This is a genomic window from Rhodococcus sp. NPDC127593 (genome assembly GCF_042671975.1).
GTDB lineage: Bacteria > Actinomycetota > Actinomycetes > Mycobacteriales > Mycobacteriaceae > Rhodococcus_F.
On sequence record NZ_JBHXWI010000008.1, the window covers coordinates 1 to 115,343 of the forward strand.

Here is a 115,343-nt window from a genome sequence, read left to right on the forward strand (position 1 = left end):
AGGACAACCTCGCCTACGACCCGGACAAACACGGCGCCCTCCAACGACTGATCGCCCACCAACAACCGGCGGCTTGACACAGGGCAACTCATGCCCGCACCTCGACTCGTCGGGGTGCCGTCCGCAGCAGGTACACGAGGTCGGGGCGCGCCTTTGCCACGGCCGTCACGGTGACGGCGATGATGAGGCCCTCGCCGATGCCGATCAGCACGTGCGCCCCGAGCATGTAGGCCGCCACCGCGCCCAGCGAAGTCGAGTCTCCGGATGTCGCATGACCGCCGATCGCGTACTCGAGCACGAAGCCCGTCGACGCCGCCACCGTTCCGCACAGGGCCGCGGTGAACGCGAGCCCGCCGAGGCCGCGAAAACGCAGTCGCTCGGGCCGCACGACGAGCGGACGCAGGGTCACCGCGACGCCGTAGCCGACCACCACCCCGATGATCGCCATGTTGGTGATGTTCGCTCCCAGCGCTGTCAGCCCACCGTCGGCGAACAGCAGGGCCTGCACGATCAGCACGATCGAGACGCAGAGCATGCCGGTGTAGGGGCCGACGAGGATGGCGGCCAGCGCGCCACCGAGGAGGTGCCCGCTCACCCCGGGAAGGATCGGGAAGTTGACCATCTGGACCGCGAAGATGAAGGCCGCCACGAGACCGGCCATCGGGGCGGTGCGTTCGTCGAGTTCCGAGCGCGCGCGCCATACGGCGATCGACAGTCCCACCACCGCGACGACGACGAACAGCAGTGAGGTCGGCGCATTGATCAGGCCGTCGCTCATGTGCATTGCCACGGGTTCCACGGCGTCTCCTCCGGCCGGCAGCTGATCCTTCGAAGTCTAGTTTCTCGTATGAACACTTGAACAGGTGTTCATGGGTACTGGAAAGCGTGCGGTGTCTCCGCGGATCCCGGGTCAGTGCCAGGTGTGGTCGACGAGCGCCGTGCGGGGCCCGAACTTGGGTTTGACCGCCTGTCCGCTCACCTCCAGCAGTCGCACGGCGCGATGGCGGTGTGGCTGGAGCGGGGCCAGATACTCCACCATCTCGGCGTCGTCGAGGGGCTTGCCGAGCAGCGACCACCCCACCATCGCGGCCAGGTGATAGTCGCCGACCGACAGGGCGTCGGGGTCGCCGAGCGCACGCTGCGATACCTCGGCCGCCGTCCAGATCCCGACGCCGGGGACGGACATCAGCCGTCGATTCGCCTCCTCGCGGGGGAGGTCGACGATCTTCTCGAGCCGGTCGGCGACCTGCGCGCAGCGGACGATCGTGCGGGACCGGTTGGGGTCGACATTGGCCCGGTGGAATTCCCAGGACGGAACTCGCCGCCACACGTCCGCGGTCGGGGGCAGCCGCATCCCGTCCGGGGCGGGACCGGGCGCGGGATCGCCGAACTTCCACACGAGACGCCGCCACGCCGCGAACGCGGCGAGGCCGTGCACACGCTGCTCGAGGATCGCGGGAACGAGGGCCTCCATCACCCGGTCGGTGCGGCCGAGGCGCAGGTGCGGGAATCGGCGGTGGGCCTCGACGAGGATCGGATGGTCGGGAGCGAAGTCCACGCAGTCGTCGTGGTCGCCGACGAGGCGGCCCAGTCCGGCGGAAAGCTCGTGGGCACCCGCACCCCACGCCTGACAGCGCACCGAGTGGCGGTCGATCTGGGTGAGGCGATACGTGACCGGGCCCGACCTCTGCACCGACGTCCGCCAGATCGAGCCGTCGGCCGTCCGGCGGTGGCAGGGGTCGCCCTTACCGCGTTGCAGCGGCTGCAACGACATGGCGACGTCCAGGGGACGCCGCGCGGTCACGGTGGTCTCGACCACCTCCAGCGAAACCGTCATCGAATGCAGCGTATCCACTCCGAAGGCGACCGCTACCGGCGGCTGTCGGAGCGCGCACGTAAAGTCCCAGCCATGATCATCGTGAGCACCGACGGATCCTGCCTCCGCAACCCCGGTGGGGCGATCGGCTGGGCATGGGTCAATCACGAGGGTCCCAGCCAATCGGGTGGCGAACCCTCCGGGACAAATCAGATCGCTGAGCTGCGGGCCCTGCTCGAAGCGATCACCGCGCATCCCGGGGCCGATCCGCTGCTGATCGAGTCCGATTCCCAGTACGCCATCAAGTGCGCGTCGGAGTGGCTGCCCGGTTGGAAGCGCAAGGGCTGGAAGACGGCGGGTGGCGCTCCCGTCAAGAACCTCGCGCTGGTGCAGTCCATCGACCGGGCCATCAGCGAACGCCCCGGGCCCGTGCGTTTCCGCTGGGTTCGTGGCCACGTCGGCAACCACTACAACGAGATGGCCGACGTCCTCGCCGGCGAAGCGGCTCGTGCCGTCGCCTCCGGTGCGCTCGCGCCGGCGCCGGTCTCTGCCCCTGCCCCCGCGCCTGCACCGGCAGCAGTCGCGCCGTCCACCCCCGAGGCCGAGGACGCGTTCACGCTGTTCTGAGCGGCCCCTGTTCTGATCAGCCGGGGTTCTGCGTCCGGCACTGCGTCGAGGAGAAGACTGTTGTCCGAGGATCTGCGGGTGCAGGAGTTCTGGCGTGCGCTGGGGCTGCCCGGCATCATCGACGTCCACACCCACTTCATGCCCGCAAACGTGATGGAGAAGGTGTGGGGATACTTCGACGCAGTCGGTCCCCTCACCGGACGTGAGTGGCCCATCCACTACCGGCACGAAGAGGATGTCCGCGTCGAACACCTCCGCGGGTTCGGTGTCAGGCGGTTCACGTCGATGATCTATCCGCACAAGCCGGAGATGGCCGCGTGGCTGAACCAGTGGTCGGTCGAGTTCGCCGAACAGACCCCCGACTGTCTGCGGACGTCCACGTTCTACCCGGAGGAGTCCGCGGCCACGTATGTCGCGGAGGCGGTCGAGTCGGGCACGCGCGTCTTCAAGTCCCACATTCAGGTGGGCGATTACTCGCCGAACGATCCGCTCCTCGACCCCGTGTGGGGTGTGCTGCAGGAGTCCGGTGTCCCGGTGGTCATCCATTGTGGGTCGGGGCCGGCGCCCGGCACCTACACGGGCCCCGGCCCGATCGCCGAGTTGCTGTCGCGATACCCGAGGCTGCACCTGATCATCGCCCACATGGGTCTGCCGGAATACCGGGAATTCCTGGACTTGGCCGATCAGTACAGCAACGTGTATCTCGACACCACGATGACGTTCACGGACTACACCGAAGCGGCCACACCGTTTCCGCGCGACCAGGTGCACCGGTTGTCGGATCTGCAGGAACGCATCGTGTTCGGCAGCGACTTCCCCAACATCCCGTATCCCTACCTCGACGCACTCGAGGGACTCACCCGATTCGACCTGGGCGAGCCGTGGCTGCGAGCGGTGTGCCACGACAACGCGGCGCGGCTCTTCGCGATCGACTGACGACCGGGTACGGTGTCGCGTCGATCCGGTTCCGTGTCACCGTCATTCGCCCGCCGACCAGTCGGCGCCGCTCTCGCCCGGACGCAGGGTGCCGAACGTCCACTCGAAGCCCTCCAGGTCGAGGACCCGGCAGCGGTAATTACCCCATTCGGTGCTCGAGGGCTCCCAGACCGAGGTCGCGCCGGCCTCGACGGCTGCGGCGTAGACCTCGTCGACCTCGCTGTCGGTGCTGACGCTGAGATACGTGCCGTGCCCGACGGTCTCGCCCCGGAGCACCGGCCGGGCGGTTCTCTGTAGCGGTCATGGGGCGACGATACGAACTATCGAGGTCAGCCACGGTCCGCAATGTCCGTAGCCCCGGAATGTCGGTCGGCGCAGACCCCGCTGACCGAGCTACCTTGCGCTAGAAAGGATTCCACCAGTTGATGAACGCGATGTACAGATTGGTCGGGAAGAAGAACTCCCAGTCCAACCCCATGTGCGGCAGGTCGGGCAGTATGCCGATCATGATCCCGTCCCGTTGTTCGTCAGGGCGGCCAACAGGTGCAGCAGGTTGGCAATCGGTGGTGGGAGAATATCGATGTCCACCCAGTTCATGAGACGTCTCCTCGGTTCGTCCCGACCTGCCTGGCGTATCGACCGCGGCGTGATTTGCGTTACCTCAGTCGTGCCGCACGGACAGTGGGCGGTAGAGGTCCTTGCAGCCAGGCGAGTGTCACGATCTCTTGAGGCTTCGTCGCCTACGGTTTCCCGCTCACGCGTTATGGGCGTTGCATGAGCTCCTCGACGAGCCAACCGTTCCGATTCCCAGACGGATTCGCACCGTTCGCACTATCTCATTGAGCAGCATGGGGATCGGGTCGAATGTTACGACGAGCACGATCGCGTCTTTCGGACCGAGGGTGGCTCGCATCCAGTCGTCGACGGAGTCTTGATGTGATGTGGGCCGTTCGGCCCAAAGCCCGTTCTTCGTGTGTTCGTAGGCATTCTTGATGATCAGAGTGGCCGGGTCGAGTCGATCGAGCTGGCCAAGATATCCCGCTGTGTCCGTCGCGATGCGCAGGACACGGTGTGGGATCACGGAGGAGGTGGGCGAGGGAAAGGCCTTACCGGGTCCACCCGCGCCCGCCGACCACGCGCCGTAAACGAGCGGATTGGCGGTCCGCATGACCGCGTACAGCCTCCGCGGCGCCGATTCCACGATGGCGCTCCGCAACAGTTCCCGCCAGATTGCGCTCGAGAGCCCGGACCCCTGGTAGTCCGGGTGTACTCCCGCCGAGTTGGCATAGAGGCAATCCCGGCCACCGAACTGTCGTTGATTGGACGCGACCCAGGCCGCGGGGGTTCCATTCGAGTCGAGCACGACGACCAGTCCATGTAGGTCGTCGAGCTTCGCATCGGAGAGCCAGTCGTTCCAGAACTCCGGGGTGGTTCCGGTGTAGGTTTCGACCGCTACCGGGACGAAGTTTCTGCGAAGGAATTCCCGGCCGCCCGGCGACAGACGCTGAGCCACGTTCGTCCAGAGTAGGCCCGTAAAGCCGGGCCGAACCGCGAATCTCTTTGCCCCGGAAGCCAACTCCGGAGGGCACCGCGGGGTGATGGAATCGGTAGTGGCCATAGATGATCCTTCTCTCGCGCTGGGCATGAGTCGACAGTGAACGGTCACAGGTCGATGGTGAGTTGGGCGGAGTTCGCGCGGTCGGTGCAGATGAGCATTGTGTCTGGTTCATCGAGGAACGCCGATCGTCCGCGGCGGTCGACGTCACCGGAGACGACCCGCACTCGGCATGTGCCGCAGAATCCTTGCCGGCACGAGTACGGCACATCGGGCATCGCATCTCGCACGGCGGCGAGGGCCGATGTGTCCGCGGAGACGTGGACAGATTCTGCGGTGCGCGCCAGACGAATCTCGAACGGCTGACCACCGACGACCGGTTCGGGGCTGAACCTCTCGAAATGCAGTCCGGCCGCACCAGTGTGGTCGAACTCGGTCCGAATATCGGCAAGGAGCCCGGGCGGTCCGCAGAAATAGACCGACGTGCGCGGACCGGCCTGTGCCAGCAGCTCGGCAGCCGTGCGGCGTGGACCGGTAAGGATCCGGACCCGATCGGAGTCGAGTTCGCCGATCTCGTCGAGAAATGCCATGGTCGCGGTGTCACGGCCGAGATAGGTCAGGTGCCAATCGACACCCGATGCCGCCGCCGCGCGCATCATCGGCAGAATCGCGGTGATACCAATGCCTGCGGCGACGAACACCACACGGGAGATGTCGGCTCGGGCCAGGTGCGGGTATGCGAAGGGGAAGGCGTTACGGGGACCACCCGCGGTGACCTGGGCGCTGATGGGGAGCCGGTCGTGGATCTCGATCGATGCGCCGCCACCGTCGGGGATGCGACGGATCGCGATCCGGTAGCTTCGCCGATCGATGTGATCGCCGCACAGCGAGTACTGACGGACCTTCCCCGAGGGCAGTGTCAGGTCGATATGTGCGCCCGGATGCCACTGCGGAAGTGCCGACCCGTCCGCGGATTCCAGACGCAGGCTGAGCACCCCGTCGGCCTCGAGGCGCGTGTCAGCCACGACGAGGCGCAGCACCCGATCGACCGGAGTGGGTTCGATGATCCGCACTCGGCTGGACACGGCGGCGTAACCACGGACCACGAACCGTAGGCCGGACATCAGCCGGTCGGGTTTGTTCGGTCGGCGCAGCGACGGGGGGACCGGTGGGGGACGGAATTGGGTCATGAGCGGACTCCAGATCGGGCGAGGTGCTGATCAGGCTGCGGCACGGGCCGCAGGTGAGGAGGCGAGGTAGGCGACTGCCTGGCTGGTCGAGCCGTACCGGGACGGGTGGTAGCCGGGTCGGAAGTACTCGACGAACATCCGTGCCAGGCTCCAAGGGCTCGGAAACAGACCCTTCCGCCAGGCCCGCCGAACATCACGAAACCGGATACGCCGGTCGCCCTCGTCGAGGTCGGGATCAACGGACATCAGGAATCGGAGGCCCCGGCCCAACAGGATCGCAAATGTCGGCGCGGCGATCAGCCACGTACGTGCCCTGCGCAGGTAGCCGCCGTCGAGGTGGGTGAAGAGGTCGAACGCGACATGGCGATGTTCGACCTCCTCGGCCAGGTGCCAGCGGAGCAGGTCGAGCACCCGCGGGTCGAGGGCATCGTCCCAGGCATGGGCGTTGAGTCCCCAGTCCCCGAGGTAGGAGGTGAAGTGTTCGAGGGCGGCGACGATGGCAACCCGTTCGAGGAGCCAGGAATGGGCTTTGCGCCCGGTAAGGTCACGGTCGCTGAGGAGGCGGCGGAACATCCACCGGATCTGCGCTACGTACGAATCTGTGTGCAGTCCTTGGGTATTCAGATGATCGAGCAGCGACTGGTGCGACGACGAGTGAGTGGCTTCCTGGCCGATGAACCCGATCACGTCCGCACGGACGGCGTCGTCCTTGATCAGCGGCAGTGCCTGCTGGAAGACGTCGACGAAGAACACCTCGCCTTCGGGCAGGAGCATGTTCATCCCGTTCACGACGTGCGTGGCGACGGGGTCGGCGTCGAGGTAGTGCATCGGCAGCCCGGTCCAGTCCCAGGACACGTTTCGGGCGGCGATGGCGACCTTGTCGGAGTCGGTGTGTGCGGTCATCGTGGTTCTCCGTTCGAGTTGGTGGTCTCCGGTTCGTGCTCGCCGACGAAGGACCGCACGAGATCGGCGATCGCAGTCGGGTTGAACAGGGGTATCCAGTGCCCGCCGTCGACTGAATGAACTCGTGAATCAACTGCCCAGCGACCGATGTCGACTTGGCTCGCCGGGGTGATGAAGATGTCCCGCCGTGGAGCCAGAACCTGAACGGGCACATCGGTAGTGCGCTCTTGCGGGCGTAACAGGCGCGGCAGCAAGTTTGCGGTGTAAATCCTCAGCGCGCCGCGATTGTCGTGGGCGCGGTGTGCCGAGACATCAGCGGGACGGACTCCGGTTTCGAAGTGCGAGGCCAGAGCAATCGTGCTGTCGACCAAGCCCAGCCGGCACGCCAGCGGTGCGACCCAGGGGATCTGGAAGAACCCCATGTACAGCGGCGACTTCCACTGCCCCAAAAGGTCTTTCCAGCCCCGGGGGCCCGCTGCAAGCCGGGACCGAATCCAGTAGGGCACGTGATCGAGACACGGCCCGGAGATCGAGGTCAGCGACGCGATGCGATGGCGCTGCGCCGGATCGGTGGCGGCATGCCAGGCCTGCACCGAGCCCCAATCGTGCCCGGCAAGATGCACCGGCCGCCCCGGCGAGACCGCGTCGACGACCCGGCCGATGTCGTCTGCCAGCTGGTCGAGGCGATAGTCGCTGATTCGTCTCGGGCGCCCGGACGCTCCCGAACCCCGCACGTCGAATGTCACCACGCGCAACGTCGACGCGAGTTCGCCCGCCACCCCGTCCCAGACCCGGTGATCATCGGGAAACCCGTGCACGCACAACACCGTCGGCGCGTCCGGGTTCCCCCGCTCGTGTACCGCCAGCTGCACCCCGTCCGAGGCGTCGACGAACCGGGTCGTCAGGACGCCCTCGCCGTCACCCGCGGGTGTTCCTCTCGACAGCCGAGGTTTCGTAGGGTGCACGGCGCGATGAGACGACCGATTCAATGGTGTCATGCGAAGCCCTTCATGGATGTGGCGGCGGTGGACCCGGGTGAGCATCGGTCCGTGTGGTCAGCGGCCGGTGAAGACGGCGTCGCGTCGGTCGATCAACGATTGGATGCCTTCGGCACCGTCGGCGGAACCGAACAGGCGGGCGACGTCGGGTCCGAGTTGGGAGATAGCGGCGTCGTCGCCGAGCCGGCGGGCGCGGTGCGCGCTGGCGAGGACGGCGCCTACTCCGAGAGGCGCGGCCTTGCCGGCGATGGTGTGCGCGATCTGGCGTGCCCGGTCGACGGGGTTGTCGGCGATCTCTTGGATGAGGCCGATGCGGTGGGCTTCGGCGGCGTCGAATTCGTCGCCGGTGAGCATCCAGCGCATGGCGTTGCCCCAGCCGGTTTCGCGGGGGAAGCGCAGGGTGGCGCCGCCGAACGGGTAGATGCCACGGCGGACCTCGAGTTGACTGAACCGGGTACCGGCCGCAGCGACACGAATGTCAGCGGCGAGCAGTAGTTCGATGCCCAGGGTCATGACCCAGCCGTGGGCTGCAGCGACGATCGGTGTCGTCCAGTCGCCGTCCAGTCGCCAGGGGTCGCGTCCATCGGCGGGGTACGGAGTTTCACCGGCCGCGATGGCAGGGGCGACGTCGACGAGGTCGAGCCCGCCGGTGAAGTGCTCACCGTGGGCGAACAGGACGCCGCAGCGCAGTTCGGGGTCGGATTCGAGCAGGGCATACGCACGGGACAGATCGCCGAGCATGGCGCGGTTGAACGCGTTGCGTTTGTTGGGCCGGTCCAATCCGATCAGCAGGACGTGTCCGTCGCGTTCGAGCGTGATCGTGTCGGGTTGCGCGGTGTCGGTCATCGGGATCCTTGTCGTTCGTCGGCGAGGTTGCGATTGAACGTGATTCGGACAGAAATCGGTGCGCTCTGCAACGCGCGGAAGGTAGCGGCAGTCAACGCGGCGAAAGCGGGATGGGACGCGAAGGTGCGTGTGCGGGCTTCGATATCGTCGCCGGGCTCCAATCGCGCGGTACCGGTGCGCCAGCGGGCGCCGTGCCGGATCCACACATTCGGGTCGGCGGTGATGTTTGCCGCCCATCCGGATCGCGTGCCGTGTTGCGAGATCAACCAGGCACCGGTGTCGTCAAAGGCTGCGGCGACCGGGACACGACGGAATTGGCCGGTCTTGCGTCCGATCGTTTCGAGTTCGGTGGCGAGCGTGGTGCCGATCCCGATGCGATTGAGCGCACGCACGGTGGGGTTGGCGACGTAGCGTCCCACCAGGCGCTCGACACGGAACTTGCGGCGGGCCCGCTCCTCGGGGGGTGGCGTCATCGTGTCTTCCTCTCGAAGTTTCCGGGAGTCAGCCGTGTTTTTTGCGGGAGACGCGCATGGTGATGCACGTGCGTACTGCGACGGTGCCGTCGGTCGTGAGTACCTCCACCGGGACTTCCAGGTCGACCGGATCGTCACCGAATGCGGGAACCGCATCTATCACCGCGACGGCGCGCATGTCGGTGACCGCTTTCGCCAGATATTCGACGGTCATGCCCACAGGGATCCATCGGTGCGTCGCCGGAACAGTGACGTCAGTCATCATGCCCGCCGCCAGTTCGGCCATGTTGCACGAAGCGATGGCATGGAATGTTCCGAGATGGTTGCGTGAGCCGCGTCGATTCGGGGCCCGCACTTCGCAGCGCGCCGGCTCGAGGATTGCGATTTCGGGATGAATCGTCCCGAAGTAGGGGGCCTTGAAGCAGACACCCGCGGTGAAGAGCTGCTTGCCCAGAGGCAGCTGCCGCATCGTGTTCCATAGTCTGAGATTCGCGCTCGTCGTCGAACCAGTCGAATGTCCTTGTACCGTTGGGTTATTCATTGATACAACCTGTTCTCTCTGTTCGCTTTGCCGAGTCGGGCATGTCTTGGCCGGACCTGTGGGAGATCCGCGAGTTCGGAGCAGTCGGGCCATCCAGAATTCATCCGGCCCAGTTCATGACTGCCTACGGATTGCATGACGCCTCACGACACGGCGCCGGGTGGGCGAGTGCACCGTCGGAAAGTAGGTGTGAATCCTAGTTACGTGTTTCAGGTAACCATAGTAGAATGATCGTGCTACTGCAAGGATTGTTCGCTCAACGCAAGGATGGATGCCCATGACGCCGAGTCCACGCGAACGCCTCATCGCCGGCACGATCGCGCTCGTGCGGGAGCGCGGCGTCGCCGGCACCGGAATCACCGATCTGCTGGCGCGTAGCGACACGGCGCGGCGGTCCATCTATCAGAACTTCCCCCGCGGGAAGGCGGAACTCATCGAGGAATCCACCCGGGTGGCCGGCCAGCTGATGAGTTCGATCATCGCCGAGTTCACCGCGTCCGACAGTCCCACCGACAGCCTCGTTGCCTTCATCCACATGTGGAAAGACACGCTGGAGGCCAGCGACTTCACCGCCGGATGCCCGATCGTCGCTGCGGCCCTCGGCGGCCCCGAGGCGCCGTTGGCGCCCGCCGTTGCTGCCCAGGTATTCGACAACTGGGCGAATCTGCTCGCCGAGCAACTCGAGCGCGCGGGGGTTGGTGAGTCTGCCGCCAGGTCGCTTGCTACCACCGCAGTGTGCGCGATCGAGGGCGCCGCCATCCTCGCCATCTCGTCGCGGTCGGTGCGCCCGCTCGACCAGGTCGGCGTACACCTCGCCGAGATCGTGTCCCTTCATCTGGGCGACAGTCGCCCGTAGCGGCGGTCCGGGCTCCACTTCGCTGTACGCACGTGGAGATCATCGGGAACAACAGTTCGAGTGGACTTGCAACGAATCCGGAATTTGCTGGTAATCGGCATCTTTGACATATCGCGCCCCGTGCCGTGTGTGCCCTCGGCAGGATTCGAACCTGCGACCTACCCTTTAGGAGAGGGTTGCTCTATCCCCTGAGCTACGAAGGCGCGGTGCACGCGCGGGGCGCACACCGAGGTGAGTGTAGCGGGAATGGTGGTGCGCTCGCGATGGGGAGGGCATGGTTGTCGCAGATGTTCTGGAAGTGACGACGGAACGGGAGACGCACATGTCCGAGATCGACTTGACCGACCTCGCTGCGCGGCACGACGGTTCGCTGAACTTGCACGGTTATCTGGCGAGGCCGTCCGGTGAGGGTCCGTGGCCGGGTGTGGTGATGGTGCACGAAGCGTTCGGCTTGGACGATGTAATGCGTCGGCAGGCCGACAGGCTGGCGACGGCAGGGTTTCTGACTCTGGCGCCGGATTTGTTCAGTGCGGGCGGTGCGCGACGCTGTCTGGTGTCGACGATCCGGGCGATGCTCTCGGGGAAGGGGCGGGCGTACGGCGACATCGAGGCGGCCCGTCAGTGGTTGTCCGGTTCGTCGGACTGCACGGGGAAGCTCGGTGTCATCGGGTTCTGCATGGGCGGCGGGTTCGCGCTGATGGCCCTGCGCACGGGGTTCGACGCGGCGGCCCCGAACTACGGGGTCCTGCCGCGCGACCTCGAGGCGGCGGTGGCGGGTGCGTGCCCGGTGGTCGCCAGTTACGGCGGGAAGGACTTCGCTCTGCGGAACGCGGCGGCCAAGTTGGAGGCGGCGCTGACGAAGGCCGGCGTGGCTCACGATGTGAAGGAGTACCCCACCGCGGGTCACGCGTTCTTGAACGACGAACTGGCCGGACCGAAGGTGCTGCGCCCCCTGGTGAAGGTCACGGGGATGGTGCCCGACCCGGAAGCCGCCGCCGACGCGTGGAAGCGGATCGACGGTTTCTTCGGGGAGCACCTGCGTTGATCAATTGATGTACTGGCGGGCGCTCGAGGTGGCGCGTCGGTAGTCGAGTCCGCATGCCCGGACGACCTGCCCGAGACTGAGGTAGCCCTCGATGCTGGTGGCTTTCGCGAATTTGCCGTCGGCCCGCACCGTGACCGTGACGCTGGACGCGACCGAATCGACCCGGGCGAGCTCGTACTCGTCGACGCCGTCGGCGGCCTGAGCCACGCAGGTGACTGCGCCCTGGGCGTACGCGATCTCGATCAGGTCCTCGATCATGTGCAGGCTCCTCGCCTCGAAGTAACGAACTGAGGTTAGCCTTAGCTACTCGGCTCCTGTCAAGTTCCGCGACGCGGAATACCGTCCTCGACCGCCGTCCGCGAGCGGTCCCGGCGTAACGTGACCCACGCTTTCGGACGGTGACAGCAAGGACTGAGAAGGGTTGCAGGTGTTCCATGGCTGACCGCACTTCCTCGACGGGCTCGATCGGATCGGAACCGGGTGATGGCTCAGGGGCGGGACCGGCCGGCGAGCCGCATCTCTCCAGGCAGCTCGCCAACCGGCACATCCAGCTGATCGCGATCGGCGGAGCAATCGGCACGGGCCTCTTCATGGGGTCCGGGAAGACGATCTCGCTGGCCGGACCGTCGGTGATCTTCGTCTACATGATCATCGGTTTCATGCTGTTCTTCGTGATGCGGGCGATGGGTGAGCTGCTGCTCTCCAACCTGCATTACAAGTCGTTCTCCGACTTCACCGCCGACCTGCTCGGCCCCTGGGCCGGGTTCTTCACAGGGTGGACGTACTGGTTCTGCTGGATCGTCACCGGCATCGCCGACATCATCGCGATCTCCGGTTACGTGCAGTACTGGTGGCCCGACCTCCAGTTGTGGATCCCGGCGGTAGTCGCCATCGCGGCGCTGCTGCTGCTGAACCTGCCGACCGTGCGGGCGTTCGGTGAGACCGAGTTCTGGTTCGCGCTGATCAAGATCATCGCCATCGTCAGCCTCATCGTCGTCGGACTCGTGATGGTGTTCGCCCACTTCACGTCGCCCAACGGGTCGGAGGCCGGCTTCGACAACCTGTGGAACGACGGCGGCATGTTCCCGACCGGGGCGATGGGCTTCGTGGCCGGATTCCAGATCGCGGTCTTCGCGTTCGTCGGTATCGAGCTCGTCGGCACCACGGCGGCCGAGGCGAAGGACCCGGAGAAGAACCTGCCCAAGGCCATCAACTCCATCCCGATCCGCATCCTGTTGTTCTACGTGGTCTCGCTGATCGTGATCATCTCGGTCACGCCGTGGCGTGAGGTCGTTCCCGGCGAGAGCCCGTTCACGGCGATGTTCACCCTCGCCGGTCTGGGGATCGCGGCGGGAGTCATCCAGTTCGTGGTGCTGACGTCGGCGGCGTCCTCGGCGAACTCGGGAATCTATTCGACGTCCCGGATGGTCTACGGCCTCGCGCAGGAGGGTGACGCACCGGCCGGGCTCGGCAGGCTCTCCTCCCGCAAGGTCCCGGCCAACGCGCTGATGTTCTCGTGCGCCTTCCTGCTGTCGGCGATCGCGCTGCTGTTCTCCGGTGACTCCGTCATCGAGGCCTTCACGACTGTGACGACAATCTCATCGGTGCTGTTCATGTTCGTGTGGACGATGATCCTGGCCAGCTACATCGTGTATCGGAAGCGTCGGCCCGAATTGCACGAGGCGTCGAAGTTCAAGATGCCCGGTGGTGTGGTGATGTGCTGGGTCGTCCTGGCGTTCTTCGTGTTCCTCATCTGGGCGTTGACCCAGGAGGCCGACACCCTCGAGGCTCTCCTCGTCACACCGGTATGGTTCGTCGTGCTCGGGATCGCATGGGCGGTGATTCGCCGGCGCGCCCCGCACCGCGCTCGGTACGCCGCGTTCAAGGCCGAGCTCGAGGAGCGCCGAACATAAACGTTCGGTAACGGTGGCGCGGACCTATATCGTTTTGTTACATTCTTCGCCAGACAGAGGAGCCCACCCCGGATGGGGAGAGCTGCAATCCGACGACTGACGAGGTATTTACTGTGGGTTCCCACCACCGGGCGAACGGGTCTTCCATTCGCTTCGAGATCGATCCGGACGCGGCGCGCGGACGCCATCGCAACCAGCAGGCCGGAGCGGGCGTGGGCATCAAGGCCGCGACTATTGCGGCCGCCACCGGAGCCATCGTGGTCGGTGCAGCCCAGCTGGGCGCCGGGAACGCTGCTGCCGCCCCCGTCGACTCCCACGAGACGAGCGGCGCTCAGACCCTGCCGGGTCTGCCGTTCGAGATCCCGGCCGGTGTCCTTCCCGCCGGCTTCGAACTGCCCGCAGACCTCGGTGCCGCCGCCCAGAACCTCGGCGGCCCGGACCTCGGCGCTCAGGCGCAGCAGTGGCTGTCGTCCGTCAACCCGGTCAAGCCCCACGCGGTTCAGCCGGTGTCGGGCAAGCTGACCTCGAACTTCGGTTCCCGCTGGGGAGCACACCACGGCGGCATCGACATCGCGGCGCCCATCGGCACCTCGGTGCTCGCGGCGGCCGACGGCCAGGTCATCGACGCCGGCGCGGCGTCCGGTTTCGGACTGTGGGTCCGTCTGCTGCACGACGACGGCACCGTCACCGTCTACGGACACGTCAACGACTACACCGTGAGCGTGGGGCAGCGCGTCACCGCCGGGCAGGAAATCGCCCACGTCGGTAACCGCGGCGAGTCCACCGGACCGCACCTGCACTTCGAGGTACACGACGCGAGCGGAAACAAGATCGATCCGGGACGCTGGCTGCAGGACCGCGGCGTGGCCGTCACCTGGGGCAACGCAGGCGCCAACGCGTAAGGGCCTATTCCGGCTCGAGATCGTCGTCGTTGCGGAACACGAGTGGTCCGCTGTCGAGGGCGATCGCCCAGCGTCGTGAGACGGCCCAGTCCCGGCCGTACGAATCGTTGCTGATGTCCTGGACGCCGGCGAAATCGTCGACGATGACGCCGGCCTCCAGGGGCCACTTCTTCTCGGCCAGTTCGTGATCGGCCGAATGCCGCGTTTTCACGCGCGTGCCCACTGAGAACTCTGGCTTCTTCTTGGAGTCGGTATCAGGCGTCATCTCAGATCCTTCCGCTCACCAGCGTCTGGTTCGAGGTTAGCCCGCCATCCCGCATTCGCGTGGGATGAACGGATATGCTCCCCCGTGAGCGCAGTTCGACGCGCAGTTGGGGAGTGGTATGGGTCGCGAAGTGACGTCTCGGACATTCACCCGAGCAGACCGGCGCCTGTTCCGGCAGAAGGTGCTCATGTGCGTCGACGCGCTCGAGAGGATGCTGCGGGAGGGAGCGTTCGCCGACGACGTCGACCCGCCGAGTCCCATGCTGGGCATGGAGATCGAGTTCAATCTCGTCCACGCCGACATGACGCCCGCGATGTCCAATCTCGCCGTCCTCGAGTCGATCGACGACGACGCCGTGTTCCAGACCGAACTCGGTCAGTTCAACGTCGAGATGAATGTCCGGCCGGGTCCCCTGACCGGTGAGGGGACGTTCGAGCTCGAACGCACCCTGCGGGCGTCGCTGCACGTCGCCGACGCGCGGATCCACGGGCACGACGCCCAGCTGGTGATGGTGGGCATGCTGCCGACGCTGCAACTCGAGCACCTCGGCCGGGAGTGGATCACCGCGAATCCCCGCTACGAGCAGCTCAACGATCAGATCTTCGCCGCGCGCGGGGAGGACATCGAACTCGACCTCGAGGGTGTGCCGCTCGAGGGTCGGCTCGCCGAACAGCTGAAGGTGGACGCCAATTCGGTGCTCCCGGAAGCTGCGTGCACGTCGCTGCAGCTGCACCTGCGCGTCGCGCCGGACGAATTCGCCGCACACTGGAACGCCGCGCAGTGCCTCGCCGGTGCCCAGGTGGCGCTCGCCGCGAACGCGCCGTTCATGGCCGGCAAGGCGTTGTGGCACGAATCCCGCATCCCGATCTTCGAGCAGGCCACCGACACGCGTCCGCTGGAACTGAAGAACCAGGGTGTGCGGCCCCGCGTGTGGTTCGGCGAGCGGTGGATCACGTCGGTCTTCGACCTGTTCGAGGAGAATTCCCGATACTTCCCGGCGCTGCTGCCGGAGGTGTCCGACGTCGACCCGTCGGCCGAACTCGACGCGGGCCGGGTGCCGGACCTCAGCGAACTGCAGATGCACAACGGCACCATCTACCGGTGGAACCGCCCGGTGTACGACAGCGACGACGGCAAGCCGCACCTGCGGATCGAGAACCGGGTGCTGCCCGCGGGCCCGACCGTGCTCGACACGATGGCGAACGCCGCGTTCTATTACGGCGGGCTGCGCGGGCTCGTCGAATCCGATCGGCCGGTCTGGTCGCAGATGTCGTTCAACGCGGCCGAGGAGAACCTGCACGCGGGCGCGAAGTACGGCATGGACGCCGAGTTGTACTGGCCCGGTGTCGGGTTCGCGGGCGCCGACGAGCTCGTCCTGCGGCGGCTGCTGCCGATCGCCGACGAGGGGCTCGCCGCGTTCGGGCTGTCCGCGAAGGCCCGCGACCGCTACCTCAGCGTCATCGAGGGCCGGTGCGTCACCCGGCAGACGGGGGCGTCGTGGCAGCGCGCGCAGGTGGTCCGGCACGAGAACGCCGGTCTGAGCCGCCCGGAAGCCCTCGCCGCCATGTTGCGTCAGTACGTGGAGAACATGCGTGAGGGCAGCCCCGTCCACACCTGGCCGGTGTGAACGGCGCCGCGGCGGCTCTCACACCGTGGCCGACCAGCTGTCGGGGCCGAACACCTCGTAGTGGATGTTCTCGGCGGGCACGTCCTTCGCGAGGAGCGCCTCCCGCATTCCGAGCATGAACGGCAACGGACCGCACAGGTAGGCGCGGGTGCCGGGCGCGATCGTGACCTCGCCGAGGTCGGCGCGTCCCTCCTGCAGGCTGCTCTCGGGCCGCCGGGCGCCCAGGTCTTCGTACCAACGGTGCATCACGGCGAACGGCAGGCGCTCCACGAGTTCGGTCAGCTCCGCGCGGTGCGCGTGACTGCTGGCGGACCGGTCGGCGTGGAGCACCGAGACCGGTCGGCTGTCCTCGGTGTCGGCGAGATGGCTGAGCATCCCGATCATCGGCGTGCACCCGATGCCCGCGGACACGAGAAGCAGCGGTGCGTCGTCGTCCTGCAGGACGAGATCGCCGAACGGCGTCGACACCGTCAGGACGTCGTCTTCGAAGGTGTTGTGGTACAAAAAGTTCGACACCTCGCCCGCTCGTTTCACCGAGATCCTCCAGTCGCCGAGCGACGGGGCCGACGACAGGCTGTACTGGCGGATCTGGCGCGCGCCGTCCGGCAGGTGAACCGCCACGGACAGGTACTGCCCCGGAGCGAACGCCGGAAGCGGCGAGCCGTCGAGTGAAGTGAGCACGAACGACACCGTGTCGGCGGACTCGTGGCGGCGCTCGCGGACCCGCACGTCCCGCCACACGTCGCCGACCGCCACTCCCGCCGAGGCGTACAGGCCGGCCTCCATTGCGATCAGGGTCTCCGCCATCAGCCAGTACACCTCGTCCCAGGCCGCAGCGACGTCGGGAGTGACGGCGTCACCGAGGACCTCGACGATGGCCGCGAACAGGTGCGTGTGCACGATCGCGTACTGCGAGGGCTCGATCCCCAGTGAGGCGTGCTTGTTCGCGATCCTCGACAGGATGAGGTCGACGCGCGCCTGATCGGGCTCGAGTTGGAGGGCGGCGAACGCGGCGATGGCCCCGGCCAGCGCTTTCTGCTGTTCGCCCTGCTTCTGATTTCCGCGGTTGAACAGGTCTCGTTCGAGTTCGGGGTGCGCGTCGAACATCCTGCGGTAGAACAGCGTCGTGATGTCCGAGATCGCGGCGCCGACCACGGGCAGGGTGGCGCGGATGACGTCCGTCGAGGTGGGCGAGAGCATGTCATTCTCCGATCGTTCGAGAAATCTGGGAAGTTGTGGTGGCGACCCTCGGGAGGGCGAGCAGCACGGTTCCGGTGGGGGACCGAATGAGGTCTTCGATGGTGAGGGCGTCCAGCGACTCGAAGAACGCATTCTGCGCGCGTCGCAGCGCCGACCGCAGCAGGCAACCCGTTCGCAGCGGGCACGGTTGGGCGCCGTCGCAGTCGACGACCTCCGAATTGCCTTCGAGTCGGCGGGCGAGCCAGCCGACGGACGCGGTGCGCCCGAGTTCGGTGATGGCCAGACCGCCCGCGCGTCCCCGGCGAGCGTCGACGATGCCGAGCTCACCCAGCCGGGTAATCACCTTGGCGGCGTGGGTGTACGACACCGACAGTTCCTCGGCGATCGCCCGGCTCCCCGGTCGTTCGCCGTCCCCGGCGACGGCCAGTCGCATGACCACCCGCAGTCCGAGGTCGGTGAACTGTGTGAGTTGCATGACCCGAACGTACTTTAATTCTCATCTCGGATTCCAAATTTGTGACGGACGTCGCTCGGGTGAAGTTGGAGCGGAAAGTGCAGTGTCCCAGTTGTATTCGATTTGGGCACGCGACCCCATCTTCTCATCATCGCCGAAACCGGCCGTCGCGGCTACGGGCGGAGAGCCCGAGTTCATGAGGACTTAAGTCCCTCGTCGAAAGACGAAGGGCGGCAGACGCGAAGCGGAGGCCGGGGATAGTGTGAAGCCATGAGCACACGGGACCGCAACAGCGTCGTCGTCGGTGTCGACGGATCGGACACCTCGAAGTCCGCTGTTCGGGTGGCTGCAGAACTGGCCACCGAACGTGGACTGAACCTGAAGATCATCCACGCACTCGACTTCGCTCCGTACGGGTTCGGCGGCCCCTACATGGATTCGGGCGGCGTGTACGAGTGGGTCGAAGCGAGCGGCAAGGCGATTCTCCACGAGGCGCAGGAGCAGGCGTTCGCGGTCAATCCCATCATCGACGTCTACACCGAACTGTCGATCGGCAGCAGCGCTCAGTGGCTCGTCGACCTGTCCGAGAACGCCCGGATCGTAGTGGTCGGCGCGTCCGGATCCGGGGCGGCCGCCACCGCACTGCTCGGGAACACGGCGATCAACGTCACCAGCCACGCGCACTGCCCGGTCGTCGTGGTTCGCGGTGACGCCCACGCCGGCGGGCCCGTCGTGGTCGGCGTCGACGGCAGCCCCACCAGTGAGCGGGCGATCTCGGTGGCCTTCCAGGAGGCGTCGCTGCGAAACGCGCCGTTGGTGGCCGTCCACGTCTGGAGCGACCTCGGACCGAAAGCGTTCGAGGACCCGCGGGCCGCGGCCCTGGTGCCGCAGGGACTCGAGGAGGACGAACACGCCGTTCTCGCCGAGAGCCTCGCCGGCTGGCAGGAGAAGTACCCCGACGTGCAGGTCACCCGGGAGGTGTACATCGACAATCCGCGGGCGCGATTGCTCGAGTGGTCGAAGAAGGCGCAACTGCTGGTGGTCGGCAGCCGGGGGCGCGGAGGATTCAAGGGGATGCTGCTCGGATCTACCAGTAACAGCCTGGTCGGTGGTGCACATTGCCCGGTTGTCGTCGTGAGGCCTGCACGCCCGTGACGCGATTGCTCGCAGTAGTGTCTGGGTTGAAGCAGGAACAGGTTGCAGATAACGCCAGGATTGGGGAACGACGTGCGCATAGGTATGGGCTTGAACTACAGCGGCGGTTTCGCCGAGACGGTCGACGAGGTCGCCGACCTGGAGAAAGCCGGGCTCGACATCGCGTTCGTGCCCGAGGCCTACTCGTTCGACGCGGTGAGCCAGATCGGCTACCTCGCCGCCAAGACCACGACACTCGAACTCGCGTCGGGCATCTTCCAGATCTACACCCGCACGCCCAGCCTGACCGCCATGACGGCCGCCGGCCTCGACTTCGTGTCCGACGGACGCTTCGTGATGGGTCTCGGCGCCTCCGGCCCGCAGGTGATCGAGGGCTTTCACGGCGTCAAGTACGACGCCCCGCTCGGGCGCACCCGCGAGGTCGTCGAGATCTGCCGCAAGGTGTGGCGCCGCGAGAAGGTCGAGTTCCAGGGCAAGTACTACCAGATTCCGCTGCCCGCCGAGAAGGGCACCGGGCTGGGCAAGCCGCTGAAGATCATCAACCACCCTGTGCGTGATCGCATCCCGATCGTCATCGCCTCGCTGGGGCCGAAGAACGTGGAGCTGACCGCCGAGATCGCCGAAGGCTGGGAACCCATCTTCTACCACCCGGAGAAGGCCGCGAGCGTGTGGGGCGAGCCCCTGGCCAAGGGTAAGGCGAAGCGCGATCCGAGCCTCGGCGAACTGCAGGTCTTCGCGTCGCCAGCCCTCGCCATCGGCGACGACGTCGAGCACATGCTCGACTGGGTCCGCCCCGGACTGGCGCTGTACATCGGCGGCATGGGCGCGAAGGGCAAGAATTTCTACAACGACCTCGCGGTCCGGTACGGCTACGAGAAGGAAGCCGAGACCATCCAGGATCTCTACCTGTCGGGCAAGAAGGACGAGGCCGCCGCCGCGGTGCCGGACGAGCTGGTGCGGGCCGTGTCGCTGATCGGTCCGGAGAGCTACGTCGCGGAGCGGGTGGCCGCCTTCGCCGAGTCCGGGGTCACCACACTCACCGTCACTCCGCTCGCCGCGGATCGTGCGGGACGCGTCGCGTTGGTCGAGAAGCTCCGCAAGATCTGCGGGTAGCCCCGCAAACCCAAGCAGTGCCCAGCCGGAAGAATCAGGAAGGTGACCATGACCGGAATCAAGCCGATCGTCGTGGGTGTGGACGGATCCGAGTCGGCCTCGGCCGCGGTGGCGTGGGCCGCTCGCGCCGCCGCCGCACTGTCGCTCCCGCTGCACATCGTGACAGTGGTGCACATTCCTGCCTTCTATTACACCGAGCCCTATCTGGCCGAGAGCTTCAAGGAAGAACTCGAGGACACGGCGAAGGCCCGCCTGGGCAGTGCGCGGGTGCACGCCAAGCAGACGGTGGACGAGTCGCTCGACATCACCACCGAACAGCACGAGGGCAAGGTGAGCCAGACACTCATCGAGCTCTCCGCGAACGCGCACACGGTGGTGCTCGGTTCGCGCGGGCACGGTGAGTTCACCGGTCTGCTGGTCGGTTCCACCACCTCCGCGGTCGCCGCGCACGGCCATTGCCCGCTGGTGGTCGTCCGGGGGCGGACCATGGACGGGCAGCCGCCGACGGAGGGGCCGATCGTGGTCGGCGTCGACGGTTCGGAAAGCAGCAAGGCGGCGGTGGAAGTGGCGTTCGAGCAGGCCGCCGCCCGCGGTGCGAGCCTGGTCACGGTCAATGTGTGGAGCGATGTCAGTGTGCAGCCGTCGCTCGGCGCAAGTCCGGAGGACCCGCTGTGGAGCAGCATCCAGACGGGTGAAGAAGTGGTGCTGTCGGAGCGCCTGGCAGGATACCAGGAGCGGTATCCCGACGTGACGGTCGAACGCGTCGTCGCGCGGGACCGTCCGGTGCGGGTGCTCAGCGAGTTCGCCGAGAAGGCGCAGCTGATCGTCGTGGGCAGCCGCGGCCGGGGTGGCTTCAAGGGAATGCTGCTGGGCTCCACCAGCAATGCGTTGCTCCACACCGCGGACTGCCCGGTGATGATCGTCAGGCCGGAAAGCTAGACGCCCCGACGGGATCGGCCGGCGTCAGCGGGCCGCGACAGTTTCGCCGCGGCGGGCTTCGCGGGCGAGCGCCCGATCCCGGGACTCTTCGAACCGGACGGCCTTGACTTCGAGGCTCTGCAGGAACACCGCCAGTTCCTCGCGGCAGCGTTCACCGTCCGGTCCGAAATCGTTACCTTCGAACATGTTCCACTTCCGGAGTACGGGCAGGACGACGTCGTCGAGGTGCTGCCGCAGGTCGTAGATGCCGCCCTTCGCGATCAGGACCGCGTTGCGGCCGAAGTTGTGCATGCGGCGCCGGTCCATCCGAGCGTGCTCGAGCGCTACCGGGTCGACCCCTCGCGTCACGACCAGATAGTGCAGCAGTTCGCGGTCCGTGAGTACGCGGCTCACAGCACTCCGTTTCTGTTCTATCAGTAACCGATTCGCAGGATCAGCTGTGGATGGCCCGGCACGTCGAGTCGATATGCGAGCCGACGCGCCGAATCGTCGACGCGAAGCGGGTGGGAGAGGATGGAGGCGCCCAGCCGGGCGTCGACGGCGGTCAGCCACGCACGTTCGACCGCGATTCCGGTGCGGACCAGGTCGATCGACTCCTCCGTGTCCGATACGAACACGAGGACGGTCTCGCTCTCGATGGCCGCGGCGAGTCGTGCCGAATCGGGGACGCCACGGGTGACGACGGTACGGATCGCGTCGAGCGACTCGTGACCGCCCTGCGGGAGCCAGTGCGACGTCCACGGGAAGAGGTCGCACTGGTGGCCGGGATCCTGCCGGACCCGGTCGGCGGAATAGAGGAGCACGTCGGCGAGCGCAGGCGCCTCGTCCGCGGTGAGCAGCCGAGCACGGACGCCCTCCGTCTCCGCCGCGGAGGCGATGTCGGCGATCATTGCCGCGGGAACCAGTATGTCGGCGAACGCTTCTCGATGACTCCGGCGGCGGGCCATGGCGGAGAAGAGTCTCAGATCGGTGCTCGACGGGGGCGCGGTGCCCACGGCCCGAACGGTCGCGACGAGGTCGGGTCGACGCGGATCGGGCAACAGGTCGGTCTCGATCTTCTTGCCGAGCGCCCGCAACGCGAGCTCCACGTTCGCGACACCTGCACCGCACGAGATCACGCGGTCGGCGCGCGGCGTGTCCGTGAAACCGCGACGCTCGCTGATCTCCGCGCACATGCCGTCGAGCTGCAGATCCCACGGCTGCGTGTCGTGGACCGACGGAGCCGAGACGATGGCGCGGGAGACCACCTCGATGTCACTGAGCGACCAGCTGTTCATCGCGACCTCCACTTGTGGTGTCCGGGTGTTCACCCGCAACCACAGCTTTCCGCGCACCGCGGCGGGTGCGCTTGGGTCGAAGGTCCCGAATGCGTGAGGGAGAGGTCCCGGAGGGGTGGGCAGAGTTCGCCGGCGCGGTACGGTGCGAGGAGTAGACGGTGGAGGTGCAGACATGACCACGCGGGTGTTCCTGGTCGACGACCACGAGATCGTGCGACGAGGCCTGGTCGATCTACTCGGCAGCGTTCCCGACCTCGAGGTGGTTGGGGAGGCCTCGTCTGTCGGCGAGGCGCTGGCGCGGATACCGGGCAGCGGCGCGGACGTCGCCGTGCTCGACGTCCGGTTGCCCGACGGCAACGGCGTCGAACTGTGCCGGGACCTGCGCGCGGCCCTGCCCGAACTGCGGTGCCTGATGCTCACGTCGTACTCCGACGACGAGGCGCTGTTCGACGCCATCATGGCCGGCGCGTCCGGATTCGTCCTCAAACAAATCCTCGGCACCGACCTGGTCGCGGCCGTGAGGACGGTGGGGGAGGGCGGTTCGCTGCTCGACAGCAGGGCGACGTCGGCGCTGATGAACCGGATCAGGTCCGCGCGCCGGGAAGACCCGCTGGCGGAACTGTCCGAGCAGGAACGCGCCGTGTTCGAGTTGATCGGCGAGGGGCTCACCAACCGGGAGATCGCCGAGCGGCTCTTCCTCGCCGAGAAGACGATCAAGAACTACGTGTCGCGGCTGTTGTCCAAACTCGGGATGCAGCGACGCACGCAAGCGGCCGTGCTGGCCACTGAACTACGCAACCAGCGCTGAATTTTTCTTCACGTCAACGGAACCCGCCAGGTGACGACGGTTCCACCGCCGCCGCCGGCGGCGTCGACGCTGCAGGTGCCGCCACAGTGCTCGGCGCGCCGATCGAGGTTGTCCAGACCGCTGCGCCGGGCGCCGTCGGCGATCCCGATGCCGTCGTCCGCGACCGTCACGGTGAGGTCGTCCCCGGCGGCCACCGAGATGTCGATGGTGGTAGCCCGCGCGTGCCGCAGCGCATTGCTCAGGGCTTCCCGCAGCACCGCCTCCGCGTGCTGGTGGATGCGGGTGGGCACGAGAGTGTCGATGGCGCCGGAGAACTGGACGTTCGGCGCGATCGGTGACTGGGAGGTGAGGTCGCCGATCACGTCGAGGAGGCGACGGCGCAGACTGGTCGCGGACGCGATGCCGGTGGCCTGCAGATCGAAGATGGTGGTGCGGATCTCGCGCACCGTACGATCGAGTTGTTCGACCGCGGTGGCCACGATGGAGCGCACGCCGTCCGGAATGTCCCCGACCGCGTGGGTGCTCTGCAGGCTCATGCCGGTGGCGAACAATCGCTGAATGACGTTGTCGTGCAGGTCGCGCGCGATCCGGTCGCGGTCGGCGAGCACCGACAGAAGACGCTGCTTGCTCTGCTGATCGGAGAATTCCACCGCGACGGCAGCCAAGTCGGCCACCGATTCGAGTCGGGCGACCTCGTCCGGATCCCACGCAGTGTTGCCACGCGCCGTGACCACCAGGACCCCGCCGACCCCCGACGCCGTCGACAACGGCAGCACCGCGGCCCGGCCTGCTTCGGCGGAGAACGGTGCGAGACCGTCGAGACCCGTCAGCAGTGCGGGAGTGCGGGAGCGCAGCACTTCGGCGAACGGCTCGGCCTGGGTGGCGACTCGGAAAGTGTTGCGCAGCGGCCGCAGCGTGCTGTCCGCCCCGACCACGGCGCCCTCGCCGAGCGTGACGACGATGAAGACCTCGTCGCCGCTGGACAGTTCGCGTACCTCGGCGGCGAGCGTGTGGAGCGTTTCGTCGAGTGATCCGCCGACCATCAGCCGGGACGTGATCGTCGCGACGGCCGTCAACCACCGCTCCCGCGTCCGCGATTCCTCGAACAACCGGGAATTCTCCACCGCCACGCCTGCAGACGTCGCGAGCGCGCGCAGGATCACCTCGTCCTCGTCGGTGAACTCGGGTCCGCTGAGTTTCTCGGTGAGATAGATGCTTCCGAAAACTTTGCCCCGCATCATGATCGGCATGCCCAGAAAGCTCTTCATCGGCGGATGATTGGGCGGGAAGCCGATCGACCCCGGGTGATCGGCCAGGTTGGCGAGGCGGACCGGGCGGGGGTCGTGGATCAGCAGTCCCAGCAGCCCTAGGCCTTCGGGCAGATGGCCCATGTGCGCACGCTCTTCGGGCGTGATGCCCTCGTAGACGAACTCCGACAGGCCCCCGTCGGGTGCGTGGACACCGAGTGCGCCGTATCGGGCGCCGAGGAGGGACGTGGCCGAAGCGACGATGCGCTGCAGGGTGGAATCCAGCTCCAGCCCCGACCCGACCACGAGGACCGCCTCGAACAGGCGTTGCAGACTTCGGCGGGTGGGGACCACGTCGGCGAGCCCCTCCCGAAACTCGCTGATCCTCGCCTCGTGCCCACCGTTCGATCCCATGTCTGCAGCATAGGTCCGGGGGCGGCGTAACGCCGTGAACCGCGGCGTCGATAAGGGCTCGAGTGTTTACTCATTCAAACTAATGCTTACCCATTTGATGTGACGAGGGAGAAGAAGAATGAATCGACGGCACTTCGGACGACGGGTCGCGGCAGGTCTGACCGCTGCAGTGGCAGCGACGATGATGTTCACCGGTGTCGTGTCGGCGCAGCCAGCAGATTCCGCTCCCGTCGTCGATCCCGCGACCGCGATCGCGAAGCTGCGCACCGTCGCCGCCGGAAACCCCGAGGCCGAGGCCGCCATCGAGCGACTCGCCGCGTCGCCGACCGACACCGCGGCAACGAACATCGCCCTCCCGGGCCAGATCTTCCAGGTCCCCGCGTACTCCGACACCGGGCAGGGCGGTCCGGTCCTCGGACAACTGTACGGAGCGGGCGTGGCGACCAACATGAGCAATCAGTTCCGCTTCGGATTCTTCGGCGGACCGGGCGTCATCGCGACCGACCAGACCGGCGCCGAACTGGACGTCGTCTACTACAGCTTCGCCACCGGTGCCAGCGGCATCGTGAAGCTCGATCAGAACAACGTCGCGGTTCCCACGGTCGTCTCCACGCCGCCGGTCGCCGGGCTCGGCAGCGGTCTGGTCGTGGCGGCCGTGTACGGCTCGCTGAACCACCAGGTGGGACCGGACGTCGTCAAGAGCACGATCTGGTGGCCCACGCTGGGCACCGTGCTCGCCTGACCGTTCGAGAACTCAGGTGGCAGGTTCGGCTCCCGGGCGGGCCTGCCACCACTGTGTCCAGCGCTCTTCGAGTTCGGCCCACTCCTCATCGTCGAGGTCGTAGGCCGCCAGCAGGATCTGCGCACCGCCGTTCGGGCGTGCCGCGTTGACGGGCTGCTCGCCGAACTGCAACAGTCCCGGGCCGAGGTCGTCGACGCTCACCGCGGTCTGGTGCTCGCCGACGAAACACACCACCCCGTGCAACAGATCGCCCGTCTCGGCGACGACGGTGAAATGATCGCCGACCGTCATGCCCTCGAGCTTGTCGAGGCCGAGCAGGTGCCGCGCCGAATCACCGTCCGCGACCGGACCTTCGAGGAACAGAGTGCGACGCTCGTCGAGTGCGTGCCGCTCGATGCCGAACTTGAGGAACTGCAGGAACGTGGTCCAGCCCTCGGTGACGTCGTCGTACCAGTCGTCCGCTGCGGGGTCGCCGCTGCGGGGCGGACGGGTGATCCGCACCAGCGTAGTGCCCTCGTGCTCGTGAAGGCTGAAACGATCGGCGCCGTTCAGGGCGAGGGTGAAGGCGGCGGCGTCCTCGGTCACGTCGTCGAAGTAGATTTCCCTGATCTCGTCGGCCAGGCCGGCGTAGTCCCAGCCGTGCCAGCGCCGGATCAGCTCCGGGTCGCGCAGGGCCGACCACACCACCGAGGGCGCGGCAGCGACGGACACCTCGATCACGGGCTGGGATTCGGTCATGCGTTCTCCTGCGTCTCCACTGTTGCCGGTCCGACATGCACCACCGACCGCCAGAGATTCACCACCATGGCGACGAACGCCACGCACCACACGGTGAATGCACACCACAGTTCGGCACCACCGACGATACCCACGTCGCGAACGCCCAGAAGACCACCGCGAGTCCGCCGATGAGTCCGCGCGTGGCATTCATCATCGGCGCATCCTCCATCTCGACGACGGCCAGCAACCGGCGAGCGCTGTCGTAGACGGGTTCGAGGGTCGCTGCGGCGACGGCCACCGACTGGGCGGCGACCACCCAGATGAACCGCGGATGACGATCGCGAAATAGCCCGGGTTCAGGCTCCGAACGGAAGCTTCGACACGATCGAGCACCACCGTCACATAGCGACGGTGAGCAGGAACGCGACGTCCTCGATCGCCTCGACGCTGTGCCGATGGGTCGGGAGGACCAGCAGATCGCCGGTGGAACCCTTCCAGGAGTCCTCGCCGGACACGAGGTTCAGTTTGCCGCTGAGAATGAACAGGGTGGCCTCGCCGGGGCTCTCGTGTTCGGCCATCTTCTGACCCGCGGCCAAGGCGATGACGGTCTGTCGGAGGCTGCGCCGATGCCCGCCGTACACGGTCTGCGAACTGCGGCCGCTGGACGTCCCGCCTGCCAACTTCAGTTGCTGACGGGCAAGGGCGGTCAGTGACTTCTTGTCCATGAGGTGAGTATGAACCACTGCGCGCACCGTCACCCGTCGAATGGGGTAACGGTGCGGCGGCAAAGGGGGTCGCGATCAGCGCCGGGTGAGGGCCCAACCCTGGGCTGCGGCGAACGCGCCGACCACCACGGCCTGCAGCAGCACCCAGACGACCCCGACGGTGGTGAGGTGCTGCCACTCCGTCAGAACCAGGGCCACGCTCGCGCCCACCCAGACGACGTTCGCGAGGACGACGCCGTCCACCGCGGCCGGTGCGGGACGGTCCGGCACGCTCACCGCCCACACCCCGGCGGTGAAGACGAGCAGGAAGACTCCGATGGCACGAAGGAATCCGGCTGTCGGGCCGAGGACGTCGTCGAGCACGGTGGCGGCGGCGAGGTAGGCGACGCCGTTGGCGCCGGTGACGACGGCGTCGATGCGGAGCGCGAGGCGCAGTGGGGAGAGAGCGGTGCGGGTTTCGAGTGCGGCGATCATGTCGGCGGTCCTCACGTGAGACGAGTGAACGGGTACGTCACTCAGACTCGCGCCGAAGCCGAATGCTCTCAATTACCTCGCAGGTAATGCCCGCGTGTAGGTGATCCACCGATACCGGGTGCCGTTCTTCGCCGACGTGAGCCACTCACTGGTGTCCTGCGCGTGCCAGGAGTCGTCGATCGGGGGTGCCCAGGCGTCGCCGTCGATCGTGACGTCGATCTCGGAGACCAGCAGGTGTGTGGCGAACGGCATTGCCGCCGTGTAGATCTGGGCGCCGCCGATGACACAGACGTCCTCGTCGGTGAGCGCGAGCGCGGAGTCGAGCCCGTCGGCGGAGTCGGCGCCCTCCGCAGTCCAGTCGGGCTGACGGCTGATCACGATGTTGCGCCGCCCGGGCAGGGGCCGGAACCTCGGGGGCAGCGAGTCCCACGTCCTGCGGCCCATGATCACCGGGTGGCCCTGCGTCACCTTCTTGAAGTACGCCATGTCCTCGGGGACGTGCCACGGGATCGTGTTGTCGAGGCCGATGACGCCGCCCACGCCCTGGGCCCAGACCAGTTTGACCTGCCGCGCCACCACTAGACGGCCACCGGCGCCTTGATGGCGGGATGGTGCCGGTAGTCGACGATCTCCACGTCCTCGAAGGTGTAGTCGAAGATCGACTCCCGCTTGTTCAGTTTCAGCGTGGGGTACGGCAACGGCTCCCGGCTCAACTGCTCGGTGACCTGGTCGACGTGATTGTCATAGATGTGGCAGTCGCCGCCCGTCCAGATGAAGTCGCCCGGTTCGAGCCCGGCCTGCTGCGCCACCATATGCGTGAGGAGCGCGTAGCTCGCGATGTTGAACGGCACGCCCAGGAACAGGTCGGCGCTGCGCTGGTACAGCTGGCACGACAGCTTGCCGTCCGCGACGTAGAACTGGAAGAACGCGTGGCACGGTGCCAGCGCCATCTGCGGGATGTCACCGACGTTCCACGCCGACACGATGATGCGACGCGAGTCCGGATTCGACTTCAGCGTCTCGATGGTCTGGGTGATCTGGTCGATGTGCTCGCCCGACGGGGTCGGCCAGCTGCGCCACTGCACGCCGTACACCGGGCCCAGTTCGCCGTCCGCGTCCGCCCACTCGTCCCAGATGGTGACGCCGTTGTCCTGGAGCCACTTCACGTTGGAATCGCCGCGCAGGAACCACAGCAGTTCGTAGACGATCGACTTGAGGTGCACCCTCTTCGTGGTGATCAGCGGAAACCCGTCCGCGAGGTTCCAGCGCATCTGGTGACCGAAGACGCTCTTCGTGCCCGTCCCGGTGCGGTCTGCCTTCGGGGTGCCCGTGTCCATGACGAGTCGGAGCAGGTCTTCGTACGGGGTCGGCACAGTCACGGCGTCCAGTTTAGGCGGCTCCGCCGCCCGTGCGCCTTTCTGGTAGCTGGAGCAACCAGAAAGGCGCACGAGCGATAGCCTGCCGCCATGCGTGAACTCTTCGTGATCGGCATCGGCGCCGGCGACCCCGACCAGGTGACGGTCCAGGCGATCAAGGCGATGAACAAGGCAGATGTGTTCTTCGTCATCGGCAAGGGCGACGAGAAGCAGGACCTCGTCGATCTCCGCACCACGATCCTCGAGGAGCACGTCGCCGGCCCGTACCGCGTCGTGGACATCGTCGATCCGCCCCGCGACCGCACCCCGTCCGACTACGAGGGCGTGGTGGACGACTGGCACGAGCGCCGGGCGGCACTGTTCGAGGCCGAGTTCGCGTCCGAGCCGGGGGTCGGGGCGATCCTCGTGTGGGGTGACCCGTCCCTCTACGACAGCACGCTGCGGATCGTCGAGCGGGTGCTTGCCCGGGGCAACGTGTCGTTCGACTACTCGGTGATCCCGGGCGTCACCAGCGTGCAGTCGCTGGCCGCGCAGCACCGGATCGTGCTCAACCGGATCGGCGAACCCGTGCACATCACCACCGGCAGGCGACTGGCCGAGGGTCTGCCGGACGGCGTCGACAACGCGGTGGTCATGCTCGACGCCCATTGCACGTTCACCCAGGTCGTCGGCGACGACGTCCAGATCTGGTGGGGCGCCTACCTCGGCACACCCGACGAAGTGCTGATCTCCGGTCGACTGCGCGACGTCGAGGACGAGATCCAGCGGGTGCGCGCCGAATTGCGCGAACGCAAGGGTTGGATCATGGACACCTATCTCCTCCGCAGGTGAGTGAGAAAGCGTGGAGGAGCACACTTCGGCGCTCACGTACCGTTAGCCTGGGACCATGCCCGAGCTGCCCGAGGTGGAGGCGTTAGCCGAGTTCCTGCGGAAACACGCCGTGGGAGCGGTCGTCGGCCGAGTGGACGTGGCGGCCCTGAGCGTGCTGAAGACGTTCGACCCCCCGATCACCGACCTGCAGGGTCGCGACGTGACGGGTGCGGCCCGGTTCGGCAAGCACCTCGCACTCGACTGCTCCGGGTTGTGGCTCGTCACCCACCTCTCGCGTGGGGGCTGGTTGCGCTGGACCGACAACCCGTCGGCGGCGCCGCCGAAACCGGGGAAGGGCCCGCTGGCGTTGCGGGTGCACTTCTTCACCCCCGAGGGCGCGACACCGGCGTTCGACCTGACCGAAGCGGGCACCAAGAAGCGGCTCGCGGTGTGGGTGGTGCACGACCCTCAGGAGGTGGAGGGGGTTGCCCGGCTCGGGCCCGACGCCCTCGCCGTCACGGAACCCGAGTTCGCCGCGCTGCTGTCCACCACGTCGGCGCGCATCAAGAATGCGCTCGTCGACCAGTCGCTGCTCGCCGGCGTCGGCAACGCCTATTCCGACGAAATCCTGCACACCGCAAAGGTTTCCCCGTTCGCCACGTCGCGCACCCTGCCGGAAGACCAGGTGCACGTGCTGTACGACGCGATGCGGTCCGTGCTCAGCGACGCCGTCCAGAGGTCTCTCGGCCAGGATGCGGCGCGGCTGAAGGGGGAGAAGCGATCCGGGATGCGAGTGCACGCCCGGACCGGCCTCCCCTGTCCCGTCTGCGGCGACACCGTCCGGGAAGTGTCGTTCGCGGAGAAGTCTTTTCAGTACTGCGCGACGTGTCAGACCGGAGGCAAGGTGCTCGCCGACCGTCGGATGTCGCGGCTGCTGAAGTAGCCGCCGGCGCGAAACCGTGCCCGCATATAGTTGTGACCATGCGTGAACAGGCACCCGTACGGTTCGGTACACCTCTGACGGCAGGCGCGACACGCGTGATGCTGCTCGGGTCGGGTGAGCTGGGCAAGGAAGTGATCATCGCCCTCCAACGGCTGGGGGTCGAGGTGATCGCCGTCGACCGCTACGACAACGCGCCGGGCCACCAGGTGGCGCACCGCGCGCACACGATCGACATGAGCGACCCGGAGGCGCTGCTGCGTCTCGTCGAGGAGGAACGACCCCACTTCGTGGTCCCCGAGATCGAGGCGATCGCCACCGATGCGCTGGCCACGGTCGAGGAGCGCGGCACCGCGGTGGTCATCCCCACCGCGCGGGCGACGCAGCTGACCATGAACCGCGAGGGGATCCGGCGCCTCGCGGCGGAGGAACTGGGGCTGCCGACGTCGCCGTACGAGTTCGCCGAATCGCTCGAGGAGGTCCGGGCGGCCACCGAACGCATCGGCTTTCCCTGCGTGATCAAGCCGGTGATGTCGTCGTCCGGCAAGGGACAGTCCACGGTGCGCGACGCCGGCGACGTCGAGACGGCCTGGGACTACGCGCTCGCGGGCGGCCGCATCAATCACGGCCGTGTCATCGTGGAAGGGTTCGTCGACTTCGACTACGAGATCACCCAGCTCACTGTCCGGGCGATCGGTGCCGACGGCGAGGTGGGCACCTTCTTCTGCGAGCCCATCGGGCACCTGCAGGACTCGGGCGATTACGTGGAGTCGTGGCAGCCGCAACCGATGAGCGACACGGCACTCGCCCGGTCGCGGGAGGTGGCCGAGAGGGTGACCACGGCGCTCGGCGGCCGCGGGATCTTCGGTGTGGAACTGTTCGTGTGGGGCGACGACGTCTACTTCTCGGAGGTCAGCCCGCGCCCGCACGACACGGGGCTGGTCACCCTTCGGACACAACGACTCTCGGAATTCGAACTGCATGCCCGCGCCATCCTCGGCCTGCCCGTCGACACCACCCTCACGACCCCCGGTGCGTCCGCGGTGATCTACGGCGGTGTCGACGCCACCGGTATCGGCTTCGAGGGCGTCGCCGACGCGATGGCGGTCCCCGAGACGGACCTGCGGCTGTTCGGCAAGCCCGAGAGCTTCGTGCGCAGGCGGATGGGTGTCGCCGTGTCCACGGGACCGGACGTCGAGACCGCGCGGAGCCGCGCGCGTGAGGCGGCGTCCCGCGTCGAGCCCGTCGCGTGAGTCCGGTCGCGGAACTCCTCGTCGGCCTGGCCGTCGTCATCGGGCTCGTCGGAATCGTCATCCCGATCCTGCCCGGCACGATCCTCATCTTCGCGGCAATCCTGGTGTGGGCCATCATGACCGGCGGAGCGACGGCGTGGACGGTGTTCGCGGTCGCAACGCTGTTCCTCGTGATCAGCGGCGTCGTCAAATACACCTGGCCCGGCAGGCGGATGCGCACGGCCGGGGTTCCCAACATGTCGCTGATCGTCGGCGGACTGGCCGGGATCGTGGGATTCTTCGTCGTTCCCGTGGTGGGGTTGTTCCTCGGTTTCATCGCGGGAACGTATGTGGCCGAGCTCTACCGGTTGCGTGCGCACAACCGGGCGTGGGCGTCGACGTGGCACGCCTGCAAGGCCGTCGGACTGTCGATGCTGATCGAACTGCTCGGCGCCCTGATCGCCTCGGGTGTGTGGCTGGCTGCGGTGGTCGCGACGTAGGGCGTTCGAAATCGTCGCCGAGGGGTATCCAGAAGCGTCCTCCACCTGCGATGATGAAATGCGGATGTTGATCTTCCCGGCTAGCGGAGGAATTCGCCGTGAACAAGAAGACGACCTGGATCCTGGCGCCCCTCGCTGCCGTGGCCCTCTCGCTGAGCGGCTGCGGCGACGACTCGTCCGACTCGGCCGCGCCGAGCACGACCAGCGCCGCCGCCACGAGCAGCGGCGAAGCGGCGCCCGCGTCGAACATGATGGAGAAGATTCCGTCACCCTTCGTGATGACCCCACAGATGGAGCCGACCTACGTCGGTTCGGTCGACGGTTCCGACGCGTACATCGCGCTGGCCAGGTCCGGGAACGACATGATCGCCTTCCTGTGCGACGGAGACCAGATGTGGACGTGGATGACCGGGACGATGGACGGCGACAAGGCGACGTTGTCTTCGCCGGACGGAGCGACACTCACCGCGTCGATGAGTGACGGCACCGTGACGGGGCAGGTCAGCGCGCCGGGCATGCCCGACAAGGCGTTCGTGGCCCACCCGGCCGCCGCCGACGAGGGCATGTTCCGGGCAACCACCAACCGTGACGGTGCCGACTACACCCTTGGCTGGATCATGACCAGCGACGGTGTCCGGGGGCTCGAACGGCAGGCCAACGGGTCGACCACCGGTAACATCGCCGTCGACCGGAATGAAGACCAGATGGACGATCGGCAGCGCGAGCGGCGGGCTGAACGACGCGAACAGCTGGACTGCGATCAGATGAACAACTACAACATGTGGCTGGTGGCGCAGCCGCAGACGCCGCCGGTGGCCGAGATGGTGTCGATGAACGGCGTACAGATGGAAGGCTGCTGACGGTCCTGCGTGCTAGCAGGGTCCTGCGGGAGTGTCGCAGCGATACCAGGCGCGGGCGTTGCCGCCCATGACGGCGTCGAAGTCGTCACCCACCGCCTCCGCGACGATGTCGATGTCGCTGTCCTGGAACACTCTTCGGGAACGGCTGCCCGGAAGGTCGGTGCCGAACATCAGCGCCTCCGGGTTGACGGCGTGGATCTTGCGCAGCACGTCGCCGACGTTCTCGATGGTCGTCCGCCCGAACCCGGTGGCCTTCACCCGAACTCCTCGATCGACCAGATCCAGCAGGTACGGCAGGCCCCGTGTCGACATCCCCAGGTGGTCGATGCACACGGCGGGCAGCTTGGCGAACACCGGCTCGAGTGACAGCAGCAGCGTGGCGTCCACATAGAACTCGGCGTGCCAGCCGGCCAGCTCGTACGCCCGGAGCGCCTGCTTGGTGAGGAGCTTCACGTCGGTCGCGCTGCGCCGGAGGTTGAATCGGACGGCCCGGACACCGGCACGGTCGAGTTCGAGGATGCTCTCGTCGGTGGCGTCGGGCTCCATCTGGGTGACGCCCACCCAGCTGGGGCCGAGCTCCTCGAGCGCCGCCTTGAGGTAGTTCTGATCGGTGCCCTGATACGAGGCCGTGACGACGGCGCCACCGTCCACACCGAAGCCCTCCGTGCGTGCCCGGTAATCGGCGATGGTGAACGGCTCCGGGAGGTAGCCGTGGTTCTCGACCACCGGGAACCGGGGGTCGATGATGTGAACATGGGCGTCAAACACGACTTATATCCTGCCTTGTGCGGGGGACACGCTGCGTGGCGGAGCCGTCCGCGAGTGCTGGTACAAGCGTCCTACACATACGTCTCAGACTCCTTAGGGTGAGGTCATGGGAAATCGCGAAGACCTGATCGACGGCGCCACGCGCAGCCTGTACGAAAAGGGATACTCGCGGACGACGGCCCGGGACATCGCCTCGGCCTCCGGGGTGAGCCTCGCGGCGATCGGCTATCACTTCGGCACCAAGGAGGCGCTGCTCCACGCCGCCCTGTACCGGGAAATGGAGCGCTGGGGCGACGACCTCGCGACGGCCGCCGCGAAGAAGATCGAACCCGGTATGAATCCGACGGAACGGTTCGAGGCCATCTGGACCGGTGTCATCGAGTCGTTCACCGCCCATCGTCGGTTGTGGATGCTGCAGTTCGAACTGCTCGGGCACCTGGACTCCCTGCCGGAATTGAGAAAGAACCTGGTGGCGTCGACCGCCGATGCCCGCGAGGGGCTGGTCGAACTCTTCGGTGACGCGGGCATCGAACCGGGCCGGGCACACACGCTGGGCGCTCTCTACCAGGCGCTGCTGCTCGGCGTCGCGGAGCAGTACCTGGTGGATCCCGACCACGCGATGTCGGCCGAGGAACTGCTCACGGCGTTGCGGGCGCTGTCGTCACACCTGGTCTGAGACGACGGAAGGGAACCTCCCGCAGGAGGTTCCCTTCGCACCGGTTTCGGAAGATCAGGCCTTGTCGGGCTCGCTGGCCTTGAGCATGTCTTCGCGCTCGACGACCTTGATCCGCTCGCGGCCCTCGGGCTCGCCCAGGCTGCGCTCGTGCGCGTCGAGGCGGTACCAGCCCTGCCAGGTGGTGTACGGGACCTGCTTGCCCTCGAGGAAGTCGATGATCGCGTCCTCGCCCGGGTTGGCGGGCTCGGCGAAGCCGGTCCGGTCCTCGAGCAGGTTCGCGACGGTCTCGTTCGCGTCACCCTTGGTGTGGCCGATCAGACCGACGGGGCCGCGCTTGATCCAGCCGGTGACGTAGGTGGCGGGCATGAACCGGTCGTTGCCCTCGGCGGAGTCGTCGGCGATGACGCGTCCGGCCTCGTTCGGGACGGTGCCTGCCTGCTCGTCGAACGGGAGCTTCGCGATGTTCTGCGACAGGTAGCCCACGGCCCGGTACACGGCCTGCACGTCCCAGTCGTTGAACTTGCCGGTGCCCTTGACGTTGCCGGTGCCGTCGAGCTGGGTGCGCTCGGTGCGCAGACCGACGACCTTGCCGTCCTCGCCGAGCACCTCGGTGGGCGATTCGAAGAAGTGCAGGAACAGCTTGTGCGGGCGGTTGCCCACGTCGCGGATGGCCCAGTCCTGCAGGGTGTTGGCGACCATGTCGACCTGCTTGGAGTTGCGGCGCGCCTGCTCGGAGCCCTCGTCGTAGTCGATGTCCTCGGGATCGACGATGACCTCGATCGTCGGCGAGTGGTCGAGTTCACGCAGCTCGAGGGGGGTGAACTTGGCCTGCGCCGGTCCGCGGCGACCGAACACGTGGACCTCGACGGCCTTGTTGCCCTTGAGTCCCTCGTAGACGTTGGCGGGGATCTCGGTCGGCAGCAGCTCGTCACCGGTCTTGGCGAGGACCCGGGCGATGTCGAGGGCGACGTTGCCGACACCGAGGACGGCGACCTTCTCGGCCTCGAGCGGCCAGGTGCGCGGAACGTCGGGGTGGCCGTCGTACCAGGAGACGAAGTCGGCGGCGCCGTAGCTGCCGTCGAGTTCGATGCCGGGGATCTTGAGGGCGCGGTCGGCGTTGGCGCCGGTGGAGAAGATCACCGCGTCGTAGAAGTTGTGCAGGTCTTCGAGGGTGATGTCGCTGCCGTAGTCGATGTTGCCCAGCAGGCGCACCGACGGCTTGTCGAGCACCTTGTGCAGGGCGGTGATGATGCCCTTGATGCGCGGGTGGTCGGGTGCGACGCCGTACCGGATCAGACCGAAGGGGGCAGGCATCCGCTCGAAGAGGTCGATGCTGATCCCGCCGTCAGACGCGGCATCGGATTTCATGAGAGCGTCGGCTGCGTAGATACCGGCGGGGCCGGCACCCACGATCGCAACGCGCAACGGACGTGTCTGATCAGTCATCTGGAGCGAACTACCTTCTGATGGGCGGACAACGAAACCTCAGCTTAAATTAAGCCCAGCCTAAACGGGTGGCCGAGGTGCAGCAGACAGGGCAAAGCCCATTCTCGGGACTCACGCCTGTAGAGGGTAGTCGCCTTCGTGTTGGGGGGTCACAAACACGATTTGTAGGGGCTGCTCGATACACTCGTGGCCACGCCGAGATCGAAGGGAAGTCATGTCCGGTTCGAGCGAATCGCCCCAGCGCGACGCGGGAGGCACCGAAGATCCGGTGGATCCCCGGCGCACCACGGCGGTGCCGTTCATCGCCGCCGTCACCGTCATCGTCGTCATCCTGGTGGCCATCGTCGTGTCCAGCCGGCTCTCGCCCGCCGACGAGAACGTCACGGAAGCGGACCGCATCAACCGCTCGGTCGCCGACTTCATCCAGGCCCACAACCACGACGACGCCGATCTGCAGAAAACGCTGGTCTGCTCGTCGTGGTCCGACGACCGGTCGGTGATTCGGGACCGGGAAGGTGAGGTCACACTGAAGGGCGTCGAGTCGTCCGAGGTCAACGGAGACCGTGCCCGGGCGGAGGTCCGGGTCAGCGCCGACGACGGCAAGGGCGAGACGACGGATACGTGGCAATTGACGCGGGACGGCGAGGCATGGGTCGTCTGCAACTGACCGTCGCCCGGAAGGGCAGACCGAACAGGGTTGTGAAAAGCTGACATGGTGAGTTACGCAGGCGACATAACGCCGGAGCATGCCTGGGAGCTGCTCCGCGAGAATCCCGACGCTGTGCTCGTGGATGTGCGGACGGACGCCGAGTGGAAGTACGTCGGAGTTCCCGACACCACCTCGCTCGGGCGTAAGACCGTGCTGATCGAATGGGTCAGCTACCCGACGGGCACTCGTAACGACAACTTCGTGGACCAGCTGAAGGAGGCCGGGATCGCGGGTGGCGAGAACGCCCCGGTGATCTTCCTGTGTCGCTCCGGCCAGCGGTCCATCGGTGCGGCGGAGGCCGCGACAGCGGCGGGCATCGGCCCGTCGTACAACGTGCTCGACGGTTTCGAAGGCGGCCTGGACGCCGAAGGTCATCGTGGGGCGGTCGGCTGGCGGGCTCTGGGCCTGCCGTGGAGGCAGTGGTGAGTGCAATTCCTCAAGGCGGTGCGTTTCAGAAGGCGCTGCCGGACGGCATCGGTCAGGGCACGATCAGCGTGCGCGGAGGAACCCTCCGTTCCGGGTTCGAGGAGACGTCCGAAGCGATCTTCCTGAATTCCGGTTTCGTGTTCGAGAGCGCGGGCGCGGCCGAGGCGTCGTTCACCGGCGATATCGACCACTTCGTCTACTCCCGGTACGGCAACCCGACCGTGAAGATGTTCGAGGAGCGGCTGCGCCTGATCGAGGGCGCGGAGGCGTGCTTCGGCACCGCCAGCGGCATGTCCGCGGTGTTCACCGCACTCGGCGCGTTGCTGAAGGCCGGCGACCGGCTGGTCGCGGCACGCAGCCTGTTCGGCTCCTGCTTCGTGGTGTGCAACGAGATCCTGCCCCGCTGGGGTGTGGAGACGGTGTTCGTCGACGGTGAAGACCTCGACCAGTGGGAGAAGGCTTTGTCCGAGCCGACCACCGCCGTATTCTTCGAGACGCCGTCGAACCCGATGCAGACGCTCGTCGACGTGCCCCGGGTGGCGGAGCTCGCGCACGCCGCCGGCGCAAAGGTCGTGCTGGACAACGTGTTCGCGACACCGCTGCTGCAGCGCAGCCTGGAACTGGGTGCCGACATCGTCGTCTACTCCGGCACCAAGCACATCGACGGCCAGGGCCGCGTGCTCGGCGGAGCGATCCTCGGTCCGAAGGACTACATCGAGGGTCCCGTTCAGAACCTCATGCGCCACACCGGTCCGGCGCTGAGCCCGTTCAACGCCTGGACGCTCCTCAAGGGGCTCGAGACGATGCCGATCCGGGTGCGCCACTCCGTCGGCTCGGCACTCGAGATCGCACAGTTCCTCGAAGGCCACTCCGCGGTCGACTGGGTCAAGTACCCGTACCTCGAATCGCACCCCCAATACGAACTCGCGAAGAAGCAGATGAGCGGCGGCGGCACCGTCGTCACCTTCGCGCTGAACGCATCCGAGGGCGAAGCGAAGAAGCGGGCATTCGAACTCCTCGACGCCCTGCGGCTGGTCAACATCTCCAACAACCTCGGCGACTCCAAGTCGCTCATCACCCACCCGGCCACCACCACCCACCGGGCGATGGGCCCGGAAGGTCGTGCAGCCGTGGGCATCACCGACGGCGTCGTCCGGCTGTCCGTGGGTCTCGAAGACACCGCCGACCTGCTGACGGACCTGGAGCAGGCGCTGGCATAGGCGGCTCCGCCGCTCGTGCGCCTTTCTGGTTGTTCCCGCAACCAGAAAGGCGCACGGGCGCGAAGCGCCTACAGGTCGAGGTCGTGGCCGGCGCGACTGCGTCGAGGCGCTCGGCGGTGGCCCCGTCCTGGGTGTCGTACAGCCGCGCGCACTCGGCGAGGTTCGTCGACATCTCGGCCACAGTCCGCTGCAACAACTCCCGCCGATCGTCCAGATAGGACGTGAACCGGCCGAACGCGTCGCGGGCTGCCTCCGGCCACGCCGCACCCGAGTCGGCGAGGGCCGCGTCGGTGGTGTTCAGCTGTGAGGACGCCTCGTCGAACAGGACGTCGAGCTGACCGGCCGCCGCGCGTAGGGACGCTGTGTCGACGTGGATGGAACCGCTCATTTTCGATCCTTCGTGTCGGTCGAGACGAGATCGGACTCCCGCGGACGCGATCGATCCGTTAGGGTACGGGCATTATGCATCCTGGGGGGGATCGTGAATCTGAGGGACATTGCCCGGTGGGACACCAGTGCGCTGCAGGCCGTGCAACGGTCGCTGTCCGCCCGACTGGCCACGATCGGCTTCGTGCAGGACAGGCTCGCCGACATCGGCCGGTTGCCGGCGTGGCAGGACGACGCCGCGGACGCCGCACGGCGGCGGTTCCGGATCGCCGCGGATGATCTGAGCGGCGAGGCCGCAGCGATCGCCGTCGTCGAGAAGTTGGCCCGCGAGCTGGTCGACGCGGTCACGCACCTGAAGTCCGAGCTCGACGGCCTCCGGGAAGCGGCTGCCGTCCACGGAATGGCCCTGTCGGACAACGGGGACATCGCCGATGCGCCTGTCGACTCCTCGGCGGCAGCGCGGCGTGACGAACTCCGGGCCGCGGCCCGGGCGCTGATTCTGCAGGCGGAAGATCTCGTCGCCGACGCGGCCGCCGTCCTGACGCGGGCCGCGGATGGCGAGGCCGAACCCGGTGAGGCGGATCGCCCGGGCACCGGACTGTCCGCCCCGGCGCCCCCGCCGGACGGCTCCCCGCTCGACAACCGCGAGTACTGGGACGCCCTGCCGGCAGCACAGCGCCGCGAGGTCATCGAGCAGCATCCCGAGTGGGTTGGCAATCGCGACGGCATCCCGTCCGCGGTGCGGCACGAGGCGAACGTGAGCCGGTTCGCCGACGAGCGGTCGCGGTGGGAGACGGAACGAGAGCGCCTCCGGGAAAGGCTGGGCCACAACATGTTCGGTGGAGCGTTCACCGACGACGACGCCGAGTTGTGGTATGCCGAGCAGAAGTTGCGGGACGTCGACGACCTCGAGAAGCTCGTGCGCGATCACCCGGACGGCAGGCTGATGCTGCTCGACCTGCAGTCGGGCGAACGGGCGATGGCCGCATTCGCGCTCGGCGATCCGGACACCGCCGACCACATCTCCGTCACCACACCGGGCATCGACACGGCCGTCGCTTCGCTGCGCGGGATGACCGACGAGGCGGCGGCGCTGAAGGCCGAGACCGAACGTCAATTGGACCTGGCCGGCCGTACGAGCGACACGGTGTCGACGATCGCGTGGCTGGGGTATCAGCCGCCGACCACCACCGGTCCGGGCAATTACGACGTGCCCTTCATCGACCAGGACCTCGGGCGCGGATGGCTCCTCGATTCCTGGCAGTCCGACCGCGCGACCGCGGGTGCCCCGAAGCTTGCGTCGTTCTACGAGGGCCTCGACGTCGCCTCGCAGAGGCCCGATCCGCACATCACGGCGCTCGGCCATTCGTATGGTTCGTACACCCAGGGTCTGGCCCTTCAGGACGCGGGTCCGCGACAACCGGTCGACGACGCCGTGTTCTACGGGTCGCCGGGGTTCGACGCGAACGACGAATCGGATCTCGGGTTGGCGCCCCGGCACGGGTTCGTGATGCGCGCGTACGACGACCCCATCACCGTGGCCGACGGGTTCGGCAGGCTCGGCCCCGATCCGGTGCGGACGGACCTCGAACAAATGTCGGTGCGCGAAGCGACGACCCCCGACGGTGTGCAGCGGGAAGATGCCAACGGGCACAGCGAGTATCCACGGCCGAGCGGCAACGGCGAGCTGCGGACGTCCGGCTACAACATGGCGGTGATCGTCGCGGGAATGCCGGAACTCGCGATCCGGTGACAGTCCGCGGCGGGTGGGCAATGAAGGCGGTCGCTGTGATCGGCGCGGCGATCCTGACGAGCGGATGTGGTGACGTGACGGACAACCCTTACAACTTCAGCGACGAAGAAATTGCGGCGGCGGCAGCGAGCCTGAGCGACCGGCCGACACTCGCGGTCACCGAGCGGCAGGTCACCGATGCGCTGGTGCGGATCAGCGAGGCCGTCGCTGCGATTGCACCCGATGTCGGGTGGCGGTGGCATCGCGAACGCAGCCAGGGCGGCGGATGCCCGGGACCGTATGCGTATACGGCGGGGCTTTCCGTCACCACGCAGGTATTGCTGTCCGACACCCCGATCGGCGACGCGGACTGGCCCGCCGTGCTGGCCGTGGCCCGTGCGATCGCCACCGACGCCGGAATGGACCGGCTCGACGTGCTGGCCGACCGACCCGGACGCCACGACGTGACGTTCGCCGGTGGGGACGGGAACCGGATTACGTTCGGGACCTACAAGGCAGCGACCATCAGGGGCGTCACCGGCTGCCGCCACCCGTGAGTACTTGTTAACGTCCCGCGGTTAAGAAGTACTCACGGGCGGCGGAGCCGCATCGCCGAACGGATCAGACGTACGGCCGACGAGATCGGCGACCGATTTGAGCACCGTCGTGGGACGGTAGGGGAACAGTTCCACCGAATCCCGCGTCGAAATTCCGGTGAGGACGAGGATGGTCTGCAGCCCGGCCTCGAGCCCGCAGACGATGTCGGTGTCCATGCGGTCGCCGATCATCAGTGTGTTCGCGGAGTGCGCGCCGATGGCCCGCAGCGCCGAGCGCATCATCAGCGCGTTCGGCTTGCCCACGTAGTACGGGTCGCGTCCGGTGGCTCTACTGATCAGTGCCGCAACGGATCCCGTTGCCGGAAGGGAACCTTCCCGGGACGGGCCGGTGGGGTCGGGGTTGGTCGCGATGAAGCGAGATCCTCTCTCCACCAAACGAATTGCGGTGGTGATGGCCTCGAAGGAGTAGGTGCGGGTCTCGCCGAGGACCACGTAGTCGGGATCGTTCTCGGTGAGGACGTACCCGATGTCGTGCAGTGCGGTGGTGAGCCCGGATTCGCCGACGACGTACGCGCTGCCGCCCGGTCGCTGGTTCGCCAGGAACGTCGCGGTGGCGAGGGCGGACGTCCAGATCGATTCCTCGGGAATGTCCAGGCCGGTGCGGAGCAGGCGGGCGCGAAGGTCGCGCGGAGTCCTGATCGAATTGTTGGTCAGGACGATGAACGGGGTACCGGATTCCCGGAGTTCCGCCAGGAACAGATCGGCCCCGGGGACCAGATGTTCTTCGTGGACGAGAACGCCGTCCATGTCCATGAGATAGGTCCAGCCCGGGTGCTCTACATCGTTGCTCACCGACTCAGTATGAGGGAGCGGAAGGGTGCATGCGCGACTATGCGAGCAGCCGGAACAGACCGATGAGGCCGACGACGACGATGGTTCCCCGCAACGCGGTGGGCGACAGACGGCGGCCGTAGCGGGCGCCGAGGACGCCCCCGAACAGCGAGCCCACCGCGATGAGGCCGGCCGCCGCCCAGCTGATTCGGTCGAAGGCCACGAGCGTGTAGGCGGTCGCGGCGACGATGTTGACGATGAGCGAGAGCAGGTTCTTCGCGCCGTTCATCCGTTGAAGGCTCTCCGGCAGGATCGCGCCCATCACACCCATCAGCAGAATGCCCTGCGCGGCGGTGAAGTATCCGCCGTACACGCCCACGGCGAACGTCCCGACGGTCAGCAGGGTGAGGCGCGCCGGACTCAGGCCCGCCTCGTGGCTGCCGCGCTGCTTCGCCCAGGCCTGGATCTTCGGCTGCAGCACCACCAGGATCAGGGCGAGGATGAGCAGCACCGGGACGACGAGTTCGAACACAGTTTCGGGCAGGTGCAGCAGTAGCCACGAGCCGAGAAGCGCACCGCACAGTGACGCCGGGATCTGCCACCGGAGCCGCGGTCCCTGTCCGGCCAGTTCCCGCCGGTACCCCCACGTGCCGGATACGCCACCGGCGACCAGGCCGATCGCGTTCGACATCGTGGCGGTCACCGGAGGGAACCCGAAAGCCACCAGGGTGGGGAAAGTGATGAGCGTGCCGCTGCCGACGATGGCGTTGATCGCGCCCGCGCCTACACCGGCTACCAGGATCGCGATGACTTCGAGTGGTGTCACCGAGGCGACGTTACAAGGGCCTCGGAAGGCCCGGCAGCCGGGTCGCACGACCGCGGAGATGCAGAGCTGCGCGCTCTATTCAACCGCATGGATCGCCACCTGTCAGCACTTCTGCGCGCCGTGATTCTTGAATCCGCTCGGCGCCATTTCCCCTGTGTTGCAGGGAAATACCTCGTGTTGACGGGGTTCGGGAATGCAGCTAGTGTTCGCTTCAACCATCCAGAGCGACCGAGAGACCTGGCTCGTTGACGTCGCAGCAACCCTTCCGAATTCTTCGGGTGCGGGTGCTACCGCCGGGATCGATGGAAGGCAGCACATGAACTACCTCGCGCGCCCTGCGTGGCGCAGACGGCACATCGACCTGTGCCGGACCACCTCCTGCCACTGTTGACGAGGTCTCACAGCACGCTCGCCGGGCATTTCGCCCGGTGAGCGACTGATGCGCGCCCGCACCCCGCGGAAGACGCGCCCTCCTCCAGTCCCGATTCCAGGTGAAAGGCCGCCTCAGTGATGTCTGTCCTAAGTGGTGAGCGAGCGTGAGCGCCCCCGTACGGGCGCGTTCGGCCGCGCCCCTCGATTCAGGAGCCTCCGGCGACGGGGACGCTGCGCTGGAAGTGGCGCGGAGGTGGCATCCGTGGCGGTGGGTCGTCAGCGCCGCAGTGCTGGTACTGCTCGCCCAGTTCGTCCACGGCCTCGCGACCAACCCGGGATGGGACTGGGCGACGTTCGCCAAGTACTTCACCGCCGGCTCCGTGCTGCAGGCCCTGTGGATGACGGTGAAGTTGACATTGTGGGGGACGATCCTGGGATTCGCACTCGGTGTGGTGCTCGCGGTCAGCCGCTTGTCGCACAACCCGGTGCTGCAGGTGATCGCCTGGGTGTACATCTGGGCGTTCCGGTCGATTCCGCTGATCGTGCAGCTCCTGTTCTGGTTCAACATCACGTACCTGTATCAGACTCTGTCGCTGGGCATTCCGTTCGGTCCGGGCTTCCTCACGTTCGAGGTAAACGGCGTCATCAGCGGCTTCACCGCCGCCGTCATCGGTCTGGCCCTGCACCAGGCCGCGTACTCCGCCGAGATCATCCGCTCCGGCATCATCTCGGTGGACCACGGGCAGATCGAGGCGGCGCAGTCGCTGGGCATCCCGCGCCGCCGCCAGTTCTTCAAGATCGTTCTGCCCCAGGCGATGCGCGGCATCCTGCCGAACGCCGCGAACGAGGTGATCAGCCTGTTCAAGGGCACCTCGATCGTGTCGACGATGGCGATCGCCGAACTGTTCTACCAGGTTCAGGTGATCTTCGGCCGCAACGGCCGCGTCGTGCCACTGCTCATGGTCGCGACGATCTGGTACATCATCCTCACCACGCTGTTGTCGATCGGCCAGTACTACGTCGAGCGGCACTACGCGCGCGGATCGGCTCGGGCACTGCCGCCGACTCCGTGGCAGAAGCTCACCCGGAAGTTCGCCGAGATCCGTGACGCCGGTGTCTCCGTACCGAGAGGTGCCACGAAATGACAACCGCAGCCCATCCGGCGGAGTTCGCGGTGGAAGTCCGCGGCGTCCACAAGTCCTTCGGCACGCTCGAAGTCCTGCAGGGCGTGGACCTGCTGGTCCGCAAGGGCGAGGTGACGGTGATCCTGGGTCCTTCGGGTTCCGGCAAGTCCACGCTGCTGCGCACCCTCAACCACCTGGAGAAGGTGGACCGGGGCACCATCCGCATCGACGGCGACCTCATCGGTTACCGGCGCAAGGGCAACAAACTGCACGAACTGCGTGAACGCGAGATCCTGAAGCAGCGTTCCCGGATCGGATTCGTGTTCCAGAACTTCAATCTGTTCCCCCACCTCACGGTGCTGGAGAACGTGATCGAGGCGCCGGTGTCGGCGCAGGGCCGCGACCGCGCCGAGGTCGAGGCCGAGGCGATCGCGCTCCTGGAACGGGTCGGCGTGGGCGACAAGGCCCACCAGTACCCGCGACAACTGTCCGGCGGCCAGCAACAGCGGGTCGCGATCGCCCGGGCCCTCGCACTGCGCCCGGCCGTGATCCTGTTCGACGAGCCCACGTCGGCCCTCGACCCCGAACTGGTCGGCGAGGTCCTCGCCGTGATCAAGCAACTGGCACGGGACGGCGCGACCCTCGTGATTGTCACCCACGAGGTGGGCTTCGCGCGGGAGGTCGCCGACACGGCGGTCTTCATGGACGCCGGCGTCGTGGTGGAACAGGGCCCGCCCTCGCAGGTCATCGACAACCCGCAGCACGACCGGACCGCAGCATTCCTCTCCCGAGTTCTCTGATTCTCCACACCTCGGTGTGGATCCCCGAAAGGCACACATGTCCACCGCACGGTTCCGTACGAAGATTCTGGCCTCGGCCCTCACCACCGTCGCGCTGCTCGCCGCCGCGTGCGGGGGCGGCGACGTCGAGGACGAGGGATCGGGGCCGACCTCGGCCGCCGGATACAACCTCACCGCCGACCAGAATCGCATCACCACCGACGAGGTCGAGTCGATCGCCGTGAAGGTTCCCCAGCAGATCCGCGACCGCGGCACGCTCCTCGTGACGGGCAGCGCCGGTTCCGCCCCGCCGCTGCGCTTCTACGCCGACGACGACAAGACGCTCATCGGCTCGGAGACCGACTTCGCGTACCTGATCGGCGACGTCCTCGGGTTGAAGGTCGATCTCCAGGCCGCGGACTGGGCGCAGAACTTCGTCCGCATCGATTCGGGTGAGGCCGACGCGTTCATCTCCAACGTCACGGTGACCGAGGAGCGGAAGGAGAAGTACGACTTCTCGACGTACCGCCTCGACACGGTCGCGTTCGAGACGAAGAAGGACAGCGGCATCCAGATCAAGGAGCCCAAGGACGTCGCGGGCCTGAAGATCGCGGTCTCCTCCGGCACCAATCAGGAAGCGCTGCTGGTGAAGTGGAGCGAGCAGAACGTCGCGGCGGGGCTCGAACCCACCGACATCACCTACTACCAGAACGCCACCGACTACTACCTGCCCCTCGCATCGGGCCGGATCGACGCCTACTTCGGGCCCAACCCGTCCTCGTCGTTCCACGTGGCGCAGGCAGGGGAGACCGAGATCGCCGGAGCCTTCTCGGGTGCGGGCGACGCGCTGCAGGGTGAGATCGCCGTGCTCACCAAGAAGGACAACGGACTGGTGACCGCCGTCAACGAGGCCATCAACCACGTCATCGAGAACGGCACGTACGCACAGGTTCTCGACCGCTGGAACATCGCGAGCGAGGCCGTGGACACGTCGGTCGTCAACCCGCCCGGACTCCCGAAGACCAGCTGACAGGAGGACCAGTGACCGAGAGGACCGAATCCGTGAAGACCGTGTTCGTCGACCAGGCGGACCCACTGGCCGCACCGCTGCTCGAAGAACTGGCAATCGAATACAGCACGCGGTACGGGCGCACCCGCGACGAGATCTACGACGATCTCAGCACGTATCCGGCGGAGGAGTTCGCCGCACCGGGTGGCGCGTTGCTCGTTCTGGTCGAGGACGGGACGTCCGTGGCGGGCGGGGCCTTCCGCCACTATGACGACACGACGGCCGAACTCAAACGGATCTGGACCTCGTCGGCGCACCGCCGCCGCGGCCTCGGACGAATCGTGCTGCGGGAGCTCGAGGCCGCGATCACGAGGGCCGGCTATTCCCGCATCTTCCTCACCACGGGGCCGAGGCAGCCCGAGGCGGTGGCACTGTACCTGGCCGCGGGCTACACGGCGCTGTTCGACCGCTCCCTCCCACCGCAGGACGTCGGAATCCACGGATTCGAGAAGATCCTGCACACCCCTACCGCTCTGCCTTCCGCCTGGGCCGCAAAGGAGTACGAATCCGTATGAAGTTTCTGCTGATGAGCCTGATCACTCACCAACCGGATCCTGTCACCGGGGAGACGATCGGCACTGCGGCCAGGCTGCAGGAGGTCGTGGAGTCCGCCGTCCTCGCCGAGCAACTCGGGTACGACGGGTTCGCGGTGGGCGAGCGCCACGAACATCCCTTCCTGTCCTCGTCCCCGCCCGTGGTGCTCAGCGCCATCGCGGCGCGCACCAGGACGCTGCAGTTGTGGACCGCGGTGACCACGCTGAGCCTGCTCGACCCGGTCCGCGCGTTCGAGGACTACTCGACGCTGGACAACCTGTCGGGCGGCCGGCTGCAGCTCATCATCGGGAAGGGCAACGGCACCGCGCAGGCGGACCTGTTCCACGTCACCCCGGACGACCAGTGGGACCGCAACCGCGAGGGCTACGAACTGTTCCGGCAGTTGTGGGAGAGCGAGGACGTCACCTGGGAAGGCGCATTCCGGCCGTCTCTCGAGCATGCTGTCGCCCTGCCGCGCCCGCTGCAGCGGCGGATCCGGATCTGGCACGGCAGCGCGACGAGCAAGGAATCGGTGGATCTCGCGGCCCGCTACGGTGATCCGATCTTCTCGGCGAACGTCACGTATCCCATCGACTCGTATGCCGAACTCGTCCGGCACTACCGCGAACGGTGGGCACACTACGGTCACGATCCCGCCGACGCCCTCGTCGGCGCCGGAACCGCCGGGTTCTACGTGACGCCGAACTCGCAGGATGCGCTCGACGTGTGGCGTCCGATTCACGCCGCTCGCCTCGACTTCGCCCGCAGGGCAGGACTTCCGGTGGTGTTCGAGACCGTCGAGGACTTTGTCGAACGCAGCTCCGCACTGATCGGCAGCGCGCAGCAGGTGATCGACAAGGTGCAGCGCTATCACGAGCAGTTCGGCCACGAGGCGATCCACCTGAGCGCCGACCGTGTCGGCAGCGACAAGCAGCACCGCGAAAGCCTCGAACTGTTCCAGGCCGAGGTGGCGCCCGCGCTGCGCGAGACCATTCCGAGCCGCCACCTCGCGGCCGGCACCGAGGAGGAAGTCGCATGAGCCTGGTATTGGGCATCGAACTCGACGGCGAGGGTGCGCATCCCGAAGCCTGGCGGCGAGCCGCGCACACACCCGACCGGTTGCTGACCGGGCGAACGGTGGCGGACCGCGTCGCGGCAGCCGAGAACGCCGGTTTCGCGTTCGCCTCCTTCGACGATTCGCTCCTGCCACCCGGCGTCGACGGGGGACCCGTCGGCCGGATCGACGCGGTGAACCGCGCGGCATTCGTCGCCGCGACCACCAGCACGATCGGACTCGTACCGGTCGTCGGCACCACGTACGCCGAGCCGTTCCACACCTCCTCCCAGCTCGCGACGCTCGACTACGCGTCGCGCGGTCGCGGCGGCTGGATCGCAGCACGCGACACCGACCCGCGAGTCGCGAGCGCACTGGGCCGGGCCGAGGTCACCGCACCCGCCGACCTCGAGCGGGAGGAACGCGACGCGATCACCGTGGTCCGGGAACTGTGGGATTCGTGGGACGACGACGCGGTGATCCGCGACTACGCCACCGGCCGTTTCGTCGACCGCGACCGATTGCACTACATCGACTTCCAGGGCGAGACGTACTCGGTGAAGGGTCCGGCCATCGTGCCCCGGCCGCCGCAGGGGCGGCTGGTGGTCTTCGGCCTCGAGGGGGACACCGATCCGTCGCTGGTCGACGTCGTGCTGGTGTCCGGACCGACACTCGAGGACACCGTCGAGGCCGCCGGGCGCGCGAAGGCGGGCGGGGCGGTGCTGGTGTTCGCCGAACTGGATGTCGCACTCGGTTCGTCCCCACCTGCCCCGCCGAGCGGACGGCTGTCGTTCGCCGGCGATGCCGCCGGGCTGCTGGAACTGCTGCGCGCCCTGGATACGTACGTCGACGGTGTGCGCCTGCATCCCGCCGTCGTCGACGAGGATCTTCCGGTGCTTGCGCGGTACGTGGTCCCGGCACTCCTTCGCGCCGGCATCGCCCACCGTCCCGTCCCCGGTTCGACCCTGCGCAGCACGCTCGGCCTCGACCGTCCCGTCACCCGATTCCAGGCCGAGCGCCTCGAAGACTCTTCTCGCTGAAAGGTTGTGGAGAACATGACCGATAACTCGTACGCGCGCCCCGGCGCCCAGGTGCACTTCGGTGTCTTCTTCCAGGGCGTCAACCACACGACGATCTGGTCGGACCCGTCGAGCGGATCGCAGATCGACTTCGAAACGTTCCGGCGGGTGGCTCTGACCGCCGAGCGCGGCCTGTTCGACGCCTTCTTCCTCGGCGAGGGCCTGCGCCTGCGGGAACAGGAAGGCAAGATTCTCGATCTCGACATCGTGGGCAGGCCGGACGCGATCACCCAACTCTCGGCGCTGGCCGGCATCACCCGGCACATCGGGCTGGTGGCCACCCAGAACACCACATACAACGAACCGGCCGACCTCGCCCGCCGGCTGTCCGGGCTGGACCTGCTGTCCGGCGGCCGTGCCGGCTGGAACGCCGTCACCACGGACAACGCGTGGACCGGAGAGAACTTCCGGCCCGGTGGCTTCCTCGATCACGCGGACAGGTACGAGCGGGCCGGGCAGTTCCTCGACACCGCCCGGGCGATCTGGGATGCGTGGGCCGACGATGCGGTCGCGACGCGCACCGACGCGCCGTCGTGGTCGACCCCGGACGGTGTGCAGGAGGTGTCCCGGCGCACGTCGCAGTTCGGCGTCACGATCACCCCCACGCTGCCGCGCAGCGCGCAGGGGCATCCCGTCATCTTCCAGGCCGGCGACTCACCGGCGGGCCGGGACTTCGCGGCCGCGCACACCGACGTGATCTTCTCCCGGCACGGAACGCATTTCGACGAGGCGCTCGCCTTCGCCGACGACATCAGGGGCAGACTGCGTCGTGCGGGGCGCCCCGAGGACGATGTGAAGATCCTGCCGGGGACGCAGATCGTGCTCGCGGAGAACGCGTCCGAGGTGGAGGAGAAGGTGCGCTGGGTCCGCGAGGGCCAGTACACCGGGCAGACGGCGTTGTCTCTGGTCGGCCAGGTGTGGGGCCGCGATCTGTCCGATCGCGACCCGGACGGTCCGCTGCCCGAATTCGATCCGGTGCCCGCGCCGATCTCCGTCACCCGCGGGGCCGCGCGCGACGGAAAGGATCCGCTGGCCATCGCCAGGGAATGGCGGGCCCTGGCCGAGGCGCAGAACCTGTCGCTGCGGCAGGTCGCGATCGCGACCACTCAGCGCTCCGGCTTCGCCGGTACTCCCGGACAGGTCGCCGACGAGCTCACCCGGTGGGTACGCAGTGGGGCCACGGACGGCTTTAATATCTCGCCGTACCTGGTGCCCACCGGACTCGACGAGATCGTCGACCTGCTCGTACCCGAATTGCAGGAGCGCGGTTCGTACCGAACGGAATACGACGGTTCCACCCTGCGTGAGCACCTCGGGCTCCGGCCCGCCCTGTCGTGGCGGGAGGTCGAGTCCCGGCAGGCGGTCGGGTAGCGAGGGTCCATGTGGCGCCGCGACCGGGGATCTCTTACACTCGGTAACGACCATCCAGAGCGACCGAGAGACCTGGCTCGTTGACGTCGCAGCAACCCCCCGCCCTGCGGGTGCGGGTGCTACCGCCGGGATCGATGGAGGAACCATGTTGACCGAAGGCTTCGTGAGCGCCTGGGGGCGTCTGCACGTCGATCTCTGCCGGCTGTCCACCTCCATCTGTCACAGCTGACCTGACACCCCGACAGACATCCGGGGTTCCTGCTCTACACACCGCATCCGCGTCGGATCCGGTGTCACTCACCTTTCTGTGCGCGTGAGCGCTGCCGATACGACGGGCAGCGCGCACGGCACTTCTTCGAGATCACGGAGTTCTCGGTGCCATCAGTGCCTTTGTCCTCGCCCTACCGGATCGCAGCAGGTATCGGAGTCGCCGCCGCGCTGGCCACGGCGCTCACCGCCTGCGGTGGGGGTTCCAGCAATTCCTCCGCGGATGCGGGCCCCGCACAGCCCGGCGGCACTCTCCGTTACGGCCTCTCGCAGGCACCCACGTGCGCCGACCCCGCACAGTCGGGCACGAACCAGACGATCTACGTCGCTCGTCAGGTGGTGGACTCGCTCACCGATCAGGACCCGGCAACGGGCGAACTGAAGCCGTGGCTGGCCGAGAGTTGGGAAACGGACGCCGACGCGTCCTCCTTCACGTTCCACCTGAAGGAGGGGGTGACGTTCAGTGACGGAACACCTTTCACCGCGGAGTCGGTGAAGAAGAATCTCGACGCCATCGTGAACACCCTCACCGGGGCCAAGGCAGCGCTCGGTGCCAGCTACCTCACCGGCTACACCGGCACCACCGTGATCGACCCGCTGACCGCGCAGGTCGACTTCGCCGCACCCAACGCGCAGTTCCTGCAGGCGTCGTCCACCCCGCAGCTCGGCATCCTGTCCGATGCGTCCGTCGCGAAGTCCGCCGAAGAGCGGTGCACCGGCAAGATCTCGGGCACCGGGCCGTTCACGTACGCCGACTACCAGCAGGACAAGTCGGTGACCCTCGCCAAGCGCGCCGGGTACAACTGGGGTTCCGACGTGTTCGGCCACGACGGCGAGGCCTACCTCGACACCATCGAGTTCAGTGTCGTCCCCGAATCAGGTGTCCGCACGGGCAGCCTGTCCTCCGGGCAGCTGGACGCGATCAGTGACGCGTTGCCGCAGGACGCCCCGCAGATCGAAGGTGCGGGCGGGCAGGTGCTCACCACGTCGAATCCCGGAACCCCGTTCGGCTTCCAGCCCAACGTGACCCGTGGACCGCTCGTCGATCCCGTCGTGCGCAGTGCGCTGGTCCCCGCGATCAACCGGCAGGAACTGGTCGACACCGTGCTCGGCCCCAACTTCAAGCCGGCCACCAGTACGCTGGCCAGCCGGACCCCGGGCTACGTGGCGCTGCCGGACGTGACATATGACCCGGAGAAGGCGAAGTCGATCCTCGATCAGGCGGGCTGGGTTCCCGGTGCCGACGGCATCCGGGAGAAGGGCGGTCAGAAGCTGAGCTTCCCCGTTCTGTTCAGCTCCGTGTTCGCCGGCAACCAGGCCATCCTCGAGCTGGTGCAGCAGCAGCTCAAAGAGGTGGGAGTGGATCTGCAGCTGAATCTCGTGTCCACCCCCGAGGCCACCGCCCGCCAGAATTCCAAGGACTTCGACGCCACCTACTACAACAGCACCCGCGCAGACGGTGACATCCTCCGCACCCAGTTCGGCCTCGAGGGCCGCAACCTGAACAGCCGCGGACCGATTCCCGCGCTCGACGACGTGCTCGCGAAGCAGCTCGCCACCACCGACACCGCCGAGCGGAGCGCGCTCGTCGCCGACGCCCAGCAGCAGGTGCTCGACAACGGTCTGTGGATCCCCACGGTGGAGTTGTCGCAGGCGATCGGCGCCGGCCCCAACGTGCAGGATCTGAAGTTCGAGGCCTCGGCCCGGCTCCAGTTCTTCGACACCTGGATCAGCGGACGCTGAGCCATGATTCGCTACCTCGGACTACGGGTGCTGCAGGCGATCGCCGTCCTGTGGGCAACGTTCACCGTGTCGTTCGCCGTGCTGTTCCTGCTGCCGTCCGATCCGGTGAGCATCGCCGTCGACTCGGCGACCACCGGAACGACGGTCGACGCGGCCGCCGTCGCGGAGCTGCAGGCACGGTACGGCCTCGACCAGCCCGTGTGGGTGCAGTACTGGAACTCCCTGAGCCACGCTGTCCGCGGTGACTTCGGGTACTCGATCGCCACCGGGCAATCGGTGACCGAGGCCATCGGGAACGCGGTCCCCAGCACGCTCGCGCTGGCGTCCGCGGCGCTGGTTCTCGCGGTCGTGTTCGGGGCATCGGTCGCGTTCCTCGCCACCTACACGAGGGTCCACTGGGTGCGGAATCTGCTGTTCTCCCTGCCTCCGCTCGGTGTCGCGGTACCCACGTTCTGGGTGGGACTGATTCTGCTGCAGCTGTTCTCGTTCCGGTTGCAGGCCTTTCCGGCGTTCGGCGACCAGGGGATCGCGACGCTGGTGCTCCCCGCGGTGACGCTCGCGCTGCCGACCGGCGCCGTGATCGCCCAGGTGCTCGCGGCGAGTCTGCAGACCACGTGGCGGCAGCCGTTCATCGAAGCCGCGCGGGCGAAGGGCGCGTCCCGCTGGCAGATCCAGACGCGGCACGCGCTGCGCCTGTCGAGCATTCCCGCATTCACCATCGCCGGCGTGCTCGTGGGTAATCTGCTGGCCGGATCGGTCGTCGTCGAGACGGTGTTCTCGCGCGCCGGAGTCGGGCGGCTCACCCAGACTTCCGTGATGGCACAGGATATTCCGGTGGTCCAGGGAATCGTGGTACTGAGCTCCGTCGTCTATGTACTCGTCAATCTCGCCGTCGATCTGCTCTACCCGCTGATCGATCCCAGGATCGTCGAGGGCAGGCGCGGTTCCGACCGCAACGACGACTCCGCGGATGTGGAGGAGAAGGTTCATGTCTGACATCCTCACCAGGGAACTGATCGACGAGGCCGAGGGTTTCGGCACTCCGCCGAACGAACCGCCGCGCGCGATCGCGTCCAGGTCGCACAGCCGCGGACGCCGCGTGGTGGCGTGGTGGCGTCGCAATCTGGTGCTGGTGGCCTCGGCCGCCGTGCTCCTCGTCGCGGTCGGATTCGCGGTGGCGCCGTCGGTGTTCGCGAGCGGCGACCCACTGGTCGGGGTGCCCGCCCAGAAGCTGCAGGCGCCGAGTGCCGCGCACTGGTTCGGCACCGACAACATCGGACGTGACGTGTACACCCGCGTGGTCCACGGCGCCGGATTGTCGCTGACCGCAACACTGCTGGCCGTGGGCATCGCACTGGTCGTCGGTTCGCTGATCGGACTGCTGTCCGGTGCCCTCGGAGGTGCGCTGGACGCTGTCCTGATGCGGATCGTCGACGTTCTCCTGTCGATCCCCGCGCTGCTGCTCTCGCTCGCACTGGTGACCGCCCTGGGATTCGGGACGGTCAACGTGGCCATCGCGGTGGGAGTGTCACTGATCGCGAACTTCGCCCGCGTGATGCGTTCGGAGGTGCTGCGGGTGCGCCGGTCGCTGTACGTCGAGGCGGCGTTCGCATCGGGTGTCCGCTGGCACACGGTGCTGCGCCGCCACGTGCTGCGGAATTCGTACGCGCCCGTCGTGGCACTCGCCGCCGTCGAGTTCGGGATGGCGGTGCTCGCGGTGTCGTCGCTGAGCTTCCTCGGGTTCGGCGCGGTGCCGCCCACCCCGGAATGGGGCTCGCTGATCGCCGAGGGCCGGAACTATCTCGCCACCGCATGGTGGATGACAACCCTGCCCGGACTGGTGATTGTGGCCGTCGTGCTGTCGGCGCACCGATTCGGGCATGCACTCGAACAGAGGGAAGTGCGATGAGCGCGAACGACACCCCGATCCTGCAGGTCTCCGGACTCCGGGTGGCGTACGGGAGCGTGAGCGATCCCGTCGTGGCCGTGAAGGGCGTCGACCTCACGGTCTCGCTCGGGGAAGTGGTGGCCGTGGTCGGCGAGTCCGGCTCGGGAAAATCCACCACGGCGCACGCCATCCTCGGACTGCTCAGCGGGTCCGGACGTGCCGTGGCCGGCACCGTCACGTTCGACGGTGAGCGTCTCGACACCAAGTCGGAGCGCGCCCTCGACCGCATCCGCGGCGCCCGGATCGGCCTCGCTCCCCAGGACCCGACGACGTCGCTCAACCCCGTCCTGCGGGTCGGCACCCAGGTGGCGGAGGTGCTCCGGATCCACGGTCTCGCCGACCGGCGGACGGCCGGCATCGAGGCGGTGCGCATTCTCGCCGAGGCCGGGATCGACAAGCCCGAGGTGCGGGCGAGGCAGTACCCGCAGGACCTGTCGGGCGGGCAACGGCAGCGCGTCCTGATCGGGATCGCGCTGGCATGCAGCCCCGAACTTGTGATCGCGGACGAACCGACCAGCGCGCTCGACGTCACGGTGCAGCGCCGGATTCTCGATCATCTCGACGCGCGGATAGCCGAGTCCGGCACCGCGGTCCTGCTGATCACGCACGATCTGGGTGTCGCAGCCGACCGCGCCGACCGGATCGTGGTGATGAGTCAGGGTGAGGTGGTGGAGGCGGGTCCCACCCGCGAGATCCTCGAGAACCCCCAGCACGAGTACACCCGCACCCTGCTGGCCGCGGCGCCGAGTCTCTCGGTGGGGCGGGGGCCCAACCGCGCCGCGGAGGCGGGCGGAGCCGACCCCGATGTCCTGCTGCGCGTGTCCGGGGTGGCCAAGACGTTCCGGATCGATCGGCGCACGGCCATCGACGCCGTCCAGGACGTGTCGTTCGAGGTCCCGCGCGGGCGCACGCTGTCGCTGGTGGGGGAGTCCGGCTCGGGCAAGTCCACGGTGGCCCGGATCGCGATCCGGTTGGAATCTCCCACCTCTGGCCGCATCGACTTCGACGGCCGGGACATCACCACCCTGCGCGGCGGCGCGCTGCGCGCCCTGCGCCGACGGGTGCAGATCGTGTACCAGAACCCGTACGCGTCCCTCGATCCGAAGCTGGCCGTTGCGGACATCGTGGCGGAACCGCTCGGTGCGTTCGGTGTCGGCACCAGGGCGGAACGGGCGGCACGAGTCGCCGAACTGCTCGAACAGGTCGCGTTGCCGCGCACCTACCTCGAACGCAGACCGGCCGAGCTGTCCGGCGGACAACGACAGCGGGTCGCCATCGCCCGCGCGCTCGCGCTGCACCCCGAACTCGTCGTGCTCGACGAACCGGTGTCGGCCCTGGACGTCTCGGTGCAATCGCAGATCCTCGGGCTACTCGAGAGCCTGCAGCGGGAACTCGGGCTCAGCTACCTCTTCATCTCACACGACCTTGCCGTGGTCCGGCAGATCAGCGACACGGTCGCGGTGATGCGGTCCGGCCGCATCGTCGAATCGGGCACCGCGGCAGAAATATTCGACAACCCCCGCCACGACTACACCCGGCAGTTGCTCGACGCCATCCCGGGACGATCCGTCGGGCGCCCACGTTCTGCACAGCTGGAGGAATCGATTCATGCCTGAGTCACACGACCCGCTCGTCGCCGTCGATCTGTACGGCACGGGGATCCATCCGCAGTCCTGGCGTCGTCAGGACTCGCGCGCCGAGGACCTCTTCACCGCCGGCTACTGGACCGGCCTGCTCGGGCAGGCCGACTCGGCCGGAGTGGACCTCGCCTTCGTCGGCGATACCTTCGCGATCGCCACGACGGGACACGCCGATCAGCGTGGAGAGCTGGACGCCGTGGCGATCGCCGCGAGGGCCGTCGCATCCACCGAGCGGATCGGCCTCGTTCCCACGGTGACCGTCACTCACACCGAACCGTTCCATGTGTCCAAGGCCATCGCGAGCCTCGACCACGCGTCGCTCGGCCGCGCCGGGTGGCAGGTGGACGTGTCGGACGGTCAGGCGCAGGCGAATCTGTTCGGGCGCAAGGATGCACAGGATTCCGAGAATCTGTGGTCGGAGGCTGCCGACGCGATCGAGGTCGTGAGTCTGCTGTGGGACAGCTGGGAGGACGACGCCGAGATCCGCGACGTGGCCACCGGCCGATTCATCGACCGGGACAAGCTGCACTACATCGATTTCGAGGGCACGCACTTCTCCGTGAAGGGTCCCTCGATCACGCCGCGGTCGCCGCAGGGGCAGTCGCTGATCGTGATCGGTGCGCGGGACGAGCACTCCACCCGGGTCGCCGCCGCGCGCGCCGACGTGATCCGCATCGGCGCACCCACCGTGGACGCAGCCCGTGACGTCGCCGACCGGGTGCGACGTGCTGCGGCCGAGGCCGGCCGGGACCCCGCTGCGCTCCGGATCCTGCTCGATATCGAGGTGGTGACCGCCGAGACCGTCGACGCGGCGGCACGCGACCTCGCCCAGCTCGAGAACTGGTCCGGCAGCCGGTACGAGCCGGCGTCGATTCTCCACCGCGGCGACGCGCCGGGGCTCTCCCGCCTGATCACCGACGTGGTGGACACCGGGGGCGTCGACGGTGTCACTCTCCGGCCGCTGGCGCTGACGTCCGGCCTGAACGAGATCACCGAGCACGTCCTGCCACTGCTGCGGCCGGGCGACCGAGCGTCCGGCAGCGGAGTGCTCCGGGAGCGGCTCGGGTTCACCCGTCCCGTCAATCACTTCGCGGGACAGGACTGACATCATGAGCAACCAGCGCAAGCAGATTCATCTCGCCGCCCACTTTCCCGGCGTCAACAACACCACCGTGTGGAGCGACCCCGAGTCGAAGAGCCAGATCGACTTCGACTCGTTCGTGCACCTCGCGGAGACCGCCGAACGCGGATTGTTCGACTTCTTCTTTCTCGCCGAGGGCCTGCGCCTGCGTGAGCACCGGGGCCTGATCCACGACCTCGACGTGGTGGGCCGCCCCGACACGTTGACGGTGCTCGGCGCGCTCGCCGGAGTCACCACCCATCTGGGCCTGGCGGGGACGATCAACACCACGTTCAACGAACCGTACGAGCTGGCACGGCAATTCGCCTCGCTCGACCATCTGTCCGACGGCCGGTCCGCGTGGAACATGGTGACGTCCTCGGACGCGTTCACGGGCGAGAACTTCCGGCGCGGGGGATACCTCGACAAGGCCGACCGGTACACCCGCGCAGGCGAACTGATCGAGGGCGCCCGCAAGTTCTGGGACAGCTGGGATCAGGATGCGCTGCAGATCGACCGCGCCCGGGGAGTGTTCGCCGCGGACAACTCGATCCGCGACGTCACCCACTCCGGCTCCCAGTTCGACATCCGGGGACGGTTCACGATTCCACGGAGCCCGCAGGGGCACCCGGTGCTGCTGCAGGCCGGCGACTCCGATCAGGGCCGCGAATTCGGTGCCGCGCAGGCGGACGCCATCTTCACCATCCACGGGTCGCTCGAGGACGGGCAAACGTTCTACGCGGACGTCAAGGGCAGGCTGGCGAAGTACGGGCGCAGCCACGACGATCTCAAGGTGCTGCCCGCGGCGACCTTCGTGCTGGGCGACTCCGCGGCGGACGCGGCCGACCGCGCCGACCACATCCGCCACCAGCAGGTGGGCCCGCAGACGGCGATCGCGTTTCTCGAACAGGTCTGGGGCCGCGACCTTTCCGCGTACGACCCGGACGGTCCGCTGCCGGACGTCGAACCGGCCGAGGACACGAACATCACCCGCGGCCGGGTCCGGCACGCGAAGGATCCGTGCGAGATCGCTGCCGCGTGGCGGGCGAAGGCGGAAGCGGAGAAGCTCAGCATCCGTGAACTGATCATCGCGGTCACGACTCGCCAGCAGTTCGTCGGCACCGCCGCTCAGGTGGCCGAGGAGATCGACCGCTACGTGCAGGCGGACGCGTGCGACGGCTTCATCCTGGTACCGCACCTCACTCCGGCCGGGCTCGACGAGTTCGTCGAGAAGGTGGTCCCGGAGTTGCAGAACCGCGGCACTTTCCGTTCCGAGTACTCGGGCACGACCCTGCGCAGTCATCTCGGACTGCGCCATCCGCATCACCAGACAGAAGGAGTTCGGGCATCATGACCGCAGTCACGGCAGGCGCGACATTCGAGCAGGACTGGCAGGACTGGCATTCGGCGCGAGAGGAGTCTTTCCGCGACCCGCTGGGATGGCTGAGTCTGACGGCCCTGCACTGGCTCGTCGAGACCGACACCACGTTCCCCGACCTGCCCGGGAAGTGGCGGGCCGACGCGGACGGGGTGGTGATCACGGCCACCGCCGACGCCGGGCTCGAGGTCGATGGCGAAGCGGTCGACGGCACGGCGACGCTCGCACCCCTGGAGGGTGCACCCGGTCTGCTCGTGCGGAACGGGAGCCGCAACGTCGAGGTGATCCGGAGAACCGGTGATGTCGCCCTGCGGATCCACGACCCCGAGGCAGGCACCCTCGCCGCGTTCACCGGCATCCCGACGTTCCTGCCCGCGCAGCAGTGGGCTGTGCCGGCGACGTTCACCCCGTTCCCGCAGTCCCGCGTCGTGACGACGGGTGCGGTCGTCGAGGGACTCGAGCACCACCACACGGCGCTGGGGACGCTCGCATTCGAGTACGGCGGCGCCGCACACGAACTCGTCGCGTTCGCAGGAAAGGACGGTGGCCTGCACGTTCTGTTCACCGACGCCACCAGCGGGGTCAGCACGTACCCCGCGGCGCGGTCGCTGGCCGTGGACGCCCCCGCCGCCGACGGCCGGGTGATCCTCGATTTCAACCGGGCGGCCAACCTGCCGTGCGCGTTCACCGACTACGCCACCTGCCCGGTCGCGCCCGCCGAGAACCGGCTGACGCTCGCGGTCGAGGCCGGCGAGAAGAACCCGCGGTAGACATGGCCGAGAAGCAGGTCGTGCTCGGGGCGGCGGCACCCGCGGGGCGGACGGACTTCGCCTTCCTCGCGCAGGCCGCCCGCACCGCGGAGCGGGGGAGATTCGACCTCTTCCTCGCCGAAGGCGTCACCGCGGCGAACGCGCTGGCCGGGTTCACCGACACAGTGGGGCTCGCGGCGACGCTGGACACGACCTCCGCCGAACCGTACGACGTGGCCCGCCGGCTGGCCTCACTCGATCACCTGTCCGGCGGGCGTGCAGCGTGGAACACCGTGGCTCCCGGCGACGAGCGGGCCGCGGAGTTCGTCGACACCGCACGCACGCTGTGGGATTCCTGGGCCGAGGGGGTCGTGACCGTCGACCGCGGCGCGGGGCGATTCGTCTCGGACCCCACCGCCGGCGCGTTCTACCACCGGGGCAGGCACTTCGACATCGGTGGACGCTTCACCGTCCCGCGGAGCCCGCAAGCGCAACCGGTGGTGATCGTGTCGGGGGACGGCCCGGAGGCCCGGAATCTCGCCGCCCGGCACGGCGATGTGATCATCGCCCCGCTCGGCACGTTCGACGCCGGTCGCGCGTTCTACGACGACCTCGCGCGCCGCACGGTCGAGGCCGGCAGGCCCGCCGGCGCGGTGAAGGTTCTGGTCACCACGACGTTCGTGGGTACCGCCACGTCCGTCGCGGACCGGATCGTCCGGTGGGTCCGCGAGGACGCAGCGGACGGGTTCGTCCTGCCCTCCCACCTCACCCCGGACGAACTCGCCCTGTTCGTCGACACGGTGGTGCCGTTGTTGCAGGACCGTGGTGTTCTGCGCACCGACTACACCACCGCCACGCTGCGGCAGCACCTCGGACTCGGTGCCCCGCGCAGCCATCGCGCTGTCAATCCCCGCTCTCTCCAGAAAGTGCCCTCATGACCACTCCGTTGTCCGTCCTCGACCTGTCGCCCGTCAGCGAGGGCACCACCGCCCGCACCGCGCTGCGGAACACCGTCGACCTCGCCCGGCACGCCGAAGCGTGGGGATACAAGCGCTACTGGGTTGCCGAACACCACTTCGTGGGGGTCGCCAGTTCCTCGCCGGCCGTGCTCGTCGGGATCCTGGCCGCCGCGACCAGCACGCTCCGGGTCGGCGCCGCCGCGGTGCAGTTGGGCCACACCACCGCAGCGGCCGTGGTCGAGGCATTCGGCACCGTCGACGCGCTGTACCCGGGTCGCGTGGACCTCGGGCTCGGACGGTCGGGTCAGCGCCGGGCCGAGGCGTTGAAAGCGGTTGCGGAACGCAACAACCAGTCGGCCCCGCCCCACCGGGAGACGGAGATCCGCGACGGCGTCGTGATCCCGGCACCGTTCGATCCGTCCGGGCTCTTGCTGTCTCCCCGGCTCACGGCGGCGCAGTCGGCACTGCAGCAGCCGGGCGCGCTGTCGCCGGCATTCGACCAGCAGGTCGACGACATCCTGGCACTGCTCGGCGGCACGTACCGCACCCCGGACGGGATCGAGCTCCACGCCAGCCCCGGCGAGGGCGCGGACGTCGGCGTGTGGGTGTTCGGCAGCAGCGCGGGACCGAGCGCCGAACTGGCCGGCCGGCTGGGGCTGCCTTTCGGCGCGAACTACCACGTGAGCCCGTCGACGACCCTCGAAGCGGTCGAGGCCTACCGCGCCGCGTTCCGCCCGTCGCCGAACCTGCAGAAGCCGTACGTCGTCGTCTCCGCCGACGCCGTCGTGGCGGAGGATGACGCGACCGCGACGGAACTGGCGTCGACGTTCGCGCACTGGACGCACAGCATCCGCAGCGGGCACGGGGCGATCCCGTATCCCGACCCGGCGCACACGGCACCGCTCGGCGAGACGGAACGCGCGGCGGTCGAGGACCGGCTCATCACCCAGTTCGTGGGGGCACCGGCCACCGTCGCAGACCGACTCGACAGCCTGCGAAGGCTCACCGACGCCGACGAACTGGTGATCACCAGCGTCACCCACGATCACGGCGACCGGTTGCGCTCCTACGAGCTGCTCGCAGCGGAGTGGGGACTGCCGGGCCTGCTGGCCGCCTGACAGCACGATGATTGAACGCTGGTCCAAATGGGAATCCCACGCCCATGGACACAGCAAATGCCCCTGTGCCCGAGTCCCGTGACGAGCTGGTCGAGCAGCTACGGCAGTACCTGAGCTCGATCACATCGACGGAACTCGGTCCCGACGACGACTACTTCACCCTGGGATTGGTGAGTTCGTTGCGGGCCCTGGAGATCGTCACGTACATCGAAGGCTCCCACGACGTCGTGGTCGAGGTGGAGGATCTCGATCTCGACAACTTCCGCACCGCAGCGCGGGTAGCGGGCTTCATTCGGAGAAAGCGGGGCGAGCAGCTTCGTGCGACGGACGGGGCGTCGCCGTGATCGGTATCGACACACTTGTCGCCTCCGCCGAGACCGACGCCGGCACCTGGGACGAGACCGGACTGCCGGTCGACGTCATCGAGGCCGCCGCGCGGGCGGGAGTCCTCGGGCTGGACCGGACGACGGACTGCCGGGGACTCGGCCTGAACGCGGCCGAACTCGGCTCGGTCGCAGAAAGACTCGGGGCGGTCTGCACGTCGTTGCGTTCGCTGCTGACCGTGCAGGGGATGGTGAACGCCTCCCTCGATCGGTGGGGCACCGCCGAACAGCGGGCACAGTGGGTGCCGGCCCTGGCGACCGGCGAACTCCTCGCCGGATTCGCCGCCACCGAGTCCGGGGCCGGCAGCGACCTCTCCTCTGTGACTACCAGTTTCGAGGCGCACGGCTCGGATCACCGGATCTCGGGGCGGAAACTGTGGGTGACGTTCGGCGAGGTCGCGGACGTACTGCTCGTCCTCGGCCGGTCGCCGGCCGGGTTGGCGACTGCGCTGGTCGAAACGGACTCACCCGGAGTGACCGTCGAACCGATCCACGGGCAGTTGGGCATGCGCGGCGCCCGGATCGCGCACATCGCGCTGGACGGCGTCGTCGTCCCCGCCGACCACCTGATCGCACCGCCGGGATTCGGACTGTCCCACGTCGTCGGCACCGCCCTGGACCACGGCCGGTACACCATCGCGTGGGGGTGCGCAGGGATGGCGCGCGGGTGCCTCGCCGACGCTGTCGCGCACGCGTCCACCCGGGTGCAGGGCAGCGCCGTGTTGTCCGAGCACGACTCGGTCCGCGCGATCCTCGGTCGTAGCTGGGTCGATGCCGCCGGCGCTCGCGCACTGTGCGAACGGGCCGCCGAACAACGCGATGCCCACGAGCCGAGCGCGCTCTTCACGACGATCGCCGCGAAGTACGCCGCTGCCCGCGCCGCCGCGTCGGTGAGCCAGCAGGCGGTCCAGGTGCTCGGGGCCGCGGGGTGCGCCCCCGGCAGCAGGGTGGGTCGCTTCTTCCGCGACGCCAAGGTCATGCAGATCATCGAGGGCGCGACGGAGGTCGCCGAACTCCAGATCGGTGACTACGTGCTCGGGGGAGGTGCGCGATGACGGCTGACCGACCGGTCGCGATCGATTCGGTCGCGCTCTGGTTCCCGGACGACGAGGTGACCGTGGCGGGCCTGCCCGAGCTCGACGAACTGCCGATCGCTCAGCGCGAGCACGCATTGTCGCTGGGCATCGACACGGTGCGGATCGGAATCGGGCTCTCCGAGGTGGATCTGGCGCACGCCGCGGCGGACGAGGTGCTCCGGAAGGCGGGCCTCGACGCCACCCAGCTCGATGCGCTGCTGCTCGTGCAGGGCCGGGTTCCGCAGTATCTGCTCGCGTCCGAGGCGACCCGCCTGCAGCACCGGCTCGGCGCGACCCAGGCGTTCACCACCGGTGTGGGCGACCTCGGGTGCGTGTCCGTCTCGGCGGCGTTCGCGCTCGCGTCGGCGTTGCTCCGCGGCGACCCCCGTTGCCAGAACGTCCTCGTCGCCGCGGCGGCGAAGACACCGACCCGGTCGCGGTACCGATCGCCGATGACGCTCCTGGGCGATGGCGCCGCCGCGGTCCTGCTGACGACGTCGGGGATCGGGCGGTACGAACTCGTCGACCAGATGATCCGCAGCGACGGAAAATACGCCGACCTGTTCCACATCGACTACCGCGACGTCCGCGAAGCAGACTGGGTCGAGAAGTGCGCCGACGAACCCACGTATTCGTTCCGCCTCGCGGTCGAGAGCCGGAAGCGGTTCACGGAGATCAACGCGGAACTGCTGGCCCGGAACGGGCTGCAGCAGGACGCGATCGGCATTTTCCTCATGCAGAACCTGTCGCTCGGTGCGTTCACGTTCTGGCAGGAGGCACTCGACGTCACCATCGATCCCGTCTGCCGCGACAACCTGGCCCGGTTCGGCCACCTCGGATCCGTCGACATCGCGGCGAACCTCGAGCACGCGGCGTCCGCACAGGCGCCCGGCGACTACTGCGTGATCATGAACAGCAGCCCGGTCGCGGCCTGGAGCAGCGCGCTGCTCCGACGCCTGCCGGATCAGCCCGGGCGCGGGAAGTGATCGCGATGGAGCAGACGGTCAAGTGCGTGGTCTGGGATCTCGACGACACCATCTGGGACGGCGTCGTCCTCGAACAGGATGCCCCGGTGCCGAAAGCGGACGCCCTCCGCGCCCTGGATGTGCTCGACCGCCGCGGCATCCTGCACGCCGTCGCGAGCCGCGGCGAATACGAACCCGCCGCCGCGCACCTGCGCCTGCACGGCATCGAGGAGCTGTTCTGCGCCATCGACGTCGGCTGGGGCCCGAAGTCGGAGGCCGTGCGGCGCATCGCGGAGACACTGAATCTGGGTCTCGACACCATCGCCTTCGTCGATAACGATCCCGTCGAGCGGGCCGAGGTGGCCGAGGCACTTCCCCCGGTGCGTTGTTATCCCGCCGAGCAGATCGCGTCGTTCCCCGACCTTCCCGAGCTGACCCCGCTCGCCGTCACCGAGGAGGCGAGGCAGCGGCGGTCGCTGTACCGCGCCGAACGGATCCGTCAGGTGAGCGAACAGGAGTTCCACGGGTCCAACTCCGAGTTCCTGGCCTCGCTCGAACTGGTCATGACGGTCCGCAGAGCGACCGAGGGCGACCTCGAACGCGCCCACGAACTGACCGTCCGGTCTCATCAACTCAACACCACGGGCCGGACTTTCGGCATCGACGAACTGCGCAAGCTGTGCGCCTCGGACGACCACGAGGTGCTCGTCGCGTCGCTCGGCGACCGATTCGGCGGGTACGGCACGATCGGTCTCGCGGTCTCGGAGATCCGGGGCGGGGATTCCGTCCTGCAACTGCTGTTGATGTCGTGCCGGGTGATGTCCCGCGGGGTCGGGACGGCGCTGATCCGGCACGTCGTCGAGCGGGCACGCGCCCACGGCAGGCGGGCGCTCGCCGAGTTCGTGCCGACGGACGTCAACCGGGTCATGCTCGTGACCCTGCGATTCGCGGGCTTCGACGTCGTCGACCAGGATCCCGATCGGATGCTGCTGCTGTGCAGTGACGTTCGCAGTGCGGCGGCGCCGAACGCCGATCACGTCGCGGTCCTCTCAGGAGACGTGGCGCCATGACGGACGTGGTCGCGAACGGTGGGGTGATGTCCGGGATCCTACGAGAGTGCGCGCGGGTTCCCGGCCGGATCGCGATCGTGGTGGGCGACCGGTCGCTGACGTATCGCGAACTCGATTCGGCCAGCGAGGCCCTGGCGCGGCAACTCGCTGCGCTGGGCGTGCGGCCGGGCCAGGTGGTGCTGATCCACCAGCGGCAGAGCGTCGAGACGGTGGTGGGGATGATCGCCACGCTGCGGCTGGGTGCGGCGTGGTGCGTGATCGAGCCCGGACATCCGGTGGGTCAGCTCCGGGCACTCCTCGGCGACGTCGACTGCGGCGCCATCGTCTTCGGTTCCGCGGATCCGAAGACGTCGCCGGAGTGGGTCCGGGACCTGGCCCGGAGTGCGGGCGGACGTGTTCCGGCTCTGCACGACCGGGACGCCGTCCACCCGCCCGTGGCCGAACCGGCGGACCTTCCGGAGGACGTGCCCGCGGGCGCCGCCGCCTACGTGATCACCACGTCCGGGTCGACCGGCATCCCCAAGGCCGTCGTCGCGAGCCGCGCCAACCTCGCGAGCATGGTCGACGGCCGCAACTACGACTACGACGACGGCGACCTCGTCACGTTCTCCGCGTTCCGCCTCACGTGGGACGGTTCCCTGCTGAAGACCCTGTGGGCGTTGTGCACCGGCGGCACCAGCGTGCTGCCGGACGCTCGCGAACTGATGGACGCCGAGGCCGTCGCCGCGCTCGCCCGGACGTGGCAGACCACTCACCTGGTCGCGTCCCCCTCCTTCTACCGGCTGCTGCTGCCGCATCTCGCCCCGCTGCGCGAACGCCTGCGGTTGGTGACGCTTGCGGGAGAGGCACTTCCGGGCACGCTCGTCGAACAACATCGCGCGGTGCTGCCCGGGGTCCCGCTGAGCAACGAGTACGGTCCGACCGAGACGACCGTCAGCTGCCTGGCTCATCCGGTGCGCGACGTGCCCGCCTCGATCGCGCCGATCGGCAGACCACTGGGGGCGAGCACGGCCTACGTCCTCGACGCGAAACTGGTCGAGGTGCCGTACGGAACGGTCGGGGACCTGTACGTCGGCGGTCCGCAGATCTCCGAGGGTTACGCGTCCCGCCCGGCCGCGACCGCGGCCCGCTTCGTCGCGGACCCCTTCGCGGAGCGGCCGGGTGCGCGGATGTATCACACGGGTGACCTCGCGCGCGTCGATCCGCACGGCGACATCGAATTCTGCGGTCGGTTCGACGGACAGGTGAAAGTGCGTGGCGCCCGGGTCGAGAGACACGCGGTGGAGGCCGTTCTGGAGAGTCACCCCGCGATACACCAGGCCGTGGTCCTCGCGACCGCCGACGAACACGGGGAGGCGGCATTGACCGCGTTCTGGGTGCCCGCGGCCGCGGCGACCGTACTGCCCACGCCGCGAGACCTGATCGCGCACTGTGTCGAAAGGCTCGTCGCGCAGGCGGTGCCCGACCGCTTCCTCGCGCTCGGGGCCCTTCCGCTCGCACCGAGCAGCAAGGTGGACGAGGTGGCGTTGCGCCGGCTGTTGCCCAGCGGAGGTGGTGGCGTTGCGTGAGCACCATACCGAGGCCGCCGGCAGCCCGGAAGCACCGTTCCCGCTGTCGTCGGCCCAATACGAGGCGTGGCTGGCCCAGCAACTGGCCCCGGAGGTGCCGTTGTGCATCGCCCAATACGTCGAAGTGCACGGCGACCTGGACGTCGACCTCCTGCGCGAGGCCACCCTCGCGACCGCCGACGAATTCGGATCGCCCTTTCTCCGGTTGATCGACAGGGACGGTCAGCCGTTCCAACTGGTCGATCCGTCGGCGGACCGGTCGATCGGCCGGATGGACTTCCGCGGGGACGCCGAACCGGTGGAGGCCGCCCGCCGATGGATGCGCGCCGACTGCGAGACCCCTCTGGATCCGACTCGCGACCGCCTCGTCGAATCGTCGATTCTTCGCGTCGGTGACGCGCACTACCTGTGGTACAGCAAGATTCATCACGTCGCCCTGGACGGCTACGGTGCGATGACGATGCTCAACCGCATCGCGGCCCGGTACACCGCGGAGGTGCTCGACCGGGAACTGCCGCCCAACGAGGCCGTAGATCCCCGGCATCTGTACGACGCCGATCAGCGGTACCGGTCGTCGAGCCGCTTCGCCGCGGACCGGCAGTTCTGGGTCGAACAGGTCGGCGGCCTCGGACCCGGATCGAGCCTGGCCCGACGGACCGGCCCCGCGGTCGCCACGAGCACCGATGTCACCGCGCCCCTGCCGGACGCGGCGGAGCGGGCGCTCGGCGACGCCGGCGCCCACGGGACAGCGAAGATCATCGCCGCGTTCGCCTGCTACCTGTCGAGGACGACGGGACGCCGGGACGTGCTCGTGAAGATCCCGGTGTCGGCGCGCACCACCGCGACCCTGCGACGGTCCGGCGGAATGGTGGCGGGTGTCGTGCCGCTTCCCGTGCAGATCCGCCCCGAGGACACGGTGGGGCAGCTGGTGGAGCGGGTGCAACTCGACCTGATGGGCGCGCTGCGACACCAGCGTTTCGGGCTCGGCGACATCCGGCGCGACTCGGGCGCGGCTGCGGCGGAGTCACTGTCGGGTCCGATGGTCAACGTCATGCTCTTCCACCAGGAACTCGCTCTGGGGCCGCTCGTCGGCGAATACCACATCGTCACGTCCGGGCCGGTCGAGGACCTGCTCGTCAACGTGTACCGGAGCGGCACGCCGGTCCGGACCTTCGTCCACTTCCTGGCCAACCCCAACCGGTACGACGCCGACGAGGTCGGCGCGCACCACCGGCAGTTCCTGGAGCTGCTCGGCGACTTCGTCGCGGCCGCCGCGGGCGCCGCGCTCACCACCGTCCACGAGGAGACGGCCCGGCTCGACTTCTGGACGCGCACACTGGCGGACGCGCCCCCGGTGCTGGACCTGCCCACCGACCGTCCTCGGCCCGCACGGCCGTCCCACCGCAGTGCCGCCGTCGACGTCGCACTCGACCCGGATCGGCGGCGTCGGCTGGACGCGTTCGCGGTCGCACACCGCACGGACGCCGCCACCGTGACCCATGCGGTGCTGGCGCTGGTGCTGGCACGCTCGGCGCGTACCGACGACGTCGTCATCGGTAGGCGGACGGACACCGACCCGGTGGTGTTGCGGACCCACGTGCGCGGCTCGGATCGTCTCGGCGAGTACGTCGACACCGTGCGGGACGCCGACGCGCAGGCGTTCGCCCACCACGGTGTGCCCGCCCTGCGAATCGTGGACGCGCTCGACCCGCCGCGCTCCGGGTCGCACGCACCACTCTTCCAGGTGCTGCTCGAATTCTCGGACCCCGGCGGGGAACTCGGCGACCTCGATCTGCGGGTGACGGTGTCGGGCACGACGGTCCGATTCACCTACGCGACAGACCTGTTCGACGCCGCCACCGTGGAGGGAATCGCTCGGCGGTTCGTGCGGACCGCCGAGACCGCCGCCGCGGATCCGTCCGCCGTGATCGGGGACATCGACCTGGTCGAACCTGCCGAACATGCTCTGCTGCAGGACTGGTCGACCCGGCCGGCTGAGGCCGCCGACGAGACGACACTCGGTGAGCTGTTCGCCGCCCGGGCAGCGCGAAGCCCCGACGCCACCGCCGTGGTGTCGGGTGGCGAGCGCCTGAGCTACGGCGACCTCGATGCCCGGTCGAACCGTCTTGCACGGCAACTGCTCTCCCTGGGTGTGGGTCCGGAGTCGTCGGTCGCGGTCGCGATGCCGCGATCGGCGGCGCTCGTCGTCGCGCTCGTGGCGGTCGTCAAGGCCGGGGCCGCCTACCTCCCCATCGATGCGGACCATCCCGGTGAGCGCTCGGCGCTCGTCCTCGACGACGCCCACCCGGTGTGCATTCTGGCCACCCGGGACACCGCACACGCCCTGCCGACATCGGACGTCCCTGTCCTGCTCCTCGATCCGACGGACACGGATCTCGGCGGCAGCTCCGCGGACCCGCTGACCGATGCGGAACGGGCACCGGTCGATCCGGACTCGTCGGCCTACGTCGTCTACACGTCGGGATCGACGGGACGGCCGAAGGGCGTCGCGGTGTCGCACCGCAACGTGGTCTCTCTCTTCACGAGCACCCGGGACCTGTTCCGGTTCGGGGACACCGACGTGTGGACGATGTTCCACTCCCCGGCATTCGACTTCTCGGTCTGGGAGCTGTGGGGCGCGCTGCTGCACGGCGGGACCCTCGTCGTCGTCGACTTCGACACCACCCGGTCGCCCGACGCGTTCCTCGCCCTGCTGCGCCGCGAGCGGGTGACGGTGCTGAGCCAGACCCCGACGGCGTTCTCGCAACTGATCGAGGCCGCCGAGGTGGAGGACGGCGTGGGCCCACCGCCGCTGCGCTACGTTGTACTCGGCGGCGAGGCGCTCGACTTCGGGCAGCTCGAACGCTGGTACTCCCGCCGCGGCGAGGACGCGCCCGTGCTCGTGAACATGTACGGCATCACCGAGACGACGGTGCACGTCACGCACCTCCCGCTCGGCCGCGGGCTCGCCGCCGCCGCGTGGACGAGCAAGATCGGGCGGCCGATTCCCGGATTCCGGGTGTCGGTGCTGGACGCGCGGCTGCATCCGGTGCCGGTCGGTGTGGCGGGCGAACTGTACGTGGCGGGACCGCAGGTCGCGCGCGGCTATCTGGGCCGCGCCGGGCTCACGGCGTCCCGCTTCGTGGCGGATGCGTCGGGCGCCCGGATGTACCGGACCGGGGACGTGGTGCGGTGGCGACGCGACGGGAGTCTCGACTACCTCGGACGCGACGATCTCCAGGTCGAGATCCGTGGATTCCGAGTCGAACTCGGCGAAGTGGAATGGGTGCTGGGCCGGTGCGACGGGGTCGCGCAGGCAGTGGTGACCCTGCACGAGGACCCGGTGACCGGCCCGGCACCGGCGGCGTACGTGGTGCCCGAGGCGGGTGCGATCGTCGACACGGAGGCCGTGCTGGAATTCGCCGGAGGCGCGCTGCCGTCGTACATGGTCCCGGCCTCGGTGACGGTCCTCGCGCGGCTGCCGCTCACCGTCAACGGGAAACTGGACCGGGCGGCACTTCCGGTGCCCGTCACGGCTTCCCCCGCCGAATTCGTGGCACCGGGCACTCCCGTCGAGGAGTCGCTCGCGGTCATCTTCGCCGCGCTGCTCGGCGTTCCCGCGGTCGGGGTCGACGACGACTTCTTCGCGCTCGGCGGCAACTCGCTGATCGCGGCGAAGGTCGTGGCGCGGGTTCAGGGTGTGCTCGGTGCGGGTGTGGGAGTGCGCGACGTCTTCGAGGCGCGGACGGTGCGGTCGCTGGCGACCCGGGTGAGCCGGGCGGCCTCGGCAGACCGGCCGGCGCTGGTGGCGACGGACCGGTCCGCGGCGGCGCCGGTGTCCCTCGCACAGACGCGGATGTGGTTCCTCGACCAGTTCGACACGACGTCGCCCGCCTACAACATCGCGGCGGCCTTCCGATTGCGCGGGCCCCTCGACGTCGCGGCGCTGCACGCGGCGCTGACGGACGTCGTGGACCGGCACGAGGCCTTGCGGACGATCTTCCCGATGCGGGGCGACACGCCCGTGCAGTCGGTGATACCCGCGGCGGACGCGGTGCCCGGCCTCCGCGCGGTCACGGTGTCGGGGGAGAGTGCCCTCCGGGACCGGCTCGCGGCGGCGCTGTCGGCGGGTTTCGAGGTGACCGCGCAGGTTCCGTTGCGGGCGCACCTGTTCGAGGTCGGTCCGCGCGATCACGCCCTTGCCCTGGTGGTCCATCACATCGCGGCGGACGCGCTGTCGCTGGGCCCGCTCGCCCGGGACATCACATCCGCGTACACCGCACGGGCACGGGGACACGCGCCGGACGGGGTGCCGCTTCCGGTGCAGTACGCCGACTACAGCATCTGGCAGCGGGCGCTGCTCGGATCGGAGGACGATCCCGGTTCCTTGATGTCCCGTCAGCTCGGGTACTGGCGTTCCGCGCTCGCCGATGCGCCGGTCGTGACGGACCTGCCGATGGATCGCGCACGTCCCGAACACCGGTCGCTCGCCGGCGCGCGGGAGTCGTTCGAGATCGGGGACCGCCTGCACCGGAAGGTGGTAGCCCTTGCACGCGAACACGATGCGACCGTGTTCATGGTGACGCACGCGGCGTTCGCGGTCCTGGTGTCCCGCTTGGGAAGCACCCCCGACGTGGTGATCGGATCCGCGGTGGCGGGCCGCGGTGAGGCCGTCCTCGACGACGTCGTGGGGATGTTCGTCAACACCCTGGCACTGCGCACCCCCGTCCACGGCGCCGATTCGTTCACCACGCTGCTCGCAGCCGTGCGGGACTGCGATCTGGAGGCGTTCGCGCACGCGGAGGTCCCGTTCGAGCGGGTGGTCGAGGCGCTCGCTCTCCCGCGCACCACGGCCCACGCGCCGTTGTTCCAGGTGCTGTTCGAATTCCAGGACGTCGTGCGGCCCACTCCGAGCCTGCCGGAACTGGAGGTGGAGGAGATCGACCTCGGTGTCTCCGTCTCCACGTTCGACCTGCAGCTGACCCTGGCCGAACGATTCGGAGAGGACGGGGCGCCCGCCGGGATCAGTGCGGGATTCACCTATGCCACCGACATCTTCGACACGGCGACCGTCCGGAAGTTCGCCGAACGATACGTGCGGCTCCTCGACGCGGTGGTCGCCGACCCGGACGTTCCACTGGCCCGATTCGATCTGCTGTCCCCCGGCGAACGCGAGGCACTCGTCCCGGTGCGCGGGCGGCCCACCGGAACGACCCGGCTGCTGCCGGAGATCCTCTCCGCCGCGGCCGCCCGGGACCCGCACGCCGTCGCGCTGTCGTACGGCAATGCGGTGATGTCGTATCGCGAACTCGACGACTGGTCGAACCGCCTGGCCTGGGTATTGATCCGCCGCGGAATCGGACCGGAGGACCACGTGGCGATCGGGCTCGTCCGGTCGGTGGAACTGGTGGTGTCGGTGTGGGCGGTGGCGAAGTCGGGTGCGTCGTTCGTCCCGGTGGATCCGAATCTGCCGCCGGGAAGGATCGCCGACATCCTCGCCGACTGCGGGGCGGTGGCGGGACTCACCGTCGCCGAACAGCGCGACCGGATGCCGGACGGCGTCGAGTGGCTGCTTCTCGACTATCCGGGTCCGACGCGGCGATGGGAGTCCCATCCGATCACCGACGACGACCGGGTCGTGCCGCTGCGACCGGGCCATCCGGCGTATCTGATGTACACGTCCGGATCGACGGGGGCACCGAAGGGCGTCGTGATCCCCCATGCGGGGTTGCAGAACTTCACGATCGATCAGCGCGCCCGGTACGCGACGACGAATGCCTCACGCGCCCTGAATCTCGCGTCGCCCGGGTTCGACGCGACGATGCTCGAATACCTCATGGCGTTCGGTGCCGGTGCGCGACTGGTGATCGCGGCGCCGCAGGTGTACGGCGGCGCCGCATTGACGGAGCTGCTGGCGGCAGAGCGGATCACGCACGCGTTCACCACCCCGGCGGTCCTGGCCACCATCGACCCCCGAGGTCTGCGCCTGCTCCGCACGCTCGTCGTCGGCGGCGAACGCTGCCCGGCGGAGCTACTGGCTCGCTGGGCGTCCGGGCGCACCCTGCTCGTCGGCTACGGTCCGACGGAGACGACGGTGATGTCGAACATCGGCGACCCGATGACACCCGGCGACCCCGTGCGGATCGGCCACCCGATGCGCGGTGTCCGCGAACTCGTCCTCGACGAGTGGCTGCGTCCGGTGCCGGTCGGCGTGGTCGGTGAGCTGTACGTGCTGGGGGAAGGTCTGGCGCGCGGCTACCACCGGCGGGCCGGAGCGACCGCCGCCTCGTTCGTGGCGAACCCGTTCGACCACCCGGGCTCCCGCATGTATCGCACCGGCGATCTGATGCGGTGGACGAAGGAGGGTCGGCTGGAATATCTGGGCCGCAACGATTTCCAGGTCAAATTGCGCGGCCAGCGGGTCGAACCGGGGGAGGTGGAGGCGGCTCTCACCCGCTGCCCCGGTGTCGCGCAGGCGGTGGTCGTGGTCCGCCGCACGCCTGCTGCCGAGGCGGTCCTCGCCGGATACGTCACGGCGGAGGACGGCGCGGACCTCGACACGACCGAGGTGCTGCGGTTCGCCGGATCCGTGCTCGCGCCCTTCATGGTGCCTGCCTCGGTGACGGTCCTCGACCGGCTGCCGCTCGGAGCCAACGGCAAGGTCGACCGGCACGCGCTGCCGGACCCCGAGTTCGCGCCCCGCATCTTCCGTGCACCCGGCACACCGTTCGAGACCGCGGTGGCCGACGTGTACGCCGAGGTTCTCGGGACCGGCGTCGTCGGAGCAGACGACGACTTCTTCGCGTCCGGTGGCAACTCGCTGACCGCGACGCAGGTGGTCGCGCGGATCAACTCCGCGCTCGGCACGGACGTCGGTGTGCGGGACGTGTTCGAGACCCCCACCGTGCGGGCGCTCGCGGCGCGGATCGCGCGCGAGACCGCGGGCGGCGAGGTCCGGCCTGCGGTGGCGGTGCCCCGGCGCCCCGACCCGGTGCCGCTGTCGTGGGCGCAGCACCGGATGTGGCTCCTCAACCAGTTCGACCCGTCCTCGCCGGCGTACAACGTCGCGATGATCGTCCGGCTGTCGGGTGACCTCGACGTCGACGCACTGACCGCCGCCCTCGCCGACGTGGTGGACCGGCACGAATCGCTCCGCACCCGGTACCCGTACGGCGATTCGGGACCCACCCAGGTGATCGTCGGTGCCGGCCACGTCGCGCAGCTCACCGTGTCGACGTCCGACGATCCGGTACGCGAACAGATCTCGGAACTCGTGTCGGCGGGTTTCGACGTCGCCACCGAGGTCCCGATGCGGGCCAGGCTGTTCGAACTCGGCGACCGGGAGCACATGCTCGTCGTCGTGGTGCACCACATCGCGGCCGACGGGTTCTCGATGGTTCCGCTCGCCCGCGACGTGATGTCGGCCTACACCGCGCGGTCCGAGGGCTGCGCGCCGGGATGGGAGCCGCTGCCGGTGCAGTACCCCGACTACACGGTGTGGCAGCGGGAACTCCTCGGCTCGGAGGACGACGCGGACTCGCTGCTCTCGCGGCAACTGGACTACTGGCGATCCGCTCTCGCCGACGCGCCGGCCGTGACCGAGTTGCCCACGGACCGTGACCGCCCGCCGCGGCGATCGTCCTCCGGCGACCGGGTGGCGTTCGGGATCGGCGCCGACCTGCACCGGAACGTGGTGGCGTTGGCAAGGACCCGGCGGTGCACCGTGTTCATGGTCGTGCACGCGGCCCTCGCCGTGTTGCTGTCCCGCTCGGGCGGTACCGGCGACGTGGTGATCGGGTCGCCGGTCGCCGGCCGCGGCGAGGCCGTCCTCGACGACGTGGTGGGAATGTTCGTCAACACGCTCGTGCTGCGGACCGACGTGCCGGGGACTTTCGAGGATCTGCTCGCACGGGTCCGCGAGACCGACCTCGCGGCCTACGCCCACTCGGACGTGCCGTTCGAGCGGGTGGTGGAGGCACTGAACCCGCCTCGGTCCCAGTCGCATTCACCCCTGTTCCAGGTGCTGCTCGAGTTCCGGAACACCGAGCACCCCGACCTCGCCCTCCCGCACCTGGAGGCCGAAGTTCTCGAACCCGACGTCGAGGTGTCGCTGTTCGACCTGCAGCTGACGGTGCGTGAGCGGTACGACGAGTGCGGAACACCGGAAGGGATGACGGCGGGATTCACCTACGCCACCGACCTCTTCGATGCGGCGACCGTGCAGGCCCTGGCCGATCGGTTCACCCGGATCCTCGCTGCATTCGTCGCGGATCCGAGTGTCGCCGTCGGAGACGTCGACCTGATGGCCCCGGACGAGCGCACCCGGATTCGCGAATGGAGTGCGGCGGCCGAGACCGTCGTGCTCGATCCCCGGTTGCAGCTCACCCCCGAAGGCGTGACCGGCGCGGCGTACGTGGCCGATACGCGGGAGCACCACACCTCGGCGCGGGTGGCGGCCACGACGTACGTGGCAGATCCGTTCGGCGCCCCGGGCTCCCGGATGGTCCGGACGGGCGCGCTCGCGCGATGGAACCGGTCCGGACGACTGCTGAGCGTCGGCGCCACCGGACCTCCGGCACGGTCGGTCACGGACGTCGTGGAGAGCCACCCGGCGGTCCGCGAAGCGGTGGTCCTCACCACCGCGACCGGTGTCACCGCCTTCTGGGTCCCGGCAGCCGCGGCGGCCGTGCTCCCCATGGCGGAAGACCTGCGGGAGTTCAGTGCCGGGCGGCTCGACGCCCGATCGGTTCCCACGCGGTTCGTCGCACTCGGTGCGGTCCCGCGAACGGCGGACGGCGACGTGGACGAGAACGCGTTGCGCGCACTCGTCTCCGAGGCGGAGCCTGCGTCCGGCGAGTCGCGGCAACGCTGGACCGCGTTGCAACGGTCCGTTGCCGAGCACTGGGCGGCGGTGCTGGGCCACGACGACTTCGGTCCCGGAGACGGGTTCTTCGACGTCGGCGGCAACTCGCATCGCGTCGTGGAACTGCAGCGGCGTCTCGATGAACGGTGGCCCGGAGCTCTGCGGGTGGGCCAGCTGTTCGACCTCGTCACCGTGGCGGCGCAGGCCGAGGCGATTTCGCAGTCCACCGACACGAGCGAGGCGCCCGCGCCCGCCACCTACGAGTTCTGACCAGCCGGGAGGAGGCAACCGTGACCATGCGACATTCCACATCGGGGACCATGCGACATCCCACACCGGGGACCATGCGACATCCCACACCGAGCGACGACGACATCGCCGTGGTCGGCATCGCCGCGCGCTACCCCGAGGCCGCGAACCTGGCGGAGTTCCGCGCCAATCTCGCGGCGGGCCGGGATTCGGTGCGTCCGCTGTCGCGGTCACGGGCGAAGGCGACCGGGCTGGGACCTCCGTCCCACTACCACGCGATGGGTTTCGTCGAGGACATCTCCACGTTCGACTACGCCTACTTCACCCTGTCGAAACGGGAAGCGTCGCTGATCGACCCGCAGCAGAGGCTCGCACTGGTCCTCGCGTATCAGGCGGTCGAGGACGCCGGTTACTCGGTGGCGGAGTTCCGCGACAGCGAGACGGCGGTGGTATTCAGCGCCGCCACCTCGACGTATCCGGCGATGTGGGCGGAACCGGGTGTGCTGAGCACACTGGGCAACGTTCCGTTCGCCGTGCCGGCCCGGATCGCATACCACCTCGGCCTCACCGGACCCTGCTACGCCGTCGATTCGGGTTGCAACGGGTCGCTCATCGCGGTGCACCACGCCTGCCGTGAGCTGCGTTCGGGTGACGCCGACTTCGCTCTCGCGGGCGGAGTCAGTCTGCGGGTGAACGGCCTCCGCGCGGACATGGCGGAGGGATCCGCGGAACTGATGTCACCCGGCGGGCGCTGCCGCGCGTTCGACGCGAACGCGGACGGCACCGCGGTCGGGGAGGGCGGGGCGGCGCTTCTCCTCACCACGATGGCCCGCGCCCGCGCCGACCGCGTCCCGGTCCACGCCGTGATCCGCGGCACCGCAACGGTGTCCAGCGGTCATTCGTCCGCGACCATCAGTTCCCCGAGCGCCCGGGCACAGGCGGCCGTCATCTCCCGGGCTTGGCAGACGGCGGGCCTCACCCCGGGCGATGCCGGGTACCTCGAGGCCCACGGATCGGGAACCCCACTCGGCGACGCGGTCGAACTCGAAGGGATCACGTCCGCGTTCCGGGGCCGTCCCGGCGTCCTGCCGATCGGTTCGGTGAAGACCAATATCGGTCACCTCGACCACGCCGCCGGGGTGTCCGGCCTCGTGAAGGCGATCCTGGGGGTCGAGCACGGCGAGTTGTACCCGTCGCTGCACTTCGAACGACCCACCGGCGGAGTCGACCTCGCGGGCAACGGAATCGAGGTGGTCACCGAGGCCCGGACGTGGAGCGACGAGACCGGACCCCGGCGCGCCGGGGTGAGTTCGTTCAGCCTCGGCGGCATCAACGCCCACTGCGTGGTGGAACAGCCGCCCGAGCGTGCCGCCGGATCCCGCGCCGCCGATACGACCCGACTGGTCGGGGTGTCGGCGAAGAGCGAGGGCGCCCTCGCCACTCTGTGTGCCGAACTGGCGACGGCAGTGCGCGGGCACGACGTCGACGGTGTCGTCTTCACCCTCAACCGCGGCCGCCCGCACCACGACCACCGGGTGGCGGTGCACGCACGCAGCATCGCCGAACTCTCGCAGTCGCTCGCTGCGCGCGCGGCCGAACTCGGCGCCCGCGGCGAGGACTCCGCACCGACGACCCGGCAACGCCCCGCCGTGGCGTTGCTGCTGTCACCCGACCGGATGCCGCCCGCGCTGCGCGGCCGCACCCTGCCGTCGGAGCTTCCCGCCACCGGCGACGAGGCGGACCTCCTCGCCGGCCAGATCGCCGTCCACCGGGAACTCCGCGCCATGGGCGTCACGGTCGACGCCGTCCTCAGCGGCGGCGTGTCCCGGTACGCGGCCCGGTATCTGCGGGACACACTGTCGGCGGTGGATGCGGCCGACATCGCCGACGCGGCCGCGAACCCGTCGATCGACACGGACCGGCTAGTCGCCGTCGCGAAGGGAATGCTCGCGGACGGACCCGTCGTCTTCGTGGAGCCGAGCCCGGAGGGACGCCTCGGGGCACTGCTCGCCGACGCCCTCCGTGATACGCCGGACGCCGAAATACTCCGTGCGCCGGACACATCCGAGGCGGTCACACACCTCCTCGCCGGTCTGTACGAGCGCGGAATCGACCTCGACTGGGCGGCCGTCGACCGCGGTGACGACTCCGCCCGGCGAGTGCGACTTCCTGGCCACCCGATGCGCGGTTCGCGGTGCTGGTTCGACCTCCCGGGCCGACCCGACTGGGCCGACGTAACGGAAAATCCGTCGGCGGAACCGAGCACCCGATCGGTGACGGCCGCGCCGGAAGACAGCCTCGACTGGTTGCAGACGACACTGCGCGAGTTGCTCCACAGCGAGAGGGACGTCGGCGCCGACGACGACTATTTCGACCTCGGTGGAAACTCGCTGATCGGCATGCAACTCGTCGACCGGGTGTCGGACCGATACGGGGTCCGGCCCAAACTCATCGACCTCTACGAGCGCCCGAAGGTCGCCGACTTCGCCGCACTCCTCGCGGACGGCACGTCCGCGTCGGGTGGGCTGCCCCCGATCATGCCGCGGGGGCGGCACGTGCTGTCGTTCGGTCAGGTACGCATGTGGTTCCATCATCAACTCGACGCCGCCACGACCATCTACAACCTGCCGATGGTCAGCGAACTGCACGGGCCGATCGACGAATCCGCCGTCCGGGGAATGTGGGACGACCTCGCCGCACGGCATCGGGTGCTGCTGTCCAACTACGTCGAGGTCGACGGGGAGCCGGAACTGCGGATCCGCGAATCCCTCGGCGACTTCTTCCGCACCGCCGACGTGTCGGGCGAACCGGATCCGGTGGCCTCGGCCCGGGCTCTCGTACACGAGGCCGCGGTGGCACCGTTCGACCTGGCCACCGACCCGCTCGTGCGCGCACTGCTCATCAGGGTCGGCCCGGACGAGCACGTCCTGCAGGTCACCACCCACCATTCCGTCAACGACGGGGGTTCGCCGAGGATCTTCGAGCAGGAACTGCCCGCCCTGTACGCGGCACGCCGAGCCGGTCGCCGCGCCGACCTGGCCCCGCTTCCCATCGAGTACTGGGACTACGCCCTGTGGCAGCGGGAACTGATCGCGAGCGCCGCGCTCGACTCCGAACTCGACTACTGGAGAACCATTCTGGACGATGTTCCGCTGCTCCGGCTGCCCACCGACTTCCCGCGCCCGGAGCGGAAGAACTTCACCGGCGCGTTCCACACGTTCACCGTGTCCGAGGACCTGACACGGAGCCTGCGGGTCGTGGCGCGGAGGGAGTCCGTGTCGCTGTTCGTGGTGCTGCTCTCCGCGTTCTACCTCCTCATGGCGAGCCGCAGCCGCCAGCGCGACCTCGTGGTCGGGACACCGACGACCGGACGCAACCGACGGGAACTGTCCGGCATGATCGGGTACTTCAACAGCACGGTGGCACTGCGCGCCGACCTGTCCGGGGACCCGAGCGTCACGGAGCTGTGCGCCCGCGTGCGTGATGTCGTGCTCGGCGCCCTCGAACACCAGGAGATTCCGTTCGACCGCGTCGTCACCGCACTCACCGGCGACCGGGACCTGAGCCGGACACCCTTGTTCGACGTCTGCCACGTCCACCAGGAACTGCCGGCGCTGCAGTCGCAGCAAGGACTCACCGAGACGCTGTTCGACCAGGAGGATCCCGCGGCCATCGCGTTCGGCGGGGTGCCGTCCGGCACGGCCAAGTTCGATCTCACCCTCGTCACCACGGAGCGGGGCGGCGAGGACGGCATGGCGGCCGGGCTCGAGTTCAGCACGGAACTGTTCACCGAGCAGACTGCCGCCGCGCTGTGCGCCGAGTACGTTCGCATCCTCGACGGTGTCGCGGATGCGCCGCGCACACAACCTATCTCCGCGTTCCTGACCGACGCGGCTCCAGCGCCGGTGTCGCGTGTGGAGGCGCCGCCCCTGGTCCCGGCCGACCGGCCCCGGCAGCCCTCGACCGGCGCGGAACCGCCGAGCTATTCGACGGCACGGGTAACGGCGACGCTCGACGGACACCCGGGCCACCCGGAACTGCTCGCCGCCTGGCTCACGCTCCTCGCCTGGTACACGGCGCAGGACGAGGTGGCGGTGGGCACGGCCGCGAGACCGGGGGCATCGCCGCGGCTCGTGGCCGTCGACCTGTCCGGCGACCCCACCTACCCGGAACTGGTGGAGACCGTACGCCGGGAGCTGTCCTCGGACAGTCGCGTGGCCGACACGGCGGCGCGGCACTTCCCGGTGCGCTGCGACGGGGAGCGCGACGACAGTGCCGAGCGGGCAGACCCGTCGCCCGTCGAACTCGGGCTGTCGTGGACCCGCGGCCCCACGACACTCACCCTCGGACTCGACTACGCCACCGATCTCTTCGACCGGAGCACGGCTACCGCGATGCTCACCGACCTCCGGCGCCTGCTGGCCGGACTCGTGGCTCATCCCGACCTGCCCACCCAGGAGGTGGCGATGGAGTACGTGCATCAGGACGACACCGGCTTCTCCACGGAGGCAGCGCGATGACCAGTGGCAGCGCGATGACTGGGGGCAGTGCGATGAGGATCGGTGTGGTCGGAGCGGGGACCATGGGCGCCGGGGTGGCCGAATGTCTCGCGCAGGCCGGCCACGACGTGATCGTCGTCGACCCCGACCCGCAGGCTGTCGAACAGGCCCGGTCTCGGATGCGCGACTCGCTGCGCCTGGCGATTCTCCTCGGCCGGGCTGGTGGTCCGAAGCCCGCCGAGGTGACCGCGCGGGTGCACTGGACCGGGCAGATGACCGATCTGCGCGAGGCCACCGTAATCATCGAATGCGTCCCCGAGCGAATCGATCTCAAGGAGAAGGTCTTCGCCGAACTGGACCGGGTCTGCGCACCCGACGCGTTACTCGCGTCGTGCACCTCCGGCATCCCCGTCGACCGACTCGCGGAGAGCACCGCAAGGCCGGAACAGGTTGTCGGACTGCACTTCATGAACCCCGCACCGCTCAAGGACACCGTCGAGGTGGTGCGGGGGCCGCGGACGTCGCCGCAGTCGCTGGACCGTGCGCTGGTGCTCCTCGCCTCACTGAACAAGACCGGCATCGTCGTCGGCGACGGACCCGGATTCCTGCTCAACCGTGTCCTCATGCTGTGTATCGCCGAGGCGGCCGCCGCGCTCGGCGACGGTATCGCCGACGCGGACACCACCGATGCGTTGTTCGAAGGCTGCCTCGGCCACCCGATGGGACCACTGCGGACAGCGGACCTGATCGGTCTGGACAACGTCCACGACACGATGACCGCGCTGCGCGAGTTGACCGGTGACGACCACTACCGCCCGCCCGAGTCGCTCGTCGCCCTGGTCGAGGCCGGTCATCTCGGGCGTAAGACCGGGCGAGGATTCCATGAGTACCGGTGAGGTGCTGCCCCTCACCTACGATCAACTCGCGGTGCTCCGCGCCGGTGTGCCCGATGCCTCCTTCGGCCAGTATCTCGAACTCGACGGGCCGCTCGACGAAGACCGGTTCTGCCGGGCACTGCAGACGACTTTGGCCGAATGCACCGGCCTGCACAGTACTTTCGTGCTCGACGGACCGGAACCCGGGCAGGTCACCGGCGCCGCGGTGACCGGCCCGGACGTCCTCGACGCCACCGCGTCCGACGATCCCGGCCGTCTCGTGACGACGTGGATCGACCACGAGCTGAACCGGCCCATGGACCCCGGCACCGGACCGCTGTACGTACACGTCCTGTTCCGGCTGCCGCACGGCAGATACGGGTGGTTCCAGCGCTACCACTGGCTGGTGAACGACGAACCGGGTATGACGGCGATCGTCCGCCGCACCGCCGAGGCCTACGAGTCGGGAGACGCCGCCCCCACCTCGCCGCCCGAGTCCCGGCCGTTCGTGCCGCCGTCCGTCCCACTGACCTCCGATGCGCGGTACCGCGAGAGCGAATCGTGGGCGGACGACCGCCGCTACTGGGAGCACCTGCTCGCCGGAGCGCCGCGACACGAGACCCCACCCGGTCCGGTCTCCGAAGAGGAGAACCTCGGCCCGTTCACCATTCCCGCCGACGGCGCGCTCGTGCGGCTCGCGCGCCGCAGCGGTGGTGGTCCCGCTGCCGTCCTGCTCGCCGCGCTGGCGGTGTACTGGCACAGCCGCACCGCCGTCGAGGACGTGGTGGTCGGGCACCGGTCGCACGGTTCCACCACACCCGTGAGGCTTTCCCTCGCACCGCAACTCACGTTCGACGCGCTGACACGGCACGTGGGTCTGCAACTCCGGAGATCCCGACGACACCGGTTCCTCGCTTCCGAAGATGGTGCAGTGGACTCGTGGCCGGTGGCGGGCGGCATGCGGGAACCGCTCGGCGTCGAACGCATCGGTGCGGGTGCCGTCGCCGTCGTGAAGCGGTGGGACTCCGGCGGCGACGGGGTGTTCGTGGAAGTCGACGACCACGACGGCTCCTGGACCGTCGACGTGCACGGTCCTGGCGACGCGCAGCGCCTCGCACACATCCTCGCCGCCGCGGTCGGGGCACCGGATACACCGCTCGCCGGGCTGGACCTGTTGGGTGTGGGTGAGCGGGGTGTGTTGGTGCCGGTGCGGGGTGTGGCGGGTGTGGGGGTGCGGTTGTTGCCGGAGATTTTGGCGGGGGGTGTGGGTTTGGGTGGGGGTGGTGTGGCGGTGTCGTGTGGGGGTGTGGAGTTGTCGTATGGGGAGTTGGATGAGTGGTCGAATCGGTGGGCGCGGGTGTTGATCGGGCGGGGTGTGGGTCCGGAGTTGGTGGTGGGGGTGGCGGTGCCGCGGTCGGTGGAGTTGGTGGTGGCGGTGTGGGCGGTGGTGAAGTCGGGGGCGGCGTTTGTGCCGGTGGATCCGGTGTTGCCGGAGGTGCGGGTGCGGGAGTTGTTGGTGGATTCGGGTGCGGTGGTGGGGTTGTCGGTGTCGGGGGTGGTGTTGCCGTCGGTGGTGGAGTGGTTGCGGGTTGATGATGTGTCGGTGGTGGAGGGGGTGTCGGGGGGTGTGGTGTCGGATGGGGAGCGGACGGGGCGGTTGGTGGGTGGGTGTGCGGCGTATGTGATGTATACGTCGGGGTCGACGGGGCGTCCGAAGGGGGTGGTGGTGACGCATGGGGGTTTGGCGAATTTGGTTGAGGAGGTGCGGGTTCGGTTTGGTTTGTGGTCGGGGTGTCGGGTGTCGCATGTGGCGTCGGTGAGTTTTGATGCGTCGGTGTACGAGTGGTTGTTGGGGTTTTGGGTGGGGGCGCGGTTGGTGGTGGCGCCGCCGGGGGTGTTCGGGGGTGCGGCGTTGGGGGAGTGGTTGGCGGTTAATGGGGTGACGCATTGTTTTGTGACGCCGTCGGTGTTGGCGACGGTGGAGGTGGGGGCGTTGGGGTCGGTGCGGGGGTTGGTGGTGGCGGGGGAGGTGTTGGGGCCGGAGTTGGTGGCGCGGTGGGCGCCGGGGCGGGAGTTGTTCGATGCGTATGGGCCGACGGAGGTGACGGTGCAGGCGACGGTGAGTGGGGCGTTGGTGGCGGGGGGTGTGGTGACGGTGGGGGGTCCGGCGGTGGGGGTGGAGGTGGTGGTGCTGGATGGGTGGTTGCGGCCGGTGCCGGTGGGTGTGGTGGGGGAGTTGTATGTGGGGGGTGTGGGGTTGGCGCGGGGGTATTTGGGGCGGGCGGGGTTGACGGCGGGGTCGTTTGTGGCGGATCCGTTCGGGGGTGTGGGGTCGCGGTTGTATCGGACGGGGGATTTGGTGCGGTGGGATGGGTTGGGGTCGTTGGTGTTTGTGGGGCGTGCTGATTTTCAGGTGAAGGTGCGGGGGCAGCGGGTGGAGTTGGGGGAGGTGGAGTCGGTGTTGGGGCGGTGTCCGGGGGTGGCGGCGGCTGTGGTGGTGGTGGGTGAGGGTGGTCGGTTGGTGGGGTATGTGGTGCCGGAGGTGGGGGTGCGGGTGGATCCGGGTGTGGTGGTGGGGTTTGCGGGGTCGGTGTTGCCGGGGGGTGTGGTGCCGTCGGTGGTGGTGGTGTTGGACGGGTTGCCGGTGTCGGCGAGTGGGAAGTTGGATCGTGCCGCACTCCCCGCGCCCGTCGTGGCGCGTGCACCAACCCGTGCGCCACGGACAGCGGCGGAACAGACACTGGCGTCGGTGTACGCCGAAGTGCTCGGCGTCGACCAGGTCGGGTTGGACGAGTCGTTCTTCGCGCTGGGCGGCGACAGCATCCTCTCGATCCGGCTCGTCTCCCGCGCCAAGGCACGAGGATTGGTGTTCACGCCGCAGCAGGTGTTCGAGCACCGGACGGTGGCCGCCCTCGCGGCGGAATCGGAGGTCGCGGACGGTGAGACCCCGGTTGCGCTAGCCGAACTCGAGGGCGGCGGAATCGGCGCGTTCCCGCCCACGCCGGTGGTCCGGTACCTGATCGAGCGCGGCGGGCACTTCGAGCGGTTCAGCCAGAGCGTGCTGCTCGACCTCCCGGGCGGCATCGACCCGGACCGCCTCCTCACGACCGTCACCGCGGTGCTCGCACGACACGACATGCTGCGGTCGCGGCTCTACCAGGACGCGAACGGGCAGTGGCAGATGGAAACTCGTGTCGCGACCGACATCGACACCGGCACACTGGTCCGGCGCATCGCCTACGACCCGGCGACCGATCCCGGCACGCTGGCAGACCTGATCGCGGCCGAGCACCAGGCGGCCGTGGAGAGATTGCGCCCATCCGACGGTGTGGTCGTCCAGTTCGTCTGGCTCGACCCGGAGCCCGCCGCCGCGCCCCCGGCCCGGACCGGACGATTGATCGTGGTGGCGCACCACCTCGCGGTCGACGGGGTGTCGTGGCGGATTCTGCTGCCCGACTTCGCCGCTGCCTGGTATCAGATCAGCACAGGGAGCGTGCCGTCCCTCCCGGAACCGGCGACGTCGATGCGCCGGTGGGCGCACGCGCTGGCCGACGAAGCTGTCCGGAGCGAGAGAGTCGCCGAACTGGTGTGGTGGCAGAACGTCGTAGAAGGACCCGACCCGCTCATCACCGAACGCCCCCTCGATCCGGGCCGGGACCTCGCGACCGCGTTGCAAAACGTGAGCGTCGAGACCTCCCCCGACGACACGTCTGCTCTGCTCACTCGCCTGCCGGAGCTGTATCGCGGGGGCGTCCTCGACGTCCTGCTGACGGCGCTGGTGGTGGCGTCGTCGAGGTGGCGGGCCGAGCGGGGGATCCCGGGAACGTCGATGCTGATCCGGCTGGAAGGGCACGGCCGGGAGCAGCAGGTGGTGCCCGGCGCCGACCTGTCCCGCACTGTCGGCTGGTTCACGACGGTCTTCCCCGTCCGCGTCGATCTCCGCGGCATCGACCTCGACAACGCGCTTGCCGGCGGCCACGACATGGGCAGTGCCGTGAAACGCGTGAAAGAACACCTCCGGGCAGTGCCAGACATGGGTATCGGTTACGGACTGCTCCGCTACCTGAACCCGGACACCGCGGGCGGCCTGCCGAGAACAGAACCGGGGCAGATCAGTTTCAACTATCTCGGCCAGGTTCCGGATTCGGCGGATCAGGGCACCGCGGTCGGCTGGAGTCCCGCCGACGGGTTCGGCGACCTGCGGTACGTCCCGGACCCCGACATGCCGGCGTCGGCCGCCGTCGAGGTCAACGCGATCGTGATCGGCGGACGACTCCGGGTCGGTTTCGGCTTCCCGGACACCCTGCTCGCGCACGCCGAGGTGGAGCGGCTGGCCGAACGGTGGCGGGAGGCCTTGTCCGCATTGGTATCCCACGCTCGTAGTGGGGATGCCGGCGGACTCACACCGTCGGACGTGCCCCTCGTCGACGTGTCCCAGGGCGACCTTGACACGTGGGAGGAGCGCTTCGGCGCGCTCACCGACGTGTGGCCGCCCGCACCCCTGCAAGCCGGGTTGCTGTTCCACGCCCTGCTGGCGAAGCCGTCGATCGACGCATACACGGTGCAGGTGGAGCTGCACCTGAAGGGTGCCGTCGACCCGGCCCGGATGCGCCGCGCCGCACAGGCATTGCTGGATCGGCACGCGAATCTGCGGGTGGCGTTCGTTCCCGCCCGAGACGGAACATTCGTCCAGGTGGTTCCCGCGGCCGTCGACCTACCGTTCCGCGAGATCGACCTCACGGACCTGCCCGAGGTGGCGCGGACCGACGAACTGGACCGGGCCGTCACCGCCGACCGGGCCGCGCCGTTCGACACCTCCCGGGCCCCACTGGTGCGGTTCCTGCTCGTGACGACCGGAAGCCACGAATCGCGACTCGTGTGGACCAATCATCACACCCTCCTCGACGGATGGTCGATGCCGCTGGCGATCCGCGAACTGCTCGCGCTCTATGTGGCCGGAGACGATGTTTCGGCGTTGCCGCGACCCCGGCCCTACCGGGACTTCCTGTCGTGGCTGCATCGCCGGGACCCGGCGGACTCGCGAGTGGCGTGGGCGACCGCGCTCGCCGGCGTCGCCGGTCCCACACTGCTCCTGCCGGACGCACGGGATCGGCCGTTGTCGGCTCCTCCCGAGAGTGCCCCGTTCACCGTGTCCGAGGATCTGACCGCCGACCTCACCACCCTCGCGCGTACCCGCAACACGACACTGAACACGGTGACGCAGGTGGCGTGGGGCATCGTGCTCGGGGCTGCGACGTCCCGCCACGACGTGACGTTCGGCAGCACCGTGTCCGGGCGGTCGCCGCACCTCTCCGGCGTCGAATCGATGATCGGATTGTTCGTCAACACCGTGCCCACACGAATCACGCTGAACCCCCGGGACACGCTGGGCCGGTTGCTCGACCGGACACAAGCGGAACAGGCGGCCCTCCTCGACCACCATCACCTCGGTCTCGCCGACATCCAGCGAGCAGCCGGCCCCGACATCGGGTTCGACACGGCAACCGTCTTCGAGTCGTACCCGATCGACCGGGGAGGCCTGACCGAGGACACCGACCTCGCGGGCATCCGGGTGGTCGACGTGCGCGGCGTCGACGCCACGCATTATCCGCTGAGCGTCGCATTCTCGGTGGACACGCAGCTGCGCATGACGTTTCACTACCGACCCGACCTGGTCGACCGGGCCACCGTCGACGCGATGGCCGGCCGGGTCACCCGGGTGCTCGAGGCGATGGCCTCCGATCCGGATGTCACGTTGGCTCGTGTGGATGTGTTGGGTGTGGGTGAGCGGGGTGTGTTGGTGCCGGTGCGGGGTGTGGCGGGTGTGGGGGTGCGGTTGTTGCCGGAGATTTTGGCGGGGGGTGTGGGTTTGGGTGGGGGTGGTGTGGCGGTGTCGTGTGGGGGTGTGGAGTTGTCGTATGGGGAGTTGGATGAGTGGTCGAATCGGTGGGCGCGGGTGTTGATCGGGCGGGGTGTGGGTCCGGAGTTGGTGGTGGGGGTGGCGGTGCCGCGGTCGGTGGAGTTGGTGGTGGCGGTGTGGGCGGTGGTGAAGTCGGGGGCGGCGTTTGTGCCGGTGGATCCGGTGTTGCCGGAGGTGCGGGTGCGGGAGTTGTTGGTGGATTCGGGTGCGGTGGTGGGGTTGTCGGTGTCGGGGGTGGTGTTGCCGTCGGTGGTGGAGTGGTTGCGGGTTGATGATGTGTCGGTGGTGGAGGGGGTGTCGGGGGGTGTGGTGTCGGATGGGGAGCGGACGGGGCGGTTGGTGGGTGGGTGTGCGGCGTATGTGATGTATACGTCGGGGTCGACGGGGCGTCCGAAGGGGGTGGTGGTGACGCATGGGGGTTTGGCGAATTTGGTTGAGGAGGTGCGGGTTCGGTTTGGTTTGTGGTCGGGGTGTCGGGTGTCGCATGTGGCGTCGGTGAGTTTTGATGCGTCGGTGTACGAGTGGTTGATGGCGTTTTCGGTGGGGGCGCGGTTGGTGGTGGCGCCGCCGGGGGTGTTCGGGGGTGCGGCGTTGGGGGAGTGGTTGGCGGTTAATGGGGTGACGCATTGTTTTGTGACGCCGTCGGTGTTGGCGACGGTGGAGGTGGGGGCGTTGGGGTCGGTGCGGGTGTTGGTGGTGGCGGGGGAGGTGTTGGGGCCGGAGTTGGTGGCGCGGTGGGCGCCGGGGCGGGAGTTGTTCGATGCGTATGGGCCGACGGAGGTGACGGTGCAGGCGACGGTGAGTGGGGCGTTGGTGGCGGGGGGTGTGGTGACGGTGGGGGGTCCGGCGGTGGGTGTGGAGGTGGTGGTGCTGGATGGGTGGTTGCGGCCGGTGCCGGTGGGTGTGGTGGGGGAGTTGTATGTGGGGGGTGTGGGGTTGGCGCGGGGGTATTTGGGGCGGGCGGGGTTGACGGCGGGGTCGTTTGTGGCGGATCCGTTCGGGGGTGTGGGGTCGCGGTTGTATCGGACGGGGGATTTGGTGCGGTGGGATGGGTTGGGGTCGTTGGTGTTTGTGGGGCGTGCTGATTTTCAGGTGAAGGTGCGGGGGCAGCGGGTGGAGTTGGGGGAGGTGGAGTCGGTGTTGGGGCGGTGTCCGGGGGTGGCGGCGGCTGTGGTGGTGGTGGGTGAGGGTGGTCGGTTGGTGGGGTATGTGGTGCCGGAGGTGGGGGTGCGGGTGGATCCGGGTGTGGTGGTGGGGTTTGCGGGGTCGGTGTTGCCGGGGGGTGTGGTGCCGTCGGTGGTGGTGGTGTTGGACGGGTTGCCGGTGTCGGCGAGTGGGAAGTTGGATCGTGCCGCACTCCCCGTACCGGACGCTCCGGTGCGTCGATTCCATGCTCCGGCAACCCCGTTCGAGGCCGTCGTCGCCGAGGTGTACGGCGACGTCCTCGGCGTCGACCGTGTCGGTGCCGACGACGACTTCTTCCGGTTGGGTGGAGATTCGCTGTCGGCCACCCGGGTCGTCGCACGGGTCGATGCCGCTCTCGGCGTCGACGTCGGCGTGCACGCCCTGTTCGAGGCGCCCACCGTGACGGGGTTCGCGGAGCGCGCGGCGAAAGCAGGTGTGCTGACTCACCGGCAGGAGTTGCGGGCAGTACCGCGCCCCGAGCGCATTCCCCTTTCCCTGGCCCAGACCCGCATGTGGTTCCTCAACCAGTTCGACACCTCTTCGCCCGCCTACAACATCGCCATGGCGTTCCGGCTCACCGGCGCACTCGACCTCGACGCACTGCGGGCTGCGGTGTCCGATGTGGTGGAGCGACACGAATCACTCCGCACCCGATTCCCGATGGCCGGCGACGAACCGGTGCAGGTGATCCTCTCGGCTGCGGATTCGGTGCCGGACCTGCCTGTCGCGACCGTGTCGAGCGACGAGGAGTTGCGGGACCGGCTGTCGGCGGCCGTCTCGGAAGGGTTCGACGTCACTGGACAGATCCCGTTGCGGGCAGCCGTGTTCGAGACGTCCGCCACCGATCGAGTGCTGCTGGTCGTGGTCCACCACATCGTTGCGGACGGCGTGTCGATGGTCCCGCTCGCGCGCGACATGATGGTGGCGTACACCGCGCGGGCGGCCGGGCACGCCCCTCAGTGGCACCCGCCGACGGTCCAGTACGCCGATTTCACGCTCTGGCAGCGTGAACTCCTCGGGTCGGAGGACGATCCGCAGTCGATGGTGTCGCAGCAACTCGACTACTGGCGCACCACGCTCGCCGGCCTCCCCGCAGCCCTGGACCTGCCCGCCGACCGCCCGCGGTCGATGCAACGCACGCCCGACGGGAGCAGGGTCGGATTCGAGATCGACGCCGGTCTGCACCGACGGCTGCTGACGACTGCGTGCACGCACCAGTCGACCGTGTTCATGGTCGCGCACGCCGCCCTGGCCGCGTTCCTCGCGAGGATGTCCGGTACCGAGGACATCGCCGTCGGCACCCCGGTGGCCGGGCGCGGCGAGGCCGCACTCGACGACGTCGTCGGGATGTTCGTCAACACCGTGGTGCTGCGGACCGTCGTCTCCGACTCGAGCCGGTTCTCCGAACTGCTCGAGCAGGTGCGCGACGTCGATCTCGGTGCGTACGCCCACGCGGAGGTGCCGTTCGAGAAGGTCGTCGAAGCGCTCGATCCGCCCCGCTCGACGGCACACTCGCCGCTGTTCCAGGTGCTGCTCGAGTTCCAGAACGTCGAACGCCCCGACCTTTCGCTGCCTGGCGTCGAGGTCGAGGGTATCGACCTCGGTGCGACGATCGCGAGGTTCGACCTGCAGCTGACGTTGTCCGAGGAGTACACGGACGACGGATCGCCGGCAGGCATCACCGCCGGTTTCACCTACGCCACCGACCTTTTCGACGCCGAAACCGTCGCCGGCCTGGCCGACCGGTTCGTCCGGATGCTCGATGCGGCCGTGTCCGATTCGTCGATCAGGGTGGGCGACCTCGAGATCCTCGATGCCCTCGAACGGGACGAACTCGTGCCCATGCGCGGCTTCCCCGCGGCCGCGGAACGCACGCTCCCGGACGTCCTCACCGCGGGCGCCGCGCTCGCACCGGGGGCGACCGCAGTGTCGTGCGACGGCGTCACCGTGTCGTACCGGGAACTCGACGAGCGGTCGAACCGGCTGGCCAGGGCGCTGATCCGTCGGGGTGCCGGTCCGGACGCCTTCGTCGCGATCGGCGTGCCGCGATCGATCGAATGGGTGCTGTCGGTGTGGGCGGTCGCGAAATCGGGGGCGGCGTACGTGCCGGTCGATCCCGCCCTGCCGCCCGCGCGCACCGGCGGCATGCTCAAGGATTCGGGTGCGGTGCTCGGGCTGACGGTGACGGTGCACCGTGACCGGTTGCCCGGGGTGGTGCCGTGGCTGCTGCTCGACGATCCCGAGGTGGCGAACGGATACTCCGGTGACCCGGTGACCGACGCCGACCGTCTGCGTCCGCTGAGAGTCGAACACGCCGCGTTCCTGCTCTACACGTCCGGATCGACGGGAACACCGAAGGGGGTCGTACTCACGCACGGCGGACTCGCGAACCTCGCAGTCGAGGAACGGGAACGGTTCGCATCCATGCACGGTGCGCGGGTGTCGCATCTGGCGTCGCCGAGCTTCGACGCGTCGTTGTTCGAACTGCTGATGGCGTTCGCCGTCGGCGCGACACTGGTCGTCGTGCCACCGACGGTCCTCGGGGGACGGGAACTGGCCGAACTCCTCGCAAGTGAACACGTCTCGCACGCATTCTTCACACCCACGATCCTGGACACCCTCCGTCCCGAGGACCTTCCGTCCCTGCGGATACTCGCCGTCGCGGGCGAACGGTTCCCACCCGAACTGGCCGACCGCTGGACCCCGGGACGATTCGTCTTCAACGGATACGGACCCACCGAGGCGACGGTGCAGACCACGATCAGCGAGGTGCTGTCCCCCGACGAACCGATGAACGTCGGAGGTCCCGGGCGGGGCGTCGACGTGATCGTGGTGAACACCTGGCTGCAGCCCGTTCCGGTGGGAGTGATCGGGGAACTGTACGTCGCGGGGCCGGGGCTCGCGCGCGGGTACCACCGGCGGCCCGCACTGACGGGCGCGTCCTTCGTGGCGAACCCGTTCGGCGAACCCGGCTCCCGCATGTACCGGACCGGCGACCTCGTGCGGTGGAGCGAGATCGGCAGGCTGGAGTATGTGGGACGCAACGACTTCCAGGTGAAGATCCGTGGACAGCGAGTGGAACTCGGCGAGATCGAATCGGTGCTGGCCCGCTGCGACGGTGTCGGCCGCGCGGCGGTCACCGTGCACGGCGGCACCGGCGACCGGCTGGTGGGATACGTGACGGCCGAAGCCGGTGCGAGCATCGACACCGCCGAGGTACTCCGGTACGCCGGATCCCACCTCGCGCCGTACATGGTGCCCGCCCAGCTGGTGGTGCTCGACCGGCTGCCCGTCGGCCGCACCGGCAAGCTGGACCGGCGAGCGCTTCCCGCACCGGTGCTCGCGCCCAGAGAGTTCCGGGCACCCGCCACCCCGGTCGAGGAGGCGGTGGCAGACGTCTTCGCCGACGTCCTCGGCATCGACAGCGTCGGGGCCGACGACGACTTCTTCGAACTGGGCGGGAACTCGCTCGCCGCGACCCGGGTGGCGTCCGCGCTCCGCGACCGGCTCGGCACCGACGTCGTGCTGCAGTGGATCTTCCGCAATCCCACCCCGGAGGGCCTGGCTCGCCGCATCGTCGACCCGTCGGCGCTCGGAAACATGCCGGCAGACGACGTGCTGAACGTCGTCGTTCCGTTCCGGGGGTCCGGCGCGCAACCCGCGCTGTTCTGCGTGCACCCGGCAGGCGGACTCGCGCTGGGATACGCCGGACTGATGAAGCATCTCGCGTCCGACCGTCCGCTGTACGGGCTGCAGCTGCCGATCCTCAGCGGCGGAGCGACGTTCGAGTCGATGGCGGAGCTCGCCCACCGGTACGTCGTCGAGATGCGCGCGGTGCAGCCGCAGGGGCCCTACCACCTGCTGGGCTGGTCCCTCGGCGGTGTCATCGCCCAGGCCATCGCCGTCGAACTCCGTGAGTCCGGCGCCGAGGTGGGCACACTCGCGATGATGGACAGCTACGTCGCGGAGGGCGACGACTTCGGTGACCTCGAGGTGAACGCCGAGGAGTGGCTGCACGGGCTGGGTGTCGAGTTCGAGGGCGAGGGCGATGCCGGCACGTCGTACCGCGAGCAGCTGGTCGAGATGCTCGGACGATCCTTCGGCCGCGACCCCGCGTTCGCGTCGACCCTCCTCGGTCGCATCAGCACCGGTCTGGAGAACTCGAAGCAGATCTCCACCGGATACCGGCCGCGGGTGTTCGACGGCGACCTGTTGTTCTTCAGCGCCGCGCAGTCCGCCGACGGGGAGGACGGCGAACGGCCGTCGCCGAGCGTCTGGCAGCCCGCGATCACCGGCGTGATCGTCGAGCACAAGGTGGAGTGCGACCACCTGCGGATGACCACACCGGAAGCCCTCGCGGTCATCGGGCCGATCCTGGAGCGCTCGCTGGGGTCACGCCCCGATCGCACCGCCGATGACGGGCCAGGACTCCCGTAGCTCGGTCTCGAACAGCCCCCACGAATGCGTGCCCTGCGAGAGATAGGCGAACGTGGCGGGAATCCCCAGCGAGTGCAGCCGCGACTGGAACGCGGCCGCACAGACGTTGGTCACCATCTCGACGACGCTGCCGCCGATCGTCTGGGGCACCACCAGCACGGGGTCGTGGTTGTCGATGCTGCCGGGAAGTCCGTTGCCGCTCGAGACGAACAATTCTGTGCCGCGCAGACGTTCGGAATTCAGCATCGGATCGTGCACCCGCCACCGCGGGTCCAGGGCCGAGCCCCACATGTTGCCGGCATTGCCGCCGCCACGCAGTTCGACCATCGACCGCACCATTGCCTGCCCCAGCAGTCCGCTCGTCGCGGCACACCCGCTGTACGAGCCGACGGCCCGGTAGAACCCCGGAACCTGGACGGCGAGGTCGAGTACCGCGCCGCCTGCCATCGACACCCCTCCGATCGCGTTGGCGCCGGTGGTCGCGAACCGGTTGTCGATGGCTGCGGGGAGTTCGCTCGTCAGGTACGTCTGCCACTTGTTCCGGCCGAGAACCGGATCGTCGGCGTCCCAGTCGGTGTACATGCTGTACTGGCCGCCGATCGGCATTACCACGTTGACGTGCTTGTCGGCGAAGAAGTCCCGCACACCGGTGTTGTTGAACCAGGAGATACCGTCCGACCCGCCGCCGATGCCGGTGAGCAGATAGAAGGTCGGCGCCGGACCGCCCGATGCGGGAGAGATGACGTCGTTGGCCACCCACCGGCCCATCGACTCCGAATACACGTCCACCCTGGTGATGCGGGGCTCGGCAGAGGCCGACGGCGGGCCGAGCACCGCCCACCCGGCCACGACCAGCAGCATCACCACCAGTACACGCAGAGAGATCGCGGATCGCAGAGCTTCGAACGGTCGCATGGACGCCCCCTGGCTGTGGCCTGCCCTTCCAATCTAGGACTGCGGGGTACCTGCTTGCTGCGGTTCCGGTGAACCGGTGTAAAGATGATTCGGTGACCGACAACGACCGGCCCGACGAGCGTTTCACCCTCGCAAGCGAGCGGACGTTCCTCGCCTGGATGCGGAGTTCGCTCGCACTCCTGGCCGGCGGCATCGCGATGATCCACCTGGTCCCCGAGTTCAGCACCGGGTGGGTGCGGACGACCCTCGGCCTGATCCTGATCGGTCTCGCCGCCGCGGCGGCCCTCGTCGGCATGCGGCGGTGGTCGCAGGTCGAGAAAGCCCTGCGCGACGGCGCACCGATGCCACCGCCCCACGAGTTGTGGCTGTTCGCGGTGACACTGACGGTGGTGGCAGTGGGAGCGGCGGTCGCCAGCCTGGTGGCTGCGCTCTAACCTGCAGAAGAGGTTTGCATCTCGCGAACCGGACGTGAAGACGAAGGAGTACACGGTGGCCCACGAACTCAAGCTCGGTTACAAGGCGTCCGCGGAGCAGTTCGGTCCGCGGGAGTTGGTGGAGCTGGGTGTTCTGGCGGAGGCGCACGGGATGGATTCGGCGACGGTGTCGGATCATTTTCAGCCGTGGCGGCACGAGGGTGGCCATGCGCCGTTTTCGTTGGCGTGGATGACGGCGGTCGGGGAGCGCACGTCACGGCTGCAGTTGGGGACGTCGGTGATGACGCCGACGTTCCGGTACAACCCGGCGGTGGTGGCGCAGGCGTTCGCGACGATGGGGTGCCTGTATCCGGGGCGGATCATGCTCGGGGTGGGTACCGGTGAGGCTTTGAACGAGATCGCGACGGGTTTTGCCGGAGAGTGGCCGGAGTTCAAGGAGCGGTTCGCGCGCCTGCGGGAGGCGGTCCGGCTGATGCGCGAACTGTGGTTGGGTGATCGGGTCGATTTCGAGGGCGAGTACTTCAACACCAGGGGGGCGTCGATCTACGACGTGCCCGAGGGCGGGATCCCGGTGTACATCGCCGCCGGTGGTCCGGTGGTGGCCCGGTATGCCGGTCGTAGTGGTGACGGGTTCATCTGCACGTCCGGTAAGGGCATGGAGTTGTACACGGAGAAGTTGATGCCGGCGGTCGCGGAGGGGGCGGCGAAGGCGGACCGTGATGTGGCGGAGATCGACAAGATGATTGAGATCAAGATTTCGTATGACACGGATCCGGAGTTGGCGCTGGAGAACACGCGGTTCTGGGCGCCGTTGTCGTTGACGCCGGAGCAGAAGCACAGCATCGATGATCCGATCGAGATGGAGAAAGCGGCGGATGCGTTGCCGATCGAGCAGGTGGCGAAGCGGTGGATCGTGGCGTCGGATCCGGATGAGGCGGTGGCGCAGATCCGCCCGTACCTCGATGCGGGGTTGAACCACCTGGTGTTCCACGCTCCCGGCCACGATCAGAAACGGTTCCTGGAACTCTTCGAGCGGGATCTGGCGCCGCGCCTGCGGGGGTAGGCGGCTTCGCCGCCCGTGCGCCTTTTTGGTAGTGGGAGCTACCAGAAAGGCGCACAAGCCCGAAGGGCCTACCGCGCGCATCCACCCGGGTGCGTCGTCGAGCGGCAGCATCGTTCCGGACAGGATGAGCAGCGGGAACTCAGCGTCTGCTGCACGACCCAGAACAGCCAATCCTGTTCACGCACAGCCAATGCCAGTGCATAGGACAGGGCTCCGAGTCCGATGCCGAACACGCCGAGCAGGACTCGCGATCGTGACGAGGACGCCCGGTACGAACCAGTTCCACACGCCCTCACCCATCGCGGGAACGGCCTTCAGCAGCGGGCCGAACAGGGCGAGCAGGATGGGTGGCTGGATGAGGCTGAAGGCGACGCTGACCGGGTCGCGGAGTGTCGGACGCAGTTCCCGGTTCATCACGATGATGCTGTCTCGAACAATTCCGTGCTTGGGATTTCCTTCCCGAGTGGGTGTGTGGGACGTCAGGCGTGGGCGTTGGTTTCGCGCAGGCTGCGTCCGGTGAGTCCGAGGAAGACGTCGTCGAGTGTGGGATGCGCGAGGTCTGCGGTGAGGACGCGAAGCCTTCGTGATTCGCTGAGGCGCAACAGTTCCGGCAACACGGCACGACCGCTGCTTCGCGCGCCGATCCTTCGTCTTCGAACGCCAGGACGATCAGCCGGCCAGTTCGGCTTTCAACGTCACCGCGGTGTCGTCGGCGATGACCGTGGGTTGATCGATGACGATCACCCGTTCGGCCATCGAATCGGCCTCTTCGAGGTGGTGGGTGGTGAGCACGATCGTTGTGCCCATCTCCCTGCGTAAGCGCAGGATGTGGTCCCACAGATTGGTGCGGCTTTGCGGGTCCATGCCGGTGGTCGGCTCGTCAGCAGAGGACCTGGGTCTCGAGCTCGTCGCGCACGCGCTGGTTGTGCCCGGGCGCCGTTGCCCTGCCCGACATAGCCGATGCTGCGGCGCACCTGGTCGCGGTCCGACGCCACGTCGAAACCCGCGATCGACGCTCGGCCCGCCGTCGGCGGCAACAGCGTCGTGAGCATGCGCAGGGTGGTGGATTTGCCTGCGCCGTTGGGGCCGAGGAGCGCCACCAGACCGCCCTCGGCGACGTCGAGGGAGACCTCTCGGACGGCCTCGAGCGTCTTCTTGCCCTGCGTGAAGTGTTTCGTCAGTCCTTCGGTGCGGATCATTACGTCCTCGTTCGTCGTCGTAGGCTCGTTGCACAGAACCTAGAGACAATTGAGGACAGATTCGGTCCTACACCCTCGGGATCTCGACGATCAGAGCATGTTCACGCGCTTGTAGAGGTGCCGGGAAGGACCGCCCAGCAGATCGGCGTCGTCCAGGAACCGCATGAGCGGCTGCGAACTCTCACGGATCTTCTCCGCCCGGAACCGGTTGTTCTTCGCCTCGCGCAACGCGCGTTCGGTGTCCAATCCGGCTGCCGCATAGACGGCGGGATTGATCATGCTGGAGACGATCAGGTTCGACGCGATCGCGATGCAGGCGCGGCTCGCCGCGCGGTGCGTCCTGCTCATGCCCTGGGCCCGTCGCAGGGTCTCCTCCCGGGCGAAGCGCATGTGCCGCGCTTCCTCGACCACGTGAATCTTGCTGGTGACGCGGACGATCGGCTGGACGCGCGTGTCCTTCATCCAGTCGCGCTGCATGACGTCGAGGATCTCCTCGGCGACGAGAATGCCGGCGTACGCGACCTCCCCCGAGGCGAGCGCCTTGAACCCGCGACCCAGCGTGACCACCGACTTGCGCGGAACGTAGGACGGGCAACCGAACTTCTCGGCGGTGCGAGCGAACATCACCGAGTGCCTGCACTCGTCGGCCACCTCCGTCAACGCGAACTGGAAGTGGGCCTGCGACGCATCCTTCGCGTACATGTCCCGGATCACCATCTGCTGGAGAATCATCTCGAACCAGATTCCGGTGCCCATGATCGAGGACACCTCGTGCTTCGTCAGCGTGATCTGCTGTTCGAACGTCATCTCGTCCCACATCGGCGTGCCGTACAGCGAGGACCACTCGGGGGTGAGGCCGTACAGGTCGTCGGGGACGGGCGCGTCCCAGTCCACCTCGACAGTCGGGTCGTATGACATGCGTGCGGAAGACTGGAGGAGCCGGGCGCCGGTGTCCTGGCGATCCGTGATCTTCGGATTGCGGATAGCGAGCGTCGAGCGTGCCATGAAATTCCTCCATGTCAGTGTGACCAACAGTTACATCTAATCATGTCGAAGGAACTCCTTGACGTCAATGTATTTGGTGTACAAATGATGGACAAGTGACGGGTAGTTCTTCGGACGTCAAGGCCTCGGTGATGATCCCCACAACTCCGACCGAAGGCTTGCTCAAAATTTGCCGATCGTCTGTAGTGAGTTCTCGGCAGCGGGCCCGGATGATCCCTTGCCCTGGCGTCACCCTGCAGAAAGCGGAATGAACCCATGTCTGATCAGAAGAGTGCCGCACAGCCCCACGGCCCCGATGTCGTCGTCGGCACTCGCGTTCGGGTTCGCCGCGACCCCGACGCTCCCGCACCGGGTGTCGTGATCGAGGATTTCGCGGATCTGTCCCAGTCGGAGGGGCTCCTCGGACGGGATTGGGCGCCCGTGCACCGCTGGGCCGTCGCTCTCGACGACGGGCGCCTCGTGTTCGCCGACGACGGCGAACTCGAACTCGACCTCGACACCGAAGCGCCGCAGGCGGCACGCGGCTGATTCAGCCGAGTCCGTCGGCGATCTCCTGAAGTTGCTCGACAGTGCCTGCGGCGATGGCTCGCACATGTTCGGTGACGACGGAAATCGGCCAGTCCCACCACGCGATCCGCACCAGCGCGGCGATATCGGATTCCGAAAAGCGGTCCTTGATGCGAACGGCCGGATTCCCGCCCACGACGGCATAGTCCGGCACGTCCCGCGTCACCACCGAACCGGTCGAGACGATCGCGCCGTGCCCGATTCGCACCCCGGGCATGATCGTCGCGTTGCCCCCGATCCACACGTCGTTGCCGACGACGGTGTCGCCGCGCGACGGTAGATCGGCGAGCAGATCGGCATGCTCGGCCCACGCCCCTCCCATGATCGGAAACGGGAAGGTCGAGACTCCGCTCATTCGATGATTAGCGCCGTTCATGATGAACGTCGTCCCGGTCGCGAATGCGCAGAACTTGCCGATGATCAGCCGGTCGGGGCCGTAATGGTGCAGGACATTGCGCGTTTCGAACTCGTCCGCGAACTCGGGGTCGTCGTAGTAGCTGTACTCTCCGACCTCGATCAGCGGGTTCTCGATCAGCGGTTTGAGCAAAACCACCCGAGGCTGACCCGAAACGGGGTGCAGGGTCATTGGGTCCGGTGCGGCATTCGTGGGCAACTGTGTCTCCATTCTTCGGCGTACGGCGGCTGTGCTGCCCGCGCTTTTACGAGGGCACGGCTATTGCCATTGTCCAGGGACTGTTGCTAGGGTCGAACATGCATTCGAACGACCTTGGGGGAGGTTGGTTGTGGGGGAGTTGATGGCGCCTGATCCGGATGAGTTGCGTGCGTTCACGGCGCGGCTGCCTGTGGTTTCCGCTGACGGGGATGCGGGGGTGGGGATCGATTTGCTCGATGCGATCGAGGCGTTGAAGTCTGTCGGGTGCGCGGCGCAGGCGGTGATCACCGACGACGTCGCGACGAGTATTCGTGCGGACCGCAGGGCTCGGCGACTTCCGCAGTCCGAGTGGGGTCGGGGCATCGCCTCGCAGATTGCCTTGGCACGCAGGGAGTCTCCGAATCGGGGCGGCCGGCATCTGGGGTTCGCGCAGGCTCTGGTGCACGAGATGCCCCACACTCTGGCCATGTTGCAGACCGGCCGGTTGAACGAATGGCGTGCGACGTTGCTCGTGCGGGAAACAGCGTGCCTGTCCGCGGCAGATCGGGGAATCGTCGACCGCCGGTTGTGCTCGGACCCGGCCACCCTCGACGGGGTCGGCGACTGCGGTCTGATCGCACGGGCGAAAGCGTTGGCGGTCGAACTCGACGCCGCCGCGGTGGTCCGAAGGCACCGCAAAGCGGTGTCGGAACGGCGCGTCACGACACGCCCCGCGCCGGATTCGATGGCCTATCTGAGCGTGCTGATGCCGGTGGAACAGGCGGTGTGCCTGCAGGCGACCCTCGGTCGTGACGCGGACAGTCTCATCGCGACCGGCAACAGCGGCGGCCGCACCCGCAATCAGCTCATGGTGGATCTGTTGTTCGCACGCGGCACCGGAGCCGAAGTGGCGTCGGGTGTGCCGGTGGCGGTGAATCTCGTGCTCTCGGACGAGACGCTGCTGGCCGGCGGGCAGGAGGCGGCGCAGCTGCAGGGTTTCGGGCCGGTGCCGGCGGGGATTGCCCGGCAGTTGGTGGCCGACGCCGTCGATAGCGACACCGAGACGTCGTTGCGGCGGGTGTATGCGTGCCCGCAGTCGGGGGCGTTGACGGCGATGGAATCGCAGTCGCGCACGTTTCCGAAAAGCCTGCGAAACCTGATCGACCTCAGGGATCGGACGTGCCGTACGCCATGGTGTGATGCGCCGATCCGGCACCACGACCACATCCGCTCCCGCCGGAATCAGGGTGCCACGACGGCGGACAATGGGTCCGACCACTACCGCTCGGCCGCGCCACCGCTCCCGGGCGCGGCGCGGCGGTCTGGTCACGAGGCGGTGAGAGCGAATACCCGCATCGTGCGATTCGTCCGGTGCTCGTAGACGCCGTAGACGCGGACCATCTCGTCGAATTCGCGATAGATCCGCGTCCGCTCCGGTTCGGCGAGCAGGGAAGCGGTGACGCGGATGTCCTTCCCGCCGATCGTGACCTTCGCGTTCGGCTGGGCGAGGAGGTTTCCCGACCATGCCGGGTGGTGATCCTGCCCGAAGTTGCTGCCCACGACGAAGATCTGCTCACCCTCGCGGTAGTACAGGAGCGGGCTCGTCCGCAGTGCGCCCGACTTGCGACCCGTCGTGGTCAGCAGGACTACCGGTGCGGCGATCGGGCCGAGGATCGTGAAGCGCCCCCTGCTCTTCTGGAGGAGTCGGCGGTCGACTCCGGCGAGATTCCGGATCACCCACGATCCGGGTCGGGTGGCGGCAAATGTGGCGGCAGGTTCGCGGAGGAAGCTGTTCTCGCTGCCCCATCGGACGTCGGGGAAGGGTGATTCGGCCATAGGTCATCTGACCGCCGGGCGGGTGCGGTGTCAATCGCCCAGAGTCGGTGGCCGGATACGCTATGGCCATGGCTGCGCCAGTGACACCCTCACCCGTGAATCCGCACGCACGTCCCCAGCCGTCGAGCGTCTACATCGCCTCACCGGAGGGGGACACCGGCAAGTCCACCATCGCGCTGGGTGTCCTGCAGATGCTGTGTGCGTCCGCGGCGAGGGTGGGCGTCTTCCGTCCCATCGCCCGATCGACGCAGGAAACCGACTACATCCTCGAATTGCTCCTCGAGCACACGACCGCCGACATCGGGTACGAGGAGTCCCTGGGGGTCACGTACGAGCAGGTCCACGCCGATCCCGACGGCGCGCTCAGCGAGATCGTCTCCCGGTATCACCAGGTGGCGGCGCAGTGCGATGCCGTCGTCGTGATCGGCAGCGACTACACCGACGTGGCCAGCCCGAGCGAGCTCGGCTACAACGCCAGGATCGCGGTGAACCTCGGCGCACCGGTGCTGCTCGCAGTGAAGGGAGCCCGGCGCACCCCCGAGGAGATCGCCCAACTCGCCCAGCTCGCCATCGGTGAACTGACCGCCCACCACGCGCACCTGCTGGCCGTGGTCGCCAATCGGTGTGACCCCGACCAGCTCGATGCGGTCACCGACGCGTTGGCGTCCACCGGTGTGCCCGCGTGGAGCCTGCCCGAAATCCCGCTGCTGGTCGCACCGACCATGGCCGAACTCCTCGAGTCGATCGACGGCAGCCTGTTCAGTGGCGACCCCGAGCTTCTCCATCGCGAGGCGCTGCGGGTGATGGTGGGCGGAATGACGGCCGAGCACATTCTCGAACGGTTGACGGAGGGCACGGTGGTCATCGCCCCGGCCGACCGTTCCGACGTGCTGCTGGCCATGGTGAATGCGCATGAGGCCGAAGGATTCCCGTCGCTGGCGGGCATCATCATGAACGGTGGGCTGATGCCGCACCCGGCGATCGCGAAGCTGATGGCCGGCCTCAAGCCGCGGTTGCCGATCCTCACCACCGAACTGGGCACGTTCGACACGGCCAGCGCGGCCGCTCAGACCCGTGGCCGGGTGGCGGTCGGTTCGCAGCGCAAGATCGACACCGCCCTGAGTGTGATGGAACTCCGGGTGGACGCACCCACCCTGCTGGAGCGGTTGAAGCTGCCGATCCCCTCGGTGGTGACTCCGCAGATGTTCGAATATCAGCTGGTCGACCGCGCCCGCCGCGACCGCAAGCACATCGTGCTCCCGGAGGGCGACGACGACCGCATCCTCCGGGCGGCGGGGAGATTGTTGCAACGTCAGGTGGCGGAGCTGACCATTCTCGGCGACGAGGTGCAGGTGCGTCGCCGCGCCGCGGAGCTCGGCGTCGACCTCGGTGACGCGCAGGTACTCGACCCCCGGACGTCCGAGCACGCCGGTCCGTTCGCCGAGGAGTACGCGCGGCTCCGCGCCCACAAGGGCATGACCGTGGAGCGGGCCCGCGAGGTGATGGCCGACATCTCGTACTTCGGAACCATGATGGTGCACTTGGGAATCGCGGACGGTATGGTCTCCGGTGCCGCGCACACCACGGCGCACACTATCCGGCCGTCGTTCGAGATCATCAAGACGCAACCGGGGGTGTCGACGGTGTCGAGTGTGTTCCTGATGTGCCTGTCCGATCGGGTGCTCGCGTACGGGGACTGCGCGGTGGTGCCCGACCCGACGGCCGAACAGCTGGCCGACATCGCGATCTCGTCGGCGCAGACGGCAGCGCAGTTCGGCATCGATCCGCGCATCGCGATGCTGTCGTACTCGACCGGCGACTCCGGCAGTGGCGCGGACGTCGACAAGGTGCGCTCTGGGACGAAACTCGTCCGGGAACGTCGCCCGGACCTGTTGGTGGAAGGCCCCATTCAGTACGACGCCGCCATCGAGCAGAGTGTGGCCGACAAGAAGATGCCCGATTCGGAGGTGGCCGGCAAGGCGACCGTCTTCATCTTCCCCGACCTCAACACCGGGAACAACACGTACAAGGCCGTGCAGCGCAGTGCCGGCGCCATCGCCGTCGGGCCGGTGTTGCAGGGCCTCGACAAACCCGTCAACGACCTCTCGCGGGGGGCGCTGGTCGAGGACATCGTGAACACCGTGGCCATCACCGCGATCCAGGCGCAGGGAGCAGAGCAGTGAGCGAGGGGTCCGTACTGGTACTCAATTCCGGTTCGTCGTCGATCAAGTTCCAGCTGATCCACCCGGAGACCGGTGAGTCCTCGGCATCCGGTCTCATCGAGAGGATCGGGGAACCCGAGGGGCGCATCGTCTATCACCATCGCACCGGATTGGCGGAGCGCCACGTTCACATCGCCGACCACCGGGCCGGGCTGAAGATGGTGTCGGACATCGTCGCCGAGGTGGGCCGACCGTTGAGGGAGGCGGGAATCGTCGCGGTCGGCCATCGCATCGTCCACGGCGGCGACGTGTTCTTCGAACCCACGATCATCGACGACGCGGTGGTGCAGTCCATCTCGGACCTCTCGACCCTTGCGCCGCTGCACAATCCGGCGAACGTGATCGGGATCGAGGTGGCGCGCGAGGAGCTGCCGGACATCCCGCACGTCGCGGTGTTCGACACCGCGTTCTTCCACACCCTGCCCGCGGAGGCGTCGACGTATGCGATCGACCGGACGGTCGCGGAGGAGCACGCCATCCGGCGGTACGGCTTCCACGGCACTTCGCACCAGTACGTGTCGGCGCGGGCGGCCGAGTTCCTCGGCCGGGACCTGTCGGAGCTGAACCAGATCGTGCTGCACTTGGGGAACGGTGCATCGGCCTCCGCCATCCGCGGGGGACGGGCCGTCGATACGAGCATGGGTTTGACCCCGCTCGAGGGACTCGTCATGGGCACGCGGTCCGGGGACGTCGACCCCGGAGTCATCATGCACCTGCACCGCAGCGGGATGGGTATCGATCAGATCGACGACCTCCTGAACCGGCACTCCGGCCTCAAGGGGCTGTCGGGGGTCAACGACTTCCGGGCGCTCCTGAAACTGGTCGGTGAGGGCGACGAGGCTGCGGCGCTGGCGTACGACGTGTACGTGCACCGACTCCGCAAGTACATCGGCGCCTACCTGGTGGAACTGGGCGGCGTCGACGTCATCACGTTCACCGGGGGAGTCGGCGAGAACAACGTCGACGTGCGCCGCGACAGCCTGGCCGGGCTGGGGCGCCTCGGCATCGTCGTCGACGACGACCGCAACCGCGCGGATTCCCGGGACGCACGACGTATCTCGGCGGACGAGTCCGACGTGGAGGTGCTGGTCGTGCCCACCAACGAGGAGTTCGCGATCGCCCGCGCGGCGGCGGACCTGATCGGGGCCTGAGCGTTACAGCAGGCTCTTGGGCCGGATGGCGTTGGCCAGATCCACCAGGGTGTACCGGTGAGTGCGCTCGGGGGCATTGCGGGCCAGCGCCCTCAGGCCGGCCTCGGCGCCCTTGCGTAGGCCCCGTTCGGTGAACGGCACACCGAGGATCTGCTCGCGTTCCGTCGCCGACGTGTGACCGGCACGCATCCAGTCCAGTGCGGTGCCCAGTACGAGCGTGCGCATCTGCAGTGCCCGGCTCTCCTCGGGTGCGAGCGCGGCGACACGGAGTGCAGCCTCCCGGAGGGCTGCTTCGTCGATCTCCTCGATCGGCTTGCCGGACAACAGCATCAGCACACTCGTCATCCGGGCCATCGTGAAGTGCCGGGAGGTCGCGGGAACCTGATCGAGGGCGGCGATGGCACCGGGCAGATCTCCGCGGTCGGTGAGTTGCCGCGCCAGCCCGAATGCCGCACTCACCATGCTGTGGTCGGTGCGCCACACCGTCCGGTAGTACTTCTCGGCGAACGTCCGCCACTGGTGGGGATCGGAACTCTCCCAGTGCTGCAGAATCAGTTCGGCGGTGGCGGCCAGCGCAAGTTTGGGAGCCGTCTCCCCGGGCATCGCCTGCAGCACGGATTCGAAACGGGAGAACGCCGTCTCGTAGTCGCCGTCGATGAGCGTCGCGAGTCCGGCGTACCAGTCGACGCGCCAGTTCCCGCCCATGTCTCCCTCGACGTCGTGGAGGAGTGCGGTGGCGGTGGCGGCGTCACCGAGATCGAGGTGCGCCTTGATCTCGGCGAGCGTGAGTTCCCGGGAGAACGACGTGTCCAGGTCGCCGACGACCCGTTCGATACCGTTCTCGCGCGCGTGCCGAATGGAATCCAGCGTCTGCTGCGGTTCGCTGTGCACCGCGGCGGCCAGGAGTGGGGCGTTGGGATCGGTCGGGTCGATCAGGGGCACCGCCAACGCCTGCGCCACGGACTGCGGATCGAGATTCTCGTCCCGTTCGACGCCGTCGACGTACACATCGGTCTGCTCGACAGCCCCGTCCGTGCCGAAAGTCGTTCTCTGCTTGCTGAACACGGTCGACAGTCCGGGATGCTCCTCGCCGGTCTGCTGCGCGAGGGCCTCCCGCAGTACCGCCGTGAGCTGACCCGCCATTTCCTCGGCCGACGCGAAACGCCGGTTCGGATCGGGGTCGGTGGCGCGCAACAGGAGTCGATGGAAGAACTCGTATTCCGCGAGGAGCGGCGCCTGCTCGGGGGACGGGATCCCGTCGAGATACCGGCCCTTGTCGGACGGCATGTCGAGCGTCAGCACGGCGAGTGTGCGCCCCACCGTGTAGATGTCGGACGCCACGGTCGGGCCGGTCTTGACGATCTCCGGCGCCTGATACCCGGGAGTGCCGTACAGGTAACCGTAGTCCTCGATGCCCGCGACGGCCCCGAGGTCGATCAATTTGAGGGCATCCTCGGTGACCATCACGTTGTCGGGTTTGAGGTCGTTGTACACCAGGCCGGTGGAGTGCAGATACGCCAGTGCGGGAAGGATTTCGAGTACGTAGGCGATGGCCTGCTCGACCGGCATGCGCTCGGGCTTCGTGTGTGTCGACAGGACGTCCCGCAGCGAATGACCGCCCACGTACTCCATGACGATGTAGCCCATCGGGGTCCCGTCCGACCGGGGATGTTCCACGAAGTTGAAGATCTTCACGATGCTCGGGTGGGCCACCTCGGCGAGGAACTGGCGTTCGGCCACCGCCACGGCCTGAGCCTCGGCGTCGCCGAAGTGCAACAGGCCCTTGAGGACCACCCAGCGGTCGCTGACATTGCGATCGATGGCCAGATAGATCCAGCCGAGGCCGCCGTGCGCGATGCAGCCCTGCACCTCGTACTGGCCGCCGATCAACTCGTTCGGGCCGAGGAGCGGCCGGAAGTCGTACGTGGCTCCGCACGAGGGGCACAGACCGAACTCGGAACCCCCCGACGTGGCACTGGTGCGGCCGACCGGCTTGTTGCATTTCCAGCAGAAGCGCTTGCTCTCGGGTACTTTCGGGTCGGTCGTCACGGCGGACGCCGGGTCGAGTGTCTTCACGACGGGAACCTCGACGAGACCGCCGCCGAGACGCAGGCGCTGCCCGGACCGGGTGCGCGGTGAGCGCGTCGAGCGGCCGGTGCCGGACGCGCCGGACGGCCGGGACGTCGGCGCGGCCTGGGTGGCTGGACCCTCGTCCGGTTCTTCCCGGACCGCGGCCTGGGTGGCGTCCTCTTCGGGTTCCCGGACGGCGGCCTGGGTGGCGATGTCCGGGTCGGTGGACTCCGGATTCTTCGAGTGTTGCGGCATGCGTCCCCTCAATCCTGGTACGCGGCGGACGGCGGGGCGGGGGACGGCCCCAGCATCGACAGCCACTGGTCGTACATCCTGGTCCAGGTACCGTCGTTGCGGATGCGTTCGAGCGTGCCGTTGACGAACCGCACCAGGTCCTCGTTCGACTTGGTGATGCCGACGCCGTACGGCTCGGCGCCCATGCTGTCTCCGACGATCTCGAGGTACGGATCCTGGGACGCCAGACCGGCGAGGATCGTGTCGTCGGTGCTCACCGCGTCGACCTGCCGTTGTTGCAGGACCACCAGGCAATCCGACCACATGGGGACCGTCAGGATGTCCGCGGTGGGCGCCACCTGCTGCAGCCGTGTCAGCGACGTCGTGCCGCGGACGACGCAGACCCGCTTCCCGTCCAGGTCGGCGGCGCTGCGGATCGGGGAGCCCTTCACGACGAGGACCCGCTGCTGCGCCTCGAAGTACTCGGAGGAGAACGCCACCCTATCCTTCCGGTCGCAGGTGATGGTCATCGTCTTGGCCACGATGTCGACCATCGACTCCTGCAGTGCCTTCTCACGATTCGCCGACGTGAGGATGCGGTACTCGAGCCGGTCCGGATCGCCGAACAGGTCCCGTGCGATCTCCCGGGCAATGTCGACGTCGAAGCCCTGGATGGCACCGGTCGCCGGGTCGCGGAAACTCATCAGGTTGCTGCCCGTGTCGAGGCCGACGACGAGACGCCCCCGTGCGCGGATGGCGTCGACCGTCGGCATCTGCGCTGCGGCGTCGGTGTCGGGGAATGGACGCAGGCTCGCGGTGGGATCGCCGCAGTCCCTCTCCGGAGTCGGCGGCGCCGCACTGGTCTCGGGCGCCGGCGTCGCGGCCGCGGGAAGCGGGGGCTCGGTGTACGACACGCTCGGCGATCCGACGTGCTCCGGACTCGACTCGGCGCACCCGCCGATCAGCAACGTGGCCGCCACGAGCACCAGCGCGATCCGGCGCCCCCTCACTGATATTCCCTCAACCGAGGCCACAACCCGATGATAATTCCGCCGAACGCTATCAGCGTCAGGACGAGGGCACCGGAACCGAGCGCGGTCAGCACGCGGGCCGCGGATTCGACGTTCGCCCGCAGACGGTCGCGGGCGGTCCCGATTCCGTCGGTGAGCGCGTCGTCGACGGCGGTGAACTGAGCCGCGGAATCCGAGGGTCCCGGTCCGATGGCGACCATTGCCGCCGAGACGAAGTCGCCCTTGGCGAGGATCTCGTTCATGCGGTCGTGTGCCGAGGACCAGCGCGTCCACGCCTCCTGCGCCCGCGCCACCTCGGCGTGGCCGACCGCGCGGTCGCCGTCGCGGGGGTAACTCGACAGCAGGGTGTCGAGCTGACCGGACTTGTCCTCGAAGACGGCGTCGTAGTCACCGTTCGAGTCGCGGCGGACCAGTTTGAGCGTCTCCTCGGTGCGTGCCTGCTGGGCCAGGATGCGGGCGGCGGTCAACTCGTGCATCGGGCGGGCGCCCTCGGTCAGTGCCCGCTTCGTGTCGAGGGAGGAGACCAGCCCGGCGACGAGCATCCACGCCAGGAGGATCGCCGTGCACGTCGACGCCACGATCAGCCCGAGATTGAACGTGCGGCGACTGAGCCTCGCGATGACGATCTGGGCGACGAGCAGCGCGACGAGTGCGACGAGGATCAGGGTCAGCGCCAGCCAGGGCGGACGAGAGTAGTCCCGTTGCGTGTCCGCGACGTCGGCTTCCTGCTGGGCGTGCAACTGCTGCGCCATCGGCAGCATGCTCGTCTGCATCAGTGCGGACGCCTCGCTGAGGTAGGCCGCGCCGACGGGATGACCGGTGCGATTGTTGGCCCGCGCGGTCTCGACGAGACCGGAGTAGACGCTGAGGTCGGTGGAGATGGAGGCGAGCAGGCGGCGGCTGTCCACGTCGCTCGCCGCGAGTCCGCCCGACGCGTACACGAGGTCGGCGGAGGCCGTGCCGATCGCCTGCGCGTACTTGTCCCGGAGTTCGGGAGGTTCGAGACCGCCGGAGATGAACGCGGTCGTGGCCGCGGCGTCCGCCACGGACAGGGCGCTGTAGAGGTTCTGCGCCGAGAACGACAGCGGTTCAGTCTCCGCGAGGACACTGTCGAGGGTGGCCTCCCTGCCGTTCACCGTCGAGGCGGCCACGAATCCGGCGGTGAGGGTGAGCAGAACCAGGAGGGCGCCGAGGGCGGTGAGCTTGGCGGGAGTCGACACCAGGAACGCGCGCAGTTCCTTGCGGCGTGCCACCGCGGGGTCGACGTCGTCGTCCGCGGCGGCAGACAATGCGCGGCTGCCCTGGGGTTCGATCGACGGTGCCTCACGCAGAACCACCTCGCACCCCTCCCGTGTCATGGCCGCACCTTGGGGGGAGCATATAAGCAGCGGTCGGTTCACGACTGCCGACGGGCAGTTCCGGAAGAAACCGTTAGTGTGAGGGAACTGTAGGGAGACCCATCAGGTCGGACAGGGGTAGTCGATGCGTGGTGACGGTGACGGCTGGGCAACCGGGCCGGACGGCAGTCGTCATTGGGGCAAGCACGGTGCGGCGGGATTGTTGCTGCGTGCGCCGCTCCCGGACGAGACGCCGGCCGTGCTGCTACAGCACCGTGCGGCCTGGAGTCACCAGGGCGGTACGTGGGCGCTGCCCGGCGGTGCCCGGGACAGCCACGAGACCACCACCCACGCCGCGGTACGCGAGGCGCACGAGGAAGCCGGCATCGAGAGCGCGGCCATCCGCGTCCGCACCGAGGTCGTCACGATGAAGGCCGCGAGCGGCTGGAGTTACACCACGGTGATCGCCGACGCCGAGCGCCCGCTGCCCACCGTCGCGAACGGCGAGAGCACCGAACTGCGCTGGGTGCGGGAAACCGACGTCGCCGGGCTGCCGCTGCACCCCGGATTCGAAGCAGGGTGGCCGCAACTGCGCACCACCGAGGTGCGATTGCTGCTCGACAGGCACGACGTGCTGGGCGAACGCGGCGCGCTTGCGCAGTTGTCGAAGGCCCTACCCCGCACGGTTCACCTGCCCGACGGCACCTACGGGTGGCTGCCGCGCGTCGAGGTGCTCGAGACCCTGGACGCGGTCGGTCGCCTCGCCGAGCCGGCCGGCCACGGCACCACGCTGGGAACGCTGACGGCAGTCGTCACCACCGACCCCGACCTGATCGAACAGTTGCCGGCCACCGTCGTGGTCCTGCCGCCTGCCACGGTGCTGGACTGGCTGGACCAGCCGTAACTATGCGTTCTGCTGCAACAGGGCAGACAGCGAGCGCGCGGCGGCCTGCGGGTCGCGGGCCTCGGTGATCGCTCGCACGACGACTATGCGGGAGGCCCCCGCGGCGAGAATCTCCGGAACGCGGGACTCGTCGATGCCGCCGATCGCGAACCACGGGCGGTTCGGCTCGGAGTCGGCGGTCGATCGCACCAGATCGATGCCCGACGCGGTCCGCCCGGGCTTGGTGGGGGTGGCCCACACCGGTCCGGTGCAGAAGTAGTCGACGCCGTCCTCGATCGCCGCGAGGCTGGCCTGAGCGCGACTGTGGGTGGAGCGGCCGATCAGGACGTCGGAGCCCACCACGGTCCGTGCGTACGGGACGGGCAGGTCACCCTGGCCGAGGTGCAGCACGTCGGCCCCAGCCGCCAGCGCCATGTCGGCGCGGTCGTTGACCGCGAGCAGCGCTCCGTGCCGCCTGGCCGCGGCCGCGAGCACCGACAGCGCCGCCAGTTCGTCCCGGGCGTCCATCGTGCCGAACTTCTTCTCTCCGGCCGAGCCCTTGTCGCGGAGCTGGATGATGTCGACGCCGCCGGACAGCGCGGCCTCGGCGAACTGCGCCAGGTCGCCCTTGTCGCGCCGAGCATCGGTGCACAGGTACAAACGTGCTGTTCCGAGGCGACGCCGACGGTCCGTGAGGTTGCTGTGATGCGAGGTGGTCACGGCATGACGGTAGCCTCTACGGTGAAAGTGCAACACGGGAGTCCCGGGGAACGTGGGGCTGAGAGGGGCTCACGCCGAGCCCGACCGTCATACCTGACCCGGATCATGCCGGCGCAGGAAGTGAGGTGGAGTTCAATGGCGAGATCGGTATCCGTCGTCGGAGGCGGAGTGATCGGCCTGTCCGTTGCGTGGCGAGCAGCCCGCAACGGCTGGTCGGTACGGCTGTACGACCCGTCGATCGGTTCGGGAGCGTCCTGGGTGGCGGGCGGCATGCTCGCCCCGTTGTCCGAGGGCTGGCCCGGTGAGGAGAGCGTCCTCGAACTGGGGAGCGCGTCGCTCGACCGGTGGCCCGAATTCGGGAAGGAACTCGAGGCCGGAGCCGGCGTCGAGCTGTTCACGTCGGAGAGTTCGCTCACCGTCGCGCTGGACGGCGCCGACGCGGAGGACCTGCGGACCATCGCCGAATGGGTGGGTGCGCAGGGGCGGGAACTGCAGATTCTCAACCGTGCCGAAGTCCGGGCCCTCGAGCCGATGCTGGGTCGCGGAGTCCGGTTGGGACTCTTGGCCGTCGACGAGCTGGCCGTGGACAACAGGCTGCTGTTGCAGGCGTTGCAGCGGTGCGCCGTCGACGCCGGAGTGGAGCTGATCGGGGAGGCCGTGCGCAGCCTCGACCGGCTCGACACGGACCAGATCGTCGTCACCGCGGGCATCGCGTCACCGGCCCTGTGGCCGGGGCTTCCGGTTCGCCCGGTGAAGGGCGAGATCCTGCGGTTGCGCTCGCGTCCCGGGGTGACCCCCGCGCCGGGCCGCACCATCCGCGGCAGCGTGCACGGAAGGCCCGCCTACCTGGTGCCGCGTGCCGACGGCATCGTCGTCGGCGCCACCCAGTCCGAGTCGGGCAACGACACGCAGGTCACGGTGGCCGGTGTCCGGGACCTGATCGCGGACGCCGAGGCGCTGATGCCCGCCATCGGCGAGTACGAACTGCGTGAGACCTCGGCGGGTCTGCGTCCGATGACGCCGGACAACCTGCCGCTGATCGGCCGGGTGTCCGATCGGGTCGTGGTGGCGACGGGACACGGCCGTAACGGCATCCTGCTCACCCCGGTGACCGCCGACGCGACGGTGGCATTGTTGGAGGGCTCGGCACTGGTAGAGGCGAAAGCCGCCGACCCCGAACGTTTCGAGAAAGTAGCGAGGTAGAGATGAGTGAGCAGCAAGTAGTGGTGCCGATCGGCATCAGCGTCAACGGCGAGGACCACGAGTTCACGGAACCGTTGACCGTCACCGGGCTGCTGGAGGTGCTGAACCTGCCCACCAAGGGCATCGCGGTGGCGGTGAACGGCGCCGTGTTCCCGCGCGCCCAGTGGGACGAACTCGTGGTCCGGGGCTGGGAGATCGAGATCCTCACGGCGGTGCAGGGTGGCTGACGCGACGTCCGGCGTGCAGAAGGGCCTCACGATCGCGGGCCGCACGTTCGGTTCACGGTTGATCATGGGTACCGGCGGCGCCGCCAACCTCACGGTGCTCGAAGAGGCGCTCGTCGCGTCCGGCACCGAGCTGACCACGGTCGCGATGCGTCGCGTCGACGCCGCCGGCGGCACCGGGGTGCTGGACCTGCTGCGCCGGCTCGACATCGCGCCGCTGCCCAACACCGCCGGGTGTCGCGGTGCTGCCGAGGCGGTGCTGACGGCGCAACTCGCCCGTGAGGCGCTCGAGACCGACTGGGTGAAACTCGAGGTCATCGCCGACGAACGCACCCTGCTGCCCGACGCCATCGAGTTGGTCAGCGCTGCAGAGCAACTGGTCGACGACGGATTCGTCGTCCTGCCGTACACCACCGACGACCCGGTACTGGCCCGCAGGCTCGAGGACGTCGGCTGCGTGGCCGTGATGCCGCTGGGTTCGCCGATCGGCACCGGGCTCGGTATCGCGAACCCGCACAACATCGAGATGATCGTGGAGGGCGCGGGGGTCCCCGTCATCCTCGACGCCGGCATCGGGACCGCCAGCGACGCGACCCTCGCGATGGAACTCGGCTGCGACGCCGTGCTGCTGGCCACGGCTGTGACCAGGGCGAAGGACCCGGCGCTCATGGCGTCGGCGATGCGCGGGGCCGTGGTGGCGGGGTACGAGGCACGTCACGCAGGCCGCATTCCCAAACGGTTCTGGGCGCAGGCGTCGTCGTAGTCCTCGGGGTCGCGTCGGGGTCCCGCTCAGGGTCCGACCGGTACCAGGGGACGAGTCGGGAGTAGACCTGCGGCCGATGCGCGCCGGCCGCAGGTTCCGGCATCCTTCTCACATGATTGAAGTGAGGGGACTTTCGAAGACCTTCGGTGCGACGAAGGCGGTGGACAACCTGACGTTCAACGTGAAGCCGGGTATGGTCACCGGCTTCCTCGGCCCGAACGGTGCAGGCAAATCGACGACGATGCGGATGATCCTCGGGCTGGACCGCCCCACGGCGGGCAGCGCGTTGATCGACGGCAAACCGTACAGCGACCTGGTGCAGCCGCTGCGGACGGTGGGGGCTCTGCTCGACGCGAAGTGGGTGCACCCCAATCGCTCGGCCCGCGCCCATCTGCAGTGGATGGCGGCGTCCAACTCGCTGCCGAAGAGCCGGGTCGACGAGGTGCTGCACCTCGTCGGGCTCACCGAGGTGGCCGGGAAGAAGGCCGGCGGGTTCTCGCTCGGCATGTCCCAGCGACTGGGCCTGGCCGCCACGCTCCTCGGCGACCCGAAGGTGCTGCTGTTCGACGAGCCGGTGAACGGGCTCGACCCGGAGGGCATCGTCTGGATCCGCAAGTTCATGCAGCGCCTCGCGACGGAGGGGCGCACCGTGCTGGTGTCGAGCCACCTGCTGTCCGAGATGGCGCTCACCGCAGAACATCTGGTGGTCATCGGCCGGGGGCGTCTGATCGCCGACACCACCGTGTCCGAGTTCGTCAGCAAGTCCTCGGAATCGACGGTACGCGTGCGGAGCCCACAGCTGGACGCGCTGCGTAGCGCGCTCACGTCCAACGGACTCACCGTGCGCGAGGACGGATCCGACGGGCAGCAGGCGCTCGTCGTGGTGGATTCGTCGACGGACGTCGTCGGCGGGATCGCTGGTTCGCAGGGCATCGTCCTGCACGAGTTGGCATCTCAGCGCGGATCGCTGGAGGACGCCTTCATGAAGTTGACCGGAGACGACGTGCAGTACCACGCAGAGGGCGTCGAAGATGTGATGAGGGGTGCACTGTAATGGCTGTTCTCAATGCCGAACGGATCAAGATCACGTCGACGAGGTCGCCGTGGTGGTGCACCGCCATCATCATCGTGCTGGGTCTCGGTCTCGCCGCGGTAATCGGGTTGAGCGCGAAGGCCAGCATCAACTCCTTCAACAACCAGATCGCGGACGGTAGGCAACCGGATTTCGATCCGTTCCTGCCGCAGATGTCGGACGCGGTCGGCGGTGTCTCCGGGTTCGGTGTGCTGGTCCTGATGATCCTCGCGGCGCTCGCCGTGACCAGCGAATACCGGTTCGGCGTCATCCGCACCACGTTCCAGGCCATCCCGAACCGGGCGTCTGTCCTCGTCGCGAAGGCCGGCCTGATCGGCGCGTTCGGCGCCGTGCTGACGTTCGTGCTCACGTTCGGCGCGTACGCCATCGCGAAGGCGACTGCAGGTGACGAGGCGGGAGCGGCGCTCACACTGTCGGGTGACGACGCGTGGCGGTCGATCTACGGCGTCCCGATCTACGCGTTCCTGTGCGTGGTTCTGGCCGTCGGTATCGGCACACTGCTGCGCCAGTCGGCGGGCGCGATCGCCCTGCTGCTGTTGTGGCCGCTGCTGATCGAGAGCCTGTTCAACCTGTTCGGCTCGTTCGGCGAGAAGATCATGCCCTTCCTGCCGTTCCTCAACGCCAACAACTTCCTGGGGGCGCCGCAGGGGGTCGAATTTCATTGGGGCCCGTGGGGCAGCCTGGTGTACTTCGCGGTGTTCGTCTTCGTGATCTTCGGGGCCGGCCTGGTGGTCGTCAACAAGCGCGACGCCTGACACCCGATACAGTACTTTCGCCCCGCTCCTCCGCCAGGTGATCGTCGGGAGACCTGGCTGAGGGTGATGGTGGGGCGGGAGCCTGTGGGCCGGTGCGAAATCCATTCGCGCCGGCCCACAGGTGCTTCTGCGTTAGGCTCCCGACATGCGACTACGGGGAGCCTTCACAGTCGGAGTGGCCGGTGCGATGTTCTTGGCCGGGTGCTCGTCGACGAGCGAACCCGATTCGCCGCCGGTCGATGCGAGCGCTCTCGCGGCTTCGGTCACCGAGGGCGGTGTGGTGGGGCATCTGGAGCAACTGCAGACGATCGCCGGGAACAACGACGGCAACCGCGCGGCCGGCACTTCCGGCTACGACGCCAGCGTCGACTACGTCGCACAGGTGCTGGAAGACAAGGGCTTCGACGTCGAGACACCGGAATTCGAGTTCCACAAGTTCGACGTGCGGACGGAGGCGCTCAGGTCCGGCGACCGTGACTTCGAGGTGCGTGCACTGTCGTATTCACCGTCCACCGGTCCGGAGGGGATCACCGCCCGCCTGGTGCCCGCCCCCAAGGACGAGAGTCCGGGATGCGAGGTCACCGATTACGACGGCCTCGACGTGACCGGGGCGATCGTCCTCGTCAACCGCGGGGTGTGCCCGTTCGCGGCCAAGCAGCAGTTCGCGTCGGAGCGCGGCGCCGTGGGCGTGATCGTCGTCAACAACGAGGACGGACCGATGAGCGGCGGAACCCTCGGCGACCCGGACGTGGGAAAGGTGCCCACGGGCGGAGTGAGCAAGGCGGACGGTGCCGCACTCGAGCAGGCCGGGGGTGATGTCATCCTCACGCTCGATACCACCACCGAGTCGAGCACTGCTCGCAACGTCATCGCCCAGACGAAGACCGGTTCGGCCGAGGACGTCGTGATGGTCGGCGCCCACCTGGACAGCGTCCCGGACGGTCCCGGCATCAACGACAACGGCACCGGCGTCGCCGCGACCCTCGAAACGGCCGTGCAACTCGGCGGTTCGCCCGACGTCGACAACGCGGTGCGCTTCGCGTTCTGGGGCGCCGAGGAATTGGGTCTGCTCGGTTCGGAGGCCTATGTGAACAGCCTCAGCGAGGACCAGCGGAACGACATCGCGCTGTACCTGAACTTCGACATGCTCGGTTCCGAGAACGCCGGCTACCTGGCGTACGACGGCGACAACTCCGACAACGTCGGCGAGGGGCCCGGACCCGAGGGTTCCGCGGGCATCGAGCGCACGTTCACCGAGTTCCTCCAGGGCAACGGTGTCGCCGCGGACGGCACGGACTTCGACGGCCGATCCGACTACGGTCCGTTCATCGAGCACGGCATCCCCTCGGGCGGCGTGTTCAGCGGCGCCGACGAGACGAAGACCCCGGAGCAGGCGCAGAAGTGGGGCGGCACCCCGGGTGTGGTGTACGACGAGAACTACCACAGCGCGACCGACACCCTCGAGAACGTGAACCGGGCCGCGCTCGCCAAGAATGCCGCCGCGGTCGCGTACGCCGTCGGGGTGTACGCGGAGTCCCTCGCCGGGCCGAACGGTGTCCCCACCGGCGCGGATCGGGAGAAGGCGCGGGCCGCGG

General features: G+C 68.2%; 99 protein-coding genes, 1 tRNA gene, 1 pseudogene and 3 riboswitches (1 of these 104 running past the window's edge). Of the genes and pseudogenes, 63 read left to right on the forward strand and 38 right to left on the reverse strand.

Annotation, left to right across the window (positions count from 1 at the left end; translation table 11 throughout):
• Positions 1-88: 88 nt before the first annotated feature.
• The gene (locus ACFVJ3_RS08985; protein ID WP_378451920.1) at positions 89-784 is read right to left on the reverse strand and encodes an energy-coupling factor ABC transporter permease; all 696 of its coding nucleotides are present in this window, start codon (positions 782-784) and stop codon (positions 89-91) included.
• 126 nt (positions 785-910) lie between these two features.
• Positions 911-1,837: a DNA-3-methyladenine glycosylase family protein gene (locus tag ACFVJ3_RS08990; RefSeq protein WP_378451739.1), complete on the reverse strand. Its 927-nt coding sequence runs from the start codon at positions 1,835-1,837 to the stop codon at positions 911-913.
• A gap of 72 nt (positions 1,838-1,909) precedes the next feature.
• Here ACFVJ3_RS08990 and ACFVJ3_RS08995 point away from each other — a divergent pair, with 72 nt between their 5' ends.
• Both ACFVJ3_RS08995 and ACFVJ3_RS09000 read left to right on the forward strand, forming a co-directional pair.
• A complete protein-coding gene (locus tag ACFVJ3_RS08995) occupies positions 1,910-2,443 on the forward strand; it encodes a ribonuclease H (protein WP_378451740.1) in 534 nt (177 codons plus the stop codon).
• 60 nt (positions 2,444-2,503) lie between these two features.
• On the forward strand, positions 2,504-3,379 hold the full coding sequence (locus ACFVJ3_RS09000; protein WP_378451741.1) for an amidohydrolase family protein: 876 nt from the start codon (positions 2,504-2,506) through the stop codon (positions 3,377-3,379).
• A 42-nt stretch (positions 3,380-3,421) separates the two neighbouring features.
• On the opposite strand, the gene ACFVJ3_RS09005 is transcribed toward ACFVJ3_RS09000, so the two are convergent.
• The 8 genes from ACFVJ3_RS09005 to ACFVJ3_RS09040 form a co-directional block, all read right to left on the reverse strand.
• The gene (locus ACFVJ3_RS09005) at positions 3,422-3,655 is read right to left on the reverse strand and encodes a hypothetical protein (protein ID WP_378451742.1); all 234 of its coding nucleotides are present in this window, start codon (positions 3,653-3,655) and stop codon (positions 3,422-3,424) included.
• 478 nt (positions 3,656-4,133) lie between these two features.
• Positions 4,134-4,892 carry a GNAT family N-acetyltransferase gene (locus ACFVJ3_RS09010; protein ID WP_378451743.1) on the reverse strand — a complete coding sequence of 253 codons (759 nt, stop codon included), beginning with the start codon at positions 4,890-4,892 and terminating at the stop codon, positions 4,134-4,136.
• 149 nt (positions 4,893-5,041) lie between these two features.
• Positions 5,042-6,124 carry a PDR/VanB family oxidoreductase gene (locus ACFVJ3_RS09015; RefSeq protein ID WP_378451744.1) on the reverse strand — a complete coding sequence of 361 codons (1,083 nt, stop codon included), beginning with the start codon at positions 6,122-6,124 and terminating at the stop codon, positions 5,042-5,044.
• 30 nt (positions 6,125-6,154) lie between these two features.
• Positions 6,155-7,027, reverse strand: coding sequence for a metal-dependent hydrolase (locus tag ACFVJ3_RS09020; protein ID WP_378451745.1), 873 nt, complete (start codon positions 7,025-7,027; stop codon positions 6,155-6,157).
• Positions 7,024-7,992, reverse strand: a complete 969-nt coding sequence (locus ACFVJ3_RS09025) for an alpha/beta fold hydrolase (RefSeq protein WP_378451746.1) — start codon at positions 7,990-7,992, stop codon at positions 7,024-7,026. The genes ACFVJ3_RS09020 and ACFVJ3_RS09025 overlap by 4 nt, the downstream gene beginning before the upstream one ends.
• Positions 7,993-8,082: 90 nt before the next feature.
• On the reverse strand, positions 8,083-8,871 hold the full coding sequence (locus ACFVJ3_RS09030; RefSeq protein ID WP_378451747.1) for a crotonase/enoyl-CoA hydratase family protein: 789 nt from the start codon (positions 8,869-8,871) through the stop codon (positions 8,083-8,085).
• Positions 8,868-9,344, reverse strand: coding sequence for a nitroreductase family deazaflavin-dependent oxidoreductase (locus ACFVJ3_RS09035; RefSeq protein WP_378451748.1), 477 nt, complete (start codon positions 9,342-9,344; stop codon positions 8,868-8,870). Before ACFVJ3_RS09035 ends, ACFVJ3_RS09030 begins: the two co-directional genes overlap by 4 nt.
• 28 nt (positions 9,345-9,372) lie before the next feature.
• Positions 9,373-9,813 (reverse strand): hotdog fold domain-containing protein, encoded by a 441-nt coding sequence (locus ACFVJ3_RS09040; protein ID WP_378451749.1) that lies wholly within the window; start codon positions 9,811-9,813, stop codon positions 9,373-9,375.
• A gap of 349 nt (positions 9,814-10,162) precedes the next feature.
• Between ACFVJ3_RS09040 and ACFVJ3_RS09045 the strand changes: the two genes are divergently transcribed.
• A complete protein-coding gene (locus ACFVJ3_RS09045) occupies positions 10,163-10,741 on the forward strand; it encodes a TetR/AcrR family transcriptional regulator (RefSeq protein WP_378451750.1) in 579 nt (192 codons plus the stop codon).
• Positions 10,742-10,871: 130 nt separating this feature from the next.
• Here the strand turns inward: ACFVJ3_RS09045 and ACFVJ3_RS09050 are convergent.
• A tRNA-Arg gene (locus ACFVJ3_RS09050) sits at positions 10,872-10,944 on the reverse strand.
• 71 nt (positions 10,945-11,015) lie between these two features.
• Here ACFVJ3_RS09050 and ACFVJ3_RS09055 point away from each other — a divergent pair.
• Positions 11,016-11,786 carry a dienelactone hydrolase family protein gene (locus ACFVJ3_RS09055; RefSeq protein WP_378451751.1) on the forward strand — a complete coding sequence of 257 codons (771 nt, stop codon included), beginning with the start codon at positions 11,016-11,018 and terminating at the stop codon, positions 11,784-11,786.
• On the opposite strand, the gene ACFVJ3_RS09060 is transcribed toward ACFVJ3_RS09055, so the two are convergent.
• Positions 11,787-12,044, reverse strand: coding sequence for a hypothetical protein (locus ACFVJ3_RS09060; RefSeq protein ID WP_378451752.1), 258 nt, complete (start codon positions 12,042-12,044; stop codon positions 11,787-11,789).
• 176 nt (positions 12,045-12,220) lie between these two features.
• Between ACFVJ3_RS09060 and cycA the strand changes: the two genes are divergently transcribed.
• Both cycA and ACFVJ3_RS09070 read left to right on the forward strand, forming a co-directional pair.
• Positions 12,221-13,699: a D-serine/D-alanine/glycine transporter gene (gene cycA / locus ACFVJ3_RS09065; RefSeq protein ID WP_378451753.1), complete on the forward strand. Its 1,479-nt coding sequence runs from the start codon at positions 12,221-12,223 to the stop codon at positions 13,697-13,699.
• 113 nt (positions 13,700-13,812) lie between these two features.
• Entirely contained in the window at positions 13,813-14,601 is a 789-nt protein-coding gene (locus ACFVJ3_RS09070) for a M23 family metallopeptidase (RefSeq protein WP_378451754.1), read from the forward strand.
• A gap of 4 nt (positions 14,602-14,605) precedes the next feature.
• On the opposite strand, the gene ACFVJ3_RS09075 is transcribed toward ACFVJ3_RS09070, so the two are convergent.
• On the reverse strand, positions 14,606-14,866 hold the full coding sequence (locus ACFVJ3_RS09075; RefSeq protein ID WP_005251602.1) for a hypothetical protein: 261 nt from the start codon (positions 14,864-14,866) through the stop codon (positions 14,606-14,608).
• Between the two features lie 118 nt (positions 14,867-14,984).
• Between ACFVJ3_RS09075 and ACFVJ3_RS09080 the strand changes: the two genes are divergently transcribed.
• On the forward strand, positions 14,985-16,493 hold the full coding sequence (locus ACFVJ3_RS09080; protein WP_378451755.1) for a glutamate--cysteine ligase: 1,509 nt from the start codon (positions 14,985-14,987) through the stop codon (positions 16,491-16,493).
• Between the two features lie 18 nt (positions 16,494-16,511).
• On the opposite strand, the gene ACFVJ3_RS09085 is transcribed toward ACFVJ3_RS09080, so the two are convergent.
• The gene (locus ACFVJ3_RS09085) at positions 16,512-17,693 is read right to left on the reverse strand and encodes a globin domain-containing protein (RefSeq protein WP_378451756.1); all 1,182 of its coding nucleotides are present in this window, start codon (positions 17,691-17,693) and stop codon (positions 16,512-16,514) included.
• Position 17,694: 1 nt separating this feature from the next.
• The gene (locus ACFVJ3_RS09090; protein ID WP_378451757.1) at positions 17,695-18,168 is read right to left on the reverse strand and encodes an RrF2 family transcriptional regulator; all 474 of its coding nucleotides are present in this window, start codon (positions 18,166-18,168) and stop codon (positions 17,695-17,697) included.
• A gap of 249 nt (positions 18,169-18,417) precedes the next feature.
• Between ACFVJ3_RS09090 and ACFVJ3_RS09095 the strand changes: the two genes are divergently transcribed.
• The 3 genes from ACFVJ3_RS09095 to ACFVJ3_RS09105 all read left to right on the forward strand — a co-directional run bounded on the left by ACFVJ3_RS09095 (position 18,418) and on the right by ACFVJ3_RS09105 (position 21,354).
• Positions 18,418-19,302, forward strand: a complete 885-nt coding sequence (locus ACFVJ3_RS09095; protein WP_378451758.1) for a universal stress protein — start codon at positions 18,418-18,420, stop codon at positions 19,300-19,302.
• A gap of 72 nt (positions 19,303-19,374) precedes the next feature.
• A complete protein-coding gene (locus tag ACFVJ3_RS09100) occupies positions 19,375-20,415 on the forward strand; it encodes an LLM class F420-dependent oxidoreductase (protein ID WP_268789637.1) in 1,041 nt (346 codons plus the stop codon).
• A 48-nt stretch (positions 20,416-20,463) separates the two neighbouring features.
• On the forward strand, positions 20,464-21,354 hold the full coding sequence (locus ACFVJ3_RS09105; RefSeq protein WP_378451759.1) for a universal stress protein: 891 nt from the start codon (positions 20,464-20,466) through the stop codon (positions 21,352-21,354).
• A gap of 24 nt (positions 21,355-21,378) precedes the next feature.
• Here ACFVJ3_RS09105 and ACFVJ3_RS09110 read toward each other — a convergent pair whose 3' ends face one another.
• Together ACFVJ3_RS09110 and ACFVJ3_RS09115 are read right to left on the reverse strand one after the other, a co-directional pair.
• Complete coding sequence (locus ACFVJ3_RS09110) at positions 21,379-21,747, reverse strand: acyl-ACP desaturase (RefSeq protein ID WP_378451760.1); 369 nt, start codon at positions 21,745-21,747, stop codon at positions 21,379-21,381.
• Between the two features lie 20 nt (positions 21,748-21,767).
• Positions 21,768-22,631, reverse strand: a complete 864-nt coding sequence (locus tag ACFVJ3_RS09115; protein ID WP_378451761.1) for a nitroreductase family protein — start codon at positions 22,629-22,631, stop codon at positions 21,768-21,770.
• A gap of 172 nt (positions 22,632-22,803) precedes the next feature.
• Between ACFVJ3_RS09115 and ACFVJ3_RS09120 the strand changes: the two genes are divergently transcribed.
• A complete protein-coding gene (locus tag ACFVJ3_RS09120; RefSeq protein WP_378451762.1) occupies positions 22,804-23,439 on the forward strand; it encodes a response regulator in 636 nt (211 codons plus the stop codon).
• Positions 23,440-23,447: 8 nt separating this feature from the next.
• On the opposite strand, the gene ACFVJ3_RS09125 is transcribed toward ACFVJ3_RS09120, so the two are convergent.
• Complete coding sequence (locus ACFVJ3_RS09125; RefSeq protein WP_378451763.1) at positions 23,448-25,100, reverse strand: GAF domain-containing sensor histidine kinase; 1,653 nt, start codon at positions 25,098-25,100, stop codon at positions 23,448-23,450.
• A gap of 118 nt (positions 25,101-25,218) precedes the next feature.
• Between ACFVJ3_RS09125 and ACFVJ3_RS09130 the strand changes: the two genes are divergently transcribed.
• Positions 25,219-25,842 carry a Tat pathway signal protein gene (locus ACFVJ3_RS09130; RefSeq protein WP_378451764.1) on the forward strand — a complete coding sequence of 208 codons (624 nt, stop codon included), beginning with the start codon at positions 25,219-25,221 and terminating at the stop codon, positions 25,840-25,842.
• 12 nt (positions 25,843-25,854) lie between these two features.
• Here ACFVJ3_RS09130 and ACFVJ3_RS09135 read toward each other — a convergent pair whose 3' ends face one another.
• From ACFVJ3_RS09135 to ACFVJ3_RS09160, 6 genes are all read right to left on the reverse strand, one after another.
• Positions 25,855-26,580 carry an SRPBCC domain-containing protein gene (locus tag ACFVJ3_RS09135; protein ID WP_378451765.1) on the reverse strand — a complete coding sequence of 242 codons (726 nt, stop codon included), beginning with the start codon at positions 26,578-26,580 and terminating at the stop codon, positions 25,855-25,857.
• A 58-nt stretch (positions 26,581-26,638) separates the two neighbouring features.
• Positions 26,639-26,878, reverse strand: a complete 240-nt coding sequence (locus ACFVJ3_RS09140; RefSeq protein ID WP_378451766.1) for a hypothetical protein — start codon at positions 26,876-26,878, stop codon at positions 26,639-26,641.
• 82 nt (positions 26,879-26,960) lie between these two features.
• Entirely contained in the window at positions 26,961-27,287 is a 327-nt protein-coding gene (locus ACFVJ3_RS09145) for a cupin domain-containing protein (protein ID WP_378451767.1), read from the reverse strand.
• A gap of 75 nt (positions 27,288-27,362) precedes the next feature.
• Positions 27,363-27,761, reverse strand: coding sequence for a hypothetical protein (locus ACFVJ3_RS09150; protein ID WP_378451768.1), 399 nt, complete (start codon positions 27,759-27,761; stop codon positions 27,363-27,365).
• A gap of 72 nt (positions 27,762-27,833) precedes the next feature.
• Complete coding sequence (locus tag ACFVJ3_RS09155; protein WP_378451769.1) at positions 27,834-28,340, reverse strand: dihydrofolate reductase; 507 nt, start codon at positions 28,338-28,340, stop codon at positions 27,834-27,836.
• Complete coding sequence (locus ACFVJ3_RS09160; RefSeq protein ID WP_378451770.1) at positions 28,340-29,140, reverse strand: thymidylate synthase; 801 nt, start codon at positions 29,138-29,140, stop codon at positions 28,340-28,342. Before ACFVJ3_RS09160 ends, ACFVJ3_RS09155 begins: the two co-directional genes overlap by 1 nt.
• An 87-nt stretch (positions 29,141-29,227) precedes the next feature.
• Between ACFVJ3_RS09160 and cobF the strand changes: the two genes are divergently transcribed.
• From cobF to ACFVJ3_RS09185, 5 genes are all read left to right on the forward strand, one after another.
• The gene (gene cobF, locus ACFVJ3_RS09165) at positions 29,228-29,968 is read left to right on the forward strand and encodes a precorrin-6A synthase (deacetylating) (RefSeq protein WP_378451771.1); all 741 of its coding nucleotides are present in this window, start codon (positions 29,228-29,230) and stop codon (positions 29,966-29,968) included.
• 55 nt (positions 29,969-30,023) lie between these two features.
• Entirely contained in the window at positions 30,024-30,890 is an 867-nt protein-coding gene (locus ACFVJ3_RS09170) for an Fpg/Nei family DNA glycosylase (protein WP_378451772.1), read from the forward strand.
• 38 nt (positions 30,891-30,928) lie between these two features.
• Positions 30,929-32,140 carry a formate-dependent phosphoribosylglycinamide formyltransferase gene (gene purT / locus ACFVJ3_RS09175; protein WP_378451773.1) on the forward strand — a complete coding sequence of 404 codons (1,212 nt, stop codon included), beginning with the start codon at positions 30,929-30,931 and terminating at the stop codon, positions 32,138-32,140.
• Positions 32,137-32,619 carry a DUF456 domain-containing protein gene (locus ACFVJ3_RS09180; protein WP_378451774.1) on the forward strand — a complete coding sequence of 161 codons (483 nt, stop codon included), beginning with the start codon at positions 32,137-32,139 and terminating at the stop codon, positions 32,617-32,619. The genes purT and ACFVJ3_RS09180 overlap by 4 nt, the downstream gene beginning before the upstream one ends.
• A 98-nt stretch (positions 32,620-32,717) precedes the next feature.
• On the forward strand, positions 32,718-33,479 hold the full coding sequence (locus ACFVJ3_RS09185; protein WP_378451775.1) for a hypothetical protein: 762 nt from the start codon (positions 32,718-32,720) through the stop codon (positions 33,477-33,479).
• A gap of 12 nt (positions 33,480-33,491) precedes the next feature.
• On the opposite strand, the gene ACFVJ3_RS09190 is transcribed toward ACFVJ3_RS09185, so the two are convergent.
• Positions 33,492-34,247 (reverse strand): amidohydrolase family protein, encoded by a 756-nt coding sequence (locus ACFVJ3_RS09190; protein WP_378451776.1) that lies wholly within the window; start codon positions 34,245-34,247, stop codon positions 33,492-33,494.
• Positions 34,248-34,353: 106 nt separating this feature from the next.
• Here ACFVJ3_RS09190 and ACFVJ3_RS09195 point away from each other — a divergent pair, with 106 nt between their 5' ends.
• Positions 34,354-34,923, forward strand: coding sequence for a TetR/AcrR family transcriptional regulator (locus ACFVJ3_RS09195; RefSeq protein ID WP_378451777.1), 570 nt, complete (start codon positions 34,354-34,356; stop codon positions 34,921-34,923).
• Between the two features lie 54 nt (positions 34,924-34,977).
• On the opposite strand, the gene ACFVJ3_RS09200 is transcribed toward ACFVJ3_RS09195, so the two are convergent.
• Entirely contained in the window at positions 34,978-36,369 is a 1,392-nt protein-coding gene (locus ACFVJ3_RS09200) for an FAD-dependent oxidoreductase (RefSeq protein WP_378451778.1), read from the reverse strand.
• 214 nt (positions 36,370-36,583) lie between these two features.
• Between ACFVJ3_RS09200 and ACFVJ3_RS09205 the strand changes: the two genes are divergently transcribed.
• From ACFVJ3_RS09205 to ACFVJ3_RS09215, 3 genes are read left to right on the forward strand one after another with little or no spacing between them, the layout of a single operon-like run.
• Positions 36,584-37,036: a hypothetical protein gene (locus tag ACFVJ3_RS09205; protein WP_378451779.1), complete on the forward strand. Its 453-nt coding sequence runs from the start codon at positions 36,584-36,586 to the stop codon at positions 37,034-37,036.
• Positions 37,037-37,084: 48 nt separating this feature from the next.
• Positions 37,085-37,504 carry a rhodanese-like domain-containing protein gene (locus ACFVJ3_RS09210; RefSeq protein ID WP_005562410.1) on the forward strand — a complete coding sequence of 140 codons (420 nt, stop codon included), beginning with the start codon at positions 37,085-37,087 and terminating at the stop codon, positions 37,502-37,504.
• Positions 37,501-38,724 (forward strand): O-succinylhomoserine sulfhydrylase, encoded by a 1,224-nt coding sequence (locus ACFVJ3_RS09215; RefSeq protein WP_378451780.1) that lies wholly within the window; start codon positions 37,501-37,503, stop codon positions 38,722-38,724. Before ACFVJ3_RS09210 ends, ACFVJ3_RS09215 begins: the two co-directional genes overlap by 4 nt.
• Here ACFVJ3_RS09215 and ACFVJ3_RS09220 read toward each other — a convergent pair.
• Positions 38,642-39,112 (reverse strand): type VII secretion target, encoded by a 471-nt coding sequence (locus tag ACFVJ3_RS09220; RefSeq protein WP_378451781.1) that lies wholly within the window; start codon positions 39,110-39,112, stop codon positions 38,642-38,644. The two genes, ACFVJ3_RS09215 and ACFVJ3_RS09220, sit on opposite strands and share 83 nt — an antisense overlap.
• Positions 39,113-39,205: 93 nt before the next feature.
• On the opposite strand from ACFVJ3_RS09220, the gene ACFVJ3_RS09225 reads away from it, so the two are divergent.
• A complete protein-coding gene (locus tag ACFVJ3_RS09225; RefSeq protein WP_378451782.1) occupies positions 39,206-40,864 on the forward strand; it encodes an alpha/beta hydrolase in 1,659 nt (552 codons plus the stop codon).
• Complete coding sequence (locus tag ACFVJ3_RS09230) at positions 40,861-41,400, forward strand: LppA family lipoprotein (protein ID WP_378451783.1); 540 nt, start codon at positions 40,861-40,863, stop codon at positions 41,398-41,400. Before ACFVJ3_RS09225 ends, ACFVJ3_RS09230 begins: the two co-directional genes overlap by 4 nt.
• A gap of 21 nt (positions 41,401-41,421) precedes the next feature.
• Here the strand turns inward: ACFVJ3_RS09230 and ACFVJ3_RS09235 are convergent, their stop codons facing one another.
• Together ACFVJ3_RS09235 and ACFVJ3_RS09240 are read right to left on the reverse strand one after the other, a co-directional pair.
• Positions 41,422-42,213 carry an HAD-IIA family hydrolase gene (locus ACFVJ3_RS09235; RefSeq protein WP_378451921.1) on the reverse strand — a complete coding sequence of 264 codons (792 nt, stop codon included), beginning with the start codon at positions 42,211-42,213 and terminating at the stop codon, positions 41,422-41,424.
• Positions 42,214-42,289: 76 nt separating this feature from the next.
• Positions 42,290-43,057: a sulfite exporter TauE/SafE family protein gene (locus tag ACFVJ3_RS09240; RefSeq protein ID WP_378451784.1), complete on the reverse strand. Its 768-nt coding sequence runs from the start codon at positions 43,055-43,057 to the stop codon at positions 42,290-42,292.
• A 212-nt stretch (positions 43,058-43,269) separates the two neighbouring features.
• A riboswitch (SAM riboswitch) is annotated at positions 43,270-43,366 on the forward strand.
• A 7-nt stretch (positions 43,367-43,373) separates the two neighbouring features.
• Between ACFVJ3_RS09240 and ACFVJ3_RS09245 the strand changes: the two genes are divergently transcribed.
• The 27 genes from ACFVJ3_RS09245 (at position 43,374) to ACFVJ3_RS09375 (ending at position 92,451) form a co-directional block, all read left to right on the forward strand.
• Positions 43,374-43,448: a putative leader peptide gene (locus tag ACFVJ3_RS09245; RefSeq protein WP_368681154.1), complete on the forward strand. Its 75-nt coding sequence runs from the start codon at positions 43,374-43,376 to the stop codon at positions 43,446-43,448.
• 145 nt (positions 43,449-43,593) lie between these two features.
• Positions 43,594-44,574, forward strand: coding sequence for an amino acid ABC transporter permease (locus ACFVJ3_RS09250; protein ID WP_378451785.1), 981 nt, complete (start codon positions 43,594-43,596; stop codon positions 44,572-44,574).
• The gene (locus ACFVJ3_RS09255; protein ID WP_378451786.1) at positions 44,571-45,353 is read left to right on the forward strand and encodes an amino acid ABC transporter ATP-binding protein; all 783 of its coding nucleotides are present in this window, start codon (positions 44,571-44,573) and stop codon (positions 45,351-45,353) included. Before ACFVJ3_RS09250 ends, ACFVJ3_RS09255 begins: the two co-directional genes overlap by 4 nt.
• A gap of 37 nt (positions 45,354-45,390) precedes the next feature.
• Positions 45,391-46,362, forward strand: a complete 972-nt coding sequence (locus ACFVJ3_RS09260) for an ABC transporter substrate-binding protein (RefSeq protein WP_378451787.1) — start codon at positions 45,391-45,393, stop codon at positions 46,360-46,362.
• An 11-nt stretch (positions 46,363-46,373) separates the two neighbouring features.
• On the forward strand, positions 46,374-46,916 hold the full coding sequence (locus ACFVJ3_RS09265; RefSeq protein ID WP_378451788.1) for a GNAT family N-acetyltransferase: 543 nt from the start codon (positions 46,374-46,376) through the stop codon (positions 46,914-46,916).
• Entirely contained in the window at positions 46,913-47,974 is a 1,062-nt protein-coding gene (locus ACFVJ3_RS09270; protein ID WP_378451789.1) for an LLM class flavin-dependent oxidoreductase, read from the forward strand. Before ACFVJ3_RS09265 ends, ACFVJ3_RS09270 begins: the two co-directional genes overlap by 4 nt.
• Positions 47,971-49,029 (forward strand): LLM class flavin-dependent oxidoreductase, encoded by a 1,059-nt coding sequence (locus tag ACFVJ3_RS09275; protein WP_378451790.1) that lies wholly within the window; start codon positions 47,971-47,973, stop codon positions 49,027-49,029. Before ACFVJ3_RS09270 ends, ACFVJ3_RS09275 begins: the two co-directional genes overlap by 4 nt.
• Positions 49,030-49,044: 15 nt before the next feature.
• Entirely contained in the window at positions 49,045-50,439 is a 1,395-nt protein-coding gene (locus ACFVJ3_RS09280) for an NtaA/DmoA family FMN-dependent monooxygenase (RefSeq protein WP_378451791.1), read from the forward strand.
• A gap of 47 nt (positions 50,440-50,486) precedes the next feature.
• Positions 50,487-50,580: riboswitch (SAM riboswitch) on the forward strand.
• 4 nt (positions 50,581-50,584) lie between these two features.
• Complete coding sequence (locus ACFVJ3_RS09285; RefSeq protein ID WP_310794466.1) at positions 50,585-50,668, forward strand: putative leader peptide; 84 nt, start codon at positions 50,585-50,587, stop codon at positions 50,666-50,668.
• A 155-nt stretch (positions 50,669-50,823) separates the two neighbouring features.
• Complete coding sequence (locus ACFVJ3_RS09290; protein ID WP_378451922.1) at positions 50,824-52,449, forward strand: ABC transporter substrate-binding protein; 1,626 nt, start codon at positions 50,824-50,826, stop codon at positions 52,447-52,449.
• 3 nt (positions 52,450-52,452) lie between these two features.
• Positions 52,453-53,445 carry an ABC transporter permease gene (locus tag ACFVJ3_RS09295; protein ID WP_378451792.1) on the forward strand — a complete coding sequence of 331 codons (993 nt, stop codon included), beginning with the start codon at positions 52,453-52,455 and terminating at the stop codon, positions 53,443-53,445.
• The gene (locus ACFVJ3_RS09300; protein ID WP_378451793.1) at positions 53,438-54,358 is read left to right on the forward strand and encodes an ABC transporter permease; all 921 of its coding nucleotides are present in this window, start codon (positions 53,438-53,440) and stop codon (positions 54,356-54,358) included. Before ACFVJ3_RS09295 ends, ACFVJ3_RS09300 begins: the two co-directional genes overlap by 8 nt.
• The gene (locus tag ACFVJ3_RS09305) at positions 54,355-56,013 is read left to right on the forward strand and encodes a dipeptide ABC transporter ATP-binding protein (protein ID WP_378451794.1); all 1,659 of its coding nucleotides are present in this window, start codon (positions 54,355-54,357) and stop codon (positions 56,011-56,013) included. The genes ACFVJ3_RS09300 and ACFVJ3_RS09305 overlap by 4 nt, the downstream gene beginning before the upstream one ends.
• Positions 56,006-57,142 (forward strand): LLM class flavin-dependent oxidoreductase, encoded by a 1,137-nt coding sequence (locus tag ACFVJ3_RS09310; protein ID WP_378451795.1) that lies wholly within the window; start codon positions 56,006-56,008, stop codon positions 57,140-57,142. Before ACFVJ3_RS09305 ends, ACFVJ3_RS09310 begins: the two co-directional genes overlap by 8 nt.
• A gap of 4 nt (positions 57,143-57,146) precedes the next feature.
• Entirely contained in the window at positions 57,147-58,511 is a 1,365-nt protein-coding gene (locus ACFVJ3_RS09315) for an NtaA/DmoA family FMN-dependent monooxygenase (RefSeq protein ID WP_378451796.1), read from the forward strand.
• The gene (locus ACFVJ3_RS09320) at positions 58,508-59,305 is read left to right on the forward strand and encodes a DUF1684 domain-containing protein (protein ID WP_378451797.1); all 798 of its coding nucleotides are present in this window, start codon (positions 58,508-58,510) and stop codon (positions 59,303-59,305) included. Before ACFVJ3_RS09315 ends, ACFVJ3_RS09320 begins: the two co-directional genes overlap by 4 nt.
• A 2-nt stretch (positions 59,306-59,307) precedes the next feature.
• Positions 59,308-60,222 carry an LLM class flavin-dependent oxidoreductase gene (locus ACFVJ3_RS09325; RefSeq protein WP_378451798.1) on the forward strand — a complete coding sequence of 305 codons (915 nt, stop codon included), beginning with the start codon at positions 59,308-59,310 and terminating at the stop codon, positions 60,220-60,222.
• A complete protein-coding gene (locus ACFVJ3_RS09330; protein ID WP_378451799.1) occupies positions 60,219-61,361 on the forward strand; it encodes an LLM class flavin-dependent oxidoreductase in 1,143 nt (380 codons plus the stop codon). Before ACFVJ3_RS09325 ends, ACFVJ3_RS09330 begins: the two co-directional genes overlap by 4 nt.
• 44 nt (positions 61,362-61,405) lie before the next feature.
• The gene (locus ACFVJ3_RS09335; RefSeq protein WP_009474881.1) at positions 61,406-61,705 is read left to right on the forward strand and encodes an acyl carrier protein; all 300 of its coding nucleotides are present in this window, start codon (positions 61,406-61,408) and stop codon (positions 61,703-61,705) included.
• Entirely contained in the window at positions 61,702-62,799 is a 1,098-nt protein-coding gene (locus ACFVJ3_RS09340) for an acyl-CoA dehydrogenase family protein (RefSeq protein WP_378451800.1), read from the forward strand. Before ACFVJ3_RS09335 ends, ACFVJ3_RS09340 begins: the two co-directional genes overlap by 4 nt.
• Entirely contained in the window at positions 62,796-63,806 is a 1,011-nt protein-coding gene (locus ACFVJ3_RS09345; protein ID WP_378451801.1) for a 3-oxoacyl-ACP synthase, read from the forward strand. The genes ACFVJ3_RS09340 and ACFVJ3_RS09345 overlap by 4 nt, the downstream gene beginning before the upstream one ends.
• The gene (locus ACFVJ3_RS09350; RefSeq protein WP_378451802.1) at positions 63,803-64,855 is read left to right on the forward strand and encodes an HAD-IIIC family phosphatase; all 1,053 of its coding nucleotides are present in this window, start codon (positions 63,803-63,805) and stop codon (positions 64,853-64,855) included. Before ACFVJ3_RS09345 ends, ACFVJ3_RS09350 begins: the two co-directional genes overlap by 4 nt.
• Complete coding sequence (locus ACFVJ3_RS09355) at positions 64,852-66,423, forward strand: amino acid adenylation domain-containing protein (RefSeq protein WP_378451803.1); 1,572 nt, start codon at positions 64,852-64,854, stop codon at positions 66,421-66,423. The genes ACFVJ3_RS09350 and ACFVJ3_RS09355 overlap by 4 nt, the downstream gene beginning before the upstream one ends.
• Entirely contained in the window at positions 66,410-75,556 is a 9,147-nt protein-coding gene (locus tag ACFVJ3_RS09360) for an amino acid adenylation domain-containing protein (protein ID WP_378451804.1), read from the forward strand. The genes ACFVJ3_RS09355 and ACFVJ3_RS09360 overlap by 14 nt, the downstream gene beginning before the upstream one ends.
• Positions 75,557-75,582: 26 nt before the next feature.
• Positions 75,583-80,055, forward strand: a complete 4,473-nt coding sequence (locus ACFVJ3_RS09365; protein ID WP_378451923.1) for a condensation domain-containing protein — start codon at positions 75,583-75,585, stop codon at positions 80,053-80,055.
• 14 nt (positions 80,056-80,069) lie between these two features.
• Entirely contained in the window at positions 80,070-80,930 is an 861-nt protein-coding gene (locus tag ACFVJ3_RS09370; protein WP_378451924.1) for a 3-hydroxyacyl-CoA dehydrogenase family protein, read from the forward strand.
• Entirely contained in the window at positions 80,917-92,451 is an 11,535-nt protein-coding gene (locus ACFVJ3_RS09375) for an amino acid adenylation domain-containing protein (protein ID WP_378451805.1), read from the forward strand. Before ACFVJ3_RS09370 ends, ACFVJ3_RS09375 begins: the two co-directional genes overlap by 14 nt.
• On the opposite strand, the gene ACFVJ3_RS09380 is transcribed toward ACFVJ3_RS09375, so the two are convergent.
• The gene (locus ACFVJ3_RS09380; RefSeq protein ID WP_378451806.1) at positions 92,407-93,366 is read right to left on the reverse strand and encodes an alpha/beta hydrolase; all 960 of its coding nucleotides are present in this window, start codon (positions 93,364-93,366) and stop codon (positions 92,407-92,409) included. The genes ACFVJ3_RS09375 and ACFVJ3_RS09380 overlap by 45 nt on opposite strands.
• Before the next feature lie 92 nt (positions 93,367-93,458).
• On the opposite strand from ACFVJ3_RS09380, the gene ACFVJ3_RS09385 reads away from it, so the two are divergent.
• Together ACFVJ3_RS09385 and fgd are read left to right on the forward strand one after the other, a co-directional pair.
• The gene (locus tag ACFVJ3_RS09385; RefSeq protein WP_378451807.1) at positions 93,459-93,800 is read left to right on the forward strand and encodes a YidH family protein; all 342 of its coding nucleotides are present in this window, start codon (positions 93,459-93,461) and stop codon (positions 93,798-93,800) included.
• 55 nt (positions 93,801-93,855) lie between these two features.
• The gene (gene fgd, locus ACFVJ3_RS09390; RefSeq protein WP_378451808.1) at positions 93,856-94,863 is read left to right on the forward strand and encodes a glucose-6-phosphate dehydrogenase (coenzyme-F420); all 1,008 of its coding nucleotides are present in this window, start codon (positions 93,856-93,858) and stop codon (positions 94,861-94,863) included.
• A 479-nt stretch (positions 94,864-95,342) separates the two neighbouring features.
• Here fgd and ACFVJ3_RS09395 read toward each other — a convergent pair.
• Both ACFVJ3_RS09395 and ACFVJ3_RS09400 read right to left on the reverse strand, forming a co-directional pair.
• Positions 95,343-96,062 (reverse strand): annotated as a pseudogene (locus tag ACFVJ3_RS09395) (ATP-binding cassette domain-containing protein).
• Positions 96,063-96,152: 90 nt separating this feature from the next.
• Positions 96,153-97,067, reverse strand: a complete 915-nt coding sequence (locus tag ACFVJ3_RS09400) for a diiron oxygenase (protein WP_378451809.1) — start codon at positions 97,065-97,067, stop codon at positions 96,153-96,155.
• A 255-nt stretch (positions 97,068-97,322) separates the two neighbouring features.
• Between ACFVJ3_RS09400 and ACFVJ3_RS09405 the strand changes: the two genes are divergently transcribed.
• The gene (locus tag ACFVJ3_RS09405) at positions 97,323-97,595 is read left to right on the forward strand and encodes a hypothetical protein (protein ID WP_378451810.1); all 273 of its coding nucleotides are present in this window, start codon (positions 97,323-97,325) and stop codon (positions 97,593-97,595) included.
• A gap of 1 nt (position 97,596) precedes the next feature.
• On the opposite strand, the gene ACFVJ3_RS09410 is transcribed toward ACFVJ3_RS09405, so the two are convergent.
• Positions 97,597-98,259, reverse strand: a complete 663-nt coding sequence (locus tag ACFVJ3_RS09410; RefSeq protein ID WP_378451811.1) for a CatB-related O-acetyltransferase — start codon at positions 98,257-98,259, stop codon at positions 97,597-97,599.
• A 118-nt stretch (positions 98,260-98,377) separates the two neighbouring features.
• Here ACFVJ3_RS09410 and ACFVJ3_RS09415 point away from each other — a divergent pair, with 118 nt between their 5' ends.
• Positions 98,378-99,607, forward strand: coding sequence for an HNH endonuclease (locus ACFVJ3_RS09415; protein WP_378451812.1), 1,230 nt, complete (start codon positions 98,378-98,380; stop codon positions 99,605-99,607).
• On the opposite strand, the gene ACFVJ3_RS09420 is transcribed toward ACFVJ3_RS09415, so the two are convergent.
• Positions 99,553-100,062, reverse strand: a complete 510-nt coding sequence (locus tag ACFVJ3_RS09420) for a nitroreductase/quinone reductase family protein (protein WP_378451813.1) — start codon at positions 100,060-100,062, stop codon at positions 99,553-99,555. The genes ACFVJ3_RS09415 and ACFVJ3_RS09420 overlap by 55 nt on opposite strands.
• A 62-nt stretch (positions 100,063-100,124) precedes the next feature.
• Between ACFVJ3_RS09420 and pta the strand changes: the two genes are divergently transcribed.
• Together pta and ACFVJ3_RS09430 are read left to right on the forward strand one after the other, a co-directional pair.
• Complete coding sequence (pta, locus tag ACFVJ3_RS09425; protein WP_378451814.1) at positions 100,125-102,245, forward strand: phosphate acetyltransferase; 2,121 nt, start codon at positions 100,125-100,127, stop codon at positions 102,243-102,245.
• Complete coding sequence (locus ACFVJ3_RS09430; protein ID WP_378451815.1) at positions 102,242-103,435, forward strand: acetate kinase; 1,194 nt, start codon at positions 102,242-102,244, stop codon at positions 103,433-103,435. The genes pta and ACFVJ3_RS09430 overlap by 4 nt, the downstream gene beginning before the upstream one ends.
• Positions 103,436-103,438: 3 nt before the next feature.
• Here the strand turns inward: ACFVJ3_RS09430 and ACFVJ3_RS09435 are convergent, their stop codons facing one another.
• Genes ACFVJ3_RS09435 through ACFVJ3_RS09445 form a run of 3 tightly spaced genes read right to left on the reverse strand, consistent with a single transcriptional unit; the run spans position 103,439 to position 108,128 of the window.
• Positions 103,439-105,760 (reverse strand): tetratricopeptide repeat protein, encoded by a 2,322-nt coding sequence (locus ACFVJ3_RS09435; protein WP_378451816.1) that lies wholly within the window; start codon positions 105,758-105,760, stop codon positions 103,439-103,441.
• Positions 105,761-105,768: 8 nt separating this feature from the next.
• Positions 105,769-106,749 (reverse strand): glutamate ABC transporter substrate-binding protein, encoded by a 981-nt coding sequence (locus tag ACFVJ3_RS09440; protein ID WP_378451817.1) that lies wholly within the window; start codon positions 106,747-106,749, stop codon positions 105,769-105,771.
• The gene (locus tag ACFVJ3_RS09445) at positions 106,746-108,128 is read right to left on the reverse strand and encodes a hypothetical protein (protein WP_378451818.1); all 1,383 of its coding nucleotides are present in this window, start codon (positions 108,126-108,128) and stop codon (positions 106,746-106,748) included. The genes ACFVJ3_RS09440 and ACFVJ3_RS09445 overlap by 4 nt, the downstream gene beginning before the upstream one ends.
• A gap of 124 nt (positions 108,129-108,252) precedes the next feature.
• Between ACFVJ3_RS09445 and ACFVJ3_RS09450 the strand changes: the two genes are divergently transcribed.
• Positions 108,253-109,011, forward strand: a complete 759-nt coding sequence (locus tag ACFVJ3_RS09450) for an NUDIX domain-containing protein (protein WP_378451819.1) — start codon at positions 108,253-108,255, stop codon at positions 109,009-109,011.
• On the opposite strand, the gene thiE is transcribed toward ACFVJ3_RS09450, so the two are convergent.
• Entirely contained in the window at positions 109,012-109,710 is a 699-nt protein-coding gene (gene thiE / locus ACFVJ3_RS09455) for a thiamine phosphate synthase (RefSeq protein ID WP_378451820.1), read from the reverse strand.
• A gap of 24 nt (positions 109,711-109,734) precedes the next feature.
• A riboswitch (TPP riboswitch) is annotated at positions 109,735-109,849 on the forward strand.
• On the opposite strand from thiE, the gene thiO reads away from it, so the two are divergent.
• The 6 genes from thiO to ACFVJ3_RS09485 form a co-directional block, all read left to right on the forward strand.
• Positions 109,846-110,913, forward strand: a complete 1,068-nt coding sequence (gene thiO / locus ACFVJ3_RS09460) for a glycine oxidase ThiO (protein ID WP_378451821.1) — start codon at positions 109,846-109,848, stop codon at positions 110,911-110,913. (Overlaps the previous riboswitch by 4 nt.)
• Before the next feature lie 2 nt (positions 110,914-110,915).
• On the forward strand, positions 110,916-111,140 hold the full coding sequence (thiS, locus tag ACFVJ3_RS09465; RefSeq protein WP_378451822.1) for a sulfur carrier protein ThiS: 225 nt from the start codon (positions 110,916-110,918) through the stop codon (positions 111,138-111,140).
• Positions 111,133-111,900 (forward strand): thiazole synthase, encoded by a 768-nt coding sequence (locus ACFVJ3_RS09470; protein ID WP_378451823.1) that lies wholly within the window; start codon positions 111,133-111,135, stop codon positions 111,898-111,900. The genes thiS and ACFVJ3_RS09470 overlap by 8 nt, the downstream gene beginning before the upstream one ends.
• 112 nt (positions 111,901-112,012) lie before the next feature.
• The gene (locus tag ACFVJ3_RS09475; protein WP_378451824.1) at positions 112,013-112,954 is read left to right on the forward strand and encodes an ABC transporter ATP-binding protein; all 942 of its coding nucleotides are present in this window, start codon (positions 112,013-112,015) and stop codon (positions 112,952-112,954) included.
• A complete protein-coding gene (locus ACFVJ3_RS09480; RefSeq protein WP_378451825.1) occupies positions 112,954-113,748 on the forward strand; it encodes an ABC transporter permease in 795 nt (264 codons plus the stop codon). The genes ACFVJ3_RS09475 and ACFVJ3_RS09480 overlap by 1 nt, the downstream gene beginning before the upstream one ends.
• A gap of 145 nt (positions 113,749-113,893) precedes the next feature.
• Positions 113,894-115,343, forward strand: the 5' portion of a protein-coding gene (locus tag ACFVJ3_RS09485) for a M20/M25/M40 family metallo-hydrolase (protein WP_378451826.1). It continues 5 nt past the right edge of the window; the window shows 1,450 of its 1,455 coding nt (coding positions 1-1,450); its start codon is at positions 113,894-113,896; its stop codon lies beyond the right edge, outside the window.

Bases quoted from the DNA above. Each gene is read 5' to 3' on its own strand.
- ACFVJ3_RS08985 (WP_378451920.1), bottom strand. From the start codon at position 784: ATGCACATGAGCGACGGCCTGATCAATGCGCCGACCTCACTGCTGTTC.
- ACFVJ3_RS08990 (WP_378451739.1), bottom strand. From the start codon at position 1,837: ATGACGGTTTCGCTGGAGGTGGTCGAGACCACCGTGACCGCGCGGCGT.
- ACFVJ3_RS08995 (WP_378451740.1), top strand. From the start codon at position 1,910: ATGATCATCGTGAGCACCGACGGATCCTGCCTCCGCAACCCCGGTGGG.
- ACFVJ3_RS09015 (WP_378451744.1), bottom strand. From the start codon at position 6,124: ATGACCCAATTCCGTCCCCCACCGGTCCCCCCGTCGCTGCGCCGACCG.
- ACFVJ3_RS09020 (WP_378451745.1), bottom strand. From the start codon at position 7,027: ATGACCGCACACACCGACTCCGACAAGGTCGCCATCGCCGCCCGAAAC.
- ACFVJ3_RS09030 (WP_378451747.1), bottom strand. From the start codon at position 8,871: ATGACCGACACCGCGCAACCCGACACGATCACGCTCGAACGCGACGGA.
- ACFVJ3_RS09035 (WP_378451748.1), bottom strand. From the start codon at position 9,344: ATGACGCCACCCCCCGAGGAGCGGGCCCGCCGCAAGTTCCGTGTCGAG.
- ACFVJ3_RS09040 (WP_378451749.1), bottom strand. From the start codon at position 9,813: ATGCGGCAGCTGCCTCTGGGCAAGCAGCTCTTCACCGCGGGTGTCTGC.
- ACFVJ3_RS09045 (WP_378451750.1), top strand. From the start codon at position 10,163: ATGACGCCGAGTCCACGCGAACGCCTCATCGCCGGCACGATCGCGCTC.
- ACFVJ3_RS09055 (WP_378451751.1), top strand. From the start codon at position 11,016: ATGGTTGTCGCAGATGTTCTGGAAGTGACGACGGAACGGGAGACGCAC.
- ACFVJ3_RS09060 (WP_378451752.1), bottom strand. From the start codon at position 12,044: ATGATCGAGGACCTGATCGAGATCGCGTACGCCCAGGGCGCAGTCACC.
- cycA (WP_378451753.1), top strand. From the start codon at position 12,221: ATGGCTGACCGCACTTCCTCGACGGGCTCGATCGGATCGGAACCGGGT.
- ACFVJ3_RS09075 (WP_005251602.1), bottom strand. From the start codon at position 14,866: ATGACGCCTGATACCGACTCCAAGAAGAAGCCAGAGTTCTCAGTGGGC.
- ACFVJ3_RS09080 (WP_378451755.1), top strand. From the start codon at position 14,985: ATGGGTCGCGAAGTGACGTCTCGGACATTCACCCGAGCAGACCGGCGC.
- ACFVJ3_RS09085 (WP_378451756.1), bottom strand. From the start codon at position 17,693: ATGCTCTCGCCCACCTCGACGGACGTCATCCGCGCCACCCTGCCCGTG.
- ACFVJ3_RS09090 (WP_378451757.1), bottom strand. From the start codon at position 18,168: ATGCAACTCACACAGTTCACCGACCTCGGACTGCGGGTGGTCATGCGA.
- ACFVJ3_RS09095 (WP_378451758.1), top strand. From the start codon at position 18,418: ATGAGCACACGGGACCGCAACAGCGTCGTCGTCGGTGTCGACGGATCG.
- ACFVJ3_RS09105 (WP_378451759.1), top strand. From the start codon at position 20,464: ATGACCGGAATCAAGCCGATCGTCGTGGGTGTGGACGGATCCGAGTCG.
- ACFVJ3_RS09115 (WP_378451761.1), bottom strand. From the start codon at position 22,631: ATGAACAGCTGGTCGCTCAGTGACATCGAGGTGGTCTCCCGCGCCATC.
- ACFVJ3_RS09120 (WP_378451762.1), top strand. From the start codon at position 22,804: ATGACCACGCGGGTGTTCCTGGTCGACGACCACGAGATCGTGCGACGA.
- ACFVJ3_RS09125 (WP_378451763.1), bottom strand. From the start codon at position 25,100: ATGGGATCGAACGGTGGGCACGAGGCGAGGATCAGCGAGTTTCGGGAG.
- ACFVJ3_RS09130 (WP_378451764.1), top strand. From the start codon at position 25,219: ATGAATCGACGGCACTTCGGACGACGGGTCGCGGCAGGTCTGACCGCT.
- ACFVJ3_RS09135 (WP_378451765.1), bottom strand. From the start codon at position 26,580: ATGACCGAATCCCAGCCCGTGATCGAGGTGTCCGTCGCTGCCGCGCCC.
- ACFVJ3_RS09145 (WP_378451767.1), bottom strand. From the start codon at position 27,287: ATGGACAAGAAGTCACTGACCGCCCTTGCCCGTCAGCAACTGAAGTTG.
- ACFVJ3_RS09150 (WP_378451768.1), bottom strand. From the start codon at position 27,761: ATGATCGCCGCACTCGAAACCCGCACCGCTCTCTCCCCACTGCGCCTC.
- cobF (WP_378451771.1), top strand. From the start codon at position 29,228: ATGCGTGAACTCTTCGTGATCGGCATCGGCGCCGGCGACCCCGACCAG.
- ACFVJ3_RS09170 (WP_378451772.1), top strand. From the start codon at position 30,024: ATGCCCGAGCTGCCCGAGGTGGAGGCGTTAGCCGAGTTCCTGCGGAAA.
- purT (WP_378451773.1), top strand. From the start codon at position 30,929: ATGCGTGAACAGGCACCCGTACGGTTCGGTACACCTCTGACGGCAGGC.
- ACFVJ3_RS09195 (WP_378451777.1), top strand. From the start codon at position 34,354: ATGGGAAATCGCGAAGACCTGATCGACGGCGCCACGCGCAGCCTGTAC.
- ACFVJ3_RS09200 (WP_378451778.1), bottom strand. From the start codon at position 36,369: ATGACTGATCAGACACGTCCGTTGCGCGTTGCGATCGTGGGTGCCGGC.
- ACFVJ3_RS09205 (WP_378451779.1), top strand. From the start codon at position 36,584: ATGTCCGGTTCGAGCGAATCGCCCCAGCGCGACGCGGGAGGCACCGAA.
- ACFVJ3_RS09220 (WP_378451781.1), bottom strand. From the start codon at position 39,112: ATGAGCGGTTCCATCCACGTCGACACAGCGTCCCTACGCGCGGCGGCC.
- ACFVJ3_RS09235 (WP_378451921.1), bottom strand. From the start codon at position 42,213: ATGGACATGGACGGCGTTCTCGTCCACGAAGAACATCTGGTCCCCGGG.
- ACFVJ3_RS09255 (WP_378451786.1), top strand. From the start codon at position 44,571: ATGACAACCGCAGCCCATCCGGCGGAGTTCGCGGTGGAAGTCCGCGGC.
- ACFVJ3_RS09260 (WP_378451787.1), top strand. From the start codon at position 45,391: ATGTCCACCGCACGGTTCCGTACGAAGATTCTGGCCTCGGCCCTCACC.
- ACFVJ3_RS09270 (WP_378451789.1), top strand. From the start codon at position 46,913: ATGAAGTTTCTGCTGATGAGCCTGATCACTCACCAACCGGATCCTGTC.
- ACFVJ3_RS09275 (WP_378451790.1), top strand. From the start codon at position 47,971: ATGAGCCTGGTATTGGGCATCGAACTCGACGGCGAGGGTGCGCATCCC.
- ACFVJ3_RS09280 (WP_378451791.1), top strand. From the start codon at position 49,045: ATGACCGATAACTCGTACGCGCGCCCCGGCGCCCAGGTGCACTTCGGT.
- ACFVJ3_RS09285 (WP_310794466.1), top strand. From the start codon at position 50,585: ATGTTGACCGAAGGCTTCGTGAGCGCCTGGGGGCGTCTGCACGTCGAT.
- ACFVJ3_RS09295 (WP_378451792.1), top strand. From the start codon at position 52,453: ATGATTCGCTACCTCGGACTACGGGTGCTGCAGGCGATCGCCGTCCTG.
- ACFVJ3_RS09300 (WP_378451793.1), top strand. From the start codon at position 53,438: ATGTCTGACATCCTCACCAGGGAACTGATCGACGAGGCCGAGGGTTTC.
- ACFVJ3_RS09305 (WP_378451794.1), top strand. From the start codon at position 54,355: ATGAGCGCGAACGACACCCCGATCCTGCAGGTCTCCGGACTCCGGGTG.
- ACFVJ3_RS09310 (WP_378451795.1), top strand. From the start codon at position 56,006: ATGCCTGAGTCACACGACCCGCTCGTCGCCGTCGATCTGTACGGCACG.
- ACFVJ3_RS09315 (WP_378451796.1), top strand. From the start codon at position 57,147: ATGAGCAACCAGCGCAAGCAGATTCATCTCGCCGCCCACTTTCCCGGC.
- ACFVJ3_RS09320 (WP_378451797.1), top strand. From the start codon at position 58,508: ATGACCGCAGTCACGGCAGGCGCGACATTCGAGCAGGACTGGCAGGAC.
- ACFVJ3_RS09325 (WP_378451798.1), top strand. From the start codon at position 59,308: ATGGCCGAGAAGCAGGTCGTGCTCGGGGCGGCGGCACCCGCGGGGCGG.
- ACFVJ3_RS09330 (WP_378451799.1), top strand. From the start codon at position 60,219: ATGACCACTCCGTTGTCCGTCCTCGACCTGTCGCCCGTCAGCGAGGGC.
- ACFVJ3_RS09335 (WP_009474881.1), top strand. From the start codon at position 61,406: ATGGACACAGCAAATGCCCCTGTGCCCGAGTCCCGTGACGAGCTGGTC.
- ACFVJ3_RS09345 (WP_378451801.1), top strand. From the start codon at position 62,796: ATGACGGCTGACCGACCGGTCGCGATCGATTCGGTCGCGCTCTGGTTC.
- ACFVJ3_RS09355 (WP_378451803.1), top strand. From the start codon at position 64,852: ATGACGGACGTGGTCGCGAACGGTGGGGTGATGTCCGGGATCCTACGA.
- ACFVJ3_RS09365 (WP_378451923.1), top strand. From the start codon at position 75,583: ATGCGACATTCCACATCGGGGACCATGCGACATCCCACACCGGGGACC.
- ACFVJ3_RS09370 (WP_378451924.1), top strand. From the start codon at position 80,070: ATGACTGGGGGCAGTGCGATGAGGATCGGTGTGGTCGGAGCGGGGACC.
- ACFVJ3_RS09375 (WP_378451805.1), top strand. From the start codon at position 80,917: ATGAGTACCGGTGAGGTGCTGCCCCTCACCTACGATCAACTCGCGGTG.
- ACFVJ3_RS09380 (WP_378451806.1), bottom strand. From the start codon at position 93,366: ATGCGACCGTTCGAAGCTCTGCGATCCGCGATCTCTCTGCGTGTACTG.
- ACFVJ3_RS09400 (WP_378451809.1), bottom strand. From the start codon at position 97,067: ATGGCACGCTCGACGCTCGCTATCCGCAATCCGAAGATCACGGATCGC.
- ACFVJ3_RS09405 (WP_378451810.1), top strand. From the start codon at position 97,323: ATGTCTGATCAGAAGAGTGCCGCACAGCCCCACGGCCCCGATGTCGTC.
- ACFVJ3_RS09410 (WP_378451811.1), bottom strand. From the start codon at position 98,259: ATGGAGACACAGTTGCCCACGAATGCCGCACCGGACCCAATGACCCTG.
- ACFVJ3_RS09420 (WP_378451813.1), bottom strand. From the start codon at position 100,062: ATGGCCGAATCACCCTTCCCCGACGTCCGATGGGGCAGCGAGAACAGC.
- pta (WP_378451814.1), top strand. From the start codon at position 100,125: ATGGCCATGGCTGCGCCAGTGACACCCTCACCCGTGAATCCGCACGCA.
- ACFVJ3_RS09435 (WP_378451816.1), bottom strand. From the start codon at position 105,760: ATGCCGCAACACTCGAAGAATCCGGAGTCCACCGACCCGGACATCGCC.
- ACFVJ3_RS09445 (WP_378451818.1), bottom strand. From the start codon at position 108,128: ATGACACGGGAGGGGTGCGAGGTGGTTCTGCGTGAGGCACCGTCGATC.
- ACFVJ3_RS09450 (WP_378451819.1), top strand. From the start codon at position 108,253: ATGCGTGGTGACGGTGACGGCTGGGCAACCGGGCCGGACGGCAGTCGT.
- thiO (WP_378451821.1), top strand. From the start codon at position 109,846: ATGGCGAGATCGGTATCCGTCGTCGGAGGCGGAGTGATCGGCCTGTCC.
- thiS (WP_378451822.1), top strand. From the start codon at position 110,916: ATGAGTGAGCAGCAAGTAGTGGTGCCGATCGGCATCAGCGTCAACGGC.
- ACFVJ3_RS09475 (WP_378451824.1), top strand. From the start codon at position 112,013: ATGATTGAAGTGAGGGGACTTTCGAAGACCTTCGGTGCGACGAAGGCG.
- ACFVJ3_RS09480 (WP_378451825.1), top strand. From the start codon at position 112,954: ATGGCTGTTCTCAATGCCGAACGGATCAAGATCACGTCGACGAGGTCG.